Origin of the sequence: Corynebacterium sp. LK2590 (genome assembly GCF_040946105.1) — a bacterium.
Lineage (GTDB): Bacteria > Actinomycetota > Actinomycetes > Mycobacteriales > Mycobacteriaceae > Corynebacterium.
The window spans coordinates 285,063-399,444 of record NZ_JAYWMH010000001.1 but is presented as its reverse complement, the minus strand read 5'-3'; the positions used below and the strand labels follow the sequence as shown (position 1 = coordinate 399,444).

Annotated in this window: 102 protein-coding genes and 7 tRNA genes (1 of these 109 running past the window's edge); 42 read left to right on the top strand and 67 right to left on the bottom strand. The window is 66.7% G+C overall.

The features are described from left to right. The 6 genes from mltG to aspS form a co-directional block, all read right to left on the bottom strand. Positions 1-494: the 5' portion of an endolytic transglycosylase MltG gene (mltG, locus tag VVR85_RS01850; protein ID WP_368519425.1), read on the bottom strand. Its footprint begins 697 nt before the window's first position; the window shows 494 of its 1,191 coding nt (coding positions 1-494); it begins with the start codon at positions 492-494; its stop codon lies beyond the left edge, outside the window. Positions 495-554: 60 nt separating this feature from the next. After that, positions 555-1,088, bottom strand: a complete 534-nt coding sequence (ruvX, locus tag VVR85_RS01845; protein ID WP_368519255.1) for a Holliday junction resolvase RuvX — start codon at positions 1,086-1,088, stop codon at positions 555-557. Between the two features lie 5 nt (positions 1,089-1,093). Continuing rightward, on the bottom strand, positions 1,094-3,760 hold the full coding sequence (gene alaS, locus VVR85_RS01840) for an alanine--tRNA ligase (protein ID WP_368519254.1): 2,667 nt from the start codon (positions 3,758-3,760) through the stop codon (positions 1,094-1,096). Between the two features lie 164 nt (positions 3,761-3,924). After that, entirely contained in the window at positions 3,925-5,304 is a 1,380-nt protein-coding gene (locus VVR85_RS01835; RefSeq protein ID WP_409338158.1) for a replication-associated recombination protein A, read from the bottom strand. Positions 5,305-5,372: 68 nt separating this feature from the next. Then, entirely contained in the window at positions 5,373-6,590 is a 1,218-nt protein-coding gene (locus tag VVR85_RS01830) for a phosphotransferase family protein (RefSeq protein ID WP_368519253.1), read from the bottom strand. 68 nt (positions 6,591-6,658) lie between these two features. Next, a complete protein-coding gene (gene aspS / locus VVR85_RS01825) occupies positions 6,659-8,491 on the bottom strand; it encodes an aspartate--tRNA ligase (protein WP_368519252.1) in 1,833 nt (610 codons plus the stop codon). Positions 8,492-8,868: 377 nt separating this feature from the next. Between aspS and VVR85_RS01820 the strand changes: the two genes are divergently transcribed. The 5 genes from VVR85_RS01820 (at position 8,869) to VVR85_RS01800 (ending at position 14,207) form a co-directional block, all read left to right on the top strand. Further along, the gene (locus tag VVR85_RS01820) at positions 8,869-9,762 is read left to right on the top strand and encodes a neutral zinc metallopeptidase (protein WP_368519251.1); all 894 of its coding nucleotides are present in this window, start codon (positions 8,869-8,871) and stop codon (positions 9,760-9,762) included. A 132-nt stretch (positions 9,763-9,894) separates the two neighbouring features. Next, complete coding sequence (locus VVR85_RS01815) at positions 9,895-10,632, top strand: CBS domain-containing protein (protein ID WP_368519250.1); 738 nt, start codon at positions 9,895-9,897, stop codon at positions 10,630-10,632. Positions 10,633-10,689: 57 nt separating this feature from the next. After that, positions 10,690-11,802 carry an LLM class flavin-dependent oxidoreductase gene (locus VVR85_RS01810; RefSeq protein ID WP_368519249.1) on the top strand — a complete coding sequence of 371 codons (1,113 nt, stop codon included), beginning with the start codon at positions 10,690-10,692 and terminating at the stop codon, positions 11,800-11,802. A gap of 66 nt (positions 11,803-11,868) precedes the next feature. Further along, positions 11,869-12,690: an FMN reductase gene (locus VVR85_RS01805; RefSeq protein ID WP_368519248.1), complete on the top strand. Its 822-nt coding sequence runs from the start codon at positions 11,869-11,871 to the stop codon at positions 12,688-12,690. A 107-nt stretch (positions 12,691-12,797) separates the two neighbouring features. Next, positions 12,798-14,207 (top strand): L-serine ammonia-lyase, encoded by a 1,410-nt coding sequence (locus VVR85_RS01800; RefSeq protein WP_368519247.1) that lies wholly within the window; start codon positions 12,798-12,800, stop codon positions 14,205-14,207. Positions 14,208-14,241: 34 nt separating this feature from the next. On the opposite strand, the gene VVR85_RS01795 is transcribed toward VVR85_RS01800, so the two are convergent. Then, positions 14,242-16,260, bottom strand: coding sequence for a YhgE/Pip family protein (locus VVR85_RS01795; protein WP_368519246.1), 2,019 nt, complete (start codon positions 16,258-16,260; stop codon positions 14,242-14,244). Continuing rightward, positions 16,257-17,015, bottom strand: coding sequence for a hypothetical protein (locus tag VVR85_RS01790; protein WP_368519245.1), 759 nt, complete (start codon positions 17,013-17,015; stop codon positions 16,257-16,259). The genes VVR85_RS01795 and VVR85_RS01790 overlap by 4 nt, the downstream gene beginning before the upstream one ends. Before the next feature lie 136 nt (positions 17,016-17,151). Here VVR85_RS01790 and VVR85_RS01785 point away from each other — a divergent pair, with 136 nt between their 5' ends. Continuing rightward, a complete protein-coding gene (locus tag VVR85_RS01785) occupies positions 17,152-17,730 on the top strand; it encodes a TetR/AcrR family transcriptional regulator (RefSeq protein ID WP_368519244.1) in 579 nt (192 codons plus the stop codon). On the opposite strand, the gene hisS is transcribed toward VVR85_RS01785, so the two are convergent. The 3 genes from hisS to tpx all read right to left on the bottom strand — a co-directional run bounded on the left by hisS (position 17,717) and on the right by tpx (position 20,309). Continuing rightward, positions 17,717-18,997 carry a histidine--tRNA ligase gene (gene hisS, locus VVR85_RS01780; RefSeq protein ID WP_409338320.1) on the bottom strand — a complete coding sequence of 427 codons (1,281 nt, stop codon included), beginning with the start codon at positions 18,995-18,997 and terminating at the stop codon, positions 17,717-17,719. The two genes, VVR85_RS01785 and hisS, sit on opposite strands and share 14 nt — an antisense overlap. Before the next feature lie 6 nt (positions 18,998-19,003). Then, complete coding sequence (locus VVR85_RS01775) at positions 19,004-19,651, bottom strand: MBL fold metallo-hydrolase (protein ID WP_368519242.1); 648 nt, start codon at positions 19,649-19,651, stop codon at positions 19,004-19,006. 160 nt (positions 19,652-19,811) lie between these two features. Further along, positions 19,812-20,309, bottom strand: a complete 498-nt coding sequence (gene tpx / locus VVR85_RS01770; protein WP_368519241.1) for a thiol peroxidase — start codon at positions 20,307-20,309, stop codon at positions 19,812-19,814. A 190-nt stretch (positions 20,310-20,499) separates the two neighbouring features. On the opposite strand from tpx, the gene VVR85_RS01765 reads away from it, so the two are divergent. Then, a complete protein-coding gene (locus VVR85_RS01765; protein ID WP_368519240.1) occupies positions 20,500-21,363 on the top strand; it encodes a peptidylprolyl isomerase in 864 nt (287 codons plus the stop codon). Between the two features lie 333 nt (positions 21,364-21,696). Further along, a complete protein-coding gene (locus tag VVR85_RS01760; RefSeq protein WP_368519239.1) occupies positions 21,697-22,053 on the top strand; it encodes a hypothetical protein in 357 nt (118 codons plus the stop codon). A 125-nt stretch (positions 22,054-22,178) separates the two neighbouring features. Here VVR85_RS01760 and VVR85_RS01755 read toward each other — a convergent pair whose 3' ends face one another. The 13 genes from VVR85_RS01755 to VVR85_RS01695 form a co-directional block, all read right to left on the bottom strand. Further along, positions 22,179-22,733, bottom strand: a complete 555-nt coding sequence (locus VVR85_RS01755) for a DUF421 domain-containing protein (protein WP_368519238.1) — start codon at positions 22,731-22,733, stop codon at positions 22,179-22,181. Between the two features lie 148 nt (positions 22,734-22,881). Then, complete coding sequence (locus tag VVR85_RS01750) at positions 22,882-24,978, bottom strand: bifunctional UDP-sugar hydrolase/5'-nucleotidase (RefSeq protein WP_368519237.1); 2,097 nt, start codon at positions 24,976-24,978, stop codon at positions 22,882-22,884. A gap of 228 nt (positions 24,979-25,206) precedes the next feature. Next, positions 25,207-27,501: a bifunctional (p)ppGpp synthetase/guanosine-3',5'-bis(diphosphate) 3'-pyrophosphohydrolase gene (locus tag VVR85_RS01745; RefSeq protein WP_368519236.1), complete on the bottom strand. Its 2,295-nt coding sequence runs from the start codon at positions 27,499-27,501 to the stop codon at positions 25,207-25,209. A 47-nt stretch (positions 27,502-27,548) separates the two neighbouring features. After that, complete coding sequence (locus VVR85_RS01740; protein WP_368519235.1) at positions 27,549-28,100, bottom strand: adenine phosphoribosyltransferase; 552 nt, start codon at positions 28,098-28,100, stop codon at positions 27,549-27,551. Next, positions 28,101-29,753, bottom strand: coding sequence for an ABC transporter substrate-binding protein (locus VVR85_RS01735; RefSeq protein WP_368519234.1), 1,653 nt, complete (start codon positions 29,751-29,753; stop codon positions 28,101-28,103). Between the two features lie 94 nt (positions 29,754-29,847). Then, on the bottom strand, positions 29,848-31,014 hold the full coding sequence (gene secF / locus VVR85_RS01730; protein ID WP_368519233.1) for a protein translocase subunit SecF: 1,167 nt from the start codon (positions 31,012-31,014) through the stop codon (positions 29,848-29,850). After that, positions 31,014-32,864 carry a protein translocase subunit SecD gene (gene secD / locus VVR85_RS01725; RefSeq protein ID WP_368519423.1) on the bottom strand — a complete coding sequence of 617 codons (1,851 nt, stop codon included), beginning with the start codon at positions 32,862-32,864 and terminating at the stop codon, positions 31,014-31,016. The genes secF and secD overlap by 1 nt, the downstream gene beginning before the upstream one ends. A gap of 324 nt (positions 32,865-33,188) precedes the next feature. Then, the gene (gene yajC / locus VVR85_RS01720; protein ID WP_368519232.1) at positions 33,189-33,536 is read right to left on the bottom strand and encodes a preprotein translocase subunit YajC; all 348 of its coding nucleotides are present in this window, start codon (positions 33,534-33,536) and stop codon (positions 33,189-33,191) included. A gap of 67 nt (positions 33,537-33,603) precedes the next feature. Beyond that, positions 33,604-34,701: a Holliday junction branch migration DNA helicase RuvB gene (gene ruvB / locus VVR85_RS01715; RefSeq protein WP_368519231.1), complete on the bottom strand. Its 1,098-nt coding sequence runs from the start codon at positions 34,699-34,701 to the stop codon at positions 33,604-33,606. A 43-nt stretch (positions 34,702-34,744) separates the two neighbouring features. Then, positions 34,745-35,362, bottom strand: a complete 618-nt coding sequence (gene ruvA / locus VVR85_RS01710; RefSeq protein WP_368519230.1) for a Holliday junction branch migration protein RuvA — start codon at positions 35,360-35,362, stop codon at positions 34,745-34,747. A 78-nt stretch (positions 35,363-35,440) separates the two neighbouring features. After that, positions 35,441-36,025 carry a crossover junction endodeoxyribonuclease RuvC gene (gene ruvC / locus VVR85_RS01705; RefSeq protein WP_368519229.1) on the bottom strand — a complete coding sequence of 195 codons (585 nt, stop codon included), beginning with the start codon at positions 36,023-36,025 and terminating at the stop codon, positions 35,441-35,443. A 184-nt stretch (positions 36,026-36,209) separates the two neighbouring features. Then, positions 36,210-36,962, bottom strand: a complete 753-nt coding sequence (locus tag VVR85_RS01700; RefSeq protein ID WP_368519228.1) for a YebC/PmpR family DNA-binding transcriptional regulator — start codon at positions 36,960-36,962, stop codon at positions 36,210-36,212. A gap of 96 nt (positions 36,963-37,058) precedes the next feature. Next, entirely contained in the window at positions 37,059-37,886 is an 828-nt protein-coding gene (locus tag VVR85_RS01695) for an acyl-CoA thioesterase (protein WP_368519227.1), read from the bottom strand. A gap of 144 nt (positions 37,887-38,030) precedes the next feature. Between VVR85_RS01695 and VVR85_RS01690 the strand changes: the two genes are divergently transcribed. Both VVR85_RS01690 and VVR85_RS01685 read left to right on the top strand, forming a co-directional pair. Further along, positions 38,031-38,510: a DUF3817 domain-containing protein gene (locus VVR85_RS01690; RefSeq protein WP_368519226.1), complete on the top strand. Its 480-nt coding sequence runs from the start codon at positions 38,031-38,033 to the stop codon at positions 38,508-38,510. 100 nt (positions 38,511-38,610) lie between these two features. Continuing rightward, complete coding sequence (locus tag VVR85_RS01685; protein ID WP_368519225.1) at positions 38,611-39,924, top strand: DUF2029 domain-containing protein; 1,314 nt, start codon at positions 38,611-38,613, stop codon at positions 39,922-39,924. Here VVR85_RS01685 and VVR85_RS01680 read toward each other — a convergent pair. The 15 genes from VVR85_RS01680 to VVR85_RS01610 all read right to left on the bottom strand — a co-directional run bounded on the left by VVR85_RS01680 (position 39,841) and on the right by VVR85_RS01610 (position 49,078). Then, a complete protein-coding gene (locus VVR85_RS01680) occupies positions 39,841-40,296 on the bottom strand; it encodes a hypothetical protein (RefSeq protein WP_368519224.1) in 456 nt (151 codons plus the stop codon). The two genes, VVR85_RS01685 and VVR85_RS01680, sit on opposite strands and share 84 nt — an antisense overlap. Further along, positions 40,297-41,400, bottom strand: coding sequence for a glycosyltransferase family 4 protein (locus tag VVR85_RS01675; protein WP_368519223.1), 1,104 nt, complete (start codon positions 41,398-41,400; stop codon positions 40,297-40,299). It abuts the gene before it with no gap. 5 nt (positions 41,401-41,405) lie between these two features. Next, the gene (locus VVR85_RS01670) at positions 41,406-42,332 is read right to left on the bottom strand and encodes a phosphatidylinositol mannoside acyltransferase (RefSeq protein ID WP_368519222.1); all 927 of its coding nucleotides are present in this window, start codon (positions 42,330-42,332) and stop codon (positions 41,406-41,408) included. A gap of 15 nt (positions 42,333-42,347) precedes the next feature. Then, positions 42,348-42,965 carry a phosphatidylinositol phosphate synthase gene (gene pgsA / locus VVR85_RS01665; RefSeq protein WP_368519221.1) on the bottom strand — a complete coding sequence of 206 codons (618 nt, stop codon included), beginning with the start codon at positions 42,963-42,965 and terminating at the stop codon, positions 42,348-42,350. Next, positions 42,958-43,533 carry an HIT domain-containing protein gene (locus VVR85_RS01660; protein WP_368519220.1) on the bottom strand — a complete coding sequence of 192 codons (576 nt, stop codon included), beginning with the start codon at positions 43,531-43,533 and terminating at the stop codon, positions 42,958-42,960. The genes pgsA and VVR85_RS01660 overlap by 8 nt, the downstream gene beginning before the upstream one ends. Next, positions 43,526-45,583 (bottom strand): threonine--tRNA ligase, encoded by a 2,058-nt coding sequence (thrS, locus tag VVR85_RS01655; RefSeq protein WP_368519219.1) that lies wholly within the window; start codon positions 45,581-45,583, stop codon positions 43,526-43,528. Before thrS ends, VVR85_RS01660 begins: the two co-directional genes overlap by 8 nt. 72 nt (positions 45,584-45,655) lie before the next feature. Beyond that, positions 45,656-46,909, bottom strand: a complete 1,254-nt coding sequence (locus VVR85_RS01650; RefSeq protein ID WP_368519218.1) for a Dyp-type peroxidase — start codon at positions 46,907-46,909, stop codon at positions 45,656-45,658. A gap of 19 nt (positions 46,910-46,928) precedes the next feature. Beyond that, positions 46,929-47,624, bottom strand: coding sequence for a copper chaperone PCu(A)C (locus tag VVR85_RS01645; RefSeq protein WP_368519217.1), 696 nt, complete (start codon positions 47,622-47,624; stop codon positions 46,929-46,931). 15 nt (positions 47,625-47,639) lie between these two features. Further along, positions 47,640-48,197 carry a copper resistance CopC family protein gene (locus tag VVR85_RS01640; protein WP_368519216.1) on the bottom strand — a complete coding sequence of 186 codons (558 nt, stop codon included), beginning with the start codon at positions 48,195-48,197 and terminating at the stop codon, positions 47,640-47,642. A 227-nt stretch (positions 48,198-48,424) separates the two neighbouring features. Beyond that, a tRNA-Gly gene (locus VVR85_RS01635) sits at positions 48,425-48,500 on the bottom strand. Between the two features lie 53 nt (positions 48,501-48,553). Then, positions 48,554-48,628, bottom strand: a tRNA-Val gene (locus VVR85_RS01630). Between the two features lie 25 nt (positions 48,629-48,653). Next, positions 48,654-48,727 (bottom strand) — tRNA-Cys (locus tag VVR85_RS01625). Between the two features lie 44 nt (positions 48,728-48,771). Next, positions 48,772-48,847 (bottom strand) — tRNA-Gly (locus VVR85_RS01620). A 52-nt stretch (positions 48,848-48,899) separates the two neighbouring features. Beyond that, positions 48,900-48,974: transfer RNA gene (locus VVR85_RS01615), tRNA-Val, on the bottom strand. 31 nt (positions 48,975-49,005) lie between these two features. Next, positions 49,006-49,078 (bottom strand) — tRNA-Gly (locus VVR85_RS01610). 234 nt (positions 49,079-49,312) lie between these two features. Here VVR85_RS01610 and VVR85_RS01605 point away from each other — a divergent pair. The 4 genes from VVR85_RS01605 to msrB all read left to right on the top strand — a co-directional run bounded on the left by VVR85_RS01605 (position 49,313) and on the right by msrB (position 51,825). After that, a tRNA-Val gene (locus VVR85_RS01605) sits at positions 49,313-49,387 on the top strand. A 71-nt stretch (positions 49,388-49,458) separates the two neighbouring features. After that, positions 49,459-50,142, top strand: a complete 684-nt coding sequence (locus VVR85_RS01600) for a pyrimidine reductase family protein (RefSeq protein ID WP_368519215.1) — start codon at positions 49,459-49,461, stop codon at positions 50,140-50,142. A gap of 11 nt (positions 50,143-50,153) precedes the next feature. Then, positions 50,154-51,425 carry a glycosyltransferase family 87 protein gene (locus VVR85_RS01595; RefSeq protein WP_368519214.1) on the top strand — a complete coding sequence of 424 codons (1,272 nt, stop codon included), beginning with the start codon at positions 50,154-50,156 and terminating at the stop codon, positions 51,423-51,425. Next, positions 51,406-51,825, top strand: coding sequence for a peptide-methionine (R)-S-oxide reductase MsrB (gene msrB, locus VVR85_RS01590; RefSeq protein WP_070768300.1), 420 nt, complete (start codon positions 51,406-51,408; stop codon positions 51,823-51,825). The genes VVR85_RS01595 and msrB overlap by 20 nt, the downstream gene beginning before the upstream one ends. Positions 51,826-51,832: 7 nt before the next feature. Here the strand turns inward: msrB and hemQ are convergent, their stop codons facing one another. Then, on the bottom strand, positions 51,833-52,534 hold the full coding sequence (gene hemQ, locus VVR85_RS01585) for a hydrogen peroxide-dependent heme synthase (protein ID WP_368519213.1): 702 nt from the start codon (positions 52,532-52,534) through the stop codon (positions 51,833-51,835). Positions 52,535-52,675: 141 nt separating this feature from the next. Here hemQ and VVR85_RS01580 point away from each other — a divergent pair, with 141 nt between their 5' ends. Together VVR85_RS01580 and VVR85_RS01575 are read left to right on the top strand one after the other, a co-directional pair. Beyond that, positions 52,676-53,320 carry a DUF3000 domain-containing protein gene (locus tag VVR85_RS01580; RefSeq protein ID WP_368519212.1) on the top strand — a complete coding sequence of 215 codons (645 nt, stop codon included), beginning with the start codon at positions 52,676-52,678 and terminating at the stop codon, positions 53,318-53,320. A 27-nt stretch (positions 53,321-53,347) separates the two neighbouring features. Next, the gene (locus VVR85_RS01575; protein ID WP_368519211.1) at positions 53,348-54,553 is read left to right on the top strand and encodes an HRDC domain-containing protein; all 1,206 of its coding nucleotides are present in this window, start codon (positions 53,348-53,350) and stop codon (positions 54,551-54,553) included. On the opposite strand, the gene dxs is transcribed toward VVR85_RS01575, so the two are convergent. The 5 genes from dxs to dut form a co-directional block, all read right to left on the bottom strand. Beyond that, positions 54,550-56,448: a 1-deoxy-D-xylulose-5-phosphate synthase gene (gene dxs / locus VVR85_RS01570; protein ID WP_368519210.1), complete on the bottom strand. Its 1,899-nt coding sequence runs from the start codon at positions 56,446-56,448 to the stop codon at positions 54,550-54,552. The genes VVR85_RS01575 and dxs overlap by 4 nt on opposite strands. A 57-nt stretch (positions 56,449-56,505) precedes the next feature. Continuing rightward, complete coding sequence (locus tag VVR85_RS01565; RefSeq protein WP_368519209.1) at positions 56,506-57,747, bottom strand: class I SAM-dependent RNA methyltransferase; 1,242 nt, start codon at positions 57,745-57,747, stop codon at positions 56,506-56,508. Beyond that, a complete protein-coding gene (locus VVR85_RS01560) occupies positions 57,747-58,358 on the bottom strand; it encodes a DUF3159 domain-containing protein (protein ID WP_368519422.1) in 612 nt (203 codons plus the stop codon). Before VVR85_RS01560 ends, VVR85_RS01565 begins: the two co-directional genes overlap by 1 nt. Positions 58,359-58,425: 67 nt before the next feature. Then, a complete protein-coding gene (locus VVR85_RS01555; protein WP_368519208.1) occupies positions 58,426-59,478 on the bottom strand; it encodes a DUF3710 domain-containing protein in 1,053 nt (350 codons plus the stop codon). 62 nt (positions 59,479-59,540) lie between these two features. Continuing rightward, positions 59,541-59,996 carry a dUTP diphosphatase gene (gene dut / locus VVR85_RS01550; protein WP_368519207.1) on the bottom strand — a complete coding sequence of 152 codons (456 nt, stop codon included), beginning with the start codon at positions 59,994-59,996 and terminating at the stop codon, positions 59,541-59,543. Positions 59,997-60,067: 71 nt separating this feature from the next. Between dut and VVR85_RS01545 the strand changes: the two genes are divergently transcribed. After that, complete coding sequence (locus VVR85_RS01545) at positions 60,068-60,610, top strand: DUF3093 domain-containing protein (RefSeq protein ID WP_368519206.1); 543 nt, start codon at positions 60,068-60,070, stop codon at positions 60,608-60,610. A 16-nt stretch (positions 60,611-60,626) separates the two neighbouring features. Here the strand turns inward: VVR85_RS01545 and VVR85_RS01540 are convergent, their stop codons facing one another. Then, positions 60,627-60,917: a DUF4193 domain-containing protein gene (locus tag VVR85_RS01540; RefSeq protein WP_368519205.1), complete on the bottom strand. Its 291-nt coding sequence runs from the start codon at positions 60,915-60,917 to the stop codon at positions 60,627-60,629. Between the two features lie 179 nt (positions 60,918-61,096). On the opposite strand from VVR85_RS01540, the gene ppgK reads away from it, so the two are divergent. The 3 genes from ppgK (at position 61,097) to VVR85_RS01525 (ending at position 66,716) form a co-directional block, all read left to right on the top strand. Beyond that, positions 61,097-61,879, top strand: a complete 783-nt coding sequence (gene ppgK / locus VVR85_RS01535; RefSeq protein ID WP_368519204.1) for a polyphosphate--glucose phosphotransferase — start codon at positions 61,097-61,099, stop codon at positions 61,877-61,879. Between the two features lie 153 nt (positions 61,880-62,032). Continuing rightward, the gene (locus VVR85_RS01530) at positions 62,033-63,481 is read left to right on the top strand and encodes an RNA polymerase sigma factor (protein ID WP_368519203.1); all 1,449 of its coding nucleotides are present in this window, start codon (positions 62,033-62,035) and stop codon (positions 63,479-63,481) included. 112 nt (positions 63,482-63,593) lie between these two features. Next, positions 63,594-66,716, top strand: a complete 3,123-nt coding sequence (locus tag VVR85_RS01525; RefSeq protein WP_368519202.1) for a hypothetical protein — start codon at positions 63,594-63,596, stop codon at positions 66,714-66,716. A 177-nt stretch (positions 66,717-66,893) separates the two neighbouring features. Here the strand turns inward: VVR85_RS01525 and VVR85_RS01520 are convergent, their stop codons facing one another. From VVR85_RS01520 to VVR85_RS01505, 4 genes are all read right to left on the bottom strand, one after another. Continuing rightward, positions 66,894-67,898, bottom strand: coding sequence for an HNH endonuclease signature motif containing protein (locus VVR85_RS01520; RefSeq protein WP_368519201.1), 1,005 nt, complete (start codon positions 67,896-67,898; stop codon positions 66,894-66,896). A 248-nt stretch (positions 67,899-68,146) separates the two neighbouring features. Continuing rightward, positions 68,147-68,785 carry a hypothetical protein gene (locus VVR85_RS01515; protein WP_368519200.1) on the bottom strand — a complete coding sequence of 213 codons (639 nt, stop codon included), beginning with the start codon at positions 68,783-68,785 and terminating at the stop codon, positions 68,147-68,149. Between the two features lie 80 nt (positions 68,786-68,865). After that, on the bottom strand, positions 68,866-70,629 hold the full coding sequence (locus tag VVR85_RS01510) for a DEAD/DEAH box helicase (protein WP_368519421.1): 1,764 nt from the start codon (positions 70,627-70,629) through the stop codon (positions 68,866-68,868). Continuing rightward, entirely contained in the window at positions 70,629-70,871 is a 243-nt protein-coding gene (locus VVR85_RS01505) for a DUF3039 domain-containing protein (protein ID WP_070768436.1), read from the bottom strand. Before VVR85_RS01505 ends, VVR85_RS01510 begins: the two co-directional genes overlap by 1 nt. A 61-nt stretch (positions 70,872-70,932) precedes the next feature. Here VVR85_RS01505 and VVR85_RS01500 point away from each other — a divergent pair, with 61 nt between their 5' ends. The 6 genes from VVR85_RS01500 to galE all read left to right on the top strand — a co-directional run bounded on the left by VVR85_RS01500 (position 70,933) and on the right by galE (position 76,462). After that, positions 70,933-71,373 (top strand): DUF3099 domain-containing protein, encoded by a 441-nt coding sequence (locus tag VVR85_RS01500; RefSeq protein ID WP_368519199.1) that lies wholly within the window; start codon positions 70,933-70,935, stop codon positions 71,371-71,373. 21 nt (positions 71,374-71,394) lie between these two features. Further along, positions 71,395-72,945 carry a methyltransferase gene (locus tag VVR85_RS01495; protein ID WP_368519198.1) on the top strand — a complete coding sequence of 517 codons (1,551 nt, stop codon included), beginning with the start codon at positions 71,395-71,397 and terminating at the stop codon, positions 72,943-72,945. 69 nt (positions 72,946-73,014) lie between these two features. Continuing rightward, positions 73,015-73,467: a D-aminoacyl-tRNA deacylase gene (dtd, locus tag VVR85_RS01490; protein WP_368519197.1), complete on the top strand. Its 453-nt coding sequence runs from the start codon at positions 73,015-73,017 to the stop codon at positions 73,465-73,467. 89 nt (positions 73,468-73,556) lie between these two features. Beyond that, complete coding sequence (locus VVR85_RS01485) at positions 73,557-74,558, top strand: sigma-70 family RNA polymerase sigma factor (protein ID WP_368519196.1); 1,002 nt, start codon at positions 73,557-73,559, stop codon at positions 74,556-74,558. Positions 74,559-74,789: 231 nt separating this feature from the next. Further along, positions 74,790-75,470: an iron dependent repressor, metal binding and dimerization domain protein gene (locus tag VVR85_RS01480; RefSeq protein WP_368519195.1), complete on the top strand. Its 681-nt coding sequence runs from the start codon at positions 74,790-74,792 to the stop codon at positions 75,468-75,470. 5 nt (positions 75,471-75,475) lie between these two features. Beyond that, entirely contained in the window at positions 75,476-76,462 is a 987-nt protein-coding gene (gene galE / locus VVR85_RS01475; protein WP_368519194.1) for a UDP-glucose 4-epimerase GalE, read from the top strand. Between the two features lie 9 nt (positions 76,463-76,471). Here galE and VVR85_RS01470 read toward each other — a convergent pair whose 3' ends face one another. Further along, complete coding sequence (locus VVR85_RS01470; RefSeq protein ID WP_368519193.1) at positions 76,472-77,563, bottom strand: DUF4192 domain-containing protein; 1,092 nt, start codon at positions 77,561-77,563, stop codon at positions 76,472-76,474. 219 nt (positions 77,564-77,782) lie between these two features. On the opposite strand from VVR85_RS01470, the gene VVR85_RS01465 reads away from it, so the two are divergent. Continuing rightward, positions 77,783-78,817, top strand: a complete 1,035-nt coding sequence (locus VVR85_RS01465; RefSeq protein WP_368519192.1) for a PAC2 family protein — start codon at positions 77,783-77,785, stop codon at positions 78,815-78,817. Positions 78,818-78,871: 54 nt separating this feature from the next. Continuing rightward, a complete protein-coding gene (locus tag VVR85_RS01460) occupies positions 78,872-81,415 on the top strand; it encodes a DEAD/DEAH box helicase (RefSeq protein WP_368519191.1) in 2,544 nt (847 codons plus the stop codon). 100 nt (positions 81,416-81,515) lie between these two features. On the opposite strand, the gene VVR85_RS01455 is transcribed toward VVR85_RS01460, so the two are convergent. Together VVR85_RS01455 and VVR85_RS01450 are read right to left on the bottom strand one after the other, a co-directional pair. Further along, the gene (locus tag VVR85_RS01455) at positions 81,516-82,040 is read right to left on the bottom strand and encodes a carboxymuconolactone decarboxylase family protein (protein WP_368519190.1); all 525 of its coding nucleotides are present in this window, start codon (positions 82,038-82,040) and stop codon (positions 81,516-81,518) included. Positions 82,041-82,138: 98 nt separating this feature from the next. Next, positions 82,139-82,735 carry a peroxiredoxin gene (locus tag VVR85_RS01450; protein ID WP_368519189.1) on the bottom strand — a complete coding sequence of 199 codons (597 nt, stop codon included), beginning with the start codon at positions 82,733-82,735 and terminating at the stop codon, positions 82,139-82,141. A gap of 143 nt (positions 82,736-82,878) precedes the next feature. On the opposite strand from VVR85_RS01450, the gene VVR85_RS01445 reads away from it, so the two are divergent. Continuing rightward, positions 82,879-83,832, top strand: coding sequence for a LysR substrate-binding domain-containing protein (locus VVR85_RS01445; protein ID WP_368519188.1), 954 nt, complete (start codon positions 82,879-82,881; stop codon positions 83,830-83,832). An 82-nt stretch (positions 83,833-83,914) separates the two neighbouring features. Here VVR85_RS01445 and VVR85_RS01440 read toward each other — a convergent pair whose 3' ends face one another. Next, positions 83,915-84,907 carry a hypothetical protein gene (locus tag VVR85_RS01440; RefSeq protein WP_368519187.1) on the bottom strand — a complete coding sequence of 331 codons (993 nt, stop codon included), beginning with the start codon at positions 84,905-84,907 and terminating at the stop codon, positions 83,915-83,917. Positions 84,908-85,070: 163 nt separating this feature from the next. On the opposite strand from VVR85_RS01440, the gene hrpA reads away from it, so the two are divergent. Continuing rightward, on the top strand, positions 85,071-89,009 hold the full coding sequence (hrpA, locus tag VVR85_RS01435) for an ATP-dependent RNA helicase HrpA (protein ID WP_368519186.1): 3,939 nt from the start codon (positions 85,071-85,073) through the stop codon (positions 89,007-89,009). A gap of 23 nt (positions 89,010-89,032) precedes the next feature. On the opposite strand, the gene nrdR is transcribed toward hrpA, so the two are convergent. Then, positions 89,033-89,491, bottom strand: a complete 459-nt coding sequence (gene nrdR, locus VVR85_RS01430; RefSeq protein ID WP_368519185.1) for a transcriptional regulator NrdR — start codon at positions 89,489-89,491, stop codon at positions 89,033-89,035. A gap of 119 nt (positions 89,492-89,610) precedes the next feature. Then, entirely contained in the window at positions 89,611-90,057 is a 447-nt protein-coding gene (locus tag VVR85_RS01425; RefSeq protein ID WP_368519184.1) for a hypothetical protein, read from the bottom strand. 210 nt (positions 90,058-90,267) lie between these two features. On the opposite strand from VVR85_RS01425, the gene lexA reads away from it, so the two are divergent. Next, positions 90,268-91,020 carry a transcriptional repressor LexA gene (lexA, locus tag VVR85_RS01420; RefSeq protein WP_409338159.1) on the top strand — a complete coding sequence of 251 codons (753 nt, stop codon included), beginning with the start codon at positions 90,268-90,270 and terminating at the stop codon, positions 91,018-91,020. A gap of 255 nt (positions 91,021-91,275) precedes the next feature. Further along, complete coding sequence (locus VVR85_RS01415) at positions 91,276-92,058, top strand: DeoR/GlpR family DNA-binding transcription regulator (RefSeq protein WP_368519182.1); 783 nt, start codon at positions 91,276-91,278, stop codon at positions 92,056-92,058. A gap of 84 nt (positions 92,059-92,142) precedes the next feature. Here VVR85_RS01415 and ptsP read toward each other — a convergent pair whose 3' ends face one another. Continuing rightward, positions 92,143-93,924: a phosphoenolpyruvate--protein phosphotransferase gene (gene ptsP / locus VVR85_RS01410; RefSeq protein WP_368519181.1), complete on the bottom strand. Its 1,782-nt coding sequence runs from the start codon at positions 93,922-93,924 to the stop codon at positions 92,143-92,145. Positions 93,925-94,375: 451 nt separating this feature from the next. Between ptsP and VVR85_RS01405 the strand changes: the two genes are divergently transcribed. The 3 genes from VVR85_RS01405 (at position 94,376) to VVR85_RS01395 (ending at position 97,919) form a co-directional block, all read left to right on the top strand. Continuing rightward, on the top strand, positions 94,376-95,344 hold the full coding sequence (locus tag VVR85_RS01405; RefSeq protein WP_368519180.1) for a 1-phosphofructokinase family hexose kinase: 969 nt from the start codon (positions 94,376-94,378) through the stop codon (positions 95,342-95,344). 39 nt (positions 95,345-95,383) lie between these two features. Beyond that, positions 95,384-97,522: a fructose-specific PTS transporter subunit EIIC gene (locus VVR85_RS01400; RefSeq protein ID WP_368519179.1), complete on the top strand. Its 2,139-nt coding sequence runs from the start codon at positions 95,384-95,386 to the stop codon at positions 97,520-97,522. 127 nt (positions 97,523-97,649) lie between these two features. Beyond that, positions 97,650-97,919, top strand: coding sequence for an HPr family phosphocarrier protein (locus tag VVR85_RS01395; protein ID WP_070768454.1), 270 nt, complete (start codon positions 97,650-97,652; stop codon positions 97,917-97,919). A 114-nt stretch (positions 97,920-98,033) separates the two neighbouring features. On the opposite strand, the gene VVR85_RS01390 is transcribed toward VVR85_RS01395, so the two are convergent. Together VVR85_RS01390 and hflX are read right to left on the bottom strand one after the other, a co-directional pair. After that, positions 98,034-99,317: a uracil-xanthine permease family protein gene (locus tag VVR85_RS01390; RefSeq protein ID WP_368519178.1), complete on the bottom strand. Its 1,284-nt coding sequence runs from the start codon at positions 99,315-99,317 to the stop codon at positions 98,034-98,036. A gap of 35 nt (positions 99,318-99,352) precedes the next feature. Next, the gene (gene hflX, locus VVR85_RS01385; RefSeq protein ID WP_368519177.1) at positions 99,353-100,849 is read right to left on the bottom strand and encodes a GTPase HflX; all 1,497 of its coding nucleotides are present in this window, start codon (positions 100,847-100,849) and stop codon (positions 99,353-99,355) included. A gap of 292 nt (positions 100,850-101,141) precedes the next feature. Here hflX and VVR85_RS01380 point away from each other — a divergent pair, with 292 nt between their 5' ends. Together VVR85_RS01380 and VVR85_RS01375 are read left to right on the top strand one after the other, a co-directional pair. Further along, positions 101,142-101,885: a hypothetical protein gene (locus VVR85_RS01380; RefSeq protein WP_368519420.1), complete on the top strand. Its 744-nt coding sequence runs from the start codon at positions 101,142-101,144 to the stop codon at positions 101,883-101,885. Positions 101,886-101,984: 99 nt separating this feature from the next. Further along, positions 101,985-102,554, top strand: a complete 570-nt coding sequence (locus VVR85_RS01375) for a hypothetical protein (RefSeq protein ID WP_368519176.1) — start codon at positions 101,985-101,987, stop codon at positions 102,552-102,554. Here the strand turns inward: VVR85_RS01375 and dapF are convergent. The 3 genes from dapF to VVR85_RS01360 all read right to left on the bottom strand — a co-directional run bounded on the left by dapF (position 102,551) and on the right by VVR85_RS01360 (position 105,030). After that, positions 102,551-103,396, bottom strand: coding sequence for a diaminopimelate epimerase (gene dapF, locus VVR85_RS01370; RefSeq protein ID WP_368519175.1), 846 nt, complete (start codon positions 103,394-103,396; stop codon positions 102,551-102,553). The genes VVR85_RS01375 and dapF overlap by 4 nt on opposite strands. Before the next feature lie 69 nt (positions 103,397-103,465). Next, positions 103,466-104,374: a tRNA (adenosine(37)-N6)-dimethylallyltransferase MiaA gene (miaA, locus tag VVR85_RS01365; RefSeq protein WP_409338160.1), complete on the bottom strand. Its 909-nt coding sequence runs from the start codon at positions 104,372-104,374 to the stop codon at positions 103,466-103,468. Beyond that, on the bottom strand, positions 104,374-105,030 hold the full coding sequence (locus tag VVR85_RS01360) for a hypothetical protein (protein ID WP_368519174.1): 657 nt from the start codon (positions 105,028-105,030) through the stop codon (positions 104,374-104,376). Before VVR85_RS01360 ends, miaA begins: the two co-directional genes overlap by 1 nt. 197 nt (positions 105,031-105,227) lie before the next feature. Here VVR85_RS01360 and VVR85_RS01355 point away from each other — a divergent pair, with 197 nt between their 5' ends. Both VVR85_RS01355 and VVR85_RS01350 read left to right on the top strand, forming a co-directional pair. Next, a complete protein-coding gene (locus tag VVR85_RS01355) occupies positions 105,228-106,583 on the top strand; it encodes a DUF349 domain-containing protein (RefSeq protein ID WP_368519173.1) in 1,356 nt (451 codons plus the stop codon). 5 nt (positions 106,584-106,588) lie between these two features. Further along, positions 106,589-107,779 (top strand): GNAT family acetyltransferase, encoded by a 1,191-nt coding sequence (locus tag VVR85_RS01350; protein WP_368519172.1) that lies wholly within the window; start codon positions 106,589-106,591, stop codon positions 107,777-107,779. A 9-nt stretch (positions 107,780-107,788) separates the two neighbouring features. On the opposite strand, the gene VVR85_RS01345 is transcribed toward VVR85_RS01350, so the two are convergent. The 5 genes from VVR85_RS01345 to VVR85_RS01325 form a co-directional block, all read right to left on the bottom strand. Next, the gene (locus VVR85_RS01345; RefSeq protein WP_368519171.1) at positions 107,789-108,493 is read right to left on the bottom strand and encodes a hypothetical protein; all 705 of its coding nucleotides are present in this window, start codon (positions 108,491-108,493) and stop codon (positions 107,789-107,791) included. 24 nt (positions 108,494-108,517) lie between these two features. After that, on the bottom strand, positions 108,518-110,038 hold the full coding sequence (gene miaB, locus VVR85_RS01340) for a tRNA (N6-isopentenyl adenosine(37)-C2)-methylthiotransferase MiaB (protein ID WP_368519418.1): 1,521 nt from the start codon (positions 110,036-110,038) through the stop codon (positions 108,518-108,520). Between the two features lie 61 nt (positions 110,039-110,099). Next, a complete protein-coding gene (gene recX / locus VVR85_RS01335) occupies positions 110,100-110,696 on the bottom strand; it encodes a recombination regulator RecX (protein ID WP_368519170.1) in 597 nt (198 codons plus the stop codon). Between the two features lie 4 nt (positions 110,697-110,700). After that, positions 110,701-111,849, bottom strand: coding sequence for a recombinase RecA (gene recA / locus VVR85_RS01330; RefSeq protein ID WP_368519169.1), 1,149 nt, complete (start codon positions 111,847-111,849; stop codon positions 110,701-110,703). 237 nt (positions 111,850-112,086) lie between these two features. Then, entirely contained in the window at positions 112,087-112,302 is a 216-nt protein-coding gene (locus VVR85_RS01325) for a DUF3046 domain-containing protein (protein ID WP_368519168.1), read from the bottom strand. Between the two features lie 174 nt (positions 112,303-112,476). On the opposite strand from VVR85_RS01325, the gene VVR85_RS01320 reads away from it, so the two are divergent. Genes VVR85_RS01320 through VVR85_RS01310 form a run of 3 tightly spaced genes read left to right on the top strand, consistent with a single transcriptional unit; the run spans position 112,477 to position 114,380 of the window. Beyond that, positions 112,477-113,064 carry a biotin transporter BioY gene (locus tag VVR85_RS01320; protein ID WP_368519167.1) on the top strand — a complete coding sequence of 196 codons (588 nt, stop codon included), beginning with the start codon at positions 112,477-112,479 and terminating at the stop codon, positions 113,062-113,064. Continuing rightward, positions 113,051-113,743: an energy-coupling factor ABC transporter ATP-binding protein gene (locus tag VVR85_RS01315; RefSeq protein ID WP_368519166.1), complete on the top strand. Its 693-nt coding sequence runs from the start codon at positions 113,051-113,053 to the stop codon at positions 113,741-113,743. Before VVR85_RS01320 ends, VVR85_RS01315 begins: the two co-directional genes overlap by 14 nt. 19 nt (positions 113,744-113,762) lie before the next feature. Next, a complete protein-coding gene (locus VVR85_RS01310) occupies positions 113,763-114,380 on the top strand; it encodes an energy-coupling factor transporter transmembrane protein EcfT (RefSeq protein WP_368519165.1) in 618 nt (205 codons plus the stop codon). Positions 114,381-114,382: the final 2 nt, after the last annotated feature.

Below are 114,382 nucleotides of genomic sequence, written 5' to 3'. Positions count from 1 at the left end.
TTGACGCAGTTACCTTCCTCGCAGGTGACCTTCTCAATCATGGAGTAGATGCCGTAGCGCACGTCGCCGCCGATGACGGAGACATCCTGGAGCGTGGCACCGCCCTGCACGTCGAGCAGATCCACCTGGTTGTTTAGATCGAGCAACGCCTTGACGGCGGATTCCGCGCTCATCTCCTCCTGCAGGCGGTAGAACCCGGGCTGCAGGGAACCGGCGTCGACGTTGTTGGCGGCCGCGGTCTGGAAGGCCTCGTCGCTCCTGACCACGCCCTTGTCCACCAAGTCGGGGCCCAGCTGGGAGATGGAGGAACCTTCCGGCACCTGGATAAGCTGCGTCACGCCGTTGCCCGTCCCTTCGAAATCGGTGCGCGAACCGCCCTTGTCGCCCACCAGGATCTGGCCGCCGATATAGACGATCGCGCCGATAATCAGCACGAAGGAGGCGATCAGCACGGCTAAGCCACGCTGGCGTCGCTTCACGAACTTCGGTTCCATGCGCCTAGCCAAGCGCTGTTCATTGCGGCTCACTAAATTAGTCTCCTGAGTTCGAAGGCTTTATTGGTTTGCGTCATTCTGGTTATCGGATAATACCCGAGCGCGGGCGTCCAGCCAGCTCTGGAGGATCTCCACAGCAGCGGCTTGGTCAATCACTTTACGGCCCTTTTTCTCAGATACTCCAGAGGCACGCAAGGCTTGAGTGGCGACCACCGTGGTGAGACGCTCATCCGCCAATCTGACAGGTGCTAACGAAACCATGGTTTCAGACTTCGCCAAACGGCGACGGATACGAAACGCGATCTCTTTGGCGTGCTTCACACTCTTGGAGCCGTTGGCCTGCAAATCTCGCGGCAGGCCCACGACGACTTCCGCTACCTGGTACTGTTCGGCCAGCTCAACGAGCCGATCGATGTCCGCACCGTCGCGGTCCTTGAACCCGGTCACCCGGGTGACAGTTTCCACGGGGGTAGCCAGGCGCGCGTCGCGATCGCTGACTGCTACCCCAATTCGGACGGTGCCGACGTCCACGCCGAGACGCCGGCCGGGGCCGGGGTCGTCTTGGCCGGGAGCATCCGGTGTGACTTTCGCCATAGCGCTTACAGGCTTTCCAGCATGTCCTTGACGGCCTCGAAGCCGCGCTCGGCTCCCTCGGCCAGCCGGCCGGAGCCCTGCGCCATGTCCGGCTTGCCGCCGCCGCGGCCGTCGACGTACTCGCCGTAGAGCTTGACGATGTCGCCGGCCTTCACACCGCGCTCCACCGCGGACGGGGTCGCGGCGATGATGAAGGAGAACTTCTCGCCGTTCTTCGCGCCCAGCGCGATAACGCCGTCCCGGTCCTTCAGGCGGTTCTTCAGGTCGGTAGCCACGGTGCGCAGGTCGTTGCCGTCCGTGCCTTCCGGCAGGCGCAGCATGATGGTCTGGAAGCCGTTGACCTCGCGGGCGGCGGCCACGAAGTCCGCGGCCTGGGCCTGCAGCTGGGCCTTGCGCAGGGTGGAGATTTCCTTCTCCGCAGCCTTGAGCTTCTCGCTCAGCTGGGCGATTCGCTCCGGCAGCTCCTCGGTCTGGACCTTCAGGTCGCGGGACACGCCCTCGACCAGGGCGGCTTCCTTGGAGAAGTACTTGAACGCATCCAGGCCGGTGTAGGCCTCGATACGGCGGGCGCCGGAGCCCACCGAGGACTCACCCAGCACGGAGACCGGGCCGACCTGGGAGGAGGCGCCCACGTGGGTGCCGCCGCAGAGCTCGATGGAGAACGGCCCGCCGATTTCGACGACGCGGACGTTGCGGCCGTAGTTCTCGCCGAACAGGGCCATCGCGCCCATCGCCTTGGCCTCCTCCAGGGAGGTCTCGATGGTGTTGACCGCCAGGTTGGAGTCCACCGCCTGGTTGGTGATAAGCGCGATCTCCTCCATCTGGGCCTCGGTGAGCTGGTCGGTGAAGTTGAAGTCGAAGCGCAGGTAGCCCGGGCGGTTCATAGAACCGGCCTGGACCGCGGTCGGGCCCAGCACCTGGCGCAGCGCGGCGTGGATGAGGTGGGTGGCCGTGTGCGCCTGGGTAGCGCCGTGGCGCCAGGCGGCGTCGACCTCCGCGGTCATGCGCGTGCCCAGATCCAGACCGCCGGCGGTGACGGTGGCCTTGTGGACCCAGAGCTTCTTGCCGATCTTCTGCACGTCGTCGATCTGCAGGGTGGTCTCCCCTGCCACCAGGCGGCCGCGGTCGGCCATCTGGCCGCCGGACTCGGCGTAGAGCGGGGTCTGGTCCAGGATGACCTCGACCTGGTCGCCCACCTCGGCCTCTGTGACCTTCTCGCCGTCGCGCACCAGGCCGATGACCTGTGCGTCGGAGCTCAGCTCCTCGTAGCCGGTGAAGACGGTCGGCTGGTTGTCCACCCACTCGCGGTAGAGCGACTCGTCGGTGTGCTCGTGCTTCTTGGCGCGGTTGTCGGCCTTGGCGCGGGCCTTCTGCTCGGCCATGGCGGCCTCGAAGGCGGGCATGTCGACCTCGAGGCCGGCCTCGGCTGCCATCTCCAGAGTCAGGTCGATCGGGAAGCCGTAGGTGTCGTGCAGCGCGAAGGCGTCCTCGCCGCGCAGGGTCTTCTTGCCGGCGGCCTTAACGGCTGCGGCGGCCTCGTCGAAGCGGTAGGTGCCGGACTCGAGGGTCTTCAGGAAGGCCTTTTCCTCGTTCTTGGCCACGCGCAGGATGCGCTCGCGGTTGTCGCCGATCTCCGGGTAGGACGGCTCCATGGTGTCCATGACCGTGGTCAGGAAGCGCTCGATGGTCTCCCCGGTCGCGCCCAGCAGGCGGGCGGAGCGGATGATGCGGCGCAGCAGGCGGCGCAGGATGTAGCCGCGGCCCTCGTTGGAGGGGGTCACGCCGTCCAGGATCAGCATCATGCCGGTACGGGAGTGGTCGGCGATAACGCGGAAGCGGATGTCGTCCTCGTGGTTCGAGTTGTACTTCGAGCCGGTCAGCTCCTCGGCCACGTCGATGACCGGGCGCAGCAGGTCCGTCTCGTAGACGTTATCCACGCTCTGGAGCAGGCAGGCGACGCGCTCGATGCCCAGGCCGGTATCGATGTTCTTCTTCGGCAGCTCGCCGACGATTTCGAAATCGCCCTTGCCGTTGCCCTCGCCGCGCTCGTTCTGCATGAAGACCAGGTTCCAGATCTCCATGTAGCGGTTGTCGTCCGCCGCCGGGCCGCCTTCCTTGCCGTATTCGGCGCCGCGGTCGTAGTAGATCTCGGAGCACGGACCGCAGGGGCCGGGCACGCCCATGGACCAGTAGTTGTCCTCCATGCCCATGCGCTGGATGCGCTCTTCCGGCACGCCGATCTTGTCGTGCCAGATGCTGGCGGCCTCGTCGTCGGTCTCGTAGACGGTGACCCAGAGGCGATCCGGGTCCAGGCCGAAGCCGCCGTCGTCGACCGAGTTGGTCAGCAGCTCCCACGCGTTAGTGATAGCGCCTTCCTTGAAGTACTGGCCGAAGGAGAAGTTGCCGGCCATCTGGAAGAAGGTGTTGTGGCGGGTGGTGATGCCGACCTCTTCGATGTCCAGGGTGCGCACGCACTTCTGGATGGAGGTAGCCAGCCCGTTCGGGAAAGGCGGGTTCTGCTGGCCCAAGAAGTAGGGCTTGAAGGGAACCATGCCGGCGTTGACGAACAGCAGGTTAGGATCGTCCAGGATCAGCGAGGCGCTGGGGACGGGCTCGTGGCCCTTCTTCACAAAATGCGCAGTAAAGCGCTCCCGAATCTCGTGGGTCTTCACCAGGTAACTTCCTTTGATTATCGACTAACGTCAGTAACAGCGCTCAACTTTACCCGCCCCACAGCTGTGGGTGAAGTTCGGGACGCCCGAATCGCCCCGTCCCACCGGCTGTACCGCGCGCCGCTCCGGCACCGCGCTAGCCCCGGCTCGTCCCTGCTCGGCCGCTAGCCGCGCCCGCGCCCGCGGACGATGTCCCGCAGGCGGCCCAGGAAACCGCGCACGCGCTTTTCCGCGCCGTGATCGGTGGGCTGGTAGTAGACCGCGTCCGCCAAGGTGTCCGGCAGGTACTGCTGGGCCACCACCCCGCGCGGATCGTCGTGCGGGTAGACATAGCCCACGGCATTGCCCAGGTCCTTCGCCCCGGCGTAGTGGCCGTCGCGCAGGTGGGCGGGCACGAAGCCGGACTTGCCGGCGCGCACGTCGTCCAGGGCGGCATCGATAGCGCCGATGACCGAGTTCGCCTTCGGCGCCGTGGCCAGATGAATGGTGGCCTGCGCCAGCGGGATCCGGGCCTCCGGCAGGCCGATCAGTTGGGCGGCCTGGGCGGCGGCCACGGCGGTCGGCAGCGCGGTCGGATCCGCCATGCCGATGTCCTCCGAGGCGTGAACGATGAGCCGGCGGGCGATAAACCGCGGGTCCTCCCCCGCCTCAATCATGCGGGCCAGGTAGTGCAGGGCCGCGTCCGGATCGGAGCCGCGGATCGACTTGATGAACGCGGAGACGACGTCGTAGTGCTGGTCGCCGTCGCGGTCGTAGCGCACCACCGCCTTGTTGACGTTGTCCTTAATGGTCTGGGTATCCAGCTCCCCGCCGTCGGGCACGGCCTCGGCCGCGGCCTCCAGGTAGGTCAGCACGCGGCGCGCGTCGCCGCCGGCCAGCAGCACCAGCTGGTCCCGGGCCTCGGCGTTCACGGTGATGCGGCCGGCCAGGCCGCGCTCGTCTCCTACCGCCCGGTCGACCAGTGTCTTAAGATCCTCGTCGCCGAGCGGGTTGAGCTGCAGCAGCAACGAGCGCGACAGCAGCGGGGAGACCACCGAGAACGACGGGTTCTCCGTGGTCGCGGCGACCAGCAGGACCGTGCGGTTTTCGACCGCCGCCAGCAGCGCGTCCTGCTGCGTCTTGGAAAAGCGGTGCACCTCGTCAATGAAGAGGACGGTGCGCGCGCCCCGGGCGGCCTCGTGCCGGGCCTGGGTGATGACCTCGCGGACCTGCTTGACGCCGGAGTCCAGCGCGGACAGGCCCACGAAATTCTGCCCCATCGCGCTGGCGATCAGGGAGGCGATCGTGGTCTTGCCCGTGCCCGGCGGGCCGTAGAGGATGACGGAGGCCTCCCCGGAGCCTTCCACCAGCCGGCGCAGCGGCTTGCCGGGGTCTAACAGGTGTTTCTGGCCGACGACCTCGTCCAGGGTGCGCGGGCGCATGCGCGCGGCCAGCGGCGAGCCCGCGTGGGTGCTAAACATCTGCTGCCCGCGGCCGGCCAGCCCGCTGGGCTGCTCGGATTCCGGGGTCGGGGAAATCCCACCGAAGAGATCTTCTTGAGCCACGGTGGCTGGCACCTCACTTTCTTCTACAACATCCGGGGCGGCAACGCCGGGGTCCGCGCCGCGCCGATCTAGCGCTGGCCGGGCTCGCGCAGGCGCTGGGCTACGACCGCGCCGAAGTCGGCGGCCGGGCGACAGTCGCCGTCCTCGCAGCGGTTGGCAAAGCGCGACAGGGCCTCGAAGGTCTCGAAGAGATCGCGGCGGATGAGCAGCTCGTCGTCGCTGAACGGGCCGTGCTCAGCGGTGCGCAGGAGGGACTGCTCCGGGCCGAGCGGGATTTCCTCGTGGCCGCGCAGCACGGCGGCGAGCACCTCTACCCCGCCGGCGGACATGGTGGTCAGGCTGGAAAAGGCCCAGCCGACCAGGCAGGCGGTGACCAGGTGCTGGACCTGGCCGGCGTCTTTAAACTGCGGCCACAGGCTGTGGACCTCCCGGGCCCAGGCCTCGATGAAGACGTCGGCCTCCGCGTCGGAGACCGGCTGGGCGAAGAGGAACTGCGGGAAGCCGGCGACGACGCAGGCGACGTCGAAGCCGACGTTGCGGAAACCGGCCCACTCGTAGTCCAGGAAGTGGATGTTGTCGGCCACGATGATGTTGTCCGGCGACAGGTCAAAGGGCGTGAAGGCGCGGTAGCGGCCGGACTGCAACGACTTGGCCGCCTGGTCCGCCAGGTCCTTGACCTCCTCGGGGACCTCCAGGCCGGCGGCCTCGGCGATGGTCACCCCACGGTAGATGGAGTCATAGAGCGCCTTGTCGCGCATGACCTGGTTCTCGGCGTATTCCGGGTGCTTTTTCAGCATCCGGGACAGCAGCAGGTCGTAGTCCTGCTCGCGGTCGGCGGTGCCGGCGTGCATCTGGCCCAGCTCCGCGCCCAGGGAGCGCAGCAGCGTTCGCCGCACGTCCGCGTCGGCGGACTCGAGGGCCTCGGCGAAGGTGTCGGTGTTGCCCGAGTCGGTGAGCACCACCACGCGCTTGTCCACGTCGTGCGCCAGCAGCACCGGCCCGGGGCGGACGTCCGCCGCCAGGGAGTTGGTGAACTGGTAGGCCACGATCTCCCGGAGGAAGGCGGCGTCGTCGACGGCGTAGCCCGTGGCCGGGTTGTGCTTGATGACCACAGACCGATGCGGGAGGAACGGGGAGTTGGCCACGCGGGCCCGCAGCACGACCGCATGCCCGGACCCCACCAAGGCTTCGACGTCGCTGAGCTTTTGCGTTCCCCCGAACCGGTTGGACAATAAGTCCTCAGCAAAGGCGACAATTGCCTGCTGGTCGGGCTGTGCAGTCTCCACCTAAAATCTCCTCCTGGGGTAAGCGTTAAGCCCCGGAACACGCACCGCGTGGCCCGGGGCGTGCCGCCTTAGTTATCCGTCGAGTCGGGCGCCTTCGGCTTGGTTTCCTTGTCCGCCTTGGCGTTCTTTTCCGGCTTGAAGTCCACGCCGGTCTCCTTGCGCTGCGCGGCCGGGATCGGGGCCGGAGCATCCGTCAGCGGGTCGACGCCGCCGCCGGACTTCGGGAAGGCAATGACGTCGCGGATGGAGTCGAAGCCACCCAGCAGGGAGACGATACGGTCCCAGCCGAAGGCGATGCCGCCGTGCGGCGGGGCGCCGAAGGCGAAGGCGTCCAGCAGGAAGCCGAACTTCTCGCGGGCCTCCTCCTCGCCAATACCCATGACGTTGAAGACGCGCTCCTGGACGTCGCGCTGGTGGATACGGATGGAGCCGCCGCCGATCTCGTTGCCGTTGCAGACGATGTCGTAGGCATACGCCGTGGCCTCGCCCGGGTTCTCGTCGAAGGAGTCAATCCACTCCGGCTTCGGCGAGGTGAAGGCGTGGTGCACGGCGGTCCACTTGGAGTGGCCCAGGGCCACGTCGCCGGAGGCGGTGGCGTCGGCGGCCGGCTCGAACAGCGGGGCGTCGACGACCCAGGTAAACGCCCAGTCACCTTCCTTGATGAGGTCCAGCTTGCGGGCGATCTCACCGCGGGCGGCGCCCAGCAGGGCGCGGGAGGACTTGGTGTCACCGGCGGCGAAGAAGATGGCGTCGCCCGGCTTGGCGCCGACGTGCTCGGCGATGCCTTCGCGCTCGGCGTCGGTGATGTTCTTGGCCACCGGGCCGCCCAGGGTGCCGTCCTCGGCGATGGTGATATAAGCCAGGCCCTTGGCGCCGCGCTGCTTGGCCCAGTCCTGCCAGGCGTCGAACTGGCGACGCGGCTGGGAGGCGCCGCCGTCCATGACGACCGCGCCGACGTATTCGTTCTGGAAGACGCGGAAGGTGGTGTCCTTGAAGAAGTCGGTGCACTCCACGATCTTGATGTCGAAGCGCAGGTCCGGCTTATCGGAACCGTAGTACTTCATGGCGTCCGCGTAGGTCATGCGCGGGATCGGCGTGGTGATGTCGTAGCCGATGAGCTTCCACAGGGCGACCAGGATTTCCTCGGCCAGGGCGATGACGTCGTCCTGGTCCACGAAGGACATCTCGACGTCCAGCTGGGTGAACTCCGGCTGGCGGTCGGCGCGGAAGTCCTCGTCGCGGTAGCAGCGCGCGATCTGGTAGTAGCGCTCCATGCCGGCGACCATGAGCAGCTGCTTGAACAGCTGCGGGGACTGCGGCAGGGCGTACCAGGAGCCCGGCTTCAGGCGGGCCGGCACGAGGAAGTCGCGCGCGCCCTCCGGGGTAGAGCGGGTCAGGGTCGGGGTCTCGATCTCGGTGAAGTCGTGGGAGTCGAGGACCTGGCGGGCGGCGCGGTTGGCGGCCGAGCGCAGGCGCAGGGCGTTGCCCTGGCTCTCGCGGCGCAGGTCCAGGTAGCGGTAGCGCAGGCGCGCTTCCTCGCCGACCTCGCCGGAGGTCGACGGATCATCGATCTGGAACGGCAGCGCCGCCGACTTGTTCAGCACCTCCAGGTCGGTGACGTTGACCTCGATCTCGCCGGAGGGCAGGTTCGGGTTCTCCGAGCCCTCCGGGCGGGCCTCGACCACGCCGGTGACCTTGATGCAGTACTCGGACCGCAGGTCGTGGGCGCGCTCGGCGACCTCGGACTCGCGGAAGACTACCTGCGCCAGACCGCTCCGGTCACGCAGGTCAATGAAGATAACTCCGCCGTGGTCACGGCGGCGAGACACCCACCCCGTAAGCGTTACTGTCTCGCCGGCAATATCCTTGCGGAGCTCGCCCGCCAAATGGGTACGCAGCACTGTTGCTCAAATCCCTTCACACATAGCTTCCTCGGTAGCTTCCGCACACCCCAAGCCCGGCGCGCTGCAGGCACCGCTGAGCGCGCATCACGCAGCGCCCGCGGCGTCCCAGCGGCCAGCCCGGCGAAGGGAGGCAGAAGTTGACGTTTTCAGTCTACCCACCCACGGCAAGCGGCAGTGACTTATCCCCCACCTGCCGGCGCTAGGCGCTGAGCGTTATCCGGTATGGCCTCCGGTGGAACCCCGCCTTTACGTGGACTTTGTTCGACCCTCGCCTACCGTTTCAGCCGTCCCTGCCCGGCCCAATCCCGGATTCCGCGCGGGAATTTTCGGACGCTAAAGAGGTAGATAGGGCTCGGGCATGGCACACTTAAGCCATGACATTTCGCAGTGGCGGTGACATTAGTGGTAAACGGGCGCGTACCGGCGGTGGCGGGCGCGGCGGTGTCGTAGCGGCCGGCGGCGGCCTGGGCACCGTGGTTTTGATCGGCCTCTACCTGTTGCTGGGCGGCAGCCCGGGGCAGCTGGGCGGGCTGCTCGGCTCCGAGGAACCGGCGTCCCAGTCCGGCTCCGGGGCAGAAGCCGGCGGCCAGCTGGATCATTGCCAGACCCCGGAGGACGGCAATAAGTACGACGACTGCCGCGTGGATTTCACGGGCGTGTCCCTGGACCGCGTGTGGAGCGAGGTCCTGCCGGAGCAGGCCGGTATCGAGTACACCGAGCCGGAGCGCGTGGTTTTCGAGCAGGCCACCCAGTCGGGCTGCGGCGCCGCCTCTGCCGCGACCGGCCCCTTCTACTGCCCGGCGGATAACACCGCTTATTTCGACACCTCCTTCTTCCAGCAGCTGGAAAGCTTCGGTGGTTCCTCTGCCCCGCTGGCGCAGATGTACATCGTGGCCCACGAGTTCGGCCATCACATCCAGAACCTCGAGGACACCCTGGGGCTGTCGAACTACGACGACCCGGGCGAGGATTCCAACGCGGTCAAGATTGAGCTGCAGGCCGACTGCTACGCCGGCATCTGGGCCTCCCACGCGGACAAGGGCGAGGACGCCCTTCTGGAGCCCATTACCGAGGAGCAGGTCGCCGAGGCGATCGAGACCGCCCGCGCGGTGGGCGATGACAACATTCAGTCCCGCTCCGGCGGGCAGGTGGATCCCGACTCCTTTACCCACGGCACCTCCGAGCAGCGCCAGGAGTCCTTCCTGGCCGGCTACCAGACCGGCTCCATGAAGTCCTGCGACACCCTGGGCCGCGGCGCCTACAAATAAGCCACTAGCTCAGTAACCGACTTAGGCCCCGGGCGGGATACCGCACCGGGGCATTAGTCTGCCCAATTCCTGTCCGCCCCCCCGTTGCCGCGCCCGGCGGCACGAGCTACTCCGGGCTCTACACTGGGGGCCATGACTTCTGACGCGCACTCCGGCCACGGCGCCCACCGCTTTATCGCTGCTTTCAACGACATCGAGCAACACCTCCGAGCCCGGCTCAAGGCCCGGGACGGGGACTCTTTCCGCCGGCTTATCGACTCCGCCCGGCACGAGCACTTGCTCAACGCCCAGCAGGCCGAGGCCCTGCACGACTACACGAGCCTGCGCAACGCCATCTCCCACGGGCGCTACCACGACGGCGCGCCGATTGCTGAGCCAAATCCCCGGGTGATCTCCCAAATCGAGCGGCTGCGCGACCTCCTGCTGGACCCGCCCGGCGCGGTGGCGCGGCTGGGGGATCAGAAGGTGGAGACGGTAACACCGGAGGACTCGCTGCTCTCGGCGCTGGAGCTCATCCGTACCCACGGGTTTTCGCAGTTGCCGGTCTATGACTCCGGCAGCTTCCGCCAGCTTTTGACCACCAACACCATCGCGCACTGGGTGGCAGCTGATTTGGGCGATAACCAGACCATCGACGCCCGCACGGTGGCCGACGTTTTGGACCGGGCGGAAAACACCGATCGGGCGGTCTTTCTGCCGAAGACGGTGGGCGCGCAGGCGGCTATCGATGCCCTAACCTCCCCGGCGCGCGATGGCTCCCTGCCTTTCGCGCTCATTATCACCGAGACCGGCGAGAAATCCCAGCGCCCCATCCGCGTGATTACCCAGTCTGACGTTGGTGTTTTGCTAGAGGCCGTGGAGTGGGAATAACTCCCCTCGAGATTTTGTTGACACGTCATAGATAGTTGATCGAGAAAGGATCCCACCATGCAATTCGGCATCTTCACCATTGGCGATGTGACCACGGACCCGACCAACGGCACCACCCCCACGGAAGCAGAGCGCATCCGCAACATGACGGAGATTGCGCTCAAGGCTGAGGAGGTCGGCCTCGACGTCTTCGCCACCGGCGAGCACCACAACCCGCCGTTTGTCCCGTCCTCGCCCACGACGCACCTGGCCTATATCGCCGCGCAGACCAAGCGTCTGCAGCTGTCGACCTCGACAACGCTTATCACCACCAACGATCCGGTCAAGATTGCCGAGGACTACGCCTTCCTGCAGCACCTGTCCGGTGGGCGCGTCGACCTGATGATGGGCCGCGGCAACACCGGCCCGGTCTACCCGTGGTTCGGTAAGGACATCCGCCAGGGCATCCCGCTGGCCGTGGAGAACTACCACCTGCTGCGCCGCCTGTGGCGCGAGCCCTCCGTCAACTGGCAAGGCAAGTTCCGCACCCCGCTGCAGGCGTTTACCTCCACGCCCGCCCCACTGGACGGTATCCCGCCGTTCGTGTGGCACGGTTCCATCCGCTCGCCGCAGATTGCCGAGCAGGCCGCCTACTACGGCGACGGCTTCTTCCACAACAACATCTTCTGGAACAAGGAACACACGGCCAAGATGGTGCACATGTACCGCCGCCGCTACGCCAAGTACGGCCACGGCCGGGAGGACCAGGCCATCGTGGGCCTGGGCGGCCAGGTCTTCATCGCGGACACCGAGCAGGAGGCCAAGGACTTCTTCCGCCCCTACTTCGACAACGCCCCGGTCTACGGCCACGGGCCGTCGCTGGAGGATTTCACCGAGATGACCCCGCTGACCGTCGGCACCGCCGAGCAGGTCATCGAGCGCACCATGCAGTTCGCCGACTGGGTGGGCGACTACCAGCGCCAGCTCTTCCTCATCGACCACGCCGGCCTGCCCCAGGAGGTCGTCCTCGACCAGATTGAGCGCCTGGGCACCCAGGTCGTGCCGGAGCTGCGCCGCCGCTTCGAGCAGCGCCGCCCGGATCACGTCCCCTCCGATCCGCCGACCCACGCCAGCCTGCGCAACATCCCGGATTCGCCGCACTTTCGCGTCAACCCCGGCGAGGATAGCTAAACTGCCAGGAACCTAGCCCCCGCCCTATTCACCGGCCCCGTATACCAACCCAAGGAGGTTTTTACCGTGCACACCCTCGTGGTCGTGACCGCCGGCCTGTCCACCCCCTCTACTACCCGCCAGCTGGGCGAGGAACTCGCCGCGGCCACCGAAGCCCGCGTCACCGCCCGCGGGGAGGGCCTTAACATCGAGTTCATTGAGGCCCGCAACCTGGCCCAGGATCTGACCAACGCCATGACCAACTGGGGCGCGGCCACCCCGGCGCTGGACGATGCCCGCCGGCTGCTCAGCTCCGCCAGCGCGCTCATCGCGGTCACCCCGGTCTTCCAGGGCAGCTACTCCGGGCTGTTCAAGATGTTCTTCGACACCCTGGACCCGCAGGCCATCACCGGCATGCCCACCCTCATCGCCGCGACCGGCGGCTCCTCGCGCCACGCGCTCATCCTAGACTACGCCCTGCGTCCGCTGATGAACTACCTGCACGCTGTCGTCGTCCCCACGGGTATCTACCGCGCCACGGAGGACTACGGCGCGGCCCCCGTCGGCGGCGAGGCCGGCCACGGGGGACTTAGCCCCAACCGCATTAGCCAGGCCGCCGAGCAGCTGGCCGACCTCATCGTGACACCGACGGACCGGGTGGGCGGCCTGTCCGCCTCCCCCGCGGACACGCGTTCGGCAAACCAACGCCGCAACGGGATCGACTACGAGGACGACTTCACCCCCATGAGCGAGCTCCTCGGCGGCGAGACCGAAGCAAGCCCCGGACCCGAGGCCAGCGCTGCCACTGCCCCCGAACCGGGCGCGGACGTGCGCGATGCGACCGGGTTTGTCGACGTCAGCCCAAACGCCGCGACGAGCGAGCAGGACACGAAGAACCCGGAGAAGTAGCTCACACACCCACTGTGGGGTTCGTCACGTAGACTGGGGCGAGACAACTTTCCCCTTAAGTTACAATCCACGTCTGTTCGCTCAGAGAAAGGTGGCTTGAACTCAACATGACAATTAGCGTCGTTGATATCTTCTCCATCGGGATCGGGCCCTCCTCGTCCCACACCGTCGGCCCCATGCGCGCCGCCAAGGCGTTCATCGACTCGCTGCCCCAGCTGCCCGCGCGTGTCCACACGGAGCTGCGCGGCTCCCTGGCCGCGACCGGCCGCGGGCACGCGACCGACCGCGCGGTCATCCTGGGCCTGGCCGGCTGGACCCCGCTGACGGTGCCGCTGGACGCCGAGCCGGATCCGTCCAGCCCCATCCCCTCCGAGGGCAGCGTGTCCGGCCCGGCGGGCAGCCTCGAGTTCGAGATCAGCTTCAACAATGAGCCGGTACCGGAGCACCCGAACTGCCTCATCTTTAGCGCCTGGGACGCCGCGGGCAACGAGATCGCCACGGGCCAAGAGTGGTTCTCCGTGGGCGGCGGCTTCATCCTCTCCCGCGCGGAGCTGGAGGCGGAAAAGGAAGCCACCAGCGAGGTGCCCGCCGGTGTCGCCGCGGCCGCCGTCGAGGACCGGGTTCCTTACCCGTTTACCTCGGGCGAAGAGCTGCTCGAGCTGTGCGAGGCCCACGAGATGCCGGTGTGGGAAATCGTCCTGGCCAACGAGGCCGTGCTCCACCGCAGCTCCGGCGGCGCGGACCACGTCCTGCGCCACCTCGACACCGTCTGGGACACCATGCGCGAGTGCGTGACCGAGGGCATTTCCACCAAGGGCACCCTGCCGGGTGGGCTGCGCGTGCCGCGCCGCGCCCCGCAGGTCTACCAGACCCTGCTGGACAAGCAGGAGGATCCCTCCTGCGGCTTCTCGGCGATGGAGTGGACGAACCTCTACGCCCTGGCCGTCAACGAGCAAAACGCCGCCGGCGGCCGCGTCATTACCGCGCCCACCAACGGCGCCTGCGGGATCATCCCCGCCGTTTTGCACTACGCGCGCGACTTCATGGCGGATTTCACCCGCGAGGACGCCCGCCGCTACCTGCTGACCTCGGGGGCTATTGGCACCATCATCAAGGAAAACGCCTCCATCTCCGGCGCCGAGGTCGGCTGCCAGGGCGAGGTCGGTTCGGCCTCCGCGATGGCCGCGGCCGGCATGTGCGAGCTGTTGGGCGGCAACGCCCGCCAGATCGAAAACGCCGCGGAGATCGCCCTCGAGCACAACCTGGGGCTGACCTGCGACCCGGTCGGCGGCCTGGTGCAGATCCCGTGCATCGAGCGCAACGCCATCGGCGCGGTCAAGTCCATCAACGCCGCCCGCATGGCCATGCTGGGCGAGGGCACGCACTACGTCTCCCTCGACAACGCCGTGCAGACCATGGCGGAAACCGGCCGGGACATGCTCACCAAGTACAAGGAGACCTCCCTCGGCGGCCTGGCCAAGACCATGGGCTTTTCCGTCACCCAGGTCGAGTGCTAAGCCTAGCCGCCGGGTCGTGGGCTCTCCGGCCCGCCTAGACCGCCACCTCCGGGTGCAGGTCCTTCATCGCGATGTGGCGCCCGCGCCAGGCGCCCACCACGGCGACGGCCAGGAAGATGACCCAGATGAGTGCCAGGACCCCGACGCCCTGTTGCAAGCGCGGATCGGCGGCGTCGTAGTGGAAGATCATCTGCCGCAGGAGGTTCGTCGAGTACGTCATCGGGTCGTAGTTGTGGAACCACTGCAGGAAGGCCGGCTGGGTCTCCGGCGGGTACAGGCCGCCGGAGGAGACGATCTGCAGCGACATCAAGGAGATGCAGATAACCCGGCCCACGGTAGCGCCCAGCAGGGCGTTGATGCCCAGCGCGATGGCCTGGAAGGTCACCGCGGTCAGGCACATGGCCAGCCACATGCCCACATCGTGGCTGGCGTTGAGGCCCAGCGCAAGCTTCTGCACCAAGAACATGACGGTGGCCTGGGCGACGCCGACGATGGCCGCGGGCAGGTAGCTCGCCAGCACCACGCGCAGCGGGGACATGCCGGACTCGATGGCGCGGCGCTGCAACGGGTGCAGCACCATGAAGGTGACCGTGGCGCCCATGAACAGGCCCAGCGAGATGAAGATCGGGGCCAGCCCCTCACCGAAGATGGCCAGGCCGTCGCCCTGCTGGTTCTGCTCCACCGGGCTCGACATGGCGCCGGCGTAATCGGCGCGCTCGTCGTCGCCGTAGTGCGGAACCTTGCCGCCGGCCTCAGACAGTTTCAGGGCGAGCGTGTCCGAGCCCTCGTCGAGCTGGACCAGCCCGTCGCTTAGCTGCTTCGCGCCCACTGAGAGCTGTTGCGAGCCATCCACGAGTTTGCTGGTGCCCTGGCTCAGCGTCTGCGTGACGACTACGAGCTGGCTCGAGCCGTCGTTGAGTTTGTGCAGGCCCGTCGCCAGCTGCTGAGAGCCGTCGGAGGCGCGCTGCATGCCCTGCGAATACTCGCTGGCCGGGTCGGTAAGCTGGCGAGCGATTTCCCGCGCGCCACCGCTGAGCTTTTCCACGTCGCCGAGCACCGGCGAGTCCGGGCCGAGGGCCTGCGTGCGCACCTGCTCGATGACCCCGTCCAGTTGGTTGGCCAGGTCCTGGGCCGGCGGCAGGCCGGTGGCCCGTAGCTGGCTGGAGACGTTAACCAGTCCCGCCAGCAGCTGTGCCTGGGCGTCGGCGGCCTGGCCGACCATGCCGGAAATCTGATCCACGCCGCCGGAGACCTGGCTGGCGCCCTCACCCAGGCGCTGCGTGGCGGAGTTGAGCTGCCCCAGCCCGCCGGCCAGCTGGTCGGCCGCATTACTTGCCGTGCCCAGGCCCCGGTCGAGCTCCTGGGCGCCGGACTCGAGCTTCTTCGCGCCCTCGTCCGCGGTCACGATGCCGTCGTGGAGCTCGCCGGCGCCGGAATCCAGCTTCTTCGACGCGTCAACCGCACTGCCGGCACCGTCGGAGAGCTCGTTCGCGCCGTCGGCGGCCTGGTTCACCCCGTCCCCGATGGTGTTGAAGCCGACCAGGAGGTTGTCGGTCACGCGGGTGCCCAGCTCCTCGTTGATCGTGCCCAGCACCGTGGAGACCACTTGGTTGCCCAGGGTCTGCGCGATCTGCCCGTTGTCGTTGTTGAACGTGGCGTTCAGGCTCGCCCGCCGCGGGTTATCCCCACGGACGGAGAGCACCGACTCGGAGAAATCCTCCGGCAGTTCCATGGCGAAGTAGTACTCGCCGCTGCGGACCCCGTCACGGGCGGTATCCGCGTCCACGACGTCCAGGTTGAGTTGGCCGGACTCGGCCAGCCGGTCGGTGATCTGCTGGCCGGCGTCTAGGTGCTCGCCGTCGGCGTCGGCGCCCTTGTCGGAGTTGACGAAGGCGACCGGCAGCTCGTTGACCTTGCCGACCGGGTCCCAGTAGGACCAGACGAAGAGGCCGCCGAAGAGCAACGGCAGCAGGATAGTGACCACGAAGGCCAGCGGCGGCAGCTTGCCGTGTCCGAAGCGGCGGATCTCAGTGCCTAGGTGTGTCAGGTTCATGCCTGCTCTCCTTCCCCATCCGCGTTCCCAGTCGGAGACTCAGCCATAGCCATCTCCGAATCGTGGATGCGCACTTCGTGGTCGGCGAAGCCGGAGGTATCCGCGTTCGCGCTAATGCCGACCACCGGCAGGCGGTCCGCCAGGCGGCGCACGGTGGCAAGGAAGTCCTCGCGCAGGCGCCAGGAGCGCAGCTGGTCCACGTCGTCGATGACCAGCGCCACCGCCTCGGGCCGGGAGATAAGCGCAAGTGCTACGCGCAGCTTTAAGCGGGTGAGAACGTCGAGTTCGCCCACCTTGGTCTTCCGGCAGGCCTCCTCGTCGAGGTCGATCTCCAGCGCGCTAAAGGCGTCCTGGACGCGCTCGTTGGACATAATCTTGCGGGGCGTGAGCCGGTACCACGGGCTGGTCCAGGCCAGCTGCTCGCGCACCACGGCCCGCACCGGGACGAGGCGCTCCAGGCCGTCGATCTCCGGGGTGCCGGCATAAGCGATGTCGGAAAATAGCTTGCGGGCGGGAAGCTCTACCCCGGCGGCGTGCGCGCCGCCATCCTCGTACTGCCCGGCTTGCGACGGGGTCCAGCGCACCTCGCCGCCTTTCTTCTTCATCCGACCGGCAAGGGTCAGGCCTAGCACGGTGGCGGAGGCCTCCCGGCTGACGTGCAGCAGGTTGAGGCCTTCGACAAGGTGGAAGTCCGGTACCGCAAAGCCGGTGCTCAGCACCAGGTTATGGGTGCTGCACAGGTAAGCTTGTGTCATGGTGGCGGTTACTCCGACTTAAAAAGCACCCTTCAAAAATGGTTAATACCTAAAGCGGAGGGTGTACTATCAGTTAACGTAAATATACTGAACCCTCGCCGCCGACAATGTCAACTAACCCGCGAAAGGAAGCGTCATGCGCGCCGATGCCGCCCGCCGCCGCCAAGCCATAATCACCGCAGCCCTCGAGCTGTTTCGTGCGCACGGCAACAACGTCAGCTTGGAAAAGATCGCCGCGCACGCCGGCGTCGGCATCGCCACGCTCTACCGCAACTTCCCCGATCGGCAGGCGCTCATCGACGAATACGTGAGCACGTACGCCCAACGCTTCATCGATACCCAGAACACGTTGCTGGAGCGTTTGGACTCGGCACCTGAGTCCGCGGGTGAGACCGTGTGTGAATACGCCCGCCAGTTGCTCTCGCTGGGGCTGGGCGTGCTTATCCCGAATTTCCTGCCGTCCAACCTGGATTCTCTGCCCCCGGAGCAGAAGGCCTTGCAGAACGAGCTGATGGACAACGGTGCCCGTTTCATAGAAAAGACGCGCGCCCTGGGACACGTTGGCCCCGGGGTCACGCACCTCGAGTTCATCGCCGGCCTGCTGGCACTCCAGCGGCCGCGCGACATCGACCTAGGCGAGGCCGAGTCCGACCTCGACAACGCGATGGTTCGGATCTACCTCGCCGGTATCCGGGTCGGGATTAGACCCGACTAGCGATGGTCTCGACGACCTGGTCGAGCGAGACCTCCTGCTGTTCGTGGGCGGCCAGGTCCTTGACCGCCACGGTGCCGGCGGCGAGCTCGTTCTCGCCCAGCACCAGCGCCAGGCGGGCGCCGGCGCGGTCCGCACCCTTCATAGCGCCCTTCAGGCCGCGGTCGCCGTAGGCCATGTCGGCCGAAATCCCGCGGGCGCGCAGATCGTTAACCAGCCGCGCCATCTTCTGCTTGGCCTCAGTACCCAGCGCGACGCCGTAGACGTCAACGCGGCGCTCGGTGCCGTCGAGGGTAATGCCCTCCGCCTCGAGTGCCAGCACCGCGCGGTCCACGCCCAGGCCGTAGCCGATACCGGAGAGATCCTGGCCACCCAGCTGGGCCATCAGCCCGTCGTAGCGGCCGCCGCCGCCGATGCCGGACTGGGCGCCCAGGCCGTCGTGGACGAACTCGAAGGTGGTCTTGGTGTAGTAGTCGAGGCCGCGCACCATCCGCGGGTTGATGGTGTACGGGACCTCCATGTCCTCGAGCAGGCCCCTGACGGTCTCGAAGTGCTCCCGGCACTCGTCGCTCAGGTAATCCAGCATGAGCGGGGCGTCCGCGGTGGCCTCCTGGATTTCCGGGCGCTTATCGTCCAGCACGCGCAGCGGGTTGATCTGCGCACGGTGGCGGGTCTCTTCGTCCAGGTCCAGCTTGAACAGGAATTCCTGCAGCTTGTCTCGGTACTGCGGGCGGCAGGTGTGATCGCCCAGGCTGGTCAGCTCCAGGCGGAAGCCGCTCAGGCCCAGCGCGCGGTAGGAGCGGTCTGCCAGGGCGATGACCTCGGCGTCCAAGGCCGGGTCGTCCACGCCGATGGCCTCGACGCCAACCTGCTGCAGCTGGCGGTAACGGCCGGCCTGCGGGCGCTCGTAGCGGAAGAAGGGGCCGTAGTAGTTCAGCTTGACCGGCAGCTGGCCGCGGTCCAGGTTGTGCTGGATCACCGAGCGCATCACGCCGGCAGTGCCCTCCGGGCGCAGCGTCACCGAGCGGTCGCCGCGATCGGCAAACGTGTACATCTCCTTGGAGACCACGTCGGTCGACTCGCCCACGCCGCGGGCGAACAGGGAGGTGTCTTCGAAGACGGGCAGCTCAATGTGCTGGAATCCGGCCAGATGGGCCTGCTCGACCATGGTCTGGCGGACCTTGTAGAAGGTGGCGGACTCCGGCGGCAGGTAGTCCGGCACTCCCTTCGGGGCGGACAGGGGCTTAAACTGCTTCTTCTTGTCACTCACGCTCATCTACATTACCCGTCCGACCTTGAGCAAAAAGGGATTGGCCCCCCGCTCCTGCCGCATGGTCGAGGTCATCCCGTGGCCCGGCAGGACCGCCAGGTTATCGGCCAGGTTCCACACGGGCCCACGCAGGGAGGCGTCCATGGCCGCCGGATCCGAATGCGGCAGGTCCGTGCGCCCGATGGAGCCACGGAAGAGCACGTCACCGGTAAACGCCACCTCCTCGTTGACCAGCAGGACGCTGCCCGGCGAGTGCCCCGGCGCGTGGTGGATGGCAAACTTCAGGCCAATCAGCTCGAGGTCCTCCCCGTCACGCAGGTGGCGTACATCAGTAATCGGGACCATGTGGGCGGCGTCGAAAAGCACCTTGGATTCCTCGGATACGCCCGAGCCGTCTGCCAGCATGAACTCGTCTTCAGCGTGAATATAGACCGGGCAGTTGTGCTTTTGGGCCAGGTCTCCGGCGTTGCGCGTGTGGTCGATATGCCCGTGGGTGAGCACCACCGCTTCCAGGGTGACCTGGTGTTCGTTCAGCAATCCTTCCACGCGATCCAGCGCGTGCATACCGGGGTCGATGACGAATGCCTTGTCCTCGTGCGTGACCAGGTAGCAATTCGTCTTGTAGGGACCCGCGGTGAAACCGTAATACTGCATGCCCTCCAGAATAGTGACTCGGCCCCGCAGCGACTACGACCGCTCTCCTCCGCCACCACCGGCCGCCACGCCCCATTCAACAACAACCTGACGAACCGCAATAGGAAAAGCCGCCGCCCCGCAAGTGCAGGACGACGGCGTTGAAGCGCGCGAGCGCGGACTACTTCAGGGCGGCCAGGGCGGCGTCGTAGTCGGGCTCGGTGGTGATTTCGTCCACCAGCTCGGTGTAGACGACCTTGTGGTCGGCATCGGTGACGACCACGGAGCGCGACAGCAGATCCTTAAGCGGGGAGCCTTCCAAGGCCACGCCGAACTTCTCGCCGAAGTCGGTGCGGAAGTCGGAGCCGCTGACGACGTTCTCGATGCCCTCGGTGGAGCAGAAACGGGCCTGCGCGAAGGGCAGGTCGCGGGAGACGGACAGCACCACGGTGTTGTCCAGGCCGGCGGCCTTCTCGTTGAAGTTACGCAGCTGGGCCGCACAGACGTCGGTGTCCAGCGACGGGAAGATGGAGATAACCAGGCGCTTGCCGGCGAAGTCCTGCGCGGTAATTTCCTTCAAGTCGGTACCGACCAGGGTGAAGTCCGGAATCTGCTCGCCTACTGCGGGCAGCTCACCGGTGGTCGTCGTTGCATTTCCATCAAAGTTAACGTTTGCCATGGCCCCGAGGATACCCACACTGCCTAATGCCTGCCACGGTCCTGCTAAAGCCACACAGTCCCCGGCCTAATCCCCCACCTAGGACGGGCGACGCGATAGGATTGTGTGCCAGTTGGTTCGGGCCGCGCCGAAAGCGTCCCGGACCGGAAGAAGTGTTCATTCTGCCTACTGTGTAACGAGGAAAACTACAGTGCCTGATAACAAGAAGCGCAGCGAGGAGGCCTTGGCCAACCTCAACCGTGAGCTCAAGTCCCGCGAGCGCAAGACCAAGACCCGCCCCATCGGCGTGGCTTTGATCGCCCTGCTCGCCATCGTCGCCCTCGTCGGCGGCGTCTGGTTCATGGCCTCCCGCGATAGCTCCGACGAGGAAATCACCGCGGAGGACCAGAACACTACAGAGACCACCGAGTCCGATGAGCAGCCGGAGGCCGTCGCGCTGACCGGCAAGCGCGCCCAGGCACTCCCGGAAACCGTCACCTGCGAGTACCCGGAAACGCAAGGCCAGGATTCCAACGGCGCTACCGTCCCGAACGGCGACGACATCTCCACCAAGGGCACCGTGAAGGTTAACTTCGCTACCAACCAGGGCGACATGGAAATGGAGCTCGACCGCTCCGTGGCCCCCTGTACCGTCAACGCCATCACCCACCTGGCCGATGAGGGCTACTACGACGGCAGCGTCTGCCACCGCATGACCGCCGGCGGCCTGAACGTCCTGCAGTGCGGCGACCCGACCGGCACCGGTTCCGGCGGCCCGGGCTTCAGCTTCGCCAACGAGTACCCGACCGAGGAAGATGCCGAGGCCGGCCAGCCGGTGACCTACCCGAAGGGCTCCATCGCCATGGCTAACTCCGGCAAGGACACCAACGGCTCCCAGTTCTTCGTCAACTACGCCGACTCGCAGCTGGCACCGGACTACACCTACTTCGGCAAGCTGACCGACAAGGGCCAGGAAACCCTCGACAAGATCGCCGAAAAGGGCGTCGAAGGCGGCCAGCCCGACGGCAAGCCCGCCGAAGAGGTCAAGATCGACAAGGTCTCCGTCGAGTCCTAACCGATAGCGTCCCCGCGACCGCACTTCGCAACGCCAAGCCCCAGCACCCGCGCACCCTCGCGCCGTGCCGGGGCTTTTCCGCATCCGCACCACCCCCGCCAAGCAGCCCCCATAAGCCCCTCCAACTTAGGTAACCCACACTCAGTAGATTCTTAGTTTTTCTTTAGGTATTACCAGTTAACCCGTTGTTTACCTGCGATTCTAGATTCACTAAGAACTCTACGTTTACTGTCCGATTTGGCAGTTTCCTTAAACTGGTCTTGCAAACCCCTGCCCGTATCGCTACTATTTGTAGCGTCTGCAAGTACTCCACGGAATCTAAGGATTTTGATAATGAAGCTTTTCTCCCGTAAGTCCCTGGTTGCTGGTGCGACCGCCATCGCCGTTTCCTTCGCTGGCGTCAACGTTGCCACCGCCGAAGAGAGCACCTCCCAGCCGACCGCCGGCGCCCAGGCTGGCGACAACCAGGACGGCCAGGGCAACGAAGGCCAGACCGGCGACGACAAGGACCAGAACGACAACTCCGGTTCCTCCATCGACGACCTGTCCTCCAGCGAGGGCAAGGACGGCGAGAAGGTCGATCCGGACGAGATCAAGGCTTGGATCGGCGTTGTCAGCGCCATCATCGGTGTGCTGGGCTCCATCTTCGCCTTCATCACCAAGTACGTTGACCTGCCGGGCCAGAAGTAATTCGGCTTGTACTAGCTGCTAGCTAGCACGCTTTATACCCCGTGGTTTTATCCACGGGGTATTTTTTATGCCTTGATTAGGTCGGGGTGCCGGTTCGGCTTTCGGTTGTTGTTCTGTTTTGGAGCTTAGTCTTGGCCGAGGCCCTTGACGTCGCGGAAGACGTCTGGATCCATGGTCTTGCCTTCTTGGATGACGGCGATTTGGCCGGTGGGCTCCAGGATCATGGCTTGGACTTCCTGCGTGCTGCCGAGGCCGGCCTTGCGGATGGCCGAGTAGATATCGGTGTCGCTGACGTGGGCGAAGTCGGCGTTTTCTTCGACCTTCTGTCCGTGGTGCATGATGAGGATGGGCTTGCGGTCGATGAACCGCGACCAGCCCACGGCATTGCGCAGCACGCCGAAGGCGGCCTCCAGCCCCATGAGCGTGGCTAGTCCTAGGACGCCGGCGGCCAGTGACGGGGGCACGCCCACGATGACGCGGCCTGCGACGGCGCCGAACATGATGATAATGACGGCATCGGAAGCAGTCATGGAGGTCAGCACGCGGGAGCCAAAGACCTTCACCAAGAGCATGAAGGCCAGGTAGATTCCGATGGAGGCCAGGATGACGATCGGGATGCGGTGCCACTCCAGCCCCAGCTGGTAATAGGCCTCGTCAAGTAGAATTTGCTGCCAACTCACGTGCCCTAGCTTAGTCGCTGATAGGTACGGGTATGGCGACGCCGGTGGTTGTTGCTTGGCTGCGGTGGTGCGAACGAAGGCCCTGGGGTAATCCCCAGGGCCTTGTTTTTGTGGTCGCGCTAGCGTTTGGGCCGCGCGGTGGGCGGGCTTAGAGGCCGAACTGCTTGCGCAGGTCCTCAATCATCTTGCGGACCGGGGCCGGCAGGGTGATGATGCCGGTGCCGATCGCGCCCATCAGGCCGGCGACCAGAGCGACGATAACGCCCGCGCCGATGCCGACCGAGGACAGCAGCGAGTCGCTGGAGCCGGAGCTCAGGCTGGAAGTGGAGCTCTGGCTGGAGCCGTTGTCGCTGTTGTCGGTGTCGTCGTCGTTGTCATCACCGTCGTTGCCGTTGCCGTCGGCGGCGCCGACGGTGACCGGGATGATGACTTCGGTGCCCTGGTCGGTGGTGACCTTGAGCTCCTGCTCGCCGGAGAGGTCCGCCGGGACGGTCAGCTCGACGGTGGCGCGGCCGCGCTCACCCATCTGGTCGTCGCCGTCCTGGCGGGCGTTGTCGATCTCCGCCTCGGCAGTGGCCTCACCCAGGGAGACGGTGGCGGTCTTGGCCATCGGCTCGCCCTCGCTGGTGTAGTTGAGGGAGGAAAGCTCGACGGTCAGCTTCTCCCCGGCCTTCGGCTCGCCGGACAGGTGCACGCCGACCTGGCCCTGGCCGGTGCGGACATCGGCCTCGCCGCTGGCGATGAAGTCGATCATCGCCTGGGTGTCCATGTAGCCCACATCCACGATGTCCTTGACCTGATCCTCGGCGAAGAAGCCGTCGCCGCCGCCGGCCAGGAAGGTCAACAGCGCCACGGTGTAATTCTTCTCCAGGTCGAGCGGCTCGCCGTTGATGATGACCGACTGGACGCGCTCGCCCTGCTCCGCCTGCGGGTCGTAGGCCACGGAGACGTTTTCCGACAGGCCCAGTGCCAGGCGCGGGCGGGAGTTGCCCGGCTGCCACTGGTTCTCCAGGGCGTCGACCAGGTCCTGGCCGGTGATGGTGCCGTAGGCGATGGAGTTGCCGAAAGGCTGGACCTCGAAGATGTCCTGGTAGGTCACCTTGCCGCCCTTGAGGTCGGCGCGCACGCCGCCGGCGTTCATGAGGCCCAGGTCGATGTCCTTGTCGACCTGCTTGGACATGCTCACGCGCTGGCCCTCAGCGATGAAGTTGTTCAGAGTGGACTCGACGCCGCGGTTGGAGCCCGGCTCCTTGCCCTCGTCGGAGCCGCGGAACATGGCCTGCGGGGTCTCGCCGGCTTCCTCGGCGCCCTTCTCAGCGGCCTTGTCCTTGGCCTCCGCCACCAGGCCCGCGATCTCCGCGTGCGGCTCCAGAGCTGCCGCATCCGTGTAGTCGTACTGGGTCAGCTCCACGTCGGTGAGCTCGCCGGCGGTCTTGTCGTAGGTGAAGTCCACGTCGTTGAGCACCTTGCCGTACTCATGGCCCTGGGCCCAGTGCAGCGGCAGCGCGCCCTCGCGCTCGACGGTGCCCTGGGAGCGCACGTGGGAATCGCCGCCGAAGAGGACGTCGACGTCGTTGTTGAAGCCCTCGGCGTACTGCTCGGCGTCCTCGTGCATCAGCGCTACGACGACGTCGGCCTCGCCCGACTCCTTCAGGCGGGTGGCTTCCTTGTTGGTGGCCTCGACCGGGTCGGTGAAGGTAATGCCCTCGATGGCGCTCGGGGCAACCTTCTCAGCGGTCAGCTGGGTCACGGTGCCCACGTAGCCGATCTTGACGCCGTCGATCTCGGACACGTGGGAGGCTTCCATCGCCGGCTGGCCGTCCTTGAGGACGTTGGCGCCCAGCACCGGGTAGTCGGACTTCGGGATGATGCGATCGGTCAGGTCATCAAAGCCCTGGTCGAATTCGTGGTTGCCCACGGCGCTGGCCTCAACCCCCATGGCGTTGAGGACCTGCAGGGTGTACTCGTCGTCGGTGATGGCGGAGACGAACGCGGAGCCGCCGACGTTATCGCCCGAGGTGGTCAGGTCGTAGTTCTGGTCCTGGTTGACCTGCTCGACCAGGCTCATCAGCTTAGCGGCCCCCAGTTCCGGATCCGCTTCTTCCAGGTGGCCGTGGAAGTCGGTGAAGTTGGACACCGAGAAGCTGACCTTGTCCTCGGCGAAGGCGGCCGGAGCGCCCTGCAGGGCGACGGCGGTGACGGTGGTGGCCGCCACGAGGCGGCCAATGCGACGGAAGTTACTCATGGGAGTTCTCCTGCGAGACTTGGGAAAAAGGGACTTAGAGACAAGTCCCTTTATAAGCCCGTGACCAAGCCCCCGCAGCGCCCCCGGCGGTAGGTCGAGGCTTCCCCTGCGGTGTTAACCTGCCCGCGGCGCAGAGTTCACCTGCAGGTCACCGGACGGGGGCACTGCGCTCTCCCCTGCCGCGGGCTCCCCTGTCGCCCGCGCCGAGGGGCCGCGGTGCGCGCGGGGTTAGGCGGTGACGCGGTAGACGTCGAAGACGCCCTCGGTGTTGCGCAGCGTGGTCATCAGCTGTCCCAGCTGCTTGGTGTCAGAGACCGAGAAGGTGAACTTCAGCGTCGCGATGTGGTCATCGCCCCGGTTCGAGGTCATCGACAGCACGTTGAGGTTCTGATCGCTGAATATCCGCGTGATTTCAAACAGCAGGCCCTGGCGGTCCAGGGCCTCCAGCTGCAGCGTGGCCGCGAAGGCGCCGGAGGCCGAATTGCCGCTGGCCCAAGAGACGTCCATCATGCGCTCCGGCTGGCTGCGCAGCTTCTCCGCGTTGGTGCAGTCCACCCGGTGCACGGAGACCCCGCCGCCGCGGGTGACGAAGCCGAAGATCTCGTCGCCGGGCACCGGCTGGCAGCACTTGGCCATCTTCGCCATCACGTCCGGGCTGCCTTCGACCAGGATGCCGGTGCCGGAGGAGGAATCCTCCGTCTCCTTGGTACGGGAATTCTCCAGCGCCGACAGCGGGGTGCGATCGGCCAGGGCCTCGACCGCGTCGTCCCGGTCGCCGAACAGGGACGTTAGCTGGTTGGCCACGTGCTGGGCGGAGACATTGCCCGAGCCGATGGCCGTATACAGCGAGTCCACGTCCGGGTAGTGCAGCTGCTTGGCCACCTGCTTCATCGAGCTGGCCGTAAACAGGCGGTAGAGCGGCAGGCCGCCGCGCTGGACCTCCGTGGCCAGGGCGTCGCGGCCGGCTTCGAGGTGCTCCTCGCGGCGCTCCTTGGCGAACCACTGGCGCACCTTCGCCTTCGCGCGCGGCGAGACCAGGAACTCCTGCCAGTCGCGCGACGGGCCAGCGTTGGCGTCCTTGGAGGTAAAGATCTCCACCTTGTCGCCGGATTTCAGCGTCGATTCCAGCGCCACCAGCTTGCCGTTGACCTTCGCCCCGATACAGCGGTGGCCGACCTCGGTGTGGACCGCGTAGGCGAAGTCGACCGGCGTGGATCCGGCCGGCAGGTTGATGACGTCACCCTTCGGGGTAAAGGCGAAGATCTGCTTGGCGGACAGGTCGTAGCGCAGCGAATCCAGGAAGTCGTTCGGATCGGCTGCTTCCTTCTGCCAGTCGAGCAGCTGGCGCATCCACGCCATCTGGTCGACCTCTTCCTGGTGGCCAGAGTTTTTGCCCTTGGTCTCCTTGTAGCGCCAGTGCGCGGCCACGCCGAACTCGGCGTTGTAGTGCATCTCGTGGGTGCGCACCTGCACCTCCAGCGAGGAGCCACCGTCGGCTAGCACCGTGGTGTGCAGCGACTGGTAGACACCGAAGCGCGGCGAGGAGATATAGTCCTTGAACCGGCCCGGCAGCGCCGAGTAGAGGGCATGGACCACGCCGATGGCGGCGTAACAGCTGTTGATGTCCTCGACCAAGATGCGGATGCCCACCAAGTCGAAGATCTCGTCGAAGTCGCGGCCGCGCACGATCATCTTCTGATAGATCGACCAGTAGTGCTTCGGCCGGCCCATCACCTCGGCCTGGATACCGTTCTCCTTGAGGGCGGCGCCGACCTCTTCCTTGATCTGCTTCAGGGCGCGATCGCGCGACGGCGCGCGGGCGGCAACCATGCGCACGATCTCGTCGTACTTCTTCGGGTACAGGATGGCAAAAGCCAGGTCCTCGAGCTCCCACTTGACGCTGGCCATGCCCAGGCGGTGCGCCAGCGGGGCAATCACGTCGAGGGTCTGGCGGGCCTTCTTCGCCTGCTTTTCCGGCGGCAGGAAGCGCATGGTGCGCATGTTGTGCAGGCGGTCGGCGACCTTGATGACCAGCACGCGCGGATCCTGGGCCATGGCCACGATCATCTTGCGGATGGTCTCGGCCTCGGCGGCGGCGCCCAGCGCCACCTTGTCCAGCTTCGTCACGCCGTCGACGAGCCGGGCGACCTCGGGGCCGAAATCGCCGGTCAGGTCCTCGAGCGAGTAGTCGGTGTCCTCCACCGTGTCGTGCAGGAGGGCGGCGGCCACCGTGGTGGTGTCCATGCCGATCTCCGCGGCGATGGTGGCCACCGCCAACGGGTGCGTGATGTACGGGTCCCCCGACTTGCGCATCACGCCCTCGTGCAGGCGCTCGGCGGTTTCGTAGGCGTTGTTCAGCAGCTCCACGTCTGCCCGCGGATGGAATTCGCGGTGGATGGACAGCAAAGGCTCCAGGACCGGATTGACCTTGGTCCGCCCACCCGTCAGGGAACGAGCCAGGCGGGCGGACATGCTGCGCATGCTAGACCCAGCGGGGCGTTTCGCCGGTTTATCGTGAGTCATTACGCGCCCCTTTCCGAACTAAACTACTAATTAGTTCAGTCTAGCGCTTAATTCTCCTCAGGTGTGCGTAAGACCACCAAAGGCGTACCCGCTAGGCGCTCGCGCCCGCCCAGGCCCTCGACCTCGATGACCACGACGTTGCCGACCACCTCGGCGCCGGCCTGTTCCAGCAGCTGGCGGGCACCGAACAGGGTGCCGCCGGTGGCCAGGACGTCGTCGACGAGGGCGATCTTCTTGCCCTTGAGCTCCGCGCCGTTGGCGGGGATCTCCAGGGCGGCAGTGCCGTATTCCAGCTCGTATTCGGTGTGCAGGACCGGCGGCGGCAGCTTGCCCGCCTTGCGGATAGCCAAGATCCCCACGCCCATCTTGTAGGCGACCGCCGAGCCCAGCAAGAAACCGCGGGCGTCCAGCCCGCCGATCATTTCCGCGCCCAGGTCCTCGCAGGCCTTCGCCAGGCCATCAACCACGACGCTGAAGGCGTCCGCGTCGGCCAGCACCGGGGTCAGGTCCTCGAAGAGAACACCCGGCTCCGGGAAGTCCTGAACGTAACGGATCTTGTCTTGTAGGGCTTCATTAGCGTTGGAGTACTGAGAACTCACTTAATTATCCTTCGATTTCGATTCAGTGGCGCCTTCGGGGATCAGCGCCCACCTGTCCATATTCCAACCGATTCCCGCCAGCCCAGTGTACGGTACCACGTGTTTGACATCGTTGCGGACCACGAAGGTCTTCGGTTGCGCAGCCAGCGGGATGGTCCGCACCGTCTGCCACTGCTCGGCCTCGGCCTTGTTGAGCTCTTCCACATTCGAAATCCGCGGCTCCGCGGTCGAGAATTCGGTGAGCGGATCGATAGGCCCCAGGAAGGCGTCGATGGCGGGCAGGCCCGTTTCCGGATCCGGGTTGAGCATGTACTGCGAGGTGTTCTCCGCGCTCACGTCCTCGACCGTGATCCCGGCCGGCTGGCAGGTCTCCGAGATCTTTTCCACCATGGCCGCATAGCGGTCGTTGGGGCCCAGGTAGCCGATGCGGATGGTCTGCCCGCTCAGCGTCTGGGCGATGGCGTTGTCGGTGCCCACGTGCGGCTCGACGGCCCGCTTCAGGTACTTGCCGATGGGGTCGTTGTGCCACAGGACGTGCTGGTAGACCGGCGGGACCTCCACGCCGGACTCGGCGGAGCTGAGCTTGGCGAGCGCGGCCTGGTCGATGCACTCGGAGAAGGCCCGCCGCGGCTCCTCCTGCGCGAACAAGCCGTACTCCGACAGGACCAGCGACTCGGTCAGATCGCCGACGACCGGCTCAATCTCATAAGGGTTATCGGCCGCGTCGCGGTCCAGCCAGGCAGGGTTCGCCGCGCGGGAGTCAACCACGCCAAGGGTCCCGGCGTCCTTCAGCGCGCCGGAATCCGCGTCCGCGGGCCAGACGGTCACCGGGGCGATCTCGGCCTCGTTGCCGAAGAAGTGCGGGTTGCGTTCCAGGACCACTTCCCCGCTCTCGCCCACGTGGTCGATGACATACGGGCCAAAGGAGACCTGCAGTTCCGGATCGAACTCGGCCAACTGGAAGTCGAAGCGCCAGATGCGCGCGACCTCCTCCAGCACCGTGGGATCCTGCGAGTACAAGGCGTTGGTCAGCTCCTGGGAGTCCATGCTCAGCTTCTTGGCGATAGCGTGGGCCGGCATCACCGTGCCCGGTCCGAACAGCCCGCGCCAGCGCTGGCCGGTGCCCGGGGCGAAGACGACCTCGAAGACCTTGTTCTCCGGTGCGCACTTGAACTGCTGGATGTCCTGGGCCAGCGGCATGTGGGAGCCGAAGGTTTCCTGCATGGTGCCGGCCGTATACGCCAGCAGGTAGTCCACGCAGGTCACCGGCTGGCCGTCGGAGAATTTCGCGTCGTCGCTGAGCGTGTAGAGCACCGACTTGGACTCGTCCTCGGAGCCGGGGTTGAGCTCCTGGGCCTGGACCAGGTCCGTGTTCGGGATCATCTGCCCGCGCGGGCCCGGCACGAAGGCGGCCGGGTACAGGCGGCTGGACAGCTGCGCCACGCTGCCGGCGGAGCCGAAGGCGGTGCCGGCGTTGGTGGTCACCAGCTCCGAGGAGGTCTGGTAGCCGAAATGGTCGCTGGAGGCGGTGCCTTCCTCCTCGGCCGGCTCCTCCCCCTGCCCGCAGGCTGCCAGGCCCAGCGCCAGGCTGGCGGCCAGGCCCGCAGCTGCCAGACGCCACCGCGTTGGATTCTTGTTGACTCCACTTCCCATTTCGGGCTAACTCCTACCTGAGACTACCGATTGCAAAACCCCGGGGGTCAAAGCCCCCGGGGAGAGAAACTGACCGTGAACTACCTAGGCCGGGCTACTGTCCCGGGCGCCAGGTGGCGCCGGAGCCGGTAGTGCCCTCGCCGGGGCGCGGGCCGTGGTCGTCGCTGGATTCGGCGATGTCGTCGTTAGCCGACGCCGTCACCGGAGAGGCCACGGTGCGCTTCGCGCCGCTTTCCTCGGGGTCGAGCTCCTCGTCAGCCTCGCCCGAACGGTAGCGCTCCACCTCGGCGTTGTGGCGGCGGAATTCCTTCTTCCGGTTGACCATGCTGACCAGCAGCGGGGTGGCCAGGAACAGAGAGGAGAAGATGCCCTCGATAACGCCGATGAGCTGGATCAGTGCCAGGTCCTTGAGCGTGCCGATGCCCATCAGCCAGACCGCGACCACGAAGAGGGCGATAATCGGCAGGGCGGAAATCACCGAGGTGGAGATAGAACGCATCACGGTCTGGTTGATGGCCAGGTTGGCCTGTTCGCCGTAGGTGTGTTTGCGCTGCCCCAAAATGCCCTGGGTGTTCTCGTTGACCTTGTCGAAGACGATCACGGAGTCGTAGATGGAGAAGGTCAGCACGGTCAGCAGACCGATGATGACGGCCGGGGAAACCTCGAGCCCGAACAGGGCGTAGATGCCGGCGATGATGACGCCGTCGACAATCAGCGCGAGGATGGCTGCGAACGCCATGGTGCGCTGCAGGCGGATGGCAACGTAGACGGTCGCCGCGATGAGGAAGACCACCATCGCGATGATCATGCGCTCGGTAATCGAGGAGCCCCAGGACTCAGAAACGGTGGAGGTACCGATGGCGTCCGGGGTGGCCTCGCCCTCGGCGTTTTCCGGCTGGTACTCCTCGTAGATGGCCTGGCGGGCGCTGTCGACCTGCTCCTGGCTCAGACGCTCAGAGGTGATCTCCAGCGTCTCGGAGGCGCCGGAGCCGACGATCTGGACCTGCTCGGGCTCCACGCCGGTGACTTCCTCGAAGGTCTGGCCGACCTCCTCTTCCACCAGGTCCGCGGCCGGCATGGTTACGGTGGTGCCGCCCTCGAAGTCCAACGAGAGGCTGAACCCGCGGATGAGGATAGCGGCGATGGACACGACCAGCAGGCCGATGGTGATCGAGTACCAGAGCTTCGTCCGGCCGATGAAGTCGATGCCGCCCTCGTCGGAGTAGAGGCGATCCAACCGGGAAATCTTGTTCTTAGCCATTAGTTGTTCTCCTCGCCCTGCTCGGTGCGCTTGCTGCGCGTGCTGCGTACGGTGCGCTCGGTGTGCTCAGGCTTCGTGTCTTGAGCGTCCGCGTGCTGGTCGCCGCGCGGTTGCGTCTTACCATAGTGGCCCTTCGCCCGGTTTTCCTCGGCCAGCGCGAAGATGCCGCCCAGGCCGTTCATGGACGGCTTGGCGAAGACCGGCTTGCGGGCGGCCAGCATCATCAGCGGCGCGGTGATGAGGAAGGAGACGACCAGGTCGAAGACGGTGGTCAGGCCCAGGGTGAAGGCGAAGCCCTTGACCTCGCCGATGGCCAGGAAGTAGACGACCACGGAGCCGATCAGCGTGACGGCGTTACCGGTCACGATGGTGGTTCGCGCCCGCTCCCAGGCCTTGGTGGTCGCCGAGCGGAAGGTGCGGCCTTCCAGGATCTCGTCCTTGATGCGTTCGTAGTAGACCACGAAGGAGTCGGCCATGGCGCCGACACCGATGACCAGGCCGGCGATGCCGGACAGGTCCAGCGAGTAGCCGACCCAGCGGCCCAGCAGCACCAGGGAACCGTAGGTCAGGGCCATGGCGCCGACCAGCGTCAGGAAGGAGACGAAGGCGAAGGCGCGGTAGTAGTAAATCGAGTAGGCCAGGACCAGAATCAGGCCGACCAGGCCCGCGATGAGGCCGGCCTGCAGGGCGGCGTGGCCAAGCGACGGCGGGACCGTCTCCGTGGTGCCGCCCGGCTCGCCGTTCTCGCCCACGAAGGACAGCGGCAGCGCACCGTAGCGCAGGTTGTTGGCCAGCGACTGCGCCTCTTCCTGGCTGAAGTCACCGGTAATCGAGGTGGCCGAGCCATACGGGGTCGCGCCCTGAATCTGCGGCGCGGAGATGACCCCGGAGTCCAGGGTGATGGCGATCTGCTTATGCAGGTACTCCTCGGTGAGCTTGGCCCAGGTGGCCGAGCCGTTCGGGCCGTCGCCGGTCTGGAAGGAGAAGCTAATCTGCATCTGGCCGGTGTCCGGGTTCAGGCCGCCGTCAATCGGGGAATCCGTGTCGATTTCCGAACCGGTCAGGCGGGTGCCGTTCGGGTCCTCGACGCCGTCCAGCAGCGGGGCCGGGTCCAGGATGTACGGCATGCCCTGCGAGTAGTCACAGGTCACCAGTGGCTTGGCGGGGTCGTCCGCGCCCGCCAACGGGTCCGTGTCCTGGGTGCAGGTCATCAGGGCCGAGGCCGCGGACAGCGTGGTCGGGTCCTCCGACTGGCGGTCCTTGAGCAGCATGTCGGTCATCTCTTCGCGGCGCTCCGCCTGCTCCAGGGAGTTCCCCGGTTCCGGCAGCGGCTCGGCGCTGACTTCCTTTTGATCCACCTTGGTGTTGTTGGAGCCCTGGCCCTCGGCCTGCTCGTTGGCCTGGTTGATGGCGTCGGAAACGCGCTTCAGGGACTGGTTCGCCTCATCCTTGCTCAAGACGCCGTACTTGACCCAGCGGTTGGCCATGTCTTCCATTTCGGGCAGCAGCTTGGTCATGTCCGGGGTGGGCTGTTCGGCCACCGGGCGGAAAAGCAGCTGCGAGGTCTGGCCCACCGACTGCGCTTCCTGGGTGTCCTCGCCCGGGACGGTAATCACCAGCGTGTTGCCGTTGATAACGACCTCGGAGCCGGACACGCCCATGCCGTTGACGCGCTGTTCCAGGATTTCGCGGGCCTGTTGCAGCTGGTCCTGGGTCGGTTCTTCGCCCTGCGGGACCAGCGTGACGCGGGTGCCACCCTGCAGGTCGATGCCGAGCTTGGTGCTGGCGGTGCGATCGCCAGTAAAGAATACGAGCGCCCACACCGCCAGCAGGATGACGACGAAGAGCATGATGGCGCGCTTCGGCCATTTCCTACTGGCGTTGTTGATGGCGCCTTTGTGAGGAGCGGACACGAATACAATCTCCTGTGCATTGCAAGTTACAGGGCTAAGTAAAAATCGCTGCCTTTAACGGTGAAAGGAGCGAACACGATCCATCATGGTACGTCATATCGCTGGCAAAACCTCAACAGGGAGCCAGAAAAGTGCCTAGTGTGACCATGACAACGATCACAGTGCGGGGAAAACAGAAAAATCCGCCTGCCGGTGGCGTGCGCTCGGCACGCCTTCGACGGGCGGTGAGTGGAATTCCAGGACGGGCGGGGTCCGCTTGCCCTAGTTCCGCTCGTCCGGGTTGCGCGGGTTGCCTTCGGAGGGGAAGTCGGTCTGCTGCGGATCAGCCGGGGCGTCGCCCACCACGTTCGGGGCGGTGTTGGCCGCGCGCAGAATACCCATCTTGTCGACGGTGATGATCATGCCGCGGGCGACCTCCAGGTCGATATCCCCTTCGCGCACCGCGGTCACGGTGCCGTGGATGCCGCCGGCGGTCACGACGCGCTTCCCCGGGGTCAGCGAGGCCTGGAAGGCGGCAACTTCCTTCTGGCGCTGGCGCTGCTTGCGCATAGCGAAGAAGGTAGGCAGGACTAGAAGGACAACGAGGACGATAAATAGTACTAGTTCCATACCGATCCAGTGTGCCAGAAATTTCAGTTTAGCTGTTAATCAAACGCCGTTTGGCAGTAAGAATCTATTAAAACAGGCCAATCGCCCCGTCGGGCGGGGTCAGCCCTAGGTGCTGCCAGGCCGCCGCCGTGGCCACGCGCCCGCGCCCGGTGCGCGCGATCATGCCGGCGCGCACGAGGTAGGGCTCGCAGACCTCCTCGACGGTCGAGGGCTCCTCCCCCACGGCAATCGCCAAGGTATTCACGCCGACCGGCCCGCCGTTGTGGCCTTCGATGAGCGCGTGCAGGACCGCCCGGTCCAGGCGGTCCAGGCCCATCTCGTCCACGTCGAAGACGGCCAAGGCCCCCTGGGCGGCCGCCAGATCGATCTGGCCGTCGCCGTTGACCTCGGCATAATCGCGCACGCGGCGCAGCAGGCGGTTGGCGATACGCGGGGTACCCCGCGAGCGCGAGCCGATTTCCACGGCGGCCTCCCGCGTGATGTCCACGTCGAGGATCTGCGCGGCGCGCTTGATGACCCGGGTCAGATCCGCGGTGTCGTAGAACTCCATCTGCGCGGTAAACCCGAAGCGGTCCCGCAGCGGGCCGGTCAGCATGCCGGCGCGGGTAGTAGCACCCACCAGGGTGAACGGCGGGATCTCCAGCGGGATGGACGTCGCGCCTGGGCCCTTGCCCACGATGACGTCGATCCGGAAATCTTCCATCGCCATGTACAGCATTTCCTCGGCCGGGCGCGCGATGCGGTGGATCTCGTCGATAAAGAGCACGTCGCCCTCCATCAGGTTGGAGAGCATGGCGGCCAGGTCGCCGGCGCGCTCCAGCGCCGGGCCCGAGGTCATCCGCAGACTGGTGCCCAGCTCCTGGGCGACGATCATCGCCATAGTCGTCTTGCCCAACCCAGGCGGGCCGGACAGCAGCACGTGGTCCGGGGTCACGCCGCGCTTCTTCGCGCCCTGCAGCACCAGGGAGAGCTGCTCGCGGACCTTCGGCTGCCCGATGAACTCGTCCAGGCTCTTCGGGCGCAGGGAGCGCTCGATGTCGCGCTCGCCCTGCTGCGCGTGGCCGTCGACGTCGTCGTTGCGGCTCTCCGCCGCCTGCGCGCTGCCCTGCCGGGCCGATTCTAGCCCGTCTGGCAGCTGAAACTCGGTGCGCTCAATATCTGACATGTCCTAACACCCTACCCGTCGTGAACCCCTGGCGTGCGCCTACTTATTTCTTCCCTAGCCGGGCCAACGCGCTGCGCAGGACCACCGGCGTGGCGGCTTCGGGCTGCTCGGCCACGATTGCCTCGACGGCCCCGGCCGCGGCTTTTTCGGTAAAGCCCAGGCCCACCAGCGCCTCGGTGACCTGCTGGACGACCGGCTCGCTGGCCGCGGGCACCCCGCCGGCCGCCGCGCCGTCACCTACAGCCGCACCGGCCCCGGCGAAGGCGGCCACCTTGTCCTTGAGCTCGAGCGCCAGCCGCTCCGCCATGCGCTTGCCCACGCCCGGGATGGTCTGCAGGCGCTTGGCGTCCGATTGGCTGATCGCCTGCGCCAGCTCGTTGGCCTCCAGCACCGACAGTGCGGCCAGCGCCAGCTTCGGGCCCAGACCGGAGACGGACTGCAGCAGGTGGAACATCTCGCGGTCCTCGGCGGTACCGAAGCCGTAGAGGGTCATCGAGTCTTCCTTGACCACCATAGAGGTCAGCACGAAGGCCTCTTCCCCGCGAGTCAGCCGGCCGAGGGTGGGCGGGGCCGCGTGCACGAGGTAGCCCACGCCCTGGCATTCGATGACGGCGTGATCCAGCGCGATGGAGATGACCTCTCCGCGCAGCGATGCGATCATGGCGGGGTTGTCCTTTCTTCCCGGGGGTAGAGTTCTAGGTTTTTTAGGTTTCGGGCGACGTGGTGCTAGGCCTGCCGCCTAGCCGGACTGGGTGGAGCGGGCGCGCGCCAGGGCTTGCTGTTGGGCTTGCCGCTGGGCCTGGGTCCTCTCCCGCACCTGCTCGGCGCGGGCCAGGGCCGGAGCGCGCCAGCAGTGGCTGACGGCGAGTGCTAGCGCGTCGGCGGCATCGGCCGGCTTGGGTGGCTCGCTCAGCCCCAGGATACGGGTGATCATGGCGGTCATCTGCTTCTTGTCGGCGCGGCCGTTGCCGGAAACGGCCTTCTTGACCTCCGAGGGGGTGTACATGTGCACGTCCAGGCCGCGTTCGGCCGCGGCGAGCACCAAGACCCCGACGGCGTGAGCGGTCTGCATGACCGTGGAGACGTTGCCGCGTTCGAAGACGCGCTCGATGGCCACCACGTCCGGCTGGTACTCGTCCATCCACTCGGCCACGGCCTTGGACAGGCGCAGCAGGCGCTCGGTGAGATCCTTGTCCGCGGGCGTGCGCACCACGCCGACGGAGATGGGGATGACGGCACGGCCCCGGCCCGCCTGTACGACCGACAGGCCGCAGCGCGTAAGGCCCGGGTCGATGCCCATGACGCGCAAGCCCTCCAGGTTCACCGGTCACCTCCGTCACACATATGTTCTAGTACCTTATCACGCATCCTACACGCGCCGTGGCAGGCAGGCCAGCCTGGGTGCCGCGGTTGTTAAGAGCCGGGCAGACACGACCAAGGGCAGCCGCGGCAAGAAATACTCGCCCCGACTGCCCCATTATCAGGTTCTTAAGACCTGGGCCGGCTGATTAGTCCTCGAGCTCGGCCAGGACCTCGTCGCTAAGATCCATGTTGGTGTAGACGTTCTGCACGTCGTCGGAGTCTTCCAGCGCGTCGACGAGGCGGAAGATCTTCTTGGCATCGTCAGCGCCGAGCGGAACCTCGACGGACGGGCGGAAGTCGGTGTCGGAGTCCTCGACGGAGATCTCCGCCTCTTCCAGGGCGGTGCGCACCGCGCGCACGTCGGCGGGCTGGCAGGTGATCTCGAACTGCTCCCCGCGGTCGTTAACCTCTTCGGCGCCGGCCTCGAGCACGGCCAGCAGCAGGTCGTCCTCGGTCAGCTCGCCCTTCTGGACGACCACGACGCCGACGCGGGAGAACATATAAGACACGGAGCCGGACTCGCCCAGGTTGCCGCCGTTCTTGGTCATGGCGGTGCGCACCTCGGTAGCCGCGCGGTTGCGGTTATCGGTCAGGCACTCGATGAGCATGGCCACGCCGTTGGGGCCGTAGCCTTCGTACATGATGTTTTCCCAGTCGGCACCGCCAGCTTCCTCGCCGGAGCCGCGCTTGCGGGCGCGCTCGATGTTGTCGTTGGGAACGGAGGCCTTCTTGGCCTTCTTGATCATGTCGTCCAGCGTCGGGTTGGCCGCGGGATCGCCGCCGCCGGTCCGCGCCGCCACCTCGATGTTCTTAATCAGCTTGGCAAATTCCTTGCCGCGCTTGGCGTCGTTGGCAGCTTTTTTATGCTTGGTCGTCGCCCATTTAGAGTGGCCGGACATAAGGTGTGCCCCTTCCTAGTTGGTTTTAACTAACGCGATTATACGTGCAGCGGTCGCCGCGTCTCACTAAGACCCCGCACACGCGGCCCAAGTCGGTCATTCCTTGAGCCAACGGATGAGCCCCTCCTGGCTCACTTGGGCCACCAGCGCCCCGTCTTGGCGGTAGAGCCGCCCCTGGGCGAAACCGCGCCCGCCGCCGGCGAACGGCGAGTCCTGCTCGTAGAGCAACCACTCGTCGACGCGGATCTCGTCGAAGAACCAGAGGCTGTGGTCGAGGCTGGCCATCTGCACGCGGGCCTCGGGGTGGGAAATCAGCGTCGAGTTCAGCAGGGTCATATCCGACAGGTAGGACAGCGCGACCTGATTCAGGGCCGGGTCGTCGCCCAGCCCGGCGTTGTAGCGGAACCAGATGTGCCGCGCGCCGGCGCCGTATTTGTCCTGGGCGTGGCGGGAATTGTCGTGCTCGTCAGGGACCATGAGCACGTCCCAGTCGCTCCACTCGCCCAGCACGATACGCGAGGTCGACGGCCAGTCCTCCGCGCTCGCGCGGCACTCCTCCGGGCCCGGCACGTCCGGCAGCTGTGCGGCGTGTTCCGGGCCTTGGTCGCCGGGGCGGCGGAAGCTGACCAGCATCTCCACGATCTCTTTGTCCCCCTGCCAGCCGGTGACCCGGCGGTGGCTGAAGGTGCGCCCGTCGCGAACGGTAAGCACGGTGAAATCGATGGGCTCGGCTGACAGCCCGCCGCCGACGAAATACGCATGCAGCGAGTTCGCCGTCTTGCCTTCCACGGTCTGCTGCGCCGCCTGCAGCGCCTGACCGACGACCTGCCCGCCGAAGGTGCGCTTCATTTCCGAGGGCACCCCGGGCCCGCGGTAGCGATCTCCGCCCAGGTCGGACATCTCAATTACCTGCCGAAACGACACCCTAAACTCCCTTCTTCTGGCAGGCGGGCGCCGCGCGAGTGCGCGCAGGCCAGCGCCCGGGCCGGCCCGGGGACTATGACGCCCACCACATATACGGCTGCCCACCTTACCCCGTGGGGCGAGCCTCCGTAAGATGGTCGGGCGATGACTCCCCAGAAACTACACCTGTCCGCCGCCGTACTCGAGATGTTCACCTGGGCCCTGCTGTTGGTCGGCATGGCCCTGAAATACTCCGGCGTGACCGAGGCCGTCGTCCCGGTCGCCGGCAGCATCCACGGCTTCGGGTTCTTGAGCTTTGTGGTGATGACCTGCCTGATCTGGATCAACAACCGCTGGCCCATCGGCATTGGCATCCTGGGCCTAGTCGTGTCCGCCATCCCGTTCGCCGCCCTACCCTTCGCCTTGTGGACGGCCCGCCGCGGGCTGATGGCCGGCGGGTGGCGCTACCGTGACACGGACAACGCGGCTACCCCCACCGGGCCCGCCGACGCGCTGTTGGCGCAGGCGGTGCGCCACCCCGTGCGCTCTATCCTGTTGGCGGTAGTGGTTATTGCTATCGTATTTGGGGTCCTCGTGACGCTGGGCCCGCCCGTCGACGTCGAAGGAATCCTCCGCGGTTCCTAGGCCTTCCTTCCAGCTGAGCGAGCGCTTTGGCTCGCCGTAGCCCGCCGCTCGTTGGCACCAGTTTCTGTCCGTGTTGTGATGATGAAAAGAACTTTGAATAATGACTAAGCTCCTGCGGGCACGCGGTGGACTCCGCCGCGTCCCGGCCGTGTGGCTCGGCTGGGCCATCGCGCGCCTGTGCCTGGCTGTGCTCATCAAGCTCAACCACGAGCCGCGGGGCGATCTTTTCTACTACCACGCGGCGATTTTCGGCTCGAACCCGCAGGATATGACCGAATACCCGCACGCCGGGACCTGGCCGACCTACCTGGCCGCCTGGCTGGGCGGCAGCGAGATCATGGCCTTCATGTTCGTCTTCGCCCTTTTCTGCCTGGCCTGCGACGCCGCCTTCCTCGCCGCCCTGCTCCACCGCCACGACACGCGCCCGACCGCCTTTGCCGCGGCCTGGTTCTGGGTGCTGTTCGGGCTGGCCGCCGGCCACGTCTTCCTCATGCGCCTGGACATCTTCCCCGGGCTGGCTGTCGGCTTCGCCGCGCTGGTCATTCACCGCTGGCCCGTACTTTCCTCCAGCCTCATAGCGCTCGCCTGCGCGATGAAGCTGTGGCCGGGCGTGCTCGCCGCCGGGTTGGTCGGGCGCGTGACCAGCGCCCGCGCCTGGCTGCGGGTGCTGAGCTTCGGGGTGTCCCTGGTGGCCTTCGCCGGCATCACACTGCTCGCGGGCGGGTGGGAGCGCCTGACCAGTCCCCTGGACTACCAAAACGTCCGCGGCCTGCAGATCGAGTCGGTCGCGGCCACGCCCTTTATGTGGGACGCCTACCGGCACCCGGCGGCCTACGAGATTGGCATGGCGCCGTCGAAGTCCTTCGAGATCACCGGCGCGGGCACCGACGGCGCGGTGCAGGCCACGGCCTGGGCGATGGGCATCGTTATCGCCTTCGCGCTGCTCTGGGCGCTCTACCGCTTCATCTGGGGCGGCTGGAGCCCGCAGACCACCATCTCCTGGGCCGGGGTCGTCGTGCTGGGGCTTATCGTGACTAACAAGGTCTTCTCCCCGCAGTACATCATCTGGTTCGGCCCGCTTATCGCGGTCGCCCTGCGCACGACGGCGCCGGGAAGCGCGCGCCGCAAGGTAGTGGCAGCCCTGGGGGTGATGACTGTGATCTGCGCGGGCCTGGGGACCTATATCTACCCCTTCGGCTACGACTACCTCTGGAATTTCGTCGGCGAGCAGCTAGCCCCCGTGGCCGCGCTGGTTGCGCGCAACGCGCTGGTCGTGGCCATGTTCGTGCTCGCGCTGGTGTGGTGGGCCCTGGAGCTGCGCGCCCAGGGGCTAGAACGCCGTGAGATCAAAGAACTCGGGCAGCCGGGCGGTGCCGCCCAGCCGGAAGGTGCGCACGAGGGGGCGCAGGCGTAGCGCCCGGGTGTCGGCCACCGCCTCGTTGTAGAAGCGGTGGGCTAGCTGGACGCGCACCTCGGCGTCGACCAGCTGCGCCGGCACCGGGTCGCACAGGCGGCGGATTTCCTCTCCCAGCCGGTGCTCGAGGTCGCTGCGCTGGGTGAACTGGCCCGGCACCAGGGCGGTCGCCTCGGCCTGCGCGCTGGCCTCGGCCAGCCGCGGCTCCAGCGCGGCCGCCACCGCCGCGCGCCTGTCCAGCGCCGCCTGCAGCTGCGCCAGGGCCGCGTCCGTGCGGATGTGCAGCGTGTTGAGCCGCTGGGCCGTGAAATAAGCCCAGAGCATCACCACGGTCACCACCACGGCGGCGACCACGAGCAAAGCGGTACCCATTTATTTCACCTGCACTTTCGATCCGTCTTGCACGGTCTCATAGACCGCCATCACCTGGGCGGCCACGTGATCCCAGTCGTAAGTTCGCGCTCGGCGGGTGCCGGCGGCCGTGAGCCTGGCGCGCAGCTGTGGGTCGTCCAGCACGTGGTTGAGCTGCCGGGCTAGCGCGGCGGCGTCGCCGTTGGCAAAGAGCAGGCCGGCCGGCTCGTCCGATTCCACGTCGCAGACCGCCGCGAAGGCCTCGAGGTCGCTGGCGACGACCGCGCAGCCGGCGGCCATGGCCTCCACCAGCACGATGCCGAAGGACTCGCCGCCGGTATTCGGGGCGACGTAGATATCCGCCCGGCCCAGAATCTCCGCCTTCTCGGCGTCGCTGACGCGGCCGACGAAGTCCACCCCGTCGACCTCGCGGGCCCGTCCCCCGCCCATCACGGTCACCCGCACCTCGTGGTGGACCTGGGGCAGGGCCTCTAAGAGGATGTCCAGGCCCTTGCGCGGCTCGTCCAGCCGGCCCAGGAAAACAATCTCGGGGCGCGGGTCCGCCCGCTGCGTTTCCTCCTGCGCCTGGCGGGAGCGCGCGTAGACCGACGTGTCCACCCCGTTGGGGATGAGCACCGGGTCCCCGCCGAGTTGCTCGACCTGCCAGCGGCGCGCCATCTCGGAGACCGCGATCCCGCCGCGGACTTTCTCCAGGATCGGCGCCAGGACGGGCTTGGCCAGGGTCAGGATGGTCGAGTTGGCGGCCGAGGCGTGGTAGGTCGCCACGATGGGCCCGGTGGCGAGGTAGAGCGCCACCATGGAATAGCTCGGCGAGTTCGGCTCGTGGATGTGCAGGACGTCGAAATTCCCCTCGGTGATGAACTCCCGCAGCCGCCGAAAGACCTGCGGGCCGATGGCCAGGCGGGCCACGGAGCCGTTATAGGCGATGGGGATAGACCGCCCGCCCTTGACCACGAAGTACGGCAGCTCGGTGTCTTCGTCCGCTGGCCCGATAACGCGCACGTAGTGCCCTTGCTCCAGGTAGACCGTCGCCAGGTCAAGGATGTGGGCTTGAACTCCGCCGGGTTCGTCGAAGGAATAGGGGCACACGATACCAATCCGCATGGGTGCTAACTCCCCCTCTTCTCGGCCTTGTGGGCGCGTTCGGCCCGCCGCCGCTCGACATCAACGTTCCACTGCGGTTGCAGTATGTGCCAGTCGGCCGGGTGCGCCGCGATATTCTCGGCGAAACCGTCCGCCATCCGCTGGGTCGTTTCCGCCACGTCGGTCACTTCCAGCGCCGGCGCGCAGGACAGGCCCCAGCCATCCTCGGTGAACCAGGGGTGCACCACGTGCAGGCGCGCGCCGGTCTGCGCGGCCAGCAGGGCCGGGCCGGCGGCCATATTCGCCGTCTCCCCGAAGAAATCGACCGGCACGCCGGTGCGCGACAGGTCCCGCTCGGCCAGCAGGCAGACGATGCCCCCTGCGGCCAGCACCTCCTTCAGCCGGCCAAAGGGCGGCTGGGCTCCCCCGGTCAGCGGCAGGACCTCGAAGCCTAGGGACTCGCGGTAGTCCACGAAGGCATCGAAAAGCACCTCGGGGCGCAGGCGCTCGGCAACGGTGGTGAACTGGCCGTGCATGCCCACCAGGCAGACCCCGGCCATGTCCCAGTTGCCCGAGTGCGGCAACGCCAGGATGACGCCGCGCCCGCGAGCCAGGCTCTCCTCCAGGTGTTCGCGGCCGACCAGGTCGCGCTGCAGGGCCGCGTGCAGGCCCGGGTCGTCATGGATGGACGGCAGGCGGAAGGCCTCTTTCCAGTAGCGCATATACGAGCGCATCGACGCGCGCACCAGTTCGCGCGTGACGTTTTCAGGCCCCACGACGCGGGCCAGGTTGCGGCGCAGCTGGTCCATGCCCCGCCCGTGGTCGCAGGCCAGGTCCGCGATCCGGTCGAAGAGCCAGGAGGCCCAGGACTCCGGCAGCCAGCGGACTACCCGCCAGCCGGCCAGATACCCGAGCGCCGAGAAATCGATATCGCGTGCGAGAAACCGCGCCATTGCTGCCCCTTAAAGTTAAGCTCGGTCGGCTACCTTGTCCTGCTTCATGGCCATGATGAGCCGCTGGTAGATGGTAAACACCGAGCCGACGGCTAGGATCCACAGGGCGATAGCCAACGCGTTGGGCACGCCGAAGCCCTCCAGCCCCACGCCGACTAGGCCGATGATGAGCCGCTCGGGCCGCTCAATCAGCCCGCCGACCATGCGCAGCCCGGAGGCCTCGCCGCGGGCCTTGACGTAGGAGATGACCTGCGAGGAGACCAGGACGATGAGCCCGGCCGCCACGGTGGACGGGTGGGCGTCGACGGTATAGACCAGGTACCAGATAATGGCCGCGAAAAGCGCGCCGTCGGTCACACGGTCGCAGGAGGCGTCCAGCGTCGCGCCAAACGGCGTGCCCCCGCCGCGGATGCGGGCCATGGTCCCGTCGATCATGTCGAAGGCGGCGAAAAGCCCGGACAGCACCGCCGCCCAGACCAGGTGCCCGGAGGGGATCAACAGCACCGAGATGGCGATGGTCACGATGGCGCCGACCGCGGTCACTGCATTCGGGGTCAGCCCGACCTTCAGAGCCGCCTTGGCTACCGGTTCCACCACCACCGCGGCTGGTTTCCTGCCGTGCACACTAAGCACGCGAATCCTCCTCGTCTATGTCCTGCCACGCTGCGGCCAAAAGACGACGCGTCTCCTGCAACAGCTGCGGCAGTACTTTAACCCCATCCAGGATAGTCATAAAATTGCTATCTCCCGGCCACCGCGGCACGACGTGCATGTGCAGGTGGTCTCCCACCGAGCCGCCGGAAGCCTTACCTAGGTTAAGCCCCACGTTGACCGCCTCCGGACGCGACACCCGCTTGAGGACGCGAATTGCCTTTTTCACAAAGGCCATCATCTCCGCGGTCTCGGACTCGGTGAGGTTTTCCAGCTGGGACTCCTTGCGGTAAGGCACCACCATGAGGTGTCCCGCGTTGTAAGGGAAGAGGTTCAGCAGCGCGTAGACCTGCCTACCGCGGGCGATGATGAGCCCGTCCTCGTCGCTGCCCTGCGGGGCTTCGACGAACGGGTCCTTCGACCGCTTCTGGATATAGGCCATGCGGTACGGGGCCCAGAGCCGCTCAAGGCGGTCTGGCTCACCCGCCCCGGCGTCGACGTAGGCGCCGGGTTCGGGCTGTGCGGATTCCGCGTTTTGGCCACTAGCCACGGAGGTTGTCCTCGCTCGGCTGGTCGTTGACCCGCTGGGTCACCCACTTGTCGATGAGCTCGACGGCCTCGTCGACCGGCACGCCGTTGACCTGAGAGCCGTCGAGGAAGCGGAAGGAGACCGCCCCGGCCTCGACGTCGCGGCCGCCGGCCAGCAGCATGAACGGAACCTTGCCCGTGGTGTGGTTGCGGATCTTCTTCTGCATGCGGTCGTCGGAGGTATCCACGTCGGCGCGGATGCCGCGGGAGCGCAGCTTCGCGGTGACGTCCTCCAGGTAGGAGACGAATTCGTCCGCCACCGGGATGCCGATGACCTGCTGCGGGGCCAGCCAGGCCGGGAAGGCGCCGGCGTAGTGCTCCAGTAGGACGCCGAAGAAGCGTTCGATGGAGCCGAACAGCGCGCGGTGGATCATGATCGGGCGCTGCTTGGAGCCGTCCGGGGCGGTGTATTCCAGCTCGAAGCGCTCCGGCAGGTTGAAGTCCAGCTGCACGGTGGACATCTGCCAGGTGCGGCCGATGGCGTCGCGCGCCTGGACCGAAATCTTCGGGCCGTAGAAGGCCGCGCCCGCCGGGTCCGGGACCAGCTCGAGGCCGGACTTGGTGGCCACGCGCTCCAGGATGCTGGTGGAGCGCTCCCAGATCTCGTCCGAGCCGACAAACTTGTTCGGGTCCTTGGTGGACAGCTCCAGGTAGAAGTCGTCCAGGCCGTAGTCCTGCAGCAGGGAGATGATGAACTCCAGCACCTTGGTCAGCTCGTTCTCGAGCTGGTCCTCGGTGCAGTAGATGTGGGCATCGTCCTGCGTGAAGCCGCGCGCCCGGGTCAAGCCGTGGACCACGCCGGACTTCTCGTAGCGGTAGACCGTGCCGAACTCGAACAGGCGCAGCGGCAGCTCGCGGTAGGAGCGCCCGCGAGAGGCGAAGATCAGGTTGTGGAACGGGCAGTTCATCGGCTTGGCGTAGTAATCCTGCGGCTGCTTGGTGCAGTTGCCCTCCGCGTCGTACTCGCCGTCCAGCTGCATGGGCGGGAACATACCGTCCGCGTAGAAGTCCAGGTGGCCGGACTTCTTGAACAAGTCGCCCTTGGTGATGTGCGGGGTGTTGACGAAGGAGTAGCCGTCCGCCAGGTGGCGGCGGCGGGAGTGGTTTTCCATCTCCATGCGCACGATGCCGCCGTTCGGGTGGAAGACCGGGAAGCCGGAGCCGATCTCATCCGGGAAGCTGAACAGGTCCAGCTCCGCGCCCAAGCGGCGGTGGTCGCGCTTTTCGGCCTCGGCCATCAGCGTCTGGTAGGCCTCCAGGGCCTCCTTGGACTCGAAGGCGGTGCCGTAGATGCGCTGCAGGCCGGCCTTGGACTGGTCGCCGCGCCAGTAGGCGGCCGAGGAGCGGGTCAGCGCGAACGCCGGGATGTACTTGGTGGTCGGCAGGTGCGGGCCGCGGCACAGGTCGAACCACTCGACCTCGTTGGTGCGCGGGTTGACGTTGTCGTAGAAGGTCAGGTCGCCGGCGCCGACCTCGGCGGCCTCGTCCGAATCCGGGTCGACGTTGCCCTTGTCCTGGATGAGCTCCAGCTTGAAGGGCTCGTCGGCGAGCGCCTCGGCGGCCTGCTCCGGGCTCTCGTAGACCCCGCGGGCAAAGCGCTGGCCGGTCTTGATGATCTTCTTCATGCGCTTCTCGATGGCCTTGAGGTCCTCCGGGGTGAAGGGCTCTTCGGTCTGGAAGTCGTAGTAGAAGCCGTTCTCAATGGCCGGACCGATGCCCAGCTTGGTGCCCGGGAACTCCGCTTGGACGGCCTGGGCCAGCACGTGGGCGCAGGAGTGGCGGACCACCGCGCGGCCCTCCTCCTCGCTGGCGGCGACGGGGGTAAAGGTCTGCTCGGTCTCCGGGACGTGCGACAGGTCCTTGAGGTTGCCCTCGGCGTCGCGCACAACCACGACGGCCTCCGGGCCCTTGTTCGGCAAGTCCAGCTCGCGCATCGCTGCCCCGACGGCAGTGCCCGCCGGGCAGACGAAGGACTCGTAGTTCACGGGGACTGCAGGAATAGCTTCCGCCATTTGGTGCGCTCCTTTGCGCTCATGCGGGCAGCAGCATACCTGGCCGCGGCCCGCGGTTTATTATTCCGGGGCTTATCTTACCGCGTCCAGCAGTGCGGATCCCCAAAAGGCCGAGCCCGCGCCGCCGCTGCTGGTCCCGGGTGGGACGAAATAGACCGCGGAGCCGATGTGGCTAATCCAGGTGTTGAGGTGATCGGCCTCGTCCAGGCGGGCCTGGATGGGTTCGAACTGGCGCGTCGGGTCCTTCTGGAAGCAGATGAAGACCAGGCCCGCGTTGGACAGCTGGATGAGGTCTTCTTCCTGGGATTCGGCGTAGTCCGGCATCAGGTCGTAGCTGTACGGGCGCCGCTTGAGCTTTTGCTCGGGGTGGTCGGCCGGCGGCCGGGCCCGGGCCATGTGGGAGTTCGGATCGATGACCGGCAGGCCGTATTTGTCGGTGGCCGAGTAATCCGCCTCGTCCAGCTCCTCCTCGCCCGTCAGCGGCGCGCCGTTGGAAAGCTTGCGCCCCACGGAGTTCTCCCGCGTGGCCCGGTCCAGCTTTTCCCACGTGTCCAAGTTCATACGGATGCGGCGCACCACCATGCAGGTCCCGCCCTGGGCCCAGTCGGGGCCCTCATCAATCCAGACCTGTTCGTCGTATTCTTCCTCGCCGCGCGGGTTAACCGTGCCGTCGAGCTGGCCGAACAGGTTGCGGTGGGTCGCGCCCTGCGGCAGGGAGCCGAAGGAGTTGGCGAAGCCCTGCTGCAGCCACGTGACCTTGGCGTAATCGGTACCGGCGCGGATCATGTGCCGCATGGCGTGGGAGGCCATCACCGCGTCGTCGCAGCAGATCTGCAGCACGACGTCGGTCTGGCCCCATTTGTCGCTGAGCTGGTCCCGCGAGAAGGACTTGATGTCCCGCAGCCACTCCGGCTTCAGGTCCGCGGCGTCGAGCTTGTCGAAAACCGGCTCGCCCCAGCCGCAGGTGATGGTGAGGTTGGCGGGCACGTCCACCATCTCCGGCTCCAGGGAGCCCAGCGGGGTCTCGCCCGTGCACAGCGCCCGGGCGTCCTCCGTCCACAGGCTCATCAGGTTGCGAAAGCCCCGCTTGCCGATACCCGGCTTCAGGTCAAAGCCCACCAAGTTCAGGTGGGCCTGCATGTCCGTGTCCACGCCCGCCTGGTGCTCGCCGTCGAAGGCGACGATCGCCTCCGCCAGGGGCTCGGACTGGCTGGCCTGCTCAATCGCGTCTTTTTCCTCCGCCTGGCTGCACGCGCTCAAGGCGAACGATGCCGCCCCCACCGCGCCCGCGCCCTGCAGGAAGTGCCGGCGATTAAGTCCCGTCATGGCTTTCGCTTACCTTCCCCTAGTGGCCGCTGTGGCCTTCGTGATCGGCGTGGTCGCCGTGATCACCGTGATCGGCGTGGTCGCCGTGGTCACTGTGATCGCCGAGCTCGTTGTGCTCGGCGTGATCGCCGTGGTCGGTGTCTTCGGCGTGGTCACCCGGGTCGCCGTGGTTGCTGTGATCGGTGGAGCCCAGGTCGCCGTAGTCCTCGTCGCCGGCGCCGATGCTGCGCACCGGCACCTCGCCCAGGTCGATGGTCTTGCCGTCGGTCAGGTGCAGCGTAATTGTCACGGACTCGCCGGCCATGACCGGCTCCTTCACGCCCATCAGCATGAGGTGATCGCCGCCCGGCTCCAGGGTGGCCTCGCCGCCGGCCGGAATGGTCAGCGGTTCGGTCATCTCGGACATCTGGCCATCGACGGTCTCGTGCAGCTGGGTCATCTCCGCTTCGATGCTGGTGCTAAACGACTCCACCTCCAGGTCGGAGTCGGTGTGGTTGACCAGGGTGCCGAAGATGGCGGTCATGTCCGAGTCCTCGGCCATCGCGCGCACGACGCCGCCTTCAAAGGTGACGTCCGTTTCGGCGGCCTGCTCCGACTCGGCGGAGGTGTTGGTCTGCGTGTCGTTCTGGTCCGCGGGCTCTTCGCTCGGGGAGCAGGCCGCCAGGGACAGGGCCGAGGCGGCAACAGCGGAGACTACAAGACGGGGGTATTTCATGACAGATTCCTTTGTTTACTGTTCATCAATGGGGCGACGCTTGGCCAGAACCAGCACGACGACGGCGGCCAGCACCAACACGCCGCCGACGGCGAGGATCCACTTCAGCGGGCCATCGGCGCCGCCGATCTCTTCGCCGGGCTCGGGGACGGCGGACTCGTCGACGGCGACGCTGGAGTCGTCATCGCCGGCCACGGTGAAGCTGACTCCCCCGCGGGTGGCGTGCCCGTCCGAAGAGGTGATCTGGAAGCCGACCTGGTAGTCACCGGGACCCGGGTCGACGTCGTCCGGGGTCTCGATGGTCAGGTTGCGATCGTCGAGCTTAGGCTCGGCAGAAAACAGTACGTCCCCGGTTTCCTCGTTGGTCACGGCGAAGTTGTTGAAGCCCTCCCGCGGGATTCCGGAGAATTCCAGGGTGATGGTCTCGGGGAATTCGTCGAGGACCTGACCTTCGGTGACGGTGCCGCCGATGACGGCATCGTGAGCCAGGGCTACCGGCGCTGCCCACGCGGACAGGCCGAGGGCCCCGGCTGCCACCGCGGCGCCTGCAGTGCGCGGGGAAAATGAAAACATGTACTGCTCCTTACGGCGAGGACTCGCCTGGTCGTTCCAAGGTCGCAGCGGCACACACCGCGGGCTTGCCGCCGCGCTGCGCGACGCGTATCCGACTAGTCGCCCCATTGCTGGAAGTAGTTCCCAACAATGGCGCAGATCTCACTGCTACTAGTTGTGCCCCGATTGTCCCCCACCCGAGCGCGAAGATACAAAACGCCGCCCCCAACGGGGACGGCGTCGAAAAATGGAGCGGATGACGAGACTCGAACTCGCGACCCTCACCTTGGCAAGGTGATGCGCTACCAACTGCGCTACATCCGCAAATTTGAAACCAGGCCCGGTTTCAGGACTTCCCAACCAGGTTGGAAAACCCGTGGTGCGCGATACTGGGATTGAACCAGTGACCTCTTCCGTGTCAGGGAAGCGCTCTCCCGCTGAGCTAATCGCGCAGGCGTCGCCGGTGGCCACGCTAACTGGAGGTGGAAACGGGAATCGAACCCGTGTGCACGGTTTTGCAGACCGTTGCCTCACCACTCGGCCATTCCACCGTGGCGTATGCCGCCTCACACAAGTATACAAAGTGAAACTGTGTTGGAGCGGATGACGAGACTCGAACTCGCGACCCTCACCTTGGCAAGGTGATGCGCTACCAACTGCGCTACATCCGCATTTTCGAAACCCTTAAGGCTTCCGGACTTCCCAACTAGGTTGGAAAACCCGTGGTGCGCGATACTGGGATTGAACCAGTGACCTCTTCCGTGTCAGGGAAGCGCTCTCCCACTGAGCTAATCGCGCGGGATAACCACCTTCTCAAAGGAAGGCGCGGAGCGGATGACGAGACTCGAACTCGCGACCCTCACCTTGGCAAGGTGATGCGCTACCAACTGCGCTACATCCGCATGCACCATGTTAAGCCGAAGCTTTCTGTGCGGTGCGAGTAAAAACATTATCCTGAACCGGCCCCGGTTTACAAATCGCCCGCTCACGGGGCGGTTCTGGGGCCATTCGCGGCAGCTTGTGACGCAAGCTAAATGACACCGCTGTCATCCCCGGCCGCACGTGCCCGCCGATACCGCCGTTTTACTGGGGATTCGTCGAATCACGCGGCACCGTGCTACATTTTAGCCCAGCACGGTCCCATGGCTCAGTGGAAGAGCGTTCCGTTCACACCGGAAAGGTCGCTGGTTCGATCCCAGCTGGGACCACCACTTATTTTTAAGAGCGTCTCCCCTCCTACGGGGAGGCGCTCTTTTTGTATCCGCGCCCTAGGATGGTGGCCATGGATATCAACGCTTTGCTAGGCCCCGACCGCCGCGAAGTCCGGGCGGTGATGGTGGCTACGGTGACTGGCTCGGCATCGGCGGCCGGGACCTCCGAGTCCCTGGGCAACGACACCGACGCGCAGCTCTTGCAGGGCCTGCGGGACTGGGCCGAGGTCATCGTGGTGGGTGCGTCCACCGTGCGCGCCGAGGACTACGGCGGCGCCACCTCCGCGGCAGGCACGCCGGCCCCGATCGCGGTCGTCACCGGCAGCGCCGACATGGATCCGCGCTCCCGCTTCTTCACCGACTACTCCACCGCCCCGCTGCTGCTAGTCCCGCACGCCGCGCTCGCCCAGGCCGAGGTCCGCGAGCGCACCCGCCGGCTGGAGGCCCAAGGCGCCGAGATCATCGACGCCGGGACGGCCAGCCCCGCCGACCTCCTGGCCTGCCTGCGGGCCCGGGGCTACGGGCGCATCGTCTGCGAGGGCGGGCCGGGCCTGCTCTCCCAGTTCGTGGCCGCCGATGCCGTCGACGCCTTCTACCTAACCCTCGATCCCACGGTCACCTCGGCGGTGGAGACCCCCGTCGTCCGCGCCGACGATGCCACCTCCTCCCGCACCACCCGGCTCACCCTGGACAATTGCGCCCCCGATGCCGACGGCACCGTGTTTCTGCGGTACCGCCGCGCGCGGAGGCCGTAAACTGGCTGGCCGTGAGTACCAGTTTCCTGTCTTCCGCGTGGACTTCCCGCACCGCGCTCGCCCCCGGCCGCCCCATCCAGCTGCCCGCCGGCCTCAACCTGGCCGCCTGGCCGCTGGCCATCTTGTTGGTGCTCAACACCGTGCTGGTCCGTGCCTTCAACGGCGCGCCCACGGATGACTTCAGTACGGTCTACTACGCCGTGCGCCGGGCGCTCGACGGCCAGGCCGTCTACGAGCAGGCCTACCACCACGTCGACCCGCTCTACCTCTACAACCCCGGCGCCACGCTGCTGCTCTACCCGCTGGGCCTGGTGGAGAACTTCAGCCTGGCCCGCGGGCTGTTCATCCTGGTCAACGCGGCGGCGATCGTCGGCGCGCTGGCGGTTCTGGCCTGCCTGGTAGGCCACCGCCTGTCCAGCCCGCTGTGGCCGGCAAGCATCGCGCTGGCCTTTGCCACCGAGTCCGTTATCAACACGCTGACCTTCGCCAATATCAACGGCCTCCTGCTGCTAGCGCTCAGCGGCTTCCTGGCGCTGGGCCTGCGCGGCCGGGCCGGCCGCGGGGGCCGGGGTGTGGGTTCCGGCCTGTGGGCGGGCATCGTGCTGGGCCTGGCCATTACCGTCAAGCCGCAGTTCGCCCCGCTGCTGGTGCTGCCGCTGGTCAAGGCCCGCTGGTCCACCGTGGCCGCCGGCCTGGCGGTGCCGGTGGGGCTCAACGCCCTGGCCTGGCCGGTCATCCCGGACGCCGGGGACTACCTGCGCCGGCTGGTGCCCTACCTGGGCACCACCCGCGACTACGCCAACTCCTCCTGGGACGGCCTGCGCGCCTATTTCGACCTGCCCGGCTGGGCCTACTACCCCGTGTGGGTGCTGGCCGCGGCCCTAGTCGCCGTCGCCGTCGTGCTGCTGTTGCGCTGGCGCAACACCGACCCGGTCCTGTGGGCGCTGACGACCACCGGCGTGCTGCTGGTCGGCATCTTCTTCCTGTCCTCGCTGGGCCAGCAGTACTACTCGATGTGGCTGTTCCCGCTGATGTTTACCGCGGTGCTGCCGCGCAGCGTTTTTCATTCATGGCTCGCCTGGGCCGCCGCGGCCTGCTTCCTGCTGCCCGTGACGTGGACGTCCACCCACTGGCCGGACGCGGGGCGCTGGGCGAATTTCTTCCTGGGCACCGCCGGGTGGTTCCTGCTCATCGTGGCCTGCGCGGCCAGCGTGGCCGGCTGGTACCTGGGCCAGCGCCGCAGCGCCGGTTACACTGGGCGGCATGACCAACCAGCCCACTGATTTCAAGCTCATCGCCGACGCCGACTGGAAAAAGCGCCTAAGCGACGAGGAATACTACGTCCTGCGCCAGGGCGGCACCGAGCCGCCGCACGTCGGCAAGTACACCGACACCACCACCGAGGGCGTGTACTCCTGCCGCGCCTGCGGCGCCGAGCTGTTCCGCTCTACCGAAAAATTCGCCTCCCACTGCGGGTGGCCGTCCTTCTACTCCCCCAAGGACGTCGACACGGTCATCGAGCGCGAGGACCGCTCGCTCGGCATGGTGCGCACCGAGGTGCTGTGTGCCAACTGCCACTCGCACCTGGGCCACGTCTTCGCCGGCGAGGGCTACGACACCCCCACCGACCTGCGTTACTGCATTAACTCTATCTGCCTAGACCTCGACGAGCGCGAGGTCTAGCCGCGGCTTAAGGCAGGACCTTGATGAGTTCTGCCACGTCCGCGACACGGCGCCCGGTGTGGAACGGGATTTCCTCGCGCACGTGGTTGCGGGCCTCGGTGTAGCGCATGACGTACATCAGGTCGACGATCCGGTCGAGGCTCGGGGCCTCGAAGGCCAGGATCCACTCGTAGTCGCCCAGAGCGAAGGCCGGGACCGTGTTGGCGCGGACGTCGGCATAATCGTGCGCTGCCATGCCGTGCTCGACCAGGATCTTGCGGCGCTTTTCCTCGTCCATGATGTACCAGTCGTAGGAGCGCACGAACGGGTAGACGGCAATCCAGTCGCCCGGCTCCTCGCCCATGATGAACGACGGCAGGTGCGACTTATTGAATTCCGCCGGGCGGTGCAGGGCGTTGCCCACCCAGGTCACGTCGGTGACCTGGCCGAGGACCGTGGTGCGGCGGAAGTCCGCGAAGGCGCGCTGCAGGTCCTCGAATTCCTCGGCGTGCCACCAGATCATGAAATCGGCGCTATCGCGCATGCCGGACAGGTCGTAGATACCGCGGACGGTGACCTTGCCTTCCTCCGCCAGGCGGGCGAAGAAGTCCTGGGCCTGGGCGATGATGTCGTCGCGCTCGGTACCCAAGGCCCCCGGGATGGCGCGGAACACCGCGTGCTGGGAGTACTGCTGGACCTCGTTGAGCTTCTTAAAATCGAGCTTCGCCATGGACAATCCCCTTTCAAAGGACGTTCGAGTCTGACTAGGACATGACCCCTCCAGTATCCACCATTAGTTGGATACTTGGCCAACTGGGGGCACGGCGCGCCTCCCACCAGTGGCGCCGGGGAAAATATAGCTTGATTCATTGTGAGCATTTCCGAGAGTTCCCAGCCGCACAGCGCCTCCCCTGCCGCTAACGATGCCCCCGCCGACGGCGAGACCACCACGCCGGCCACCTTCAACCGTGCCGTGGAGTCCATGCATCAGGCTCGCTTGCGCCCCGAGATTTCCCTAGGATCCATCCGCCCGCCGCAGCGCCTGGCCCCGTATAGCCACGCCATCGGGCTCGAGGTCGACCGCGGCGCGGACGATGCCGACTCCATCCCCACCGACAGCAGCGGCGACGCCTTCGGCCGCCTCATCCTCCTCCACGATCCGGGCGCCGAGGAGGCCTGGGACGGGCCCATGCGCCTGGTCGCCTATATCCAGGCCGACATGGACCCGGACGTCGCCGGCGATCCCCTCCTGCCGGACGTGGCCTGGGAGTGGCTGACCGAGGGCATGGCCCACAGCGATGCCCGCCACACTAATTTGGGTGGCACCGTCACCTCGACCGCCTCGGTGCGCTACGGCGAAATCGGCGGCCCGCCGCGCGCCTACCAGCTCGAGATGCGCGCCTCCTGGACCGCAGAAGACCTGGAACTGGGCCCGCACGTGGAGGCCTTTGCCGCCGTGCTGGCGAACGTGGCCGGCCTTCCGCCGGAGGGCGTTACCCAGTTAGGGCGCGGATAAGCCAGCGCGCGGGTAGCCTGGCATATCATGAGCGAGCTTAGACGAGTACCGGCGCAGGGCATCCCGCCGGTCGCCAGCACCCCGCAGGAGATCGCCGCAGCCGCCACCCGGCTGTTAGGCGGTACCGGGCCGCTGGCCGTCGACACGGAGCGCGCCGGCGCCTACCGCTACAACGACCGCGCCTTCCTCCTCCAGCTGCACCGCGCCGGGGCCGGCACCGTGCTCATCGACCCCGAGGGCAACGCCGAGGCCGTTAGGGACCACGTCGGCGACGCCATCAACGGCCAGCCCTGGGTGCTGCACGCCGCCAAGACGGATCTTCCCTGCCTGGCCTGGCTGGGGCTCAAGCCCGGCTCGCTGTTTGATACCGAGGTCGCCGCCCGCATGGCCGGTTTCGAGCACCCCAACTTGGGCCACATGGTCGACGAGATTCTGGGCATCGAGCTGGAAAAAGCCCACGGCTACGTGGACTGGTCCACCCGGCCGCTGCCGCAGGACTGGCTGGCCTATGCCGCCCTCGACGTCGAATTCCTTCTCCCCCTGGCCGAGACCCTCCAGGACGTACTGGCCGAGGAGGAGAAACTCGACTGGGCGCTGCAGGAATTCGACGCGCTTATCGCCGAGCACGCCGGGACCACCGCCCCGGAGCCCGGCTCTTGGCGCGAGCTCAAGGGCCTGAGCACCCTGCGGCGCGGCGAGCAGCTGGCCGTGGCCAAGGCGCTGTGGATTAAGCGCGACGCGTTAAGCGCGCACCGCGACATCGCCCCGCCGCGGGTTTTGGGCAACAAGGTGCTCATCGATGTCGCCCGCACGCTGCCGGACTCGCCGGCCGAACTGGCGCGCGTCAAGGGCTTTCCCCGCAAGCGGAAGTCGGCCACGCAGCTGTGGTGGGACGTCGTCGAGCGCGCCCGCGACCTGCCGGCCAGCGACTGGCCGCGCCCCCAGCGCACCCGCCGCGAGGTTCCCGGAAAGGCCGCCTGGCCGGCCGAGCTCTGGGAGCTCTACCAGGCCGCCCGCCAAGACTTCACCGACCTGGGCCAGGATCTGGCCGTCGACGACTCGCTGCTCATTAAGCCCGCCACCCTGCGGGCAGCGATTTGGGCCGCCCTCGGGCCCAAGGCGCACCTCACCGACACCGCCGACCTGGTCGACTTTCTGGTTGCCGCGGGCGTGCGACCGTGGCAGCTGGACTGGGCCGTGCCGATTATCGCGCGGCGCATCACCAGCTTCTAGCGCAGCCACTCCCCAATGGACTCGGCGATGCCCTCCGGCGCCAGCCCGACGTCCTCCAGCAGCTGCCCGCGGGAGGCGTGCAGCGGGAAGTAGTTCGGGAAGGCGAGGCGGCGCAGCGGGGTGTCCACCTGGGCATCGCTGAGCTTTTCGGCCACCAGCGAGCCGATGCCGCCGCGCTTGATGCCGTCTTCCACCGTGACCACCAGGCGGTAGTCCGCCGCCAGGCGCACCACGGCCTCCGGCACGGGCGCGACCCAGCGCGGGTCGACGACCGTCACGCCGACGCCCTGCTCGGCCAGGAGCTTCGCCGCCGCGATGCTGCGCGCCGACATCGCCCCGACCGAGACGATGAGCACGTCGCGGCTGCTGTCGGCATCGCCGGCGGACGCGCCGGCCACGTTGGTGTAGATGACGTCGGTGCCGTCCTCGAGCGTGTCGACGGCGTCCATGTCGTCGAGCAGGTTGCCCTTCGGGAAGCGCACCACGCTGGGCCCGTCGGAGATCTCCAGGGACTCGTTGAACAGCTCCCGCAGGCGCTTGCCGTCGCGCGGGGCGGCCACGCGCATGCCCGGGACGATGCTGGTCAAGGCCATGTCCCAGACGCCGTTGTGGCTAGCACCGTCCGATCCGGTCACGCCCGCGCGATCCAGCACCACGGTCACCGGCAGCCCCAGCAGGGCGATATCCATGAGCAGCTGGTCGAAGCCGCGGTTCAAGAACGTCGAATAGACGGCCACCACCGGGTGGAGGCCGCCTAGGGCCAGCCCGGAGGCCGAGGCCATCGCGTGCGCCTCGGCAATGCCGACGTCGTAGAAGCGGTCCGGGAAGCGCTCCGCGAAAGGCATCAGGCCGGTCGGGCCGGCCATGGCCGCGGTGATGGCCACGATGTCGTCGCGGCGCTCGGCAGCCTTAATCAGCTCCTCGGAAAACGCCGCGGTCCAGCCCGGCTGGCTCTTGCCCTTCGGCACGCCGGTGACCGGGTCAATGGCGCCGGTCGAATGCATCTGGTCCTTGGGCTCGTTGACCGCCGGAGCGAACCCGTGGCCCTTCTCGGTGACCACGTGGACGATGATGGGCCCCTCGAAGTCACGCGCGTAGCGGAACGCGTGGTTGAGCGCCTCGAGGTCGTGGCCGTTGATGGGCCCAATGTACTTCATGCCCAGCTCGGGGAACATCTCCGTGGGCAAGACGGAGGACTTGACGCCCTCCTTGAAGGCATGGAGGGCATCGAAGGCGCGCTCGCCGAACCAGCCCATCGACTTGAGTGTCTTCTTGCCGTGGGCCATCAGCTCGTCGTAGCCGTGCTGGGAGCGGATACGCCCCAGGTTCTCCGACAGGCCGCCGATGGTCGGCGCGTAGCTGCGGCCGTTGTCGTTGACCACGATGACGGCGTTGCGGTCCTTGTCCGCCGAGATGTTGTTGAGCGCCTCCCAGCACATGCCGCCGGTCAGGGCGCCGTCGCCCACGATGGCGATGGCGTTTCGGTGCGGCTCGCCTGCCAGGCGGAAGGCCTTGGACAGCCCGTCGACCACGGAGATCGACGCCGAGGCGTGCGAGGACTCCGTCCAGTCGTGCTCGGACTCGGCCCGCCGCGTGTAGCCGGACAGCCCGCCCTTTTGCCGCAGGCTGTCGAAGTCGCCGGCGCGGCCGGTGAGCATCTTGTGTACATAAGACTGGTGCGAGGTGTCGAAGACCATCGCGTCCTGGGGCGAGTTGAACGTGTAGTGCAAAGCGATGCTCAGCTCCACCACGCCCAGGTTCGGCCCCAGGTGTCCGCCGGTGGCGGAGACCTTCTCAATGAGCAGCTGGCGGATCTCCGCAGCTAGCTGTTCCAGCTCATCGCCATCGAGCTTTTTGAGATCCTTCGGCGAGTCAATCGAATCAATGATTCTCATGGAGTGCTCAACTACTCCTTTGCTTAAATCGCAGCGGTACCCCGCTTGTTTTATTTTCTACCGTACATCGTGGCCCGGCCGCGGGGTCAAAAGCACCAGGGTCTCGAAGTGGTGCGTGCCGGGGAAAGCGTTAACGACGACCATCCGGTCAATGCCGTAGCCCGCCTCGACCCAGGCGGACAGGTCGCGGGACAGGGCGGCCGGATCGCAGCCGATGTGCACGACGCGATTCGGGGTGGCCTCGGCAATGCGGGCCACGACCTCGGCCCCGGCGCCGACGCGCGGCGGGTCCAGGACGACGGCATCGGCGGGCGGCAGCTGGCCGATGACCTTGTCGACGCGGGCGGATTTGACCCGCACCGCGTACTCGGCCAGGCCGGGCTGCTGATCCGGGCGGGCGGCCGGCGACAGGTCCACCGAGTAGGTCTCCGCGCCGCCGGTGGCCGCGCTCAACGTGGGCACGAAGAGCCCGACGCCGCCGTACAGGTCCCAGGCCGGCCCGTGGCCGGTGCCCAGCAGCACCGCGACCAGGCCGGTGTAGGCCTCCGGCGCGCCGCGGTGGGCCTGCCAGAAGGCGGTCGCCGGGAACTCGAAGCGGTGCCCGTCGACCTCCTCGACTACGCCGGCGGTTCCCTCGACGACCTGCTCGATCTTTTCCACCCGCTTGCCGCGCGGGCCCTTGCGGGTCTCAATCACGTGGCGGGCCCCGGTGCTATCCAGCACCGCGATGACTTCTGCGCCCGGCGTGAACGTGCGCGCGCCCGGCCCCACGATGTCGTCTACCAGCCCGGGCGCCAGCTGCGTGCAGGCGACGTCGGTGACCAGGTCGTTGGAGGCGCGCTTGCGGGTGCCGGCCCGCCCGCGGGAGTCGACGCCCAAGCGCACGCGGGTGCGCCAGCCGCGGTGCGGCGGCAGCTCGCGCAGCTCCAGCTCCGGCAGCTCTCCGTCGGCGCCCAGGTGACCGACGCGGGCCAGCTGGTCGCGCAGGACGTCGGCCTTGATGCCAAGTTCCTGGGCCGGGTCGACCTCCGCGAAGTCGCAGCAGCCCGCCCCCGCCGCGGCGGCCGGGCAGGCCGAGTCCACGCGGGCCGGGCCGGCGGTGGCTACCTCGGTGACGGTGCCGCGCAGCAGGGATTTTTTGACCTTGTCGAGGCGCACGACGACCTCGTCGCCGGGGAAACCGCCCCGGGCGAAGACGATGCGCCCGTCGTCCGCGCGGCCGATGCCCTCCCCGCCGTGGGCCATGCGGTCGATGCGCAGGCGGATATCGTCGCCTGCCTGGTAGTTCGCAGTCTCCATTAGTCTCGTTGTCCGTTCGTCTCGAGGGGTGGTTGTTCTTCTTCGGCCTCAATGACCCGGTTGGCCCGGCGCACCAAGAAGATAGTCAGGAGGGTGACCAGGCCGGTCAGCGGCCACCCCATGAGGATGCGGGTAATGCCCAGCGCGGTGGTCTCGCCGGCGTTGTAGATGCCGTTTTGGACCACGAAGCGGGCCAGGAAGACCACGGCCCAGCCGGCGGTCGCGAGCGCGTAGGCGCGCCGCGCGGCCGGGATCTGGCGCCAGGCCATGTCCTCGCCGTTGATGCCCTTCCAGATAACGCCCACCGCCGGCCAGCGCACCAGGATGGACACGACCGCGGCGATGCACAGCACCAGCGAGGCCCAGATCCCGTACAGGAAGTAGCCCTTCGCGTCGCCGGTGGCGTAGGCGATGCCCGCGCAGATCGCCACGCCCAGCAGGCCGGAGATGGCCGGCTGGAGCGATTCCTTGCGCGCCACGCGCCAGAGGGCCACCGCCACGGCCACGCCGATGGCGGCCAGCAGCGCGGGAACCAGGCCCCACATGCTGTTGACGGGGATGAGCACGACCACCGGCAGCGTCGCCGCCACCAGCCCGGTGACTCCGCCCATCTGCTCGAGCAGGGTCTGGTCCTCGAGGGGTTTGTTTTCAGCCACGTGAGTCTTTCTGGGGTTCTAGCTAGCGGTCGGAGTTGTCGTCGCCGGCGTCCTGCGAGTAAGCGTTGTCGGCGCCGTCAGTGTTGCCGTCGGCGTTGGCCGCGCCGGCGGAGTTGCCGGTGCCGTTGCCGGTGCCGTTACTCAGCAGGCGCCACATCTGCTCGCGCAGTTGCTTCTCGCGCTCTTCGTCGGCGGCGGTGCGCTGGCCGTCCGAGCCGGCGTTGCCCGCGTTGGCGGCGTTGCCCGTGCTGCCTGCATTGGCGTTGGCGTTGCCTGCGTTGGCGTTGCCTGAGTTGGCGTTGCCGGCCTGGCGCTGCTGCATAGCCTTCTGCAGCTGCTCGACCAGCGCCGGCGGCATGACCACGCGCAGGGCGTTGCCGGCGAGGATCGGCTCATCGCCGCGGTAGACGAAGGTGCGGGCGACCAGCTCGCGGCCGATCCTCGCCAGCTCCTCCGACTTGCCCTTCGGCGCGGCCAGGGTCACCCGCAGCATCCAGCGCGGGCCCTCCACGCCGATGATGCGGATCTCGCCGTTGTCGTTCGAGCCGACAATCTCGGTGCCCCACGGCCCTTCCTCCAGGCGAGTCGGCAGGCCGTCGTTCTCGATGCCCTGGATGAGCTCCTTGGCCGCGGACTCCCACTGCCCGCTCGAGCGCGGGGCGGCGAAGGCTACCGGGGTAATCCGCCCCGCGGTGGTGACGATGTGGAGCATCTTCGGGCCCTTCTCGCCCATTTCCACCTGGACCTGCGAGCCCTTCGGCAGCGCGATCTTCATCGAGCCCAAGTCGAGCGTGCCGGCGGAGAAATCGCTGAAGTCGAAGTCCTCGTAGTTCAGGCTGTCGCCGTCAAAGGGGCCGGTGTCCCCGCCGACGGCGTCGTGCTCGACGACGTTGATGTTAATTCCCGCAGCGCCCGGGAAACCGTTGGCTACCGCGGCATCGCCGGGCGTATCCGGCACGTCATCCAGGCGGTCGACGGGTGCGTTATCCGGCGCCTGGTCCGCCGCCGGTTCTGCCGCGGACGCCGTAGTGTCGTGGTTGTCTTTGTTCTTCTTGCCAAAAGGCCACAAAGCCATGGTTGAAAAGTCCTTTACTGATCGACGTCTATCCGTTCCACTTTAGCCCCTCGCCGCGGGGCCTACACGCCGGTCGAGCCGTAACCGCCGTCGCCGCGGACGGTTTCGTCCAGCTCCGTAACTTCCACGAACTCGGCCAGCTCCACCTTCTGGATCACCAGCTGGGCGATGCGCATCCCGCGCGTTACCTCAATCGGCGTGGCCGGATCGAGGTTAATCAGGCAGACCTTGATCTCGCCGCGGTAGTCGGCATCGATGGTGCCCGGGGTGTTGACAATGGAAAGCCCCTGCTTGGCGGCCAGGCCCGAGCGCGGGTGCACCAGGCCGACGGTGCCCACCGGCAGCGCCAGGGCGATGCCCGTGCCCACCAGCGCGCGCTCCCCCGGGGCGAGGGTCACGTCCTCGGCGGCGTAGAGATCGGCGCCGGCGTCGCCACGGTGGGCGCGGCGCGGCATCGGCAACTCGGGGTCGAGGCGTTTGATCTGGACGGAGAGGTTTGAATCCGGAGTGCTAGTCACGCCCGATAGCCTACCTTCCCGGCCCGGCAACTTTGCCTTGTGCCCCGGGCCGTGCGATAGACTGGCTTACCGTGAAACCTGCGGACAATAGTGGCAACGACCTGAACCCCAGCGCGAATTCCGAGGTCATCTACCAGGAACGCCAGTGGGTGCCTTGGTATTTCTGGGTGCTGGCGGCCATCGTCATCGCCGTGACCACCGCAACGGTCGGGCTAAACCGGTCGGGCATTTGGCCGCTAACCGCCGCCATCGTGCTCATCGCGGTGGCCGTGTGGGTGCTGGTCTCCTGGTCCTCGACCGTCGTCACCGTGGAAAAGGACCCCGACGGCACCCGCTGGCTCAGCGTGAAAGACGCCCAGTTGCCCAGCGATGTCGTGGCCCGCTCGCTGGCCGTTCCCAAGTCGGCCCGCCGCAACGCGCTGGGACCGCAGCTGGATCCCGCGGCGTTCCTCTCGACCCACGAGTGGGTGGATGAGCTCGCCATGTTCGTCCTCGACGACCCGGATGACCCGACCCCCTACTGGCTCATCGCCAGCAAGGACCCGGCCACGCTCATCGAGGCTTTCGTCCCCGAGCAAGCAGAGCAGGCCCTGCGCAGTTATCGCAGCGCCTAGTAGCGCCTTAAAACGCCTAGGCGCAGTCCATGCAGACCTTGTCGCCGTCTTCCTCGTAGGACAGGCGCTTGTTGTCCTGGACCAGGAAGCAGACCGAGCAGGTGAACTCGTTGTCCTGGCGCGGCACGACCGTCACGTTGAGTTCTTCACCGCTCAGATCGACTGTCGGCGGCTCGAAGGGCTCGACGATTTCGCCGTCGTCGTCCATGGCGCTGCTTTCGCTCTCGGCGGCCTTCAGCCCCTCCAGGGAATCGGTCTCCAATTCGTCTTCCACGCGCCGCCGCGGTGCGTCGTAATCGGTTGCCATAACTGCACGCTCCAATCGGTTTTTCATGCAAACTTGTGCAGGGAAATCAACTATGTCGATCGCGCATACTAAAGCACAATCGCCCCGCTGTCACACTCGCAGGTAGAACCCACGAAAGTGGGTACCCCCTTACAGCCTTTAACCCTGCGCTCGCGGCGCCATGCGCTACACTTTCCGGCATGCACACGAGTGAGGATTCGACCGCCGGAAATGCCCCGCTAGCCTACGGGATCGACATCGGCGGTTCCGGGATCAAGGGAGCCATTGTGGACCTGGAATCCGGGCAGCTGCACTCCGCCCGGCAGAAGATCGCCACTCCCCAGCCTTCTACCCCCGCGGCCGTGGCCGCGACCGTCGCCGAAGTCGTGGACCACCACGGCTGGGAGGGGCCCGTCGGTATTACGGTGCCGGCCATCGTGCGCGACGGCATCGTCCAGTCCGCGGCCAACATCGACCCCAGCTGGATCGGCGTCGACGCCCAGGCCCTCTTCCGCGACCAGCTCGGCGGGCGCGAGGTCGTCGTGCTTAACGATGCCGACGCCGCCGGCCTCGCCGAAGCCGCCCACGGCGATCCCGTCGCCCGCCAGGGCGCGGCCATCTTCCTGACCATCGGCACCGGCATCGGCTCGGCCTTCCTCCTCGACGGCCGGCTCTTCCCCAACACCGAGCTAGGCCACCTGGAGGTCAAGGGCAAGGAGGCCGAGCACGTGGCATCGTCAGCCGCCAAAGAGCGCGAGGACTTAAGCTTTAAAAAGTGGGCCAAACGCCTCAACCGCGTGCTGTATACCTACGAGAAGCTGTTTAACCCGCAGGTTTTTATCATCGGCGGCGGGATCTCGCGCAAATTCGAAAAATGGGGCCCGCACCTGTCCATCGATACCCCGATCGTGCCAGCGCAACTGCGCAACGAAGCCGGCATTATCGGCGCGGCGATGGCCGTTAACGCACACGTGCAACCCTAAGATAAAACTAAGATGAGGCGGCGGGAGCACGACCCCGCTGTCACAAGAGTCGATCAGAATGCTCTATACTGGGCGGTCGATCGTAACTAGATAAACCGACCGCCACTGCGCGGTATAGGTTTTGACTGTAACAATTAAGGCGAAAGGGCGTACGTGGCAGCCACTGATTCTTCCGACAAGGTACTCGGCGAGGACGCAGAGGCAAATACCCCTGCGGGAAAGCCTGCCGCCAAGACGGCAAAGAAGACGGCCAAAAAGACCGCCAAGAAGACCACTAAGAAGTCGGCGAAGAAGACCGCCAAGAAGACGGCGAAGAAAACGGCCAAGAAGTCGGCTAAAAAGACCGCCAAGAAGTCGACCCGTAAGGCTGCGCCGAAGAAAGCGGCCACCAAGAAGGCCAAGGACGACGAGCAGAACCTCGCCGCCACCGCGGCCGAGGAGCAAAAGCCGGAGACCGACGCCGAGGACGAGTTCGGCGCCAGCGTCACCGACGACGACTTCGAGCCGGACCACGCCGACTTGGAAGAGCACCTCGACGACGAGGAAGACGACCTGGCCGGCGACGTCGACGAGGAGGACGAGGAGGAAGACGACGGCTCCTCGATCTGGGACGAGGAAGAATCCGCCGCGCTGCGCCAGGCCCGCAAGGACGCCCAGCTGACCGCCTCCGCGGACTCCGTGCGCGCCTACCTCAAGCAGATCGGTAAGGTCGCCCTGCTGAACGCGGAGCAGGAGGTCTCGCTGGCCAAGCGCATCGAGGCCGGCCTCTACGCCCAGCACCGCATGGACGAGATGCAAAAGGCCCTCGCCGACGGCGACAAGGACGCCAAGCTCTCCCCGTCGCTCAAGCGCGACCTGCGCACCATCTCCCGCGACGGCCGCAAGGCCAAGAACCACCTGCTGGAGGCCAACCTTCGCCTGGTGGTCTCCCTGGCCAAGCGCTACACCGGCCGCGGCATGGCCTTCCTCGACCTCATCCAGGAAGGCAACCTGGGCCTTATCCGCGCGGTGGAGAAGTTCGACTACACCAAGGGCTACAAGTTCTCCACCTACGCCACCTGGTGGATCCGCCAGGCCATTACCCGCGCCATGGCCGACCAGGCCCGCACCATCCGCATCCCGGTGCACATGGTCGAGGTCATCAACAAGCTGGGCCGCATCCAGCGCGAGCTGCTGCAGGACCTGGGCCGCGAGCCCACCCCGCAGGAGCTGGCCAAGGAAATGGACATCACCGAGGAAAAGGTGCTGGAAATCCAGCAGTACGCCCGTGAGCCCATCTCGCTGGACCAGACCATCGGCGACGAGGGCGACAGCCAGCTGGGCGATTTCATCGAGGACTCCGAGGCCGTCATCGCCGTCGATGCCGTCTCGTTTACCCTCCTGCAGGACCAGCTCCAGGACGTGCTGACCACCCTGTCCGAGCGCGAGGCCGGCGTGGTGCGCCTGCGCTTCGGCCTGACCGACGGCATGCCGCGGACTTTAGACGAAATCGGCCAGGTATACGGCGTTACCCGCGAGCGTATCCGCCAGATCGAGTCCAAGACCATGTCGAAGCTGCGCCACCCCTCGCGCTCCCAGGTCTTGCGGGATTACCTCGACTAAAATGCCCACCCCGCCACCGAGCCCGAGCCTTGACCGACGTTTAAGGTTCGGGCTCAGTCGTGTCACTGCTACTGCCCACATTCTTGTTTCACCACTCCAGGAGTTTTAACCCGTGGCCTTCCCTGCAGATTTCCCCTCTCGCCTCCAGCATTTTTCCACCGCCGCTGAGCGCCTGCGCGCCGCTGACGATGCCCTAGCCGGCCAGGACCCGGCCGAGCTGAGCGCCGCCCAGCTCGATTGGCTCAGCACCGAGTTTGGCCGCGCCCTGGCAGCCGCGGAAGACCCGGCCGAGGTCGTGAGCGCCCACGCCAACGTCGTGGCGGCGGTTTTGACCAACGCCCGCACCCAGCTGGCCGATGCCGACTCCTTCTGGGACGTCGCCGCCGCCCAGCTGCAGGTCGACGGGGAGGCTCTGCAGGCGGTGCGCGAGGCGGCATCGGCGGCCGGGGCGGACACGGAGCCGCTGGATCTGCCGGTGGAGACTTACGCGGAGTTTCGCCCGTGGCTGGAGCTCGACCCGGAGGCCGGGCGCCTGAGCCTGGTGCTGCCCGACCCGTCGAGCGCCTGGTCCGTCGACGCCGGCTTCGACACCTTCCGGATTAGCCCGCAGGCCCAGCCGCCCGAGCTGCGCGATGCCCCCTCCCGCGTCGCGCTCGTCCAGCCGACCGCGCGCATTACCGCCACGCACGCCGCCAGCGGCACCAAGCACCGCCTGGGCGTGGTGGCCGAGGACTTCCCCGTCCTGTTTTTCGGCCCGGACTGCCGCCCGCTGCCGGACCAGCACCGCATCACTACCCCGTCGGTTTTCGTCCTCGCGCCGACGCGCACGAAGTTTTCGGCCGAGGGGGCGGCCGTGGAGGTCGCCGACGAGCTGCGCTTTACCACCTGGCCGGAGTGGTCCCTGTTCGAGCTGCGCGAGCTGGCCGCCGCGGACGTCGAGACTCTGACGGTTGCGCTGGATCACCCGGCTAGCTTCACCACCCGCCAGGTGCGCGTGTCCACCCCGGAGGATCCGCATTCGCGTCTGCCGGAGTGGCGCAGCGCCGACAACGCCATCCCGGACGTGCGCGGCACGGATGCCGGGCGTATCTACGGCTCCTCGCCGCGGCTGGTGCTGCCGGTCGATCCGGCCCCGGAGTGGTCGGTGGAGCTGTACTACGTCGACCCGTTGGGCGAGCGCGAGCTGGTCGAGCAGCTGCTGGAGCTGGCCGAGTTCCAGGGCCACGAGCTGGCGCTTTTCGCCGACGCCTACGAGGACGCCTGGGTCGGCCGCTACGAGGTGGACGTGCTGCGCGACGAGACCCTGGTGGACCGCCGCACCTTCAACATGGCCGAGGGTTTTGACCTGCACGTGACCTACAACGGCGCGCAGTTTCGGCACCCCGACCAGGCCGCCGACGCCAACGCCTACACCAAGGCCTACTACTCCCAGCGCAAGGCGGCGGAGAAGTACATCGACGTGCCCTTCGACAAGACGCAGGCCGTGCCCCGCGATGCCGAGACCGCCATGTTCCAGATCTCCAACGCCGTGGACTACTGCCTCGACGTCGTGGTGGTGCCCAAGGCGCTGAAGTACTCGCTGGACCTGCGCGGCGAGCAGCCGGACTGGGACACCCACCCCGGCACCATCCCGCAGGGCTCCCTGGCCCGCAACGGCGAGCTCAAGGTGCGCTTACCCGTGGCCATCGGCGGCTCGGCGGCCCTGCTGCTGACCCACGAGGTCTCCCGCAAGGTCAAGGTCATCCAGCTCAAGCGCCGCCGCCACGGCCGCGTGTTCACGGTGGGCAATAGCGCCATCCAGCACGCCTTCCCCGAAGCCCACGCCAACCTGGTGGCCACGCTGGCGTGGCACCCGGCATCGGCGGCGCAGACGTGGGCCGAATTGTCCGATTCCTTCGGCTCGGAGCTCGAGTTCGAAAAGGCGTGGGAGGCGCACGCCACCCCGGACGTGCAGCTGGCTACCCTGCTGCGGCTCAATGAGTCGGAGTTTGAGCTGTCGGGGCGGATTGTGGGCGATAGCCTGCGGCTGTCCGGCAACGCGATGGGCCGGCAGCTGACCGGTTTCCTCTGGCCGGTCACGCGCCCGGACATCGCGCCGTGGCGGGTGGAGTTTTCCGCCCAGCTGTCCACCCGCGTGCCGGAGGAGCTGCAGGAGGCCGGTCCGCTGGCCGTCGACGTGGTCGAGGCGCAGCCGGGCTACCAGGCCAAGGCGCCGAACCGGCCGTCGATGCGCGCTTTCATCGTCGCCCAGGACGGCTACTTCGACGACGGCCACGGCGACGAGCTGGCCTACAAGCTGTCTGGCGCTAACCCGCGGGCAACCGTCGCCAAGCACGAGCAGCCCGCGCTGTGGCGCCACCTGTTCGCGCTGCGCAACCTGGGTCCGGCCGCTACCCGACCGATGGCCGGCGTGCTGCGCAAGACCATCGATGCCGACCCGCGCCACATGCTCGAGGCGCTGGGGCGGTCCAACGTGCGCTCCGGCGACCAGCCGGCCCTGGCGATTGCGCACGGGCTGGCCAACTACGACTTCCACAGCAACGGCGAGCGCGTGGCGGAGTTCCGCGCGCTGCCGTGGATTCGCGTCGTGGAGCAGCTCAACGATCTCGTCGATGGGCACGCCGACTGGGACGATGCCACCGATTTCATCCGCACCGCCGGCGGCGAGGTGCTGCTGGAGCTGCTGCGCGGCGGCGAGGACACCGGCACCGCGGACACGCAGCAGGTGATGAAGGAGGTGCTGGCGGCCGCCAAGGCGAACAACACGCAGCAGGCGCTCGAGGCGCTCTACGATGTCGCCGCCGCCCGCCGCGTCGCCGATGCCTCCGCCCTGCGCCACGGCTGGGCCGAGATCCTGCGCCGGCGCAAGAAGTTCATCGACGTCACGGACTTCGCGGAGTTCCGGGAGGAGATGATGAAGCAGGAGGCCAACGTGGTCGGCGACGAGATCCGCGCGCACCTGCACCTGCTGCGCCGCTTCGCGCACACCGCCGGCAAACGCCAAAAGAACCAGTGGGCCTGGGTGCCGTACCTGTCGGCCATGGCCGCGCACATCACGCGCGCCGGCGCCGCCGAGCTCAAGGGTCGGGTCTCCTATTACGTACCGCTGAAGCCGGAGCACCTAACCACCTGGGCGGAGCTGGCGCAGCTGGCCCCGACGCTGACCATCTACGATGTCGTCCGCGAGGAGGCCCGCCAACTCGTCCGCGCGAACGGGCCGGTCGAGGGCCTCTAGGCACGCCGAGTAGGCGCTACGGAGTGCTTTCCGTGGCGCCTTTTCGCGTATCTCGGTTGGCTCTGGTCCTTTCGGCTCGGTGGTCGTGGGGCTCAGCTGGTCTTTCCTTCCTGCTCGGCTGACCCTATTCCTTGTGGATTGCGGCTGACTCCCGTGTCAGCCGTCAGCCGTCAGCGGTTAGGGCCCGCCACCCCGGGGAGGATCCCAGGTGATGCGGCCGTGTCTTCGGTTGACCCGTCCGTGTCTGGGATAGGCCGGGTCGTCGTCGTTCCACGAATTATGGAACTCACACAACAAGGTGAGGTTCTCTTGGTTGGTTTCTCCGCCGTCTACCCAGGGGTGGATGTGGTGGACTTGGCACTCATCGGCCGGTTTCCGACAGTTCGGCCAGGCACACGTCGTGGTCTCCGCCTTCGCCATGTCCTTCTGCTTGGGTGAAGCATGGCGCTGGTACCGGTATTGATTGACCGGACCCCGCCTCGGATCCACCAGGGTGGCCAAACCCGCATCCAACAGGCATTGGCGGACGTACTCGGCCCCGGTCATGGTGGTGCCGTTGCTCAGCTGCAGGGTGATCTCGTCCCCATCACCGGCAAGGATTTTCACCCAGTCGGGCAGGGAGATGACCACGTGGGTGGCCTTCGGTTGCTTCTCCAGGCCACCGCTGAAGAGGGCTTCGACGTCGGGGATGGTCTTGATGGTGGCCCAGAGGTTTTCCACCAGCTCCGGATCCCCGGTGACCGAAAACGTGCTGGGGCCGTCTTTGCGGCGGATCACGCGCACGCCTTCGGCCGGCGGTGCCGGGCGGTTAAGCTCCAGGACTTTCTGGTTGGCAAGTCTACGCAGCTGCTTGGTGGTGCCAGGCGTGTTGCACAGTTCGATGAGCATCGCCCAGGCCTCGCCCTTGTGCCGGACCCGGCGGAAGGCGTTGTCCAACACCAGCAAAGTATCTAAGTGGTGGCCTTGGGCGGCGGCCGCTTTCCTCGCGGCGGCCTGCTTCCTCGTGTAGGTGGTGTGCCCGAAAAACGTCTGGCACGCACGAAAGTGGGCTGCGGCGGCAACATCCGACATGACAGCTTTCAAAGCGGGCAGGCTCAACTCGCGGCACAGGCCCAAGTAGGTAATCCCGTCCGCGAAGATAGAGTGTGCTGCTTTCAAAGTGTCCATGGCTGTCGTTGTCATGACTCACACGCTAGAAGCCCCTGGCAACCCCTACAAGGCCCGAAAACCCGATCTGTGGATAACTCGGAGCACAGTAACCACCCTGCACGAGGCCCGAAACAACAGAAAACCCCCATTTTTACGGCGCCACCTGCCCAAAGGACGAAAAATGGAGCAACGTAACCAAGTAGCCAAAGGTAGGCCAAATTAGGCCCAGGTAGGCACAAAAATGGCCCCCGCACCAGGCGGGGGCCAGAAGGAGTGAGGGCTTAGTTGTTCGAGTTGACCAGTTCCTGGCTCTGACGCTCGACGCAATCACGCTGTGCCTGCTGATCCTGGATCTGCATGCACTCCTCGAAGTTCGTCTCGTTGAATACCCAGACGGTAAACGCCACCATGATGGCGGCGATAGCAATGGAAATCACCGACAGGATAAAGCCCACCACCGACATCCAGGTGCGGCGGGTCTCCTTCGGCTTCTTGGCGTTGCGGACCATCGCGATGATGGCAACCACGACGCCCGCAACACCGACGATGGCGCCCAAGCCGCCGACGATGAGGCCCACCACGGCGACGATACCGAGGATTAAGGCCGTCAGCGCCAGCTTCGACTTCTCGAAGTTCGGGGCGTTTTCGAAGCCGCCCTGGTACTGGGAGCCACCGTAGCCGGCGGCCGGCGCGGCGTAGGCGTTGCCCTCCGGCGCGGCCCCATAGGCGCCGTCGTCGAAGCCGGCGTTCGCCTCGCCGGTGCCGCCGTAGCCATAGCCAGCGCCGGCGCCGGCGCTGGGATCGGCGGCGTGCTGGCCCTGGGCATCGTTAGCACCCGGGCGGGAATCACCGTAGGACGGCAGGCCCTGGTTCGGGTCGTTGTTCTGGTCGTTCCCATAAGGGTTGTTGGGAGTGGTCATTTCTACCCTCTTTCCTAGTGCTATAACTTACTATCCCGCCCCACAATAGCGAATAAGTAACCGGTTTCGCAGCGCGAGCGCTACCACGCGCGCAGGTATTCGATGCGCTCGCGCAGCTGCTCGGCGTTGCACAACGCGGTGGGCGGCCCGCCACAGGCCTTGCGGGCCTCGTTGTGGATGGCCCCGTGCGGCCGCCCCTTGCGCCCGGCGGTAATAGACACGACCGTGTTGAGCTCCTTGCGCAGGCGCGCGATTTCGTCGACGGCGAGCTCCTCGGCCCCGCCGCCCTGCGGCTGCTGCTTCTGCTTCGGCGCGCTCGGCATGCCGTAGATCTGCCTCCGATGCTCCTCCGCCGCAGCCTCTGCCCGGCGCGCCTTCTCCCGGGCCTCGCGGGCGTCCATCTCCTCTTCCTGCTTCTTGCGCAGCAAGTCCTTGACCTGCTGGGCGTCCAACAACCCGGGGATGCCGAGGAAATCGGCCTGTTCCGCATCGTCAGTAAAGGCGGCGGTGTTGAAGGAAGAACCGTCGTAGATCAGCGAGGAGAACTCCGCGTCGGCCCCGAGGGACTCGTAGGGCTTGTCCAGGTCCGGCTCCGACTCCTTGCGGTTGGCCTGCTCGAGCAGCTCGTCGTCCCAGCCCTCCTTGGGCCGGTCCGGCTTGCCCAGCACGTGGTCGCGGGACTTTTCCATGTTCTCGGCCAGACCCAGCAGCACGGGCACCGACGGCAGGAAGACCGAAGCGGTCTCGCCCGGCATGCGCGAGCGCACGAAGCGGCCGATGGCCTGGGCGAAAAACAGCGGAGTCGACGCCGAGGTCGCGTACACGCCCACGGCCAGGCGTGGCACGTCGACGCCCTCGGAGACCATGCGGACGGCGACCATCCACTCGTCGTTGCTCTCCGAGAACTCATCGATCCGCTCGGACGAGCCCGGATCGTCGGACAGGATGACCGAGACCGGCGTGTTCGAAATCCCCTTGAGGATCTTCGCGTAGGCGCGGGCGGTCGTCGAGTCGGTGGCCAGCACGAGCCCGCCGGCATCCGGCATGCTGCGGCGCATCTGCATCAGGCGCGTGTGCGCGGCCTGCAGCACCGCGGGGATCCAGTCGCCCTTCGGGTCCAGGGCCGTGCGCCAGGCGCGCGCGGTCTGCTCCGGGTTGAGGATGTCGCCCAGGCGGGCGGCGTATTCCTCGCCCGCGGAGTCGCGCCAGCGGGCCTCGCCGGAGTACGCCAGAAAGACCACGGGGCGCACGACGCCATCGGCCAGCGCGTCGCCGTAGTTGTAGGCGTGGTCGGAGCGGGAGACCAGGTGGCCCTCCCCGTCCTGCTCGTAGCGCACGAAGGGGATCGGGGAATCGTCGGAGCGGAAGGGCGTACCGGTCAGCGCCAGGCGGTGATTCACGTCGTCGTAGGCCTCGCGCACGCCGTCGCCCCAGCTCTTGGCGTCGCCGGCGTGGTGGATCTCGTCCAGGATGACCAGGGTGCGCCGCGCGGAGGCGACCGCCCGGTGCTTGAACGGGTGCATGCCGACCTGGGCGTAGGTGACCACGATCCCGTCGTAGGCCGGGTTGACCGCCGAGGAGTTGGTGAAGTGCGCGTCCAGGGACATGCCGACGCGGGCGGCGGCGGACGACCACTGGATCTTCAGTTGCTCGGTGGGCACCACCACGATGACGCGTTCGACGGTGCGGTCTTCGAGCAGCTCGGTGGCCACGCGGAGGGCGAAGGTGGTCTTACCGGCGCCCGGCGTCGCCACGGCCATGAAGTCCTGAGGCTTGGTGCGCAAGAACTTCTCCAGCGCCTCCTGCTGCCATTGGCGGAGTTTGCCTTTGTTCTTGCCCGGAATCACTTGCGCCGCAGACCCTTAAAAATCCGCTCGCAGTCGGGGCAGACCGGCGAACCGGGCTTGGCTTGCTTGGTCACCGGGAAGGTCTCCCCGCACAGCGCGACAACCATCTTGCCGTTGACCGCGGAGTCGAGGATCTGGTCCTTCTTTACGTAGTGGAAGAATTTCGGGGTGTCGTCATTCGGGGTGGACGTATCCTCCCGGACGTCTGGCCTTTCGATTGTTTTCGTCGTCGTACTCACAGCACCCCATTTTGCCGCAAGAGTGTGGATTAATGCGAGTCCCCAGCTACCCTAGGGAGGCATGGAACCGTACACCGTTGACAATCCGGACGGCGATCCCCCTGTTAAGGGCTCCCGCCGCCTCTTCCGGCGCGCCTCGGTGTCCCTGATTACGGATGCCAAGGTCGGCCCCGGCCAGGATCGCCACCACCGCGAGGTGGTCTACGCGATCCTGCAGTTTATCCGTATCCCCGCCCTGTTTATTTCCATTTATTTGGTCTACGCGCACCAGGCGTGGCTCGCGGCGGGGATTGTCTCCGGGCTCACGCTGCCGCTGCCGTGGGCGGCGGTGGTCATCGCCAACGGGCGCGGCCAGCCGAAGGACAAGCGCGAGCGCAACGTCTACAAGCCGGCGCTGGCCCGTCAGATGGCCGCCCAGCAGCGCGAGCAGGTTACCGGCCAGCAGCGCGCGCAGCTCGAGCAGCCGGAAACCATCGACCACGACGACCCGAAGAACCCTTAAAAAGCAAGGAGCCTGCCTGCTATGCCCGCCACTGAACGCTTTTGCCTGCCGCTGCCGGACGATCTCTCCGCCCTGGCGGGCGAGCTCGCCGACGTCTTTACCTCCGCCGGTTTCGACGTGGCCGGTATTGCCGGCTTCTTGGGCCCGGAGGCCACCGAGGCCCTGCACCGCGGCGAGTACGCCCCGGTGGCGCTGCGTTGCCGAGACGACAGCCAGATGGCGTGGCTTACCCGCATCTTTTTGCTGCACGATGCCGTCCCCGCCACCGCCCTGGCCCAGGCCGTGGGCGCGCGGCTGGCCACGCAGCTGGTAGATACCGGCATCGTGCGCGCGGATGAGCACGGGACGGTCTACTGCGCGCTGGAGATTCGGCCGCAGATCATCGCCGGCCGGGAACGCGTGGTCTTCTCTGACGTCGATGCCTCCCTGGTCGACCACGTGCCCGGCTCCCAGCACGTGGTGGGCGTGGGCGCGGCCAGCCTGTCGCTGATGCAGTCCACTCCCCTCTCCCCGGTCGGCACGGTGCTGGATCTCGGCACGGGCTCGGGCGTGCAGGTGCTCGGCCAGCTGGGCTGCGCCGAGTCGGTCACGGCGACCGATGTCAGCGAGCGCGCCCTGACGCTGGCCCGCGCGACGGTGGCCGCGGCCGGTGCTAGCGACCGGGTGGAGCTTGTCGAAGGTTCCTGGTTCGAGCCGGTGGCCGGGCGCCGCTTCGACCGCGTGGTGGCCAACCCGCCGTTCGTGGTGGGCCTGCCGGAGGTAGGCCACGTCTACCGCGACTCCGGGATGGAGCTGGACGGGGCCTCCCAGAAGGTGGTCTCGGAGGTGGCGGACTACCTGAACCCGGGCGGCACCGCGCACCTGTTGGCGGCGTGGGTTCACCGCACGGACGAGAACTGGGCGCAGCGCGTGGCCAGCTGGCTGCCGTCGCACGGGGTGGCAGCGTGGGTCATCGAGCGCGACGTGGCGGACCCGGCGCTGTATGTGTCCACGTGGCTGCGCGACGAGTCCGTCGACGTGCGCACCCGCGCCGGCCGCAAGCGCAGCACGGCCTGGCTGGAGTACCTGGCCGCGCACGACGTGACCGGCATCGGCTTCGGCTTCGTGGCCCTGCAGCGCATTGCTGACGATGCCCCCACCGAGGTCCTGGCGGAGTCGCTGCCCCAGGCCTTTAGCGATCCGCTGGGCCCGGAGGTGGAGGAATACTTCGCCCGCGTGGCCTGGCTCCGCGACCTGGTGCCCGGGGAGATCGAGACCAAGTACTTCGGCCTGCGCCCCGGCGTCGCCTTGGAGGACGTCTCCGTCGCGGACGCCGAAAGCCACCAGGGCTTCGAGCCGGCGGTCAAGCGCCTGACCCGCACGGAGGGCCCGCGGTGGTCGCACGAGGTCGACGACGGGCTGGCCGCGGTGGTGGCCGGCCTCCGGCCAGACGGGCTCAACCTGGGCGAGACCATCGCCCTGTACGCCGCCGCCCACGGGCTGGACGAGGAGGAGCTGGTGCGCTCGGCGGTGCCGGCCATCGTGGACCTGATTCGGCACGGGCTGGTGCTGCCCGCCGAGTTCCTGGACTAAGCACCGGCGCAACAACCACCAGAAAGCCCGCAGTCGGGCAGGCAAAAAGCAGAAAGGCACGAAGAGTTTATGAAGGCAGTGTTGACGCGGGTATCTCAAGCGAGCGTGACCGTGGCGGGTGAGACGGTCGGGCGCATCGATTGCCCGGAGACCGGCGGCGTGCTGGCGCTAGTAGGCGTTTCGCGCGAGGACTGCGAGGACAAGGCCAGGACGGCGGCCGCGGTGGAGAAAATGGCGCGCAAGATCGCCGAGCTGCGGATGCTCGACGGGGAAAAATCCGTGACGGATACCGGCGCGCCCGTCCTGGTGGTCAGCCAGTTCACCCTGTACGGCGCGACGGCCCGCGGGCGGCGGCCCTCGTGGTCGGCGGCGGCACCGGCCGAGATGGCCGAGCCGGTCATCACGGAGTTGGTGCGCCAGCTGCGCTCCCGCGACATCACCGTGGCCGAGGGCCGCTTCGGCGCGATGATGGAAGTCAGCTCAGTCAACCAAGGACCCTTTACTTTGCTGGTGGAGACCTAGGTCGTCACCCCCAAAAGATGGTGCGGGAACTAATCCGCGCCGCGAGCCGTTGAGTAGTTTGTAACCGGCGATACTTTAGGAGGCCCTAGATGACCACTTCCCACGACCAGGATTCATCTAAGCAAGACGCCACGGAGCAGGAGGTTGATCGCGGTTCCCGCCGCGGGCATACCAACGACAACCCTTCGGCCGACCTCGTGCGGGTTTACCTCAACGGCATCGGCAAGACCGCTCTTTTGTCCGCCGAGGACGAAGTCGAGCTGGCACAGGAAATCGAAATCGGCCTGTACGCCGAATACAAACTGAATAACGCGGAAAAGCTCACCCGCGCCGAGAAGCGCGACCTTAAGATTCTCGTCAAGGAAGGCAAGAAGGCCCGCTCCCACCTGCTGGAGGCGAACCTGCGCCTGGTGGTCTCGCTGGCCAAGCGCTACACCGGCCGCGGCATGCCGCTGCTGGATCTCATCCAGGAAGGCAACCTGGGCCTTATCCGCGCGATGGAGAAGTTCGACTACGCCAAGGGCTTTAAGTTCTCCACCTACGCCACCTGGTGGATCCGCCAGGCCATTACCCGCGGCATGGCCGACCAGTCGCGCACCATCCGCCTGCCCGTCCACCTGGTCGAGCAGGTCAACAAGCTCTCCCGCATCAAGCGCGAGATGTACCAGTCCCTGGGCCGCGAGGCCACGAATGAGGAGCTGTCGGAGGAATCCGGCATCGATGAGGACAAGATCGAGATGCTCCTGCGCCAGTCTCGCGACCCGGTCTCGCTGGACATGCCGGTCGGCGCGGACGAGGAGGCCCCGCTGGGCGATTTCATCGAGGACGCCGAGGCTACCGATGCCGAAACGGCCGTCGTCGCCTCCCTGCGCCACTCCGATATCCGCTCGGTAATCGGCTCCCTGGAGCAGCGCGAGCAGGACGTCATCCGCCTGCGCTACGGCCTGGATGACGGCGTGCCGCGCACCCTGGACCAGATTGGCCGCCAGTTTGGCCTGTCCCGCGAGCGCGTGCGCCAGATCGAGCGCGAGGTCATGGCCAAGCTGCGCGACGGCCAGCGCGCCGACCGCCTGCGCGAGTACGCCCAGTAGGACTTTTATCCGCCGCCTTAGCCCGCCGCGACCTGATCATTCAGGCCGGCGGTTTCGTCTTTGTTTGGACGCTTCCTAGACCGTAAATAGCGTTTATAGCCTTTACTGCGACAACGACAGCCCGGCGATATGCGCTAGACTATGGTGTATTAGTTTTGCCGCGGCTTAGGTTTAGCAATCCTGTGCTGCGAGTGAGAATCCACTCCCGGAATCAGAAAGGTGCCAGCCCACGTGAGGGACCTAGTCGATACCACCGAAATGTATCTGCGAACCATCTACGAGCTCGAGGAAGAGGGCATTACCCCGCTGCGCGCCCGCATCGCGGAGCGGCTCGAGCAGTCCGGCCCGACGGTCTCGCAAACCGTGGCGCGCATGGAGCGCGATGGCCTTTTGCATGTGCGCACCGACCGGAGCCTGGATCTGACCCCGAGCGGCCGCGAGCTGGCCACCGCCGTGATGCGCAAGCACCGCCTGGCCGAGCGGCTGCTGACCGACGTGCTGGGCCTGGACATCCACCAGGTCCACGACGAGGCTTGCCGCTGGGAGCACGTCATGAGCGAGGACGTGGAGCGCCGCGTCGTCGCCGTGCTGGATGATCCGGCGCGCTCCCCCTTCGGCAACCCGATCCCGGGCCTGGCCCAGCTGGGCACCAACGTGCCGGAGCAGTCGGAGGGCACGCGCGCGATCGACCTGCCGGAGGGCAAGGAGGTCACCGGTACCGTCAGCCAGATTAATGAGATCCTGCAGGTCGACCACCAGCACTTCCGGGAGCTGCACGATGCCGGGATCGTCGTCGGCGCCGAAGTCACCGCCCTCAACAACGGCGGCGCGATTACCCTGACCACTAAGTCCGGGCACGGGGTCGAACTACTCAATGACTTGGCCCACGCGGTGCGGATCGAGGAGTCTTAAGACCCATGAAGCTTCTGGTTACCGGCGGCGCCGGGTACGTCGGCAGCGTGTGCGCTGCGGTTCTTATCGAGCGCGGCCACGATGTGACGATCATCGATGATTTTTCCACGGGCAACCGCGAGGCCGTCCCGGCGCAGGCGCGCCTGGTCGAGGGCCGCGTCGACGAGCTGGCCCAGTCCGTGCTGTCCGAGGGCGGCTTCGACGGCGTGGTCCACTTCGCCGCGCGCTCCCTGGTCGGCGAGTCCGTCGAGGTGCCGAACGAATACTGGCACGACAACGTCGGCACCGCCCTGGCCTTGCTGGACGCCATGCGGGACAACGGCGTCAAGAACCTCGTCTTCTCCTCCACGGCGGCCACCTACGGCGAGCCGGAGCAGGTGCCGATTACCGAGGACGCGCCGACGGCTCCCACCAACCCTTACGGGGCGACCAAGCTGTCCATCGACTACATGATCACCTCCTACGCGAAGGCCTTTGACCTGGCGGCGACCTCGCTGCGCTATTTCAACGTGGCCGGCGCCTACGGCTCCATCGGGGAAAACCGCGCGGTGGAGACCCACCTCATCCCCATCATCTTGCAGGTGGCCCTGGGGCACCGCGACAAGATCTTCATCTTCGGCAACGACTGGGACACCAAGGACGGCACCGCGGTCCGCGACTATATCCATATCCGCGACCTAGCCGACGCGCACGTGTTGGCGCTGGAGAGCAACAAGCCAGGCTGCCACCGGATCTACAACCTGGGCTCCGGCGACGGCTACTCCGTCAAGGAGGTCATCGCCGCCTGCCGGAAGGTCACCGGCCACCCCATCCCGGCCGAGGACGCCCCGCGGCGCGCCGGCGACCCGGCGGTGCTGATCGCCTCCTCCGAGAAGATCAAGGAGGAGCTGGGCTGGAACCCGACGCGCACGGACCTGGATACCATCGTCTCGGACGCGTGGGAGTTCACCCGCCAGCTCGGCGACCAGGCGCACTCGGCCCGCCGCGCGTAACCGCTAGGCCTAGGCGGCCCGCGGCTCGGGGTCGCAGCCGCATACCCCGTAGACGGCTGCCAGCCGCGCCTTCTCCGAGCCCTGCCGCACGCTGTCGATGAGGTGCTCGCTGAGCCCGCAGCGGAACGCGCTGAGCAGCAGCCGCAGGAAGTTGTGCTCGGGGAATTCCTCGCGGCCGACCATCAGCGCCGTGCTGGCCTTGTAGTAGATGCCCATCTCGATTGAGCAGACTGCGTAGACGGCCAGCGCGTTGGCGCGAATGTTCCCGCTGAAGGTCTGCGCCAGCGCCAGCATGAGCGTGCAGGCGGCCGCCGGGTGGGCCAGGCAACCGCCCAAGGCGACGTCGCGGGCCTTGGTGCTGCCCATCCACACGGCGGCGGTAAACAATAGATCGGTGTCCCCGGCGACGTCGCCGGGCCCGTCGATATCGCTTAAGACCTCCGGGACGTCGCGGGCGATGGCCACGAGGTCGTAGCCGTAGGTGCGGTGGCCGCAGCAGGCATCGTTAGCACAGGTGGTAGCCAGCCGGTTGAGGGCGGCGAGTTCCTCCGACTCCCCCAAGCGGCTACGGCGCTGGAAGGGCTCGAAGCATTCCTGCCGGTCGAGGGCGGGCAACTCGCCTTCGGCGATGCAGGCTCGCATGCTGTCGGAGTCCGTAATCGGCGCAACGCGGCCTTCCAGCCAGGCGTCGCCGCCGGGGCCCTGGTGCAGCGCCGGGTCGGCGAAAATCTCCTCGTAGGGCCGGCCGACCTGGATTTCCGGCACCATCCACAGGCCCTCCAGGTCGAGGTAGCACTGGTCTGGTTCGGAAAGGAAGTCAATGAGTTCGCTGAGGTGGCGTTCCGGGCGGGTGCTGATGATGAACGCGAAAAAGATGTGGTCGGGATATTGGTCCAGCAGGGCGAGGCCTTCCTCCCAGCCCTCGTCGACGTCGTCGATGCTAATGCGCAGGAGGGGTCCGAGAATATAACTCTCGGGGCAGTCGTGGGCGGGCTGGAAGCTGACGATGACGAGGGATTCGGACGGGTAGAAACCAAGGTTTCCGGGGATGTCGGCAAGGATTTCGGCGGGTGTGTACGTGTGTGCTTGTGAAGTAGTCATGCTGTCATCATCGGCGGGATGTGCGCCGAAATCGAGCGCTGCCGTCCCGCGCCTGTGGATAACTCGCCACATTTATATGCCACGTAATATATCGGCACGTTATCCACAGGCCGGGGCCCGCCGCGATGGTCTACAATAGCTCCAATGCGTTCCCGCAAAGGTTAAGGAATAAACCCGGCCGGGGAATCGTTGTTGCAGGTAAGAGAAGGAGGAAAAGACATGCCTGATGAAGATCGCCGCATGTACGAACTGGAGTATCCTGCCCCAGTAGTCGACTCCGCGAATGACGACGGCAACGGCCCCACCCTCGTAGTGGCCATGAGCGGCTACGCGGACGCGGGCCAAGCGGTCGACGCCAGCGCTACGCACCTGCTCGCCGCGCTCGACTCGCGGCCCGTGGCCGCGTTCAACAACGACGAACTCATTGATTACCGCTCGCGGCGCCCCGCGGTGACCATCGACGCCGATAGCCCGATGGAAATCGAGCAGCTCGACCTGAGCATGCGCGTGGTGCGTGACACCCGCGACAAGCCCTTCCTGCTGCTGTCCGGCCCCGAGCCCGACCTGCGCTGGGAAGGCTTTACCAACGCGGTGGCGGACCTGGCCGACAAGTTCGACGTCTCGGACACCATCTGCCTCTACGCCGCCCCGATGCCGGTGCCCCACACCCGCCCGCTGGTGATTACCGCCCACGGCAACTCGCGCCGGTTAAAGCAGCGGATGTTCAAGTTGGATTCGACCATGATGGTGCCGGGCTCGGCCCAGCTCTACCTGGAAAAGGAGCTGGCGGACCGCGGCCACAAGGTCGCCGGCTTCACCGTCCACGTGCCCCATTACCTGGCCTCCTCGCCGTACCCGCACGCCACGCTGCAGCTTCTGGAGTCCGTGGCCACCGCCGCCGGCTTGGACTTGCCGCTCGGCAGCCTGGAGCACGACGTCGAGCGCGTCAACCAGCAGCTGGCCGAGCAGGTCGAGGACTCCGAGGAGGTCAACCAGGTCGTGCGCCAGCTCGAGGAACAGTACGACTCCTTCCTCGAGCACTACCGCGACGAGCACCCGCAGGCCGTGTTGCCGGGCGAGCAGAACATGCCCACCGGCGAGGAAATCAGCGAGGAATTCGAGCGCTTCCTCGCCTACCTCGATGACCAGGACCCCGAGGTCCGCCGGGCCATCGAGCGCAACATGAACCACGGCCGCGACGACGGGGATGTCGACTCCGGGACGGGCCCGGAGGATCGCAGCGACGAGAGCTAGGCGGGCCGCGCCCGGCCGCCCCGGCGGTGACGGCGATGGCCTAGAGTGGTAGGCGTGACTTTAACGCAAATGCTGCCCGACCTCGCCGAAGTACCGGAGTCGCTCGTCGACACCGCCATCTGGGACACGTTCACCGCGTGGACCACCGAGCGCGGGATTTCCTTGTACCCGGCCCAGGAGGAGGCATCGTTAGGCATCCTCGCCGGGGACAACGTCATCCTGGCCACTCCGACGGGCTCCGGCAAGTCGATGGTGGCCAACGCCGCGCACTTTATCGCGCTGGCCCGCGGGCAGCGCAGCTTCTACACCGCGCCGATTAAGGCCCTGGTGAGCGAGAAATTCTTCGCGTTGTGCGAAATCTTCGGCGCGGAAAATGTCGGCATGATGACCGGCGATGCCACCGTCAACGGCAACGCCCCCATCATCGCCGCCACCGCGGAAATCGTGGCTAATATCGCCCTGCGCGACGGGCGCGAGGCCAAGATCGACCAGGTGGTCATGGACGAGTTCCACTACTACTCGGACCCGCAGCGCGGCTGGGCCTGGCAGGTCCCGCTCCTGGAGCTGGACCAGGCCCAATTCCTGCTGATGTCGGCCACCCTGGGCGACACCACCTGGCTGGAAAAGGATCTCAGCGAGCGCACCGACCGCACCACGGACCTCGTGGCGGGCTCGGAGCGCCCGGTGCCGCTGGATTTTAGCTACACCTTCCTGGCCGTCCACGAGACCATCGAGGAGCTGCTGAGCGCTGGCAAGGCGCCCATCTACGTCGTGCACTTCTCCCAGCGCGAGGCCGCCGAGCGCGCGCAGACGCTGACCTCGCTGAAGGCGATGATCACGCCGGAGGAAAAGGAAGCCATCGCCACCGAGATCGGCAGTTTCCGCTTCACCACCACCTTCGGCAAAGATTTGTCGCGGCTGCTGCGCAAGGGCATCGGTATCCACCACGCCGGCATGCTGCCCAAGTATCGCCGCCTGGTGGAACGCCTCGCCCAGCGCGGCCTGCTGAAGGTCATCTGCGGCACCGACACCCTGGGCGTGGGCATCAACGTGCCCATCCGCACGGTGCTGATGACGGGCCTGGCGAAGTTCGACGGCACGCGCCAGCGCATCCTGAAATCCCGCGAGTTCCACCAGATCGCCGGGCGCGCTGGCCGCGCCGGCTACGACACCGAGGGCGCCGTCGTGGTCGAGGCGCCCGAGCACGAGATCGAAAACGCCAAGGCCCGCCGCCGCGTGGGCGACGACCCGAAGCGGCTGAAGAAGCTGCGCAAGAAGGCCCCGCGCGACGGCGAGGTCTCCTGGTCGGAAAAGACCTTCGAGCGGCTGACCCACGCCGAGCCGGAGCAGCTGACCTCCCAGTTCCGCATGTCGAACTCCATGCTGCTCAACGTCCTGGCCCGGCACGGCAACGGCTACGAGCACCTCAAGCACCTGTTGCGCACCAACCACGACACCCGCGCGCAGCAAAACCAGCACATCCTGACCGCGCTGGATCTCTTCAAAGGTTTGCTCAACGCCGGCGTGGTCCAAAAGTCCACCAAGGGGCTGGACATCTACGGCCGGCCCTACCACCTGGTGCGCGAACTGCCCCGCGACTTCGCGCTGAACCAGCCGCTCTCCCCCTTCGCGCTGGCGGCGCTGACGCTGCTGGACCCCGAGTCCGAGACCTTCACGCTGGACATTATCTCCTGTTTCGAGACCATCCTGGACGATCCCCGGCAGGTGCTGCAGGCCCAGCAGAAGGCCCGCCGCGGCGAGGAGATCGCGGCGCTGAAGGCCGAGGGCGTGGACTACACCGAGCGCATGGCCATCGTCGAGGAGATCACCTGGCCCAAACCCTTGGAGGAGCTGCTCGACCAGGCCTTCGAGTCCTTCTGCGAGGGCAACCCGTGGGCCAAGGAATTCGATATCGCGCCGAAGTCGGTCCTGCGCGAGATGGTCGAAAAGGCCATGACGTTCTCCGACTTGGTCGCCACCTACGGGCTGGCCCGTTCCGAGGGCGTTATCCTGCGCTACCTGACCGACTGCTGGCGCACGCTCAAGCAGTCGGTGCCGCAGGAGTACGTGACCGAGCAGCTCGCCGACATCCTGGAATGGTTGGGCGAGCTCATCCGCCAGGTCGACAGCTCCCTGGTCGACGAGTGGGCGCAGATGGCCGGCGAGGACTCCCCCGTCGACCAGGCCACAGTGGACCGCGAGCTGGCCTTCGGCGTCGAGGACCCGACCGCGCTGACGTCCAACAAGCGGGCGTTTACCATCATGGTGCGCAACTACTTCTTCCGCCTGGTCCAGCTTTTCGCCTTCGAGAAGGAAGACCGCCTGGCCGAGTTCCTGGACTACCTGGACGAGGTGCCCGACTTCGGCGCGGCACTGGACGATTACTTCGACGAATACGCCGACATCGACTCCGGTCCGGCCGCCCGCGGACCGGAGTACTTCCGCCTGGCAGAAACCCGCCCGCGCGCGTGGACGGTCCGCCAGATTATCAAGGACCCGGACGGCGACAACGCCTACGCGCTGGTCGGCACCGTCGACCTGGATGCTTCCGACGAGGCCGGCGAGGTCCGCCTGTCCGATCTGCGCGTCGACTACTAAAGGCTTAGGGCGCGCCTTCCCCCTAAGGACGCGAAAACACCCGCCCCGGCTCGGTTGCGAGCGGCTGGGCGGGTGTCTGCTTTAAAGCGCGGCGCTAGATTTAGCGGGCGGCTTCAATCTGGACGGTCTGGGCGACAGCCTGGATGACGGCGCCAACCTTGACGGCCTCCCAGATCTGCTCCTTGGTCAGGCCGGCTTCCTGCAGCTCGTGCGCGTGGGCGGCCAGGCAGTGCTCGCAGCCGTTGATGGCGGAGACCACGGTGTTCCACAGCTCGAAGTTAGCCTTCTCGACGCCCGGCTTGGAGATGATGTTCATGCGCAGGCCGAACTTGACCTGAGCGTAGTCGTCACCGAGCCAGCCCTTGGCGCGGTAGGCAACGTTGTTCATAGCCATGACGGTGGCGGCACCCAGGGCAGCCTCGACGGCCTCGTCGGACAGGTGCTCCTTGGCCTCTTCCATGATCTCGGAGAGGACGGTGTCGTTGCGGGTAGCGGCGGCAGCGGCCAGCAGGGAGCCCCAGAGCTGCTCCTCGTTGAGCTCGGTGCTGCGGGTCAGGGTGCCCAGGTTCAGCTTCTGGTCTTTGGCGTACTCGGGCATGGAGCTCTTCAGGTTATCAATAGACAAGACTATTCTCCTTCTGGATTTTGATAAGTATATTTCAACGGGGTTGAGACAAAGACCCCGCCGGAGCGGACTTCGACGGGGTCCATGGCTTTAAGTCTTTACTTCAGGGATTCCTGAACGACGTCCATCTTGTTGATGTTCTTGGTCGGGTCGTTAGCTTCCCAGTTGCAAGCGCAGACCTCTTCGGACTGCAGGGCGTCTAGCACACGCAGAACCTCGTCGACGTTGCGGCCCACAGCGTCCGGGGTGACGGACACGAACTGGATGATGCCGTCCGGGTCGATAATGAAGGTGGCGCGGTCAGCGACACCGTCAGCGTTCTCGACACCCAGCGCACGGATCAGGTCGTGGCGAACGTCGGCGAACATCGGGAACGGAACGGACTTCAGGTCCGGGTGGGTGGCGCGCCAGTTGAAGTGAGCGAACTCGTTGTCGGTGGAGCCGCCCAGCACCTGGGTGTCACGGTCCTGGAACTCTTCGTCCAGCTTGCCGAATGCCGCAATCTCGGTCGGGCAGACGAAGGTGAAGTCCTTCGGGTAGAAGAAGACGATCTTCCACTTGCCTTCGTACTTATCCAGCGAAACCTGCTCGAAGTAGTCCTCCGGCTGCTGGGCGTTCACGTCGTGCAGGTCGCCACCGGTGAGCGCGGTCAGGTTGAACTCCGGGAACTTTTCTCCAACGGTCAAGATAGGCATTGTTGACAACATCTCCTTTAATGAGGTTGCTTAGTCCAGATTTGTGGTCTGCGGCCGCCTTAGCGGCCAACGACTTCCATTATGCCTATCAGTTTCAAGAACGTCAATAGACCTCCCTATCTATTAATGATATAATGATAAGTATGCATAATAAAGAGTACCGTCCCACCCTCGCTCAGCTGCGCACATTCGTCACCATCGCCGAAAATAAACACTTCGGCACGGCCGCCCAAAAGCTACAAATCTCCCAGCCTTCGCTGTCCCAGGCGCTGGTTGCTTTGGAGCAAGGCCTCGACATCCAACTGATTGAACGCTCCACCCGCCGAGTCATCGTCACCGCCGCCGGCGAAAAGCTGCTGCCCTACGCCAAGGCCACCCTGGAAGCCGCCAACGCCTTCTTCGCCCACGCCCGCGGCGCCCACGGCGACCTGTCCGGGCCGCTGACCATCGGCGCCATACCGACCGTGGCCCCGTACATCCTCCCGGATCTGCTCAAGAACCTGCACAGCAAGTTCGAGGACATGGAGCCCCGCATCGTCGAGGAGCAGACCGAGCACCTGCTCCAGCGCCTGCGCGACGGCCAGCTGGACCTGGCCATCATCGCCCTGCCGTCGGAGGCCTCCGGGCTGGTCGAGGTCCCCCTCTACACCGAGGACTTCGCCGTGGTCGTCCCCAGCGACCACCCGCTGGCCGGCCGCGACGACCTGAAGCTCGAGGACCTCGATTCCCTGGATCTGCTGCTCCTCGACGACGGCCACTGCCTGCGTGACCAGATCATGGACCTGTGCCGCAAGGCAAAGATCAACCCGTCGGAGGCCACCAACTCGGTGACCCGGGCATCGTCGCTGACCACCATCGTCCAGCTGGTCATCGCCGGCCTAGGCGCCACCTTGGTGCCAGAGTCGGCCCTGGCTGCGGAAGCTAACCACCCGGAGCTGGGCATCGCCCGCTTTGATGATTCCGTAACCGCCCAGCGCCAGATCGGCCTGGTCTTCCGCAACTCCGCCGCTCGCGCCGATGAGTTCCGCGAGTTCGGCGAGACCGTCAAGGACGCCTACGACAAGGCCCTGGCCCGTTCCTGCGAGTCCATCCAGTAAGTCCAAGCGCCACAAACACTTCACCCCGCCGCGGGGCACAACCACGTGCTCCGGGCGGGGTGAAAGCTTTAGTGAGCCGCTTTTAGACGCGGACGGTGGCCGCGCACGAGCGGTACATGTGCGCCTGGGCCAGCAGCACGACGGCCGCCACGATGCTCGCGCCCAGCATGATGAAGATGGACATCAGGATGACACCCACGATGCCGAAGGAGATAAACAGCAGGCTCACCAGCGCCACGGCCAGCATGAGGCCGAAGGAAATCAGCCCCACCAGCAGGCTGAACAGCAGCAGCTGCAGGTAGTTCTTCTTGCCGGCGGCAAAGCCCGTCGAGAAGGAGGCGCCGAAGCCGGTCTTGCCGTCCGCCGCGAACCACGGCATCAGCGTGAACAGCGGCGATAGGAAGAACATGAGCACGACGAAGGCCATAAAGAAGGCAAAGACTCCCGCGAAGACGCTCGGATCCAGCTGCGCCGGGTCGGTGGTTTCGCTCATCTCGTTGAAGCCGCTGAGCTGCATCCCGCCCAGCATGATGACGGTGATAATCCCCTGGACGACCAGGTAGACGCCCGCGGCGGCCCAGTGCACGTCCTTGCCAAGGGCGCCGATACCCGGCCGCGGCTCGTCAACGTGCCAGGTGGCAAACCGGTACAGCACGGGCGTGACCACGATAGAGATCACCAGGCTGAGCAGGCTGGTGACCACGGAGTTGCCCGAGTAACCTGCCTCGATATCCCCGCCGGTGAGCAAGGAGATGCCCATCGAGAGGATCGCGCCGGCCAGGCCCAGGACTAGCGCCAGCGGCACCAGGGTCTTCCAGTTGCGGCCGAAGGAGGAAAAGCCCCAGCCGATGGACCGGACCGCCTGCGGGCGCTGCGGCCCGTGCAGATATCCAGCATCGCCGCCCGCATAACCCTGCGCGCCCGCGTACCCGTAGCCCGGGGCCTGCTGCCCGCCGGGATTCGGGGAGCCGAAATTCGGGTTGTCCTCCGGGTGGCTCGTCGGCTCGTAACGCGGCAGATCGCCGAAGGAGTCGTTCGGCGACTGCCCGTCGCTCGGATCGTTCGGGGTGGTCATGGTGGGTCCTTTCTGAATTCATCAACAGAATACGGCGGGGACTGGCTACCCCAGTGACGGTATCACCCGGCGGCCCTATACGTTCGACCTGTTCCGAAAGAGTGTCTCAATAGTTACCGGTTTGAGCCCTCACGCGCCGCCGTGAGTAGAATTAGCTGCGACAATGGCTAATACACACAAGGACCCGCAAGAACCGCGCGAGGCGCGCGATACCTCTCCCGCAGCGCCCAGCCGCGACGATCTGTACGCCCGCCTGGCTAACGTACGAAGCGCCGACGAGCGCGCCTTCCGGCGCCGCCTGAAAAAGGCGCGCTCCCCGCACGCGCTCACGGCGATCTCCGCCGACATCGACGCCGCCGAAGAGCGCGTACGCGGCATCGACCGCCTCGTGCCGGAGATCGTCTACCCGGACAGCCTGCCGGTCAGCGCCCGTCGCGACGACATCGCCGAGGCGATTGACAACAACCAGGTGGTCATCATCGCCGGCGAGACCGGCTCCGGCAAGACCACGCAGATCCCGAAGATCTGCCTGGAGCTGGGCCGCGGCCGCCGCGGGCTGATCGGCCACACGCAGCCGCGGCGCCTGGCGGCCCGCACGGTCGCCGAGCGTATCGCCGACGAGCTCGGACAGAAGATCGGCCAGACCGTCGGCTACGCCATCCGCTTCGACGATCAGGTCTCCAAGTCCACGGCCGTCAAGCTCATGACGGACGGCATCCTGCTGGCGGAAATGCAGCGCGACCGCTTCCTCAACGCCTACGACACCATCATCATCGACGAGGCCCACGAGCGTTCGCTGAACATCGACTTCCTTCTGGGCTACCTCAAGCGGCTGCTGCCCAAGCGCCCGGATCTCAAGGTGATTATTACCTCGGCGACCATCGATCCGGAGCGTTTCGCCCAGCACTTCGCCAGCCCGGAAGGGCCCGCGCCCATCATCGAGGTCTCCGGCCGCACCTACCCCGTCGAGATCCGCTACCGGCCCCTGGAATTCGAGGCCGGCGGCAAGGTGGTCGACCAAGACCCGCTGGACGGGCTCGTCGAAGCCCTGACCGAACTGATGGCCGAGGGCGACGGCGATATCTTGTGCTTCTTCCCCGGCGAGCGCGACATCCGCGACGCCATGGAGGTCATCGAGGCCAAGAAGTGGAAGGGCGTGGAGGTCACTCCCCTCTTCGGCCGCCTGTCCAACCAGGAACAGCACCGGGTCTTTAGCCCGCACTCGGGGCGGCGCATCGTGCTTTCGACCAATATCGCCGAGACCTCCCTGACGGTGCCCGGAATCCGCTACGTCGTGGACACCGGCACCGCGCGTATCTCGCGCTATTCCACGCGCACCAAGGTCCAGCGCCTGCCCATCGAGCCCATCTCCCAGGCCAGCGCGAACCAACGCTCCGGACGCTGCGGGCGTGTGGCCGACGGCATCGCCATCCGCCTGTACTCGGAGCAGGACTTTTTGTCCCGCCCGGAGTTCACCGACCCGGAAATCCTGCGCACCAACCTGGCCAGCGTCATCCTGCAGATGATTTCCCTGCGGCTGGGCGATATCTCCCGCTTCCCCTTCGTGCAGCCGCCGGCGGACAAGGCGGTGCGCGACGGCATCGCCCTGCTCAACGAGCTGGGTGCTTTGGGCACGGAGAACAAGAACGGGCTGCCCACGCTGACCAAGACCGGCTCGACGCTGGCGCGCATCCCGGTCGACCCGCGCATGGCACGGATGCTGGTGGAAGCCCACAAGCTGGGCTGCCTGCACGACGTCATCATCATCGTTGCGGCCATGACCATCCAGGACGTGCGCGAACGCCCCTTAGAAAAGCAGGCCCAGGCCGACCAGGCGCACGCGCGGTTTAAGGACAAGACCTCGGATTTCTTAAGCCAGCTCAAGCTGTGGGACTACATTAAGGACTCCCGCGACGAAAAGTCCGGCAACGCTTTCCGCAAGCAGATGAAGGCGGAGTTCCTGCACTACATGCGCATCCGCGAGTGGTTCGATCTGGTGCGCCAGCTGCGCGAGGTCGCCAAGCAGCTCAAGTGGACCGCGCAGGAATCCGGCAAGCGGGCCGATGCCGCCATCCACCAGGCGCTGCTGTCGGGCTTGCTGTCCAATATCGGCGCCCGCGACGGCAACTCCAAGGAGTTCCACGGCGCCCGCAACACCCGCTTTATGGTCTTCCCCGGCTCCGCGCTGGCGAAGAAGCCGCCGGAGTTCGTCATGGCCGCCGAACTGGTGGAAACCTCCCGGCTGTGGGCGCGCGATGTCGCCCAGATCGATCCCGCCTGGGTGGAGCGTTTGGCCTCCGGCCTGCTCAAGCACAGCTACTCCGACCCAGTCTGGTCGAGTAAGCGGGCCACGGCCATGGTCAAGCAGAAGTCGACGCTGTACGGCGTGCCGGTGGTCCACGACCGCTCCGTGCCCTACCACCGCGTCGACCAGGCTGCGGCCCGGGATTTGTTCATCCGGCACGCGCTCATCGGCGGAGAGTGGAATACCCACCATTCCTTCTTCCACGACAACGTCGCCAAGCTCGACAAGGCGGCCGAGTACGAGGACAAGGCCCGCCGCCGCGGCCTGGTAGCGGACGAGGACGCCCTCTTCGCCTTCTACGACGAGCGCCTGCCCGCCAATATCACCAGCGGCAAGTACTTCGACTCCTGGTGGAAGAAGGAGCGCCACGCCCACCCCGCGCTGCTGGACTTCGATCCGGAAGCACTGGTCAACGACGCCGATAACCGTGTGACCGAGGCGGACTTTCCCGATACCTGGCGCGCCGGCTCCGTGGAGCTGGACCTGTCGTACCACTTCAGCCCCGGCGATCCCCTGGACGGCGTGACCATCCAGGTGCCGGTGCCCATGCTGGCCGGGCTGGATACCACCGGCTTCGATTGGCTGGTGCCGGGCCTGCGCCTGGAGCTGGTCACGGAGCTCATCCGCAGCCTGCCCAAGGCCCTGCGCCGCACGGTGGTGCCCGCCCCGGAGTTCGCCGAGCGCGCCCTGGACAAGCTGGTCCCCTACGCCGGGCCCATTACCGAACAGCTAGCCGACGTCCTGCGGGAACTGGGCGGCCAGGGCATCAACGCCGTGGACTTCCGCCCGCAGTCACTGCCCGACCACCTGCGCATGAACTATGCCGCCATCGATAAGCGGGGCAAGATTATCGACTCCGACCGCGATCTTTCCGCGCTGGTCAACCGCCAGGCAGGATCGATTAAGTCCTCGGTCTCGAAGGTCAGCCGCATCTCGGAGTCCGGGTCAGTCAAGGAATGGCGCGCCGACAACCTCGGCTCCATCGATGACGAGGTCCGCACCACGGTGGACGGCCACGAGGTCACCGCCTACCCGGCGCTGGTCGCCACCAAGGACGGCGTCGAGGTCAAGGTGCACCCCACCAAGGCCGCGGCCGATGCGGCCATGCTGACCACGACGCTGACGTTGCTCATGCGGGAAATCACCGTCAACCCGCGCCCCATGGTCAAGGGCCTGCCCTTGCAGCAGCGCGTGGCCATCGACAACTACCCGCACGGCGGGGCCGAAGGCCTGGTCTCCGACGCCCGGGTGGCCGCCATCCGCGATCTCCTGCTGGAGGCCGGCGGCGCGGTGCGCTCCCCGGAAGAATTCGACCAGCTGCGCAAGAAGGTCGCCCCGGACGTGCCCGGGCGGGTGCGCCAGATGGTCGTCGCCATCGCCCCGGGACTGGTCGAATACGGACGCATCACGGACGAGCTCGACAAGTGGACCGGCCCAGCCATCGACGACATCCGCGCCCAGCTGGATTTCCTGCTTCCCCCGCAGGCGATCACGAAAAACGGCATCGAACATCTGCGGCATCTGCCGCGCTACCTGCAGGCGGTGCGCATTCGGTTAGAAGAGATGAACCTCGACCCGGACAAGGACGCGGACCGCCAAGCGGAGGTCGACGAGGCGAAGGCCTACCTCAATAATCGCCTGCGTTCGCTGCCAGCCGGGAGATCTAAGACGAAGGCGGTGCGGGATATCTACTGGATGATCGAGGAGCTCCGAGTCTCCCTGTTCGCCCAACGCCTCGGCACCGCGCACGCGGTGTCCCTGCGACGCATCCAGAAGGCTGTCGACAAGCTGGCCTAGCGCCGCGCTGCCGCGGCCGAAGCCTAGAAGTTGCTCCGGTCGCGGCGCTTCATCAGGCGGATCTCCGACTCGAAATCATCCGCGCTGTCGAAGGATTTATACACGGAGGCGAAGCGCAGGTACGCCACCTCGTCGAGGTCGCGCAGCGGGTCGAGGATGGCCAGGCCGATATCGTTGGCGTTGATCTGGGAGCTGCCGTGGCTGCGCACGGTCTCCTCCACTTCCTGGGCCAGGCGCTTCAAGGCGTCGTCCGAGACATCACGGCCCTGGCAGGCCCGGCGCACGCCGCGGATCAGCTTGTCGCGGCTAAACGGCTCGGACAGGCCGTTGCGCTTGACCACGGACAGCACCGCCTTTTCGACCGTGGTGAAACGGCCCCGGCACGAAGAACACTCGCGCCGGCGGCGGATGGAAGCACCCGCGTCAACGACGCGGGAGTCGATGACGCGTGACTGTTCGTGGTGACAAAATGGGCAATACAACTCGGCTCGCTCCCCGTATCTTTCTAGCTTCCCGGTTTCATCCGCACCAGCGGACCACGCGGATGCCTTACCAGTCTACTGCGCGCGGCGATGGGAAAGCCGAGTGCCCGGACCGCGGCCTAGTTCAGGTGAGCCTGCTGGGTGATGGCACTGTCCACGGCTCCCATCGAGCTGGCGGACTCCGGGCCGTCAACAAGCCCCATGCCCGCCGCCAGCGTGCCCAAGAAGACTGCACATCCGAACACAGCGCCGAGCGCGTAGTTGCCCTTCTGGCGCCCCTGCTCGGAGACCATCCCGCGCGGCTGCCCTGCGAAATCCTCGGCGCTCAGCGCGGGCTGCGAACGACGGTCTGTTCGATTATCTAGCGTGAGCGTTCGAGAATAGCGCGACCCCACGCCAGCCGGGCCGTGCCCCGACCAGGCGGGCGCGCCCTGCCGATCCCCGAAATCTCGGACCGATGGCTCCCACACCGCGGCCGCGGGCACCACGGAAGGGGTGCGGGAACCGGTGCGGTAAGCTGCAAATTCGGTGTTAGCGATACGGCGGTCATCAAATGCGAGAGTCATAGTAATCTTTCCTTTCCTTGGTGCCACCGAGTCTAAATCCGGACCCCGACATGGCACCGACTTTCCTTCGTTCGAATGTTCGAATTAGGTTCTGTGTTCGATTTATAGCAGGGTTCCCAAAATTTGTCTAGCGCACGGGCGAAGATCTCGAACATTTGTACATTTCGTGCTAGAAAGGAAGGTAGGAATTTTCGCGGGCCCGCAGCGCCTGTGTCCCCCACTAACCGACCTGCTAGTCAACTTGGAGAGTTAAAGACCATGGCCCGACCCAGCAAATCCTCACAAAAACCGACACTCGACTCCTTAAGCGCCCGCCAGCGGCGCATCCTCGAGGTCATTCACGACGCCGTACTCCTGCGCGGCTATCCGCCGAGCATCCGCGAGATCGGTGACGCCGCCGGCCTGCAGTCGACCTCCTCGGTGGCCTACCAGCTCAAGCAGCTGGAGGAGAAGGGCTTCCTGCGGCGCGATCCCAACAAGCCGCGCGCCGTCGATGTCCGCCACCTCAACACCGAGAAGGAAGACGCGAAGGCCGAGAAGGCCAGCAAGTCCGCGGATCTCCCGCAGACCCCGCCCGATGCCGGCCAGGTCAGCTACATCCCCGTCGTCGGGCGCATTGCCGCCGGGACCCCCATCACGGCCGAGGAAAACATCGACACCTACTACCCCATGCCGGATGAGGTCGTCGGCGGCGGCGATCTCTACATGCTGCAGGTCGTCGGCGACTCCATGCGGGACGCCGGCATCCTGGACGGGGACTGGGTCATCGTCCGCTCGCAGTCCACGGCGGAGGAAGGCGACTTCGTCGCAGCCCTCCTGGAGGGCGAGGAAGCCACCGTCAAGGAGTTCCACCGCGACTCCACCGGGGTGTGGCTGCTGCCCCACAATGACGCCTATTCCCCTATCAACGGGGAGGAATCGGAAATCATGGGCAAGGTCGTCTCCGTGATGCGCAAGCTCTAATTCCCCGGAACATTCCGCGTTATTCCCCCTTTCTGAGGTAGCGGGGCATGCAAAAGGTCACTCCCGCCTCATGGCCGTAGTTCCGATTTGCCCGATCTACCTCAAGAAATACCCAAGCAACCCAAGAACCGGGTGCTTGGGTTTTTCTGTTTGTGTTTGCCCACGCGGTTTTTCTGGAACAATTTGAGTAGACCCATTTCACCGTGTGCGCGCGCCCATCCGCGCGCGTACCCACGGACCGAGGAGAACTACCCAATGTATGCAGAAGAACGCCGTCGGCAGATTGCGTCCCTCACCGCCGTCGAGGGACGCGTCAATGTCACGGAACTCTCCCATAAATTCGACGTCACCGCCGAGACCATCCGCCGCGACCTGGCCGTCCTGGACCGCGAGGGCGTCGTCCACCGCGTCCACGGCGGTGCGGTGGCCTCGCAGACCTTCCAGACCGCCGAGTTCACCCTGGACACGCGCTCGCGCTCGGCCACCGGGGCGAAATCCGCGATCGCCGAGGCGGCCCTCGAATTCCTCCCCGAGACCCCGGGCAGCATCTTCCTGGACGCCGGCACCACCACGAACGCGCTAAGCGATCTCATCGCAGCGAGTCCCCTGGCCAACCAACTGTCGATCGTGTCGAACAGCCTGCCCATTGCCCTGTCGCTGGCCAATAATGGCATCAAGGACGTACAACTACTGGGCGGTACGGTGCGCGGCATAACCCAGGCCGTGGTCGGCGATACCGCCCTGCGCACCATGGCGCTGCTGCGCGCCGACGTCGCGTTCATCGGCACCAACGCCCTGACCCTGGATCACGGACTGTCCACCGCAGACGCCCAGGAGGCGGCCATCAAGGCCGCGTTCGTGACCAACGCCCGAAAGGTTGTGGTCCTGTGTGACTCTTCCAAGCTGGGCAACGACTACCTGGTCAGCTTCGCCAAGATTTCGGACATCGACGTCGTCATCACGGACTCGGCGGCACCGCAAAGCTTCGTTGACGCGCTGCGCGAGCGCGAGATCACCGTGGTCATCGTCGACGCTTAACCCCCTCCAATACAAACAACCCGGCACAAGCCCCGCGTTAAGGCGGCGGCTCGGCCGGGTTGTTTAGTTGGACTGCCGGGGCCGTTAGCTTTCGACCTCAGGCTGCGCGAGCTCCTCAATGAGTTCGCGGACCTTGTCGCGCGCCTCCGAGGGGCCTTCGCAGGACACGGCTGCGGCGGCGATCTTGCGGCAGTCCTCGAGGCTGAGCTCGGCCAGCTGCGCGCCCACGCCGGCAACGGCGGTCGAGGCGGCCGACAGGGAGTTAACCCCCAGGCCGGTGAGGACGGCGGCGAGCATCGGATCCGCGGCGGCCTCGCCGCAGACACCTACGGGAACGTTGTTGTCGCCGCCGACCACGCAGGTGTGCTGGATAAGGCGCAGCACGGCGGGCTGCCAGGGGTCGGTCAGGTACGCCAGCTGCGGCGACAGGCGGTCCGCGGCCATGGTGTACTGGGTCAGGTCGTTGGTGCCGATGGAGACGAAGTCCAGGTGCGGCATGATGGTATCGGCCATGAGGGCCGCGGCGGGGACCTCGATCATCGCGCCCGGGATAAGGTTGCGTTCCCGGCACAGGCCGGCGAACCAGCGGGCCTCGTTCGCGGTAGCCACCATCGGGGCCATGACCCAGGTCTGCGCGCCTTCCGGGCGCTGTTCGGCGGCTTGGGCGATGGCGTCGAGCTGCCGGGTCAGCAGCGACTCGTTGTCGCGGGCGATGCGCAGGCCGCGCACGCCCAGCGCCGGGTTCTCCTCATCATCGAGGGTGGCGTAGCTAATCGGCTTGTCCGAGCCGGCGTCCAGCGTGCGCACGACGACCTTGCGGTCGCCGAAGGCGTTGAAGACCTTGGAGTAAATCTGTGCCTGCTCGTCGACGCTCGGTTCCTCCGAGGCGTTGAGGAAGGACAGCTCGGTGCGGTACAGGCCCACGCCCTCGGCCTGGGTGCCAGCGGCCAGCCGGGCGGCGTTGCCGTCGGCGACGTTGGCAAGCAGCTGCACGCGGTAGCCGTCGCTGGTTTGGGCCGGACCCTCCCACTGGGCGATCTTGGCGGCCTTGGCCTGGTACTCGGCCACGGCGGCCTGGGAGCTGTCGGCGTCCGCGCCGGTTTCGACCAGCCCGCGGGAACCGTCCACGAACAGCCACTCGCCCGCGCTGAGCTCGCGCAGCTTCGCGCCCGTGGCCACGATGCACGGGATGTCCAGCTGGCGGGCGATGATGGCGGTGTGGCTGGTGGGCCCGCCTAGCTCGGTCACCAGGGCCTTGATCCGGTCGATGTCCAGCGTCGCAGTATCCGCCGGCGCCAAGTCGTCGGCCAGCAGCACGGCCTCGCCTTCGACGTAGGGCAGGCCCGGCTCGTCCTCGCCGCGCAGCTCCGCGATGACGCGATCGCGCACGTCCTTCAGGTCCGTCGTGCGCTCAGCCATGACACCGCCGGCGGATTCGAACATGTAGACAAACTTGTCCGTGGCGGCGACTACCGCGTATTCCGCGCCGTTGCCGCCGCGCACGTTCTTGCGCACCGTCTTGTGCCAGCCCTTATCCCGCGCCATCGAGGCGGTGGCCTTCAGAACCTCCGCCGCATGCCCCTCGGCGCTTCCCGCACGCCCCTCGAGGCGCTGCGCGACGGTTTCCGCGGCCTCCTGGAAGCGCGCGAACTCGGCCTCGCGCTGGTCTTCTTCGACGATGGCTTCCCCGGACTGCGGCAGCTGCGGGCGGGGACGTACCCACACCGCGGGAGCGTAGGCGACGCCGGCCACCACACCGGTGCCCGCGATGGTGCCCCGCTGCCCGGCGTTCGCTTGAGCCGAGCTAGCTTCAGCGCTCGTCGACCCGGTGGTGGCGGTGCTGCCAGTGTTGTCGGTGTTGGTCATGTAAAACTTCTCCCTACGTCTGAAGACTAAGTAGACAAGATCGGTATACGCGTATTTATGGCAATCCTACTCAGGCTCGCCAGTACTCACTAGAAACGAATTCTGAGCTCTTCCGAAACTAGGTCCAGTGCGCCTCCGGCCCACTGGTGCAGGAGTCGTCAGGCCCCGGCGAGGCTCCGCAAGAGAACAACTTTCTGCCCAGTCTACCGAGACCCACGGAAAACCACATATACCCATTGACATACGGGCATAATCGGGCAACAATACAAAGTAAACGTCTGCAAACGTTGTCACACGTTACAGTTCGTTGACATTGACCCCTCGGCCACTCGGTCCCGGGCACCGTCGGATGTCTCACCCCTGCTGGCACTCAGGCCCGCAGCTAGAGACAACCGGCAAGGAGGCACGGAGCGACTGGCCGAAGCGCCCGCCGGAGGAAGCACCACCCACCATGATTTTGACGCTGACCCCTAACCCCAGCATCGACGCGACCCTATCCCTCGATGAACCGCTGACCACCGGTTTGGTCCACCGCGCCCGGTCTGTCTCCCAAGTCGCCGGCGGCAAGGGCATTAACGTCACCCACGCCGCGTACCTGGCGGAGCACCCCACCGTGGCGCTGTTTCCCGCGGGCCCCTCGGATCTATTCCTCTCCCTGGTCGAGGACGCCGCGCTGCCCTACGAGGCGGTCCCCCTCGACCACACCATCCGCGTAAACACGACGATTACCGACCCGTCCGGCGGCACCACCAAGATCAACGGCCCAGGCCCGTTGGTGGGTCCGGAGGTCCAGCAGGAAATCATCCAGCGGTTGGGCGCCCTCTCGGCGAACGCGGACTGGGTGGTGCTGGCCGGCTCCCTGCCGCCGGGCTGCCCGGCTGACTGGTATTCCTCGCTCATCAAGGCCCTGCGCAGCGCCTCCCCGCAGACCTGGATCGCGGTGGACACCTCCGACCAGCCCATGCTGGAAATCGCCCGCAACCTAGACACCGCGGCCCCGGATCTGCTCAAGCCGAACGGCTTCGAGCTCGGCCAGCTCGCCGGCGAGGACGGGCTCGCGCTCGAGGAACAGGCCGCGCGCGGCGATTATTCTGGAGTCGTGGCTGCGGCCCGCTCCGTGGTCCAGCGCGGGGTCGGCGAAATCCTGGTGACCTTGGGCGGCGCCGGCGCGGTACTCGTCACCGCCGATGGTGCCTGGGTGGCCACGCCCCCGGCTTCCGAGGTCGTCTCCACCGTCGGTGCGGGTGACTCGGCTCTCGCCGGGTACCTGCTGGCGCGCACCGCGGGCACCACCCGCCCGGAGGCGCTGCGCCAGGCCGTCGCCTACGGCACGGCCGCCGCGGGCCTGGCCGGTACCACCCTGCCCCGGCCAGACCAGATCGACCTGGCGGGCACCACGCTCGACGAACTTGATAACTAAATATCCTTTCCCGAAATCCTAAAGAAATGGAGCTGTCTCATGGCTTCTGAGATCATCACCGCCGACCTGGTGGCCCTTGATGCCCACTTCGGCGATTCCGTCGACTCGGTCATCACCGAGCTGGCCACGCTGGTGCACGCCACCGGCCGCGCCACGGAAATCGACGGCCTGGCCCAGCCAGCCATCGAACGCGAGTCCAAGGGGCGCACCGGCGTGGCCGGGCAGGTCGCCATCCCGCACTGCCGCTCCGCCGCGGTCACCGAGCCGACCCTGGCGTTCGCGCGCCTGGCCGACGGCGTCGACTTTTCCGGCCCCGACGGTGACGCGAACTTGGTCTTCCTTATCGCCGCTCCCGAAGGCGGCGGCAAGGCCCATCTGAAGATTCTGTCCAAGCTGGCCCGCGCGCTGGTCCGCCCGGACTTCCTCGAGGTCCTACGTACCGCCCAGCGCCCGGAAGAAGTCGTCGAGGCCGTCCTCGGCGTGGTCAACGCGGAAAAGAAGCCAAAGAAGCCAGCTAGCGAGGCGGCCGGCACCGCCGGGGCACAGGCCGGGGCCACCGCGGTCACCGGTCCCGCTGCTGCTAACGGCACTGCTGCCACCGGTGCACAGGAGTCGGCGTCCGGTGCCGCGGTCACGCGCATCGTGGCGGTGACCGCCTGCCCGACCGGTATTGCCCACACCTACATGGCAGCCGACGCGCTGACGCAGAACGCGGACACCCGCTCCGATATCGAGCTGCACGTGGAGACCCAGGGATCTGCCAACCAGGAGCCGCTGCCCGGCAGCGTCATCCAGGCCGCCAATGCCGTCATCTTCGCCACCGACGTCGGGGTCCGCGACCGCGAGCGATTCGCCGGCAAGCCGGTGATCGAGTCCGGGGTCAAGCGCGCCATCAACGAGCCCGGCACCATGCTGGATGAGGCCGTGGCGGCCGCGCAGAACCCGAACGCCCGCAAGGTCAGCGGCACGGCCGCAGCCTCCTCCGGCGAATCCGAGGAAGGCGCCAAGCTGGGCTGGGGCAAGCGCATCCAGCAGGCGATCATGACCGGCGTGTCCTACATGGTGCCGTTCGTGGCCGCCGGCGGCCTGCTGCTGGCGCTCGGCTTCCTCTTCGGCGGCGCCGACGTCGCCAATGGCTGGCAGGCCATTACCACCGACTACTCCCCGACCAATCTGCCGGGCAATACCGTTGAGGTCGACGGGGCGATGATGGAATTCCAGCGCTCCGGGATGATGCTCTACCTGGGCGCGGTCCTCTTCGCCACCGGCCAGGCCGCCATGAGCTTCATCGTGGCCGCGCTGTCCGGCTATATCGCCTTCGCACTAGCCGGCCGCCCCGGTATCGCCCCGGGCTTTGCCGGCGGTGCCATCGCCGTGCTGCTGGGCGCCGGCTTCATCGGCGGCCTGGTCACCGGTCTCATCGCCGGCCTGGTCGCCATGTGGATCGGCAGCTGGAAGGTCCCGCGCTGGCTGGGCTCCCTGATGCCGGTGGTGATCATCCCGCTGTTCGCCACCCTGGTCGTCGGCGTACTGATGTACATGTTGTTGGGCGCGCCGCTGGCCGGCATCATGGAGGGCCTGCAGAACTGGCTGCGCTCCATGACCGGCTCCTCGGCGGTCCTGCTGGGCCTTATCCTCGGCCTGATGATGTGCTTCGACCTGGGCGGCCCGGTCAACAAGGCGGCCTACCTCTTCGCCACCGCCGGCCTGTCCACCGGCGACCAGGCCTCCATGGAGATCATGGCCGCGGTCATGGCCGCCGGCATGGTGCCGCCTATCGCCCTATCGCTGGCCACGTTCATCCGCAAGAACCTGTTCACCCCGGCGGAGCAGGAAAACGGCAAGTCCGCCTGGCTGCTGGGTCTGTCCTTCGTCTCGGAGGGCGCCATCCCGTTCGCCGCGGCCGACCCGTTCCGCGTCATCCCGGCCATGATGGCCGGCGGCGCCGTCACCGGTGCCATCTCCATGGGCATGGGCGTTACCTCCCGCGCCCCGCACGGCGGCATCTTCGTGCCCTTCGCCATCTCCCCGGTCGGCAGCTACTTCCTGGCGATCATCGCCGGCGTGGTGGTCTCCACCATCTGCGTGCTCGCCCTCAAGCAGTTCTGGCCGAACAAGGCCGTGCGTGAGGCCGCCGCGAAGGACGCCGCCGCCCAGGCCGAGCCCGTCACTGCTTAAAGCAGGAACGCCCCGCGGTGCTACCGCGTCCGTCACAGTCGCGCGCCCTCCGGCGCGGGGCGTGGCACGCGGAACTAGCGCGCCGTAGACTGGGGCAGAAAACAACCGATGAAAGGATTGATTAATCATGGCTTCCAAGACCGTCAAGGTAGGTTCCTCCGTGGGCCTGCACGCCCGTCCGGCTTCCATCATCGCTGACGCCGCTGGCGAGTTCGATGAGGACATCTTCCTCAACCTGGTGGGCGAAGACGATGACGACGAGACCGATGCCGCCTCGTCCCTGATGATCATGGCCCTGGGCGCCGAGCAGGGCGACGAGGTCACCGTCACCTCCGAGAACTCCGAAGCCGTCGAGAAGATCGCTTCCCTCATCGAGCAGGATTTGGACGCCGAGTAGGCCACCAATCCCGGTTTTAGATAAACCTGGGGCCCAGGACAGTTCTTTGCTGTCCTGGGCCCCAACTCTTTTTGCGCATTTCTACTGGCCGCTCAGCGTTCGCCTAGCTGCGCACTAGTACTTCGCGTTCTGCCCTTCCCCGACGTGGTCGTAGAGGCGTTTCATGATGGGGTAACCGATGATGATGCCGACAGAGCCCCAGGCGATGCCTTCGAGGGTGACGCCGAAGACGTCGAGGGTGAGGTTGCCAATTCCGGCGATGAGCGACACGGCGGCCGCGGTCAGGTTGACCGGGTTGTTGAAGTTGACCTTGTTGTCCATCCAGATGCGCACGCCGAGCATGCCGATGAGCCCGTAGAGCACCAGGGTGGCCCCGCCCAGCACGCCGGTGGGGATGGTGAAGATGAGGGCGCCGAATTTCGGGATGAACGCCAGAGCGATGGCGGTCAGGGCTGCGACGAAATAGGCGGCGGTGGAATACACGCGCGTGGCGGCCATGACGCCGATGTTTTCCGCGTAGGTGGTGGTGCCGGAGCCGCCGAAGCCGCCGGCCAGCGAGGTGGCCAGGCCGTCGGCGAAGAGGGCATCGCCCGCCAGGTCGTCGAGGTCCCGGTTGGTCATCTCCGAGACGGCCTTGACGTGGCCGACGTTTTCGGCGATGAGGACGACCAGCACCGGCAGGGCCACCGCGATGGCCGAGAGGTTGAACTCCGGGGCGTGGAACTGCGGCAGGCCCACCCAGGCGGCCTCCCTAATGGATTCGCCGGCAGACGGATCCAGGTTGCCGGTCAGCGCGGCAAAGGCCCAGCCGACTACGACGCCGATGAGGATGGACAGGCGCGAGACCATGCCGCGGCCGGCCACCGTGGCCAGCAGGATGACCACCAGGGTCACCGCGGCCACCAGCGGCTGGCTGGAGAAGTTCGCAGCCGCGTTCGGGGCCAGGTTCAGGCCGATGAGGGCGACGATGGCGCCGGTCACGGCCGGGGGCATGACGGCATCGATAACGCGCTTGCCCGCGGCCTTGACGATAAGGCCGATGACAACCAGCGCCAGGCCGGTGCACATCACGGCGCCGGCCTGCACGCCGATGCCCTGGGCCTGCGAGGCGGACAGCGGCGCGATGAAGGCAAACGACGAGCCCAGGTAGGACGGCAGGCGGTTGCGGGTGATCGCCAGGAAGAGGATGGTGCCGATGCCGGAGAACAGCAGCGTGGTGTTGACCGGAAAGCCGGTCAGGGTGGGCACCAACAGCGTGGCGCCGAACATGGCCACGACGTGTTGCATGCCGATGCCGATGGTGCGCGGCCAGTTCAGCCGTTCTTCCGGGGCGACCACGGCCCCCGGGGCGATCTTCTTTCCGTCACCGTGGACGGTCCAACCGAAAATATTACTCACGAGTCTTCATTATGGATCACCTGCGCCAGGCGGGGTTAATCCACGCGAAACTCGGTTAACTCCGCCGCGACCTGCTGCGGCACGCGGGCGCTTATCCGCGTGCCCTCTTCCGAGTAATCCTCGCTGCGCACGGTGCCCTCCTCGTGGAGGCGGGCTACGACGTCGCCGCGGGTGTACGGCACGAGGAGTTCGACGTCCGCGTCCAGGGTGTTGAGGAAGAGCTCGACCCGGGTGGTCAGCTCGTCGACGCCCTCGCCGGTCTTCGCCGAGACGAAGACCACGTTGTCGCGGTCCAGGGTGTGGCGGACCTCCGCGAGCACCAGGGGATCGGCCTGGTCGATCTTGTTGATGACGATGATCTCCGGCGGCGGGTTCTCCCCTGTCTCCTTGACGATGTCGTAGATGACCTTGTTGACCGCGGAGATCTGCTTGAGCGGGAAGGGATCCGAGCCGTCGACCACGTGCAGCATGAGATCCGCGCCCAGCACCTCCTCTAGCGTGGACTTGAAGGCCTCGACCAGCTGCGTGGGCAGGTGGCGAACAAAGCCGACGGTGTCGGTGAAGACCACCTGGCGGCCGTCGCCCAGCTGCGCGCGGCGGGTGGTCGGATCCAGCGTGGCGAACAGGGCGTCTTCCACCAGCACGCCCGCCCCGGTCATCGCGTTGATGAGCGAGGACTTGCCGGCGTTCGTGTAGCCGGCAATGGCGATCTGCGCCACCGTGGACGCGGCGCGGCGGGAGCGCTTGACCTCGCGCGCGGTCTTCATGTTCCGCAGCGCCTTGCGCAGGCGGGCCATCTCCGTGCGGATGCGGCGGCGGTCGGTCTCGATCTTGGTCTCACCCGGGCCGCGCAGGCCCACGCCGCCGTTGGAGCCGGCGCGGCCGCCCGCCTGGCGCGACAGGTTGCCGCCCCAGCCACGGGTGTGCGTGTAGAGGTATTCCAGCTGGGCGAGCGAGACCTGCGCCTTGCCCTCCTTCGACTTCGCGTGCTGGGCGAAGATGTCCAGGATCAGCATCGTACGGTCGATGACCTTGGTGTTGAGGGCGCGCTCCAGCGCGGCCAGCTGGCCGGGGTTGAGCTCGCCGTCGCAGATGACCGTGTCCGCGCCGGTGGCCTCCACGATCTCCTTGAGCTCCTTGACCTTGCCGGAGCCGATGAACGTACCGGAGTCCGGCTTGTCGCGCTTTTGGTAGATGAGCTCGACGACCTCGGCGCCGGCGGTCTCGGCCAGGGCGGCCAGCTCGTCCAGGGTGGCCTCGACCTCAGCGATGGTGCCCTCGGTCCACACCCCGACCAGGATGACCTGCTCCAGGCGCAGCTTGCGGTACTCGACTTCGTAGCCATCCGTGATGTCCTCGGCGCGGATTGTGGTCTCCCGGGTCACGCTGCGCAGGGCGTTGCGCTCTGCCAGGTCCATCTCACCGGTGCTTAGTTCCTCGTCTGCGTGCGCGGGCCGTTGCGGCGCGTTATCGCGGAAGGCGTGGGCGAGCAGCTTTTCGTGCTCGTTACTAAATTGTGAAGATTCAGTCATATTGGTGCTTATTCTTCCACGTCACTGCGCTAAACCCCAAGTGACACCGGCTAGCTACAAACCGCCGCTTCCGTGGGGTGCCACCTGGGGGCAGCGGGCAGGCCCGGCGGGCGGGCGGCGTGAATTTAAGTGCCAGCGTACGGAGGGATAGAATATCGACATGACTACGCATGCCAGCCAGTCCGGCCCGACGCCCGCGGCCGAGAAACCAGACTCTCCCCAGCAGCCGAACCAGGCAGTACCCACCGCCCGCGCCGGGCAACCGGCCGGAGTGGCACACAAGCTGCCGGAAATGGCGGCCTTGGGCTTTAACTTCGACCGCTGGCAACAGGCCGTCGAGGCGGCCATCGCCACCGATCACCTGCAGGTCACCGGCGAGGTCCGCGGCGGGCAGCTCATCCAGTTCACCGACCCGAGCGGCGCGCAGCTCAACATCCTCGCCGTGGAGCCGTTTGCCACCTTCGTCGGCTTCAACGCCGTGACGCAGTCCTTCGCCCACGTCGACATGGTCAACGACGTGCTCGCCCACCTGGAGGTCATCGACCCCTTCGGCACGGTGCTAGCCACGGTGACCGCGAACCTCGCCCAGGGCCCGCTGCTGGCGGAGGAAGAAACCCAGCAGTGGCAGCAGGTCAGCCTGACCGCCTTGGCGCTGGAGACCCGCCGCTACGACTCCGCCGAGGCCTTTGAGGCCGAAACCGGCGAGTTCCCGGCGGTGGCCAAGTCCAGCGGCGCGGAGATCATCGCCTCCGGCTCCGGCGCCCAGGCGCCGACCCCGGCCTTCGAGTTCGCCGGGCGCGTTATGGAAAGCCAGTGGCTGACCAACGAGCTGACCGGCCAGCGCTTTGCCCACGTGGTACTCGACGGCGCCTTCCCGCTGGATGTTTGCCTGCCCGACGACGGCGGCGAGCTGCCGGCAAAGAACACGGTCCTGGCCGGCTCGGCCCTGCTGACGGCTAGCGTGGCCGCCCCTACGGGCGGGTGTGGATCCGGCGGCGGCTGCGGTTGCGGCTCCGGCGGCTGCGGCTGTTCCTAAGCCAAAGACTGTCTCACACGGTAAGATAACCCTCAAAGTACCGACCGTTTATTCGTAGCTTCCGATATTTGACCGCCCTTTTAAGGAGGTGACCTCCCCATGCCACTGCCCTTCCCCCGATCCGCAGGCCAGCGCCGCGCGCTAGCAATCGTGTTGACGATCATCGCCGCCGCCTTCCTCATCGGGCTGCTCAAGGTGGTCGGCCTGATAGTCGCGCTCCTGCTGGCCGGCGCGGTGTGGGTCATGCTCTCCATGCGCCCGGACGCCCACGAGCACCGGGTGCTGCGTTCTTCCATTCAGCTGTCGGCGGAAGACATCACGGACGTCATGGACGAATTCGATCACTTCAGCAACGCCCAGGATGCCGACACCATCGCGGACCGCACCCTGCACCGCCCGGCGCTGCTGGACTACGACTGCGGCGACGAGGCGGTGGAAAGGTTCCACTACCAGTACGCCTCCGCCCGCCGCTTCCTCAACCGGCTCAATGCCCGCTTGGCCAGCACGGAGCTAGAAACCCAAGACCTAGAGTCGCTGCTGCGGGTCACCGACCAGCGCGCGCTCGATATCAAGGAGTCCTGGATTAACGCCCGCCGGTCTGCCCAGCGGCTGGGCACCCGCTACAACGGCGAGGGCCCCGACAACCGCCTGGGGGGCGAGGCCAGCTAGAGGCTCGTCTCCCCGTCGGCGACGATCCGCGACGGGCCGGTCAGTACCGAGCCGCCGTCGGTGATGGTGACCTCCACGGTCCCGCCCGGCACGTGGACGCGCAAGGTGCCTTCCCCGCGGCCGGCATCGGCCAGCGCGGCGCGCGCGGCGGCCACCGTGCCCGTACCGCACGAGCGCGTCTCCCCCACGCCGCGCTCGACCACGCGCATGTGCACCTCGCCGTCTGCCGCCGGGGTGACGATCTCCACGTTGACACCTGCCGGGAAAAACTCCGGGTCCCAGGTCGGGGTGCCCAGTTCCCACTCGGCAAGTTCGGCGGGTTCCAGGCCCGGCACGACCGCGGCCAGGTGGGGGTTGCCCACGTCCACGCCGAGGCCGGCTACCCGGTGGGTGCCCACCTGCGCGGTGGAAAGCCCCAGCACCTTCGCCTCGCCCATCTGCACGCTGACGGTGGCGTCGGTGGCATCGGCAGCATGCACGGTGACCTTCTTGGTGCCGGCGCGGGTGCCGACGTTAAAGGTGGCGCTATCGACCAGCCCGTGGGCGCTGAGCCAGTGCGCGAAGACCCGGGTGCCATTGCCGCACATCTCCGCCACGGAGCCGTCCGCGTTGCGGTAGTCCATGAACCAGTCCTCGCGCTCCAGCCCGGCGGGCAGCGCCTCGATCTCGCCGGCCTCCAGCAGCTGCCCGGCGCGCACCACGCGCAGGATGCCGTCCGCACCCAGCCCGGCGCGCCTATCGCACAGCCGCTGCACGCGCTTTTCGGGCAGGTCCACGAGCTCCTCGAAGCTCGGGATGATGAGGAAATCGTTCTCGGTTCCGTGACCTTTGCTAACTCGCATGGCACCGAGTCTACTGCTTGAGTCCCGCACCCAGCGGGCGGGGTTGGGGCGCCCGGGTCGGCGCGGCTCCTAGCCCAGGCCCAAGGCCTGCTGAGCCTCGGCAAAAGTGTCGCCGGCCGCGTCCAGCCAGTAGATGCGCTTGTCCCGGCGGAACCAGGAGCGCTGGCGGCGCACGTAGCGGCGCGTGCCGAAGGTGGTCTTTTCTTCCGCCTCGGCCAGGGAGAGCTGGCCGTCGAGGTACTGCAGGACCTGCGCGTAGCCGATGGCCCGGCCGGCCGTGGACTCCGCCTGCAGGCCCACCTCCTTGAGGCCTTCGACCTCGCCGACCAGCCCCTGGGCGAACATCTGCCGGGTGCGCAGCTCAATCCGCGGGTTGAGCCACTCGGCCGGGGCGTGCAGGCCCAGCAGCCGGGTCCCCCAGCGGGGCGGGGCGTTCTTGGGCGGCTGGCTGGCCTGGAAGGGCCGGCCGGTCAGCTCGATGACCTCCAGGGCGCGCACGGTGCGCCGCGGGTCCTGGTCCTCGATGGTCTCGGCGGCCTGCGGGTCCCGCTCGGCCAGCAGGTCGTGCAGGGCGGCCGTGCCGATCTCTAGCCGGAGGTCTTCGTATTTCTGGCGGACGTCCGGGTCCGTGGGCGGGAACTGCCAATCGTCGACCAGGGACTGGACGTAGAGCATCGACCCGCCGACCAGGATGGGGGTCTTGCCCCGGGACCGGATGTCTTCCACGTCGGCTACCGCCGCGGCCTGGTAGCGGGCCACGGAGGCGGTCTCCGTGACCTCCCAGACGTCCAGCTGGTGGTGCGGGATGCCTTCGCGCTCTTCGACGGAAAGCTTGGCCGTACCGATGTCCATGCCCTTATACAGCTGCATGGAGTCGACGTTGACCACTTCCCCGTCGAGTGCGTGCGCCAGGGCCACGCCGAGGGCGGACTTGCCGGAGGCCGTCGGCCCCACCACGGCAATGGGGGTCGGCAGCATTAGGCCACCTCCCAGCGCGCGACGTAGCGCCCTACACCCAGGGAGTCGTCCGCGGCGAGAAGCTCCGCCGCCCGCAGGCCCCGGCGGGAGGCGTACTCGGCCAGCTCCAGCCAGGGCTCCGGCTCGACGATGCCGGCCTCGGACAGCTGGCCCGCGTCCCACTCCGGCGGGTAGGTGTTTACGCCGCCGCGAAGCAGCTCGCAGCACCACTGGTGCACCGCGGCTGCTGCGGGCAGCTCGGCCAGCGGGGCGCGGGCGTCTAACCCGGCGCTGCCGTCGACGACGACCACGGTGATGGCCTGCGGATCGGGTGCGGTGAGGTGCTCGCGCACGGCGCGCACCTCTACCCCGTCGACGGGCTCGGTGACGTAGCGGGCCACCAGCTCCGCCAGGTAGTGCCCGGCCGAGACCCGGACGTGTGGGGCGCCCCAGGCCGCGAAGGAGCCGGCGTGCTCGGTCCGCCAGCGCGGCGCCTGCGAACAGACCAGGTCGACCGGCACGCGCACGTGCTCCGCCCCGTCGTTCGCGCGGAGCTTAACCGCCGCCTGCCACAGCGCCGTGCGGGCGTGGTCGAGCAACTGGGCTCCGGCGGCATCGCTGGGCGCGAGTTCGCGCACCAAGGCGGGGGAACCGGGGATTATCACGAGGGTAGACATACGCGGATAATCTTAGCCGCTGCCGGGGCTGGCCCACAGTTCGCCCGCCCGGCTGGGAGTCCGCACGTGGCGGGTGAATACCGGGTAAAGTAATGAATCGGCACTTCGCGCATTTTTAGGGCGCGAAATCGCATACTCCCGTTAAAGGCAGCCGTGTCGCGCGGCGGCGATTTTTGCACAAGGATGGTGTTTGACTCATGGCTCCTCAATCACAGGTACCGCACCCGGGCAACATGCCGAAGCCCGGCCCTCGGCCGCAGGCCCCGAAGCCGGGTCAAACCCCGCGGCCTGGGGCAAAGCCGGCCGCGCCGGTAGCACTGTCCCAGACGCCGAAGTCCGACCCGTCTAAGTGGGGCCGCGTGGCGGACGACGGCACCGTCTACGTCACCACCGGTGACGGCGAGCGCGCCGTAGGTTCCTGGCAGGCCGGCACGGCCGCCGAGGGCCTAGCCCACTTCGGCAAGCGCTACGACGACCTGGCCACCGAGGTCGAGCTGCTCGAGGCCCGCCTCCGGGCCAACCCGCAGGAGGCCGACTCCATCAAGGACACCGCCGCCACCCTGCGCGCGGATCTGGCCACCGCCGCCGTGGTTGGCGACCTAGACGCGCTGGACAAGCGCCTGGCCGCCATCATGGACCACTCCGCCGCCGCGCGCGAGAAGGCCCAGGCCGACAAGGCTGAGCGCCGCGCCGCGGCCATCGCGGCTAAGGAAAAGCTCGCGGCCGAGGCCGAGGAGATCGCGGAGAACTCCACCGAGTGGAAAGCCGCCGGCGATCGCATCCGCGCCATCCTGGACGAGTGGAAGACCATCAAGGGCATCGACCGCAAGACCGATGACCAGCTGTGGAAGCGCTACTCCCGCGCCCGCGACGCCTTCAACCGCCGCCGCGGCTCCCACTTCGCGGAGCTGGACCGCTCCCGCGCTGCCGCCCGGAAGAAGAAGGAAGAGCTGGTCGAGCGCGCCGAGGCGCTCCAGAACTCCACCGACTGGGGCCCGACCGCCCGCGCCTACCGCGACCTGATGCAAGAGTGGAAGGCCGCCGGCCGCGCCCCGCGCGAGGTCGACGATCGCCTCTGGGCGCAGTTCCGCGCCGCCCAGGACCACTTCTTCAACGCCCGCAACCAGGTCAACGCGGAGCGCGACAAGCAATTCGCCGCCAATGCCGCGGCCAAGGACGCGCTGCTGGCGGAGTACTCCCCGCAGATCGACCCGGCGGCCAACCTCAACACCGCCAAGGCCAAGCTTCGCGAGCTGCAGGAGAAGTGGGAGGAAGTAGGCTTCGTCCCGCGCAACCAGATCCGCGAGTACGAGGACAAGATCGCCGAGGTCGAAAAGCGCGTCTCCGACGCCGAGGAGTCCCAGTGGCGCCGCACCGACCCGGAGGCCCAGGCGCGCGTGGATCAGTTCCGCTCCCGGGCGCAGGACTTTAACCAGCAGGCGGATGCGGCCGCCGCCAAGGGCAACACGCAGAAGGAAAAGAAGCTGCGCGCCCAGGCCGAGCAGTGGGAGCAGTGGGCCCAGACCGCCGCCGCGGTGCTGGATGAGCAGTAAAACCCGTGCCTGATTTCTCCCACCTGCACCTCGCCCACCTCGCCGCTCCCCGCACCACCGATGGCCGCCCGGTTGCCCCGGGCCAGCCGGCGGTCTTCGCCGCGCCCAGCGACGCCATCCGGACGCTGAGCTTCCTGTCGAACCTGGCCGCCCAGGAGGCCACCGGGGATCCGGCGGCCTCCATGTCCGCGGAGCTGGCGCTGCACGCGCTGTGCGGCACCCCGGAGATGCTCACCGATCTTTTCGCGGTGGTCTCCGGGCCCGTGCCCGTGGGCGAGCTCTCCCCGCTCGGCTACCCGCTACTGGCCAGCACCGGTGAGATCCCGGAGCTGGATTACATGGGCTTTATCCAGCTCAGCCGCCCGCAGCTAGAGGACCTAGACAACGTCGAGCTCGACTGCGTTCTAGACGCGGGCTACCTCCCTCTGCCGGGCACCCCGCTGGAGCCGGAGGCCGCCGATCTCTTGGCCTGGATGCTGGATAACGGCTGCGAGCTCGCCCAGCGCCTGGGCCGTGTCCGGGTGCTCACCGGAATGATGCACGCGCCGGACGACGAAGTCCTGCCCGCCTCCCTCGCGGAGGTCTTCACCCGCAGTCGCTTTAGCCGCCGGCACGCCGAGACCCAACTGGTCACCCGCATAACGGAGGCGGGCGAACTACCCTCCGCGGACTCCCCGGGTCTCCCCGGCCTGCCGGACGGGTGGCAGTTCGCTGCCTTCCACAACTACGACCTGCCCGCCGATATCAAGCCCCAGGTCGTCGAGCTGCTCACGGTGGCCTCCCAGGACGCCGACTACGGGGAGATGACCGTCGAGCCGGTGGATTGGACTGCCGACCGGCTCAACGAGGCGCGCCGGCGCGTGCACGAGCGCCGGTCCGAGACCGTCCTCGTGGCGGCTATCGATGCCACCGGGGCCGCCCGCCGCGTGCGCAACCTCGTCGAATGCGGCCGCCACCACGGCGGGCACGCGGAGATCGCCGAATGGACGCTTATGGTCACCGACCGGGGTTGGCGCCGCCAGGGGCTGGCCACGGCGACCGCGAACGCCGCGCTAGTCATGGCCCGCGACTTCTGGCCGGAGCTCAACCGGGTCTACGGCTCCGCCGCGCTCAGCGACGTGGCCTCCCGGGCGCTGCACGCGCGCCTGGGCAGCCGGCCCATCGCCGTGACCACGGCCTGGCAGCGGGACCTCTAGGGCGCCTGCTTAGTTCGCGTTATTCCCGCAGTGATCGCGGCGGTAGCGGGCCGCGGCCTGCTGGCGGCGGTCATCGACCAGCAGCGGGTTGCTGTCCGGATCCACGGTGGCGCGGATGCGGTTCTGGACCTGCCCGACCTCGTCCATGGTCCCAGCGGCGGCGCGGGCGCGTTCCTGGGCCTCCTGCTGCTCCGGGCTGCGGCGCAGGGCGACCAGGCAGTAGGCGATAAACGTCAGGCCGCAGGCGACCACCCCGCACACGGCGCCGATGCCGACCCCGTACTCCTGGGTGCCGCGCACCCAGAACATGAACAGCGAGACCGCGAAGGCCACCGTCGCCATCATCCAGCCGGCCAGGCCGAATGCGGCCCGGCGGGTAAGCAGCGTCAGGGTGGTCAGCACGCCGACGCCCAGGGTCATCAGCACGGCGAAGACGTATTCCACGATGGAGATTTCCACCTCGCCGGACTGCCCGGTCAGCACTTGGAAACCGCGGGCCGGGCCCGCGTGCGGCAGCAGCAGGTAGGCCACGAACAGGGCCACGGCCACCCAGAGGGTGACGGTCTGGCCGCGCAGGTCCATCGTGCGCGCCGCCCGCTTTTCCGCCGCGGCGGCGGCCTGCTTCTCCTTGCTGTTTTCGATATAGAGCAGCGATTCCGGCTGCTCTACTTCCGAATTGGAGGATGGCGTTTCCGGGCGATTTGAATCAGTCACAGTCTTCGACCTTACTCGGTTTAGTTAGCAGCACCCGCCGTGAGCGGATGCCGGGGTTTCGGCGGGCCGGCCCACCGACGGCAGCCCCAGGCCGACGCCTACCGGCGCAGTGGTCGGGGTCTGGCCCGCAGCCGACATATCGCCGGCCTTGGTGCGGCGGTGGGAGCTCACCCCGGCGTCGGCCACCAGGAAGAAAGAGCCGGAATCCGTCACCGTGGTGTGCACGACGTCGCCGGGACGGATCTCGTCCCGGAGGTCGTTTCCGTCGCCGTCCACGGCCGCGAAGTGGACCAGGCGGCCGTCACGGGCCCGCCCGGACAGGCGGTGGGTCTGGTCGTTCTTGCGCCCGCCGGTGGCCTGCACGAGCAGTTCCACGTCGGTGCCGACCAGCTGGGCGTTTTCCTCGGCCTGGATGGAATCCTGCAGGGCCACCAGGCGCTCGAAGCGGTCCTGGACGACGTCCTTAGGGATCTGCTGTTCCATCTCCGCCGCCGGGGTGCCCGGCCGCGGGGAATACTGGAACGTGAACGCGGAGCTAAACCGCGCCTTACGCACCAGCTCCATGGTCTCCTGGAAGTCCTCCTCGGTCTCGCCCGGGAAGCCGACGATGATGTCGGTGGTAATCGCCGCGTGCGGGATCTTTTCGCGGACCTCATCCAGGATGCGGAGGAATTTCTTCGTGCGGTAGGACCGGCGCATGTCTTTGAGCACCTTGTCCGAGCCCGACTGCAGCGGCATGTGCAGCTGCGGGCAGACCGCCGGGGTCTCCGCCATGGCGTCGATGACGTCGGAGGTAAATTCCGCCGGGTGCGGGGAGGTAAAGCGCAGGCGCTCCAGGCCCTCGATCTGGCCCACCTGGCGCAGCAGCTTGGAAAACGCGTACTTGTCGCGCGGCAGGTCCGGGTCGGCGAAGTGGACGCCGTAGGCGTTGACGTTTTGGCCCAGCAGGGTCACCTCGGACACGCCCTGGTCGACCAGCGCCTGGACCTCGGCGAGGATGTCGCCAGGCCGGCGGTCCTCCTCCTTGCCGCGCAGCGAGGGCACGATGCAGAAGGTGCACGTGTTGTTGCAGCCGACGGAGATAGACACCCAGCCGGAGTAGGCGGACTCGCGCTTGGCGGGCAGCACCGAGGGGAAAGCCTCCAGCGCGTCGACGATCTCGATCTGCGCCTCGTCGTTGTGGCGGGCGCGCTCCAGCAGCGTCGGCAGCGCGAACATGTTGTGGGTACCGAAGACCGCGTCCACCCACGGCGCGTTGGTCAAGACGGTGTCCTTGTCCTTTTGCGCCAGGCACCCGCCCACGGCGATCTGCATGCCGGGGTGGTTCTCCTTCGTCTTCTTCAGCGAGCCCAGAGTGCCGTAGAGACGCTTGTCGGCGTTCTCGCGCACCGCGCAGGTGTTGAAGACGATGAGATCCGGCTCCGCCTCCTGCGGGGCGGCCACGTAACCGGCGTCCTCCAGGAGGCCGGAGATACGCTCCGAGTCGTGCACGTTCATCTGGCAGCCGAACGTGCGCACCTCGTAGGTGCGCGGGTTTTCAGTCATGGGGTTAGTCACGCCGGTTCATTTTAATGATCAACCAGGCCATTTCATAACCGCCCGGGGCCTAGGCTTCCAGCTCGGCCTCGCGCTCGGCCAGCGCCTTCTTGGCCAGATCCAGCGAGTCGGATTCCCGGAAGCCGCGGCGGGCTAGCACGCCCACAATGCGCCGCAGCGCCTTGTCCCGCTCGTGCCGATCCGCCGGCACGGCCTTCACCCCGCGGGCCTTCTTTTGCGCCAGCGACCAGGCCATGGCGCGCTCGTCGGCGGCGTCGATCTGCTCCAACGCCTCCTGGCGCTCCTCGGCGCCGACGCCCTTGCGTTGCAGCTCCTGATCCAGCACGCGGGCGGATTTCCCGCGGGCCTGGTGGCGCTGGCGCACCCACTCGCGGGCAAACGCGGCGTCATCGATAAGCCCCACCCGGGACAAATCGTCCAAGACGTCCCCGACCACGGCTGGGTCGAATTCCAGCTTCTCCAGGCGCTGGGCGAGCTCCTGCCGCGAGCGGGAGCGCTGGTCCAGCAGGCGCAAGGCGCGTTCGCGGACCTTGGACTTGGATTCCTCGGCCTCTTTGTCGAAGAGATCGCTCTCGCCGCTGCCGTGCGCGTAATCGTCCAAGGCGCGCTGCAGCCGCGCGATCTTGTCCGGCGATGGCTGCGGCATCTACCTAGTCCTGATCGTCGTCGTCAAAGTCGACGTTCGGCACCAGGCCCACCGACTCATCCGACAGGTCATCGTCGGCGCCCGGCACGTCCATGGCGACTTCCTCGTCCGCGTTGGCGGCGTCGGCGCCCACGCCCAGCTTCTTGAAGATCTTCTTCTCGATCTCGTTGGCCAGGTCCTGGTTTTCCTTGAGGAAGTTGCGGGCCTTTTCCTTACCCTGCCCCAGCTGGTCGCCTTCGTAGGTGAACCAGGAGCCAGACTTCTTGATGAAGCCGTGTTCGACGCCCAGGTCGATGATGGAGGACTCGCGGGAGATGCCCTCGCCGTACATGATGTCGAACTCCGCGATCTTGAACGGCGGGGAGACCTTGTTCTTCACGATCTTCATCTTGGTGCGGTTACCGATGGCGTCCTGGCCGTCCTTCAAGGTCTGGATGCGGCGGATGTCGCAGCGCACCGAGGCGTAGAACTTCAGGGCCTTACCACCGGTGGTCGTCTCCGGGGAGCCGAACATGACGCCGATCTTTTCGCGCAGCTGGTTAATAAAGATGGCGGTGGTGCCCGAGTTGTACAGGGCGCCGGTCATCTTACGCAGCGCCTGCGACATCAGGCGGGCCTGCAGGCCGACGTGGCTATCGCCCATCTCTCCCTCGATTTCCGCCTTCGGCGTCAGCGCGGCAACGGAGTCCACCACGATGATGTCGATGGCGCCGGAGCGAACCAGCATGTCCGCAATCTCGAGGGCCTGCTCACCGGTATCCGGCTGGGAGACCAGCAGGTTGTCCGTGTCCACGCCCAGCAGGCGGGCGTATTCCGGGTCGAGGGCGTGCTCGGCGTCGATAAAGGCGGCAATGCCCCCGCCCTTCTGGGCCTCCGCGATGGCGTGCAGGGCCACCGTGGTCTTACCGGAAGACTCCGGGCCGTAGATCTCAACCACGCGGCCGCGCGGGAAGCCGCCGATGCCCAGCGCGATGTCGATGGCGGTGTTGCCGGAGGAGATCGCCTGGATGGGCGGGCGGTTGTCATCGCCCAGGCGCATGACCGCGCCCTTGCCATAATCCTTTTCGATCATGGCCATCGCGGCATCTAGCGCCTTCTTGCGGTCATCCGCGCTATTTCCGGTGGCTTTAGCGGACTTCTTCTTAGCAGCCATGGTTCTAACTCACCTTTTCTTTAACAAGTCTTTTGGGGCTTGAGTACTTAGAGCACTTCGCGTTGATAACTCAGCGCACGGATAAACCCGCGGCCTTAACTTTTAGACTCCGCCGGCTAGCCGGTGGGTTCCCGCGCGCTGGCGTTTACACCGTAAAAGCTAATACCACCGACGGACACCGACCCCATAGTACACGCACGCCTGTTCGAATTTCGAATGCGGCACGCCGACTACGAATCATTTGGTCGGATAGTCCACGCCCAGTCGGCGCTCTTCCGGGACACTAAAGTCGTCGCACAACCCGTCCCAGACTTTGCCCGGATCGACGCCGCGTTCGATAAGCGCGTCCGCGGTATCCCCGAACTCGGCCAGGACATGCGAATGGGAAATCCAGGCGGCCTTTTCTGCCCCGAATTCGTCCGTAATAAGCTGGGTGTACTCCGTCAAACGCATGCCCGCCATCCTACCGCGTTATATCTGCGGTCAACCAACCCGGCGGGCGGAGAGAAAAACGTTTGACTCCCTCACTATATGGGGGTAAAGCGGGGGTGCTCCTGTCCTGCATGAACACTGTTCAAAAGTGGTCGTTTCCTGCAGATTGTCTGTTCACTGCTAGGGTTTTCGGGCATGAAGAAGAATACTCTGGCCTCCGGTCTGGCCTACGTGGCGGTCTTTACCGCCCTCGTCATTGTCCTCGCCTTTGTCTCCATCCCCGTCGGCACCGCCGGCGTCCCGATCGTTTTGCAAAACGCCGCCATCATCCTGGCCGGGCTCGTCCTAGGCGGCAAGCGCGGCCTGGCCGTCGGCCTGCTCTTCCTCTTCCTGGGGCTGGCCCTGCCGGTACTGGCCGGCGGCGGCACCACCCTGCGCGCGCTGGCCGGCCCGACCGTGGGCTACATCATCGGCTACGTGATCTCCCCGTGGGTTGCCGGTTCCATCGCCTACCGCGCCCCGCGCGCCAAGGGCGCCCGCATCGGTATCTTCATCCTGGCCGGTGTCGTGGCCCTGCTCATCCAGTACGTTTGCGGCGCGATCGGCCTGATGGTCCGCTCCGGCCTCTCGCTGACCGAGGCCACCGTGGCCCAGTTCGCCTTCGTCCCCGTGGACTCCCTGAAGCTCGTCGTCGCCATCATCATCGCGTACGGCGTGCACGCCGCCTTCCCGGATCTCATGGGCGCTACCAAGCGACGAGCTGACCGCCGTGCCAACAATTAAGTTCGACCACGTCGGCGTTACCTACGACGAGACCGAGGTCTTGCGCGATATTTGCCTGGAGCTTACCGAGCACCGCATCGGCATCATCGGCGCGAACGGCAGCGGCAAGTCCACCCTGACCCGTCTTATCAACGGCCTGGGCGAGCCCACCACCGGGACGGTGACGGTCGACGGACTCAACGTCGAAGAAAACGGCAAAGAGCTGCGCAAGAAGATCGGTTTCGTCTTCTCCGATGCCGAGAACCAGATCGTCATGCCGCAGGTGCGCGACGACGTCGCCTTCTCCCTGCGCCGCTTCAAGCTGTCGAAGGAGGAGCGCAACCGCCGCGTCGACGCCGCCCTGGAGCGTTTCGGGCTGACGGACCTAGCGGAGCAGTCCCCGCACACCCTGTCCGGCGGGCAGAAGCAGATGCTGGCGCTCGCAGCCGTACTCGTCATCGACCCCACGCTGATCCTCGCCGACGAGCCCACTACCCTGCTGGACCTGCGCAACCGCGACCGTATCCGGCGCGAGTTCGCCAGCCTGGAGCAGCAGCTCATCGTCGTCACGCACGACCTGGACTTCCTCACCGACTTCGACCGGGTTATCTGCATCGACGAGCACCAGGTCGCCGCCGACGGCCCGCCGGCGGAGGTATTGAGCTTCTACCGCGACCTCATGGCAGCCCGCCCGCTCTAAGGCAAAGGAGTCAACGCTCGTGCGGCGCAAAAACATACCGCTGAATGTCTACGTCGATAAAGACACCATCGTCCACCGGCCCTCCCCCTCGGTGAAGCTGGCTATCATCATCGTCTTTATCTTGGTTACCAGCATCTTCATCAAGACCATCCCGTGGGCCCTAGCCGCGGTGGTAGTAGGTGCTATCCCCTATGCCCTGGCCCAGGTCCCGCCGTCCATTATCGCCAGCCAGCTCACCCCGCCGTTGTTTATCCTCGTGCCGCTGGCGGCCTTCCAATGGTGGTCCCGCGACTTCGAGTACGCGGCAGTGATGTTCTTGACAATCTTCGCGGCCATGGAGGTCGCCTTCCTGCTCACGCTCACCTCGACGGTGGACGAGATCATGGAGTCGATGGAGCGGACCCTGGCTCCCCTGGCGCGTTTCGGCCTGCCCGTGGAGACCATCAGCTTGGCGATGTCCTTGACCATCCGGCTCATCCCGCTGATGTTCGAGACCGTCGGCGAGGTCTTGGACGCCCGCAAGGCCCGCGGGGCGAACATGTCCGTGATGGCCTTCGCCACCCCGGTCGTCATTCGCTCTATCCGCCGCGCCCAAGCCATGGGCGAGGCGCTGGCCGCCCGCGGCGTCGGCGATTAGTC

Excerpts from the sequence above, each read along its gene's own strand:
- VVR85_RS01810 (WP_368519249.1), top strand. The coding sequence starts at position 10,690 with ATGCAATTCGGCATCTTCACCATTGGCGATGTGACCACGGACCCGACC.
- VVR85_RS01800 (WP_368519247.1), top strand. The coding sequence starts at position 12,798 with ATGACAATTAGCGTCGTTGATATCTTCTCCATCGGGATCGGGCCCTCC.
- VVR85_RS01515 (WP_368519200.1), bottom strand. The coding sequence starts at position 68,785 with ATGACCACTCCCAACAACCCTTATGGGAACGACCAGAACAACGACCCG.
- VVR85_RS01790 (WP_368519245.1), bottom strand. The coding sequence starts at position 17,015 with ATGACACAAGCTTACCTGTGCAGCACCCATAACCTGGTGCTGAGCACC.
- VVR85_RS01820 (WP_368519251.1), top strand. The coding sequence starts at position 8,869 with ATGACATTTCGCAGTGGCGGTGACATTAGTGGTAAACGGGCGCGTACC.
- yajC (WP_368519232.1), bottom strand. The coding sequence starts at position 33,536 with ATGGAACTAGTACTATTTATCGTCCTCGTTGTCCTTCTAGTCCTGCCT.
- ruvX (WP_368519255.1), bottom strand. The coding sequence starts at position 1,088 with ATGGCGAAAGTCACACCGGATGCTCCCGGCCAAGACGACCCCGGCCCC.
- hflX (WP_368519177.1), bottom strand. The coding sequence starts at position 100,849 with ATGACTGAATCTTCACAATTTAGTAACGAGCACGAAAAGCTGCTCGCC.
- VVR85_RS01745 (WP_368519236.1), bottom strand. The coding sequence starts at position 27,501 with ATGACTCACGATAAACCGGCGAAACGCCCCGCTGGGTCTAGCATGCGC.
- VVR85_RS01600 (WP_368519215.1), top strand. The coding sequence starts at position 49,459 with ATGGATATCAACGCTTTGCTAGGCCCCGACCGCCGCGAAGTCCGGGCG.
- VVR85_RS01700 (WP_368519228.1), bottom strand. The coding sequence starts at position 36,962 with ATGTCCGGCCACTCTAAATGGGCGACGACCAAGCATAAAAAAGCTGCC.
- VVR85_RS01445 (WP_368519188.1), top strand. The coding sequence starts at position 82,879 with ATGCATAATAAAGAGTACCGTCCCACCCTCGCTCAGCTGCGCACATTC.
- VVR85_RS01775 (WP_368519242.1), bottom strand. The coding sequence starts at position 19,651 with ATGCAGTATTACGGTTTCACCGCGGGTCCCTACAAGACGAATTGCTAC.
- VVR85_RS01400 (WP_368519179.1), top strand. The coding sequence starts at position 95,384 with ATGGCTTCTGAGATCATCACCGCCGACCTGGTGGCCCTTGATGCCCAC.
- VVR85_RS01685 (WP_368519225.1), top strand. The coding sequence starts at position 38,611 with ATGACTAAGCTCCTGCGGGCACGCGGTGGACTCCGCCGCGTCCCGGCC.
- VVR85_RS01425 (WP_368519184.1), bottom strand. The coding sequence starts at position 90,057 with ATGACTCTCGCATTTGATGACCGCCGTATCGCTAACACCGAATTTGCA.
- VVR85_RS01355 (WP_368519173.1), top strand. The coding sequence starts at position 105,228 with ATGGCTCCTCAATCACAGGTACCGCACCCGGGCAACATGCCGAAGCCC.
- VVR85_RS01360 (WP_368519174.1), bottom strand. The coding sequence starts at position 105,030 with ATGTCTACCCTCGTGATAATCCCCGGTTCCCCCGCCTTGGTGCGCGAA.
- VVR85_RS01560 (WP_368519422.1), bottom strand. The coding sequence starts at position 58,358 with ATGGGCGGAGTCACCGGGCTGGTGGCGGCGACGCTGCCGGTGGTCGTG.
- VVR85_RS01760 (WP_368519239.1), top strand. The coding sequence starts at position 21,697 with ATGAAGCTTTTCTCCCGTAAGTCCCTGGTTGCTGGTGCGACCGCCATC.
- VVR85_RS01450 (WP_368519189.1), bottom strand. The coding sequence starts at position 82,735 with ATGCCTATCTTGACCGTTGGAGAAAAGTTCCCGGAGTTCAACCTGACC.
- VVR85_RS01320 (WP_368519167.1), top strand. The coding sequence starts at position 112,477 with ATGAAGAAGAATACTCTGGCCTCCGGTCTGGCCTACGTGGCGGTCTTT.
- VVR85_RS01640 (WP_368519216.1), bottom strand. The coding sequence starts at position 48,197 with ATGTTTTCATTTTCCCCGCGCACTGCAGGCGCCGCGGTGGCAGCCGGG.
- VVR85_RS01470 (WP_368519193.1), bottom strand. The coding sequence starts at position 77,563 with ATGACTACTTCACAAGCACACACGTACACACCCGCCGAAATCCTTGCC.
- VVR85_RS01750 (WP_368519237.1), bottom strand. The coding sequence starts at position 24,978 with ATGAGTAACTTCCGTCGCATTGGCCGCCTCGTGGCGGCCACCACCGTC.
- miaA (WP_409338160.1), bottom strand. The coding sequence starts at position 104,374 with ATGCTGCCGACCCCCATTGCCGTGGTGGGGCCGACGGCCTCCGGCAAG.
- msrB (WP_070768300.1), top strand. The coding sequence starts at position 51,406 with ATGACCAACCAGCCCACTGATTTCAAGCTCATCGCCGACGCCGACTGG.
- recX (WP_368519170.1), bottom strand. The coding sequence starts at position 110,696 with ATGCCGCAGCCATCGCCGGACAAGATCGCGCGGCTGCAGCGCGCCTTG.
- VVR85_RS01565 (WP_368519209.1), bottom strand. The coding sequence starts at position 57,747 with ATGGAGACTGCGAACTACCAGGCAGGCGACGATATCCGCCTGCGCATC.
- VVR85_RS01795 (WP_368519246.1), bottom strand. The coding sequence starts at position 16,260 with ATGAACCTGACACACCTAGGCACTGAGATCCGCCGCTTCGGACACGGC.
- VVR85_RS01380 (WP_368519420.1), top strand. The coding sequence starts at position 101,142 with ATGGCGGCCTTGGGCTTTAACTTCGACCGCTGGCAACAGGCCGTCGAG.
- VVR85_RS01395 (WP_070768454.1), top strand. The coding sequence starts at position 97,650 with ATGGCTTCCAAGACCGTCAAGGTAGGTTCCTCCGTGGGCCTGCACGCC.
- VVR85_RS01415 (WP_368519182.1), top strand. The coding sequence starts at position 91,276 with ATGTATGCAGAAGAACGCCGTCGGCAGATTGCGTCCCTCACCGCCGTC.
- recA (WP_368519169.1), bottom strand. The coding sequence starts at position 111,849 with ATGGCTGCTAAGAAGAAGTCCGCTAAAGCCACCGGAAATAGCGCGGAT.
- VVR85_RS01690 (WP_368519226.1), top strand. The coding sequence starts at position 38,031 with ATGACTCCCCAGAAACTACACCTGTCCGCCGCCGTACTCGAGATGTTC.
- VVR85_RS01495 (WP_368519198.1), top strand. The coding sequence starts at position 71,395 with ATGCCCGCCACTGAACGCTTTTGCCTGCCGCTGCCGGACGATCTCTCC.
- VVR85_RS01465 (WP_368519192.1), top strand. The coding sequence starts at position 77,783 with ATGCCTGATGAAGATCGCCGCATGTACGAACTGGAGTATCCTGCCCCA.
- VVR85_RS01675 (WP_368519223.1), bottom strand. The coding sequence starts at position 41,400 with ATGCGGATTGGTATCGTGTGCCCCTATTCCTTCGACGAACCCGGCGGA.
- VVR85_RS01670 (WP_368519222.1), bottom strand. The coding sequence starts at position 42,332 with ATGGCGCGGTTTCTCGCACGCGATATCGATTTCTCGGCGCTCGGGTAT.
- VVR85_RS01785 (WP_368519244.1), top strand. The coding sequence starts at position 17,152 with ATGCGCGCCGATGCCGCCCGCCGCCGCCAAGCCATAATCACCGCAGCC.
- VVR85_RS01520 (WP_368519201.1), bottom strand. The coding sequence starts at position 67,898 with ATGACAACGACAGCCATGGACACTTTGAAAGCAGCACACTCTATCTTC.
- secD (WP_368519423.1), bottom strand. The coding sequence starts at position 32,864 with ATGCTCTTCGTCGTCATCCTGCTGGCGGTGTGGGCGCTCGTATTCTTT.
- VVR85_RS01540 (WP_368519205.1), bottom strand. The coding sequence starts at position 60,917 with ATGGCAACCGATTACGACGCACCGCGGCGGCGCGTGGAAGACGAATTG.
- galE (WP_368519194.1), top strand. The coding sequence starts at position 75,476 with ATGAAGCTTCTGGTTACCGGCGGCGCCGGGTACGTCGGCAGCGTGTGC.
- ptsP (WP_368519181.1), bottom strand. The coding sequence starts at position 93,924 with ATGACCAACACCGACAACACTGGCAGCACCGCCACCACCGGGTCGACG.
- VVR85_RS01650 (WP_368519218.1), bottom strand. The coding sequence starts at position 46,909 with ATGACGGGACTTAATCGCCGGCACTTCCTGCAGGGCGCGGGCGCGGTG.
- VVR85_RS01815 (WP_368519250.1), top strand. The coding sequence starts at position 9,895 with ATGACTTCTGACGCGCACTCCGGCCACGGCGCCCACCGCTTTATCGCT.
- dtd (WP_368519197.1), top strand. The coding sequence starts at position 73,015 with ATGAAGGCAGTGTTGACGCGGGTATCTCAAGCGAGCGTGACCGTGGCG.
- VVR85_RS01325 (WP_368519168.1), bottom strand. The coding sequence starts at position 112,302 with ATGCGTTTGACGGAGTACACCCAGCTTATTACGGACGAATTCGGGGCA.
- tpx (WP_368519241.1), bottom strand. The coding sequence starts at position 20,309 with ATGGCAAACGTTAACTTTGATGGAAATGCAACGACGACCACCGGTGAG.
- ruvA (WP_368519230.1), bottom strand. The coding sequence starts at position 35,362 with ATGATCGCATCGCTGCGCGGAGAGGTCATCTCCATCGCGCTGGATCAC.
- VVR85_RS01680 (WP_368519224.1), bottom strand. The coding sequence starts at position 40,296 with ATGGGTACCGCTTTGCTCGTGGTCGCCGCCGTGGTGGTGACCGTGGTG.
- hrpA (WP_368519186.1), top strand. The coding sequence starts at position 85,071 with ATGGCTAATACACACAAGGACCCGCAAGAACCGCGCGAGGCGCGCGAT.
- VVR85_RS01735 (WP_368519234.1), bottom strand. The coding sequence starts at position 29,753 with ATGGGAAGTGGAGTCAACAAGAATCCAACGCGGTGGCGTCTGGCAGCT.
- ppgK (WP_368519204.1), top strand. The coding sequence starts at position 61,097 with ATGCACACGAGTGAGGATTCGACCGCCGGAAATGCCCCGCTAGCCTAC.
- VVR85_RS01375 (WP_368519176.1), top strand. The coding sequence starts at position 101,985 with ATGCCACTGCCCTTCCCCCGATCCGCAGGCCAGCGCCGCGCGCTAGCA.
- dxs (WP_368519210.1), bottom strand. The coding sequence starts at position 56,448 with ATGAGAATCATTGATTCGATTGACTCGCCGAAGGATCTCAAAAAGCTC.
- dapF (WP_368519175.1), bottom strand. The coding sequence starts at position 103,396 with ATGCGAGTTAGCAAAGGTCACGGAACCGAGAACGATTTCCTCATCATC.
- VVR85_RS01485 (WP_368519196.1), top strand. The coding sequence starts at position 73,557 with ATGACCACTTCCCACGACCAGGATTCATCTAAGCAAGACGCCACGGAG.
- miaB (WP_368519418.1), bottom strand. The coding sequence starts at position 110,038 with ATGACTGAAAACCCGCGCACCTACGAGGTGCGCACGTTCGGCTGCCAG.
- VVR85_RS01440 (WP_368519187.1), bottom strand. The coding sequence starts at position 84,907 with ATGACCACCCCGAACGATCCGAGCGACGGGCAGTCGCCGAACGACTCC.
- VVR85_RS01405 (WP_368519180.1), top strand. The coding sequence starts at position 94,376 with ATGATTTTGACGCTGACCCCTAACCCCAGCATCGACGCGACCCTATCC.
- VVR85_RS01645 (WP_368519217.1), bottom strand. The coding sequence starts at position 47,624 with ATGAAATACCCCCGTCTTGTAGTCTCCGCTGTTGCCGCCTCGGCCCTG.
- secF (WP_368519233.1), bottom strand. The coding sequence starts at position 31,014 with ATGGCTAAGAACAAGATTTCCCGGTTGGATCGCCTCTACTCCGACGAG.
- thrS (WP_368519219.1), bottom strand. The coding sequence starts at position 45,583 with ATGGCGGAAGCTATTCCTGCAGTCCCCGTGAACTACGAGTCCTTCGTC.
- VVR85_RS01500 (WP_368519199.1), top strand. The coding sequence starts at position 70,933 with ATGGAACCGTACACCGTTGACAATCCGGACGGCGATCCCCCTGTTAAG.
- ruvB (WP_368519231.1), bottom strand. The coding sequence starts at position 34,701 with ATGTCAGATATTGAGCGCACCGAGTTTCAGCTGCCAGACGGGCTAGAA.
- hemQ (WP_368519213.1), bottom strand. The coding sequence starts at position 52,534 with ATGGCGAAGCTCGATTTTAAGAAGCTCAACGAGGTCCAGCAGTACTCC.
- VVR85_RS01575 (WP_368519211.1), top strand. The coding sequence starts at position 53,348 with ATGAGCGAGCTTAGACGAGTACCGGCGCAGGGCATCCCGCCGGTCGCC.
- VVR85_RS01555 (WP_368519208.1), bottom strand. The coding sequence starts at position 59,478 with ATGGCTTTGTGGCCTTTTGGCAAGAAGAACAAAGACAACCACGACACT.